105 protein-coding genes and 4 tRNA genes (2 of these 109 running past the window's edge) are annotated in these 115,343 nt (G+C 40.0%); 33 read left to right on the top strand and 76 right to left on the bottom strand.

Annotation, left to right across the window (positions count from 1 at the left end; genetic code table 11):
* The 4 genes from AWW68_RS12025 to AWW68_RS12010 all read right to left on the bottom strand — a co-directional run.
* Positions 1-9,864, bottom strand: the 5' portion of a protein-coding gene (locus tag AWW68_RS12025; protein ID WP_068221357.1) for an MBG domain-containing protein. Its footprint begins 2,070 nt before the window's first position; the window shows 9,864 of its 11,934 coding nt (coding positions 1-9,864); it begins with the start codon at positions 9,862-9,864; its stop codon lies off the left edge, out of view.
* A 180-nt stretch (positions 9,865-10,044) separates the two neighbouring features.
* Positions 10,045-10,812 carry a succinate dehydrogenase/fumarate reductase iron-sulfur subunit gene (locus AWW68_RS12020; protein WP_068221355.1) on the bottom strand — a complete coding sequence of 256 codons (768 nt, stop codon included), beginning with the start codon at positions 10,810-10,812 and terminating at the stop codon, positions 10,045-10,047.
* A gap of 28 nt (positions 10,813-10,840) precedes the next feature.
* The gene (locus tag AWW68_RS12015; RefSeq protein ID WP_068221353.1) at positions 10,841-12,850 is read right to left on the bottom strand and encodes a fumarate reductase/succinate dehydrogenase flavoprotein subunit; all 2,010 of its coding nucleotides are present in this window, start codon (positions 12,848-12,850) and stop codon (positions 10,841-10,843) included.
* A 10-nt stretch (positions 12,851-12,860) separates the two neighbouring features.
* Positions 12,861-13,547: a succinate dehydrogenase cytochrome b subunit gene (locus AWW68_RS12010; protein ID WP_068221351.1), complete on the bottom strand. Its 687-nt coding sequence runs from the start codon at positions 13,545-13,547 to the stop codon at positions 12,861-12,863.
* A gap of 303 nt (positions 13,548-13,850) precedes the next feature.
* On the opposite strand from AWW68_RS12010, the gene AWW68_RS12005 reads away from it, so the two are divergent.
* The 5 genes from AWW68_RS12005 to AWW68_RS11985 all read left to right on the top strand — a co-directional run bounded on the left by AWW68_RS12005 (position 13,851) and on the right by AWW68_RS11985 (position 19,614).
* A complete protein-coding gene (locus tag AWW68_RS12005; protein WP_068221350.1) occupies positions 13,851-16,724 on the top strand; it encodes a T9SS type B sorting domain-containing protein in 2,874 nt (957 codons plus the stop codon).
* Entirely contained in the window at positions 16,724-17,125 is a 402-nt protein-coding gene (locus tag AWW68_RS12000; RefSeq protein ID WP_068221395.1) for a thiol-disulfide oxidoreductase DCC family protein, read from the top strand. The genes AWW68_RS12005 and AWW68_RS12000 overlap by 1 nt, the downstream gene beginning before the upstream one ends.
* Positions 17,126-17,189: 64 nt before the next feature.
* A complete protein-coding gene (locus tag AWW68_RS11995) occupies positions 17,190-17,618 on the top strand; it encodes a hypothetical protein (RefSeq protein ID WP_157717625.1) in 429 nt (142 codons plus the stop codon).
* 76 nt (positions 17,619-17,694) lie between these two features.
* Positions 17,695-18,567: an ACP S-malonyltransferase gene (gene fabD / locus AWW68_RS11990; RefSeq protein WP_068221346.1), complete on the top strand. Its 873-nt coding sequence runs from the start codon at positions 17,695-17,697 to the stop codon at positions 18,565-18,567.
* A gap of 189 nt (positions 18,568-18,756) precedes the next feature.
* Positions 18,757-19,614, top strand: a complete 858-nt coding sequence (locus AWW68_RS11985; protein ID WP_068221344.1) for an alpha/beta hydrolase — start codon at positions 18,757-18,759, stop codon at positions 19,612-19,614.
* On the opposite strand, the gene folK is transcribed toward AWW68_RS11985, so the two are convergent.
* Positions 19,611-20,156, bottom strand: coding sequence for a 2-amino-4-hydroxy-6-hydroxymethyldihydropteridine diphosphokinase (gene folK, locus AWW68_RS11980; RefSeq protein WP_317038756.1), 546 nt, complete (start codon positions 20,154-20,156; stop codon positions 19,611-19,613). The genes AWW68_RS11985 and folK overlap by 4 nt on opposite strands.
* A 17-nt stretch (positions 20,157-20,173) precedes the next feature.
* On the opposite strand from folK, the gene bioB reads away from it, so the two are divergent.
* On the top strand, positions 20,174-21,277 hold the full coding sequence (gene bioB, locus AWW68_RS11975) for a biotin synthase BioB (protein WP_068221393.1): 1,104 nt from the start codon (positions 20,174-20,176) through the stop codon (positions 21,275-21,277).
* An 18-nt stretch (positions 21,278-21,295) separates the two neighbouring features.
* Here the strand turns inward: bioB and AWW68_RS11970 are convergent, their stop codons facing one another.
* The 4 genes from AWW68_RS11970 to AWW68_RS11955 form a co-directional block, all read right to left on the bottom strand.
* On the bottom strand, positions 21,296-23,179 hold the full coding sequence (locus tag AWW68_RS11970; RefSeq protein WP_068221341.1) for an IGHMBP2 family helicase: 1,884 nt from the start codon (positions 23,177-23,179) through the stop codon (positions 21,296-21,298).
* A gap of 150 nt (positions 23,180-23,329) precedes the next feature.
* Positions 23,330-23,695 (bottom strand): dihydroneopterin aldolase, encoded by a 366-nt coding sequence (folB, locus tag AWW68_RS11965; protein ID WP_068221339.1) that lies wholly within the window; start codon positions 23,693-23,695, stop codon positions 23,330-23,332.
* A gap of 83 nt (positions 23,696-23,778) precedes the next feature.
* Entirely contained in the window at positions 23,779-24,633 is an 855-nt protein-coding gene (locus tag AWW68_RS11960; protein WP_068221337.1) for a DivIVA domain-containing protein, read from the bottom strand.
* Positions 24,630-25,556 carry a WD40 repeat domain-containing protein gene (locus tag AWW68_RS11955; RefSeq protein ID WP_068221336.1) on the bottom strand — a complete coding sequence of 309 codons (927 nt, stop codon included), beginning with the start codon at positions 25,554-25,556 and terminating at the stop codon, positions 24,630-24,632. Before AWW68_RS11955 ends, AWW68_RS11960 begins: the two co-directional genes overlap by 4 nt.
* Before the next feature lie 64 nt (positions 25,557-25,620).
* On the opposite strand from AWW68_RS11955, the gene AWW68_RS11950 reads away from it, so the two are divergent.
* Positions 25,621-26,244 (top strand): 4'-phosphopantetheinyl transferase family protein, encoded by a 624-nt coding sequence (locus AWW68_RS11950; protein WP_068221333.1) that lies wholly within the window; start codon positions 25,621-25,623, stop codon positions 26,242-26,244.
* On the opposite strand, the gene AWW68_RS11945 is transcribed toward AWW68_RS11950, so the two are convergent.
* From AWW68_RS11945 to AWW68_RS11930, 4 genes are all read right to left on the bottom strand, one after another.
* On the bottom strand, positions 26,238-27,101 hold the full coding sequence (locus AWW68_RS11945) for a transglutaminase-like domain-containing protein (protein WP_068221330.1): 864 nt from the start codon (positions 27,099-27,101) through the stop codon (positions 26,238-26,240). The genes AWW68_RS11950 and AWW68_RS11945 overlap by 7 nt on opposite strands.
* Positions 27,102-27,103: 2 nt before the next feature.
* Positions 27,104-28,732 carry an acyl-CoA carboxylase subunit beta gene (locus AWW68_RS11940; protein ID WP_068221329.1) on the bottom strand — a complete coding sequence of 543 codons (1,629 nt, stop codon included), beginning with the start codon at positions 28,730-28,732 and terminating at the stop codon, positions 27,104-27,106.
* Positions 28,733-28,838: 106 nt separating this feature from the next.
* Positions 28,839-29,798 carry an MlaD family protein gene (locus AWW68_RS11935; protein WP_068221328.1) on the bottom strand — a complete coding sequence of 320 codons (960 nt, stop codon included), beginning with the start codon at positions 29,796-29,798 and terminating at the stop codon, positions 28,839-28,841.
* Entirely contained in the window at positions 29,798-30,601 is an 804-nt protein-coding gene (locus AWW68_RS11930; RefSeq protein ID WP_068221391.1) for an N-acetylmuramoyl-L-alanine amidase family protein, read from the bottom strand. Before AWW68_RS11930 ends, AWW68_RS11935 begins: the two co-directional genes overlap by 1 nt.
* A 124-nt stretch (positions 30,602-30,725) precedes the next feature.
* Here AWW68_RS11930 and AWW68_RS11925 point away from each other — a divergent pair, with 124 nt between their 5' ends.
* Entirely contained in the window at positions 30,726-33,392 is a 2,667-nt protein-coding gene (locus tag AWW68_RS11925) for a putative LPS assembly protein LptD (protein ID WP_068221326.1), read from the top strand.
* 58 nt (positions 33,393-33,450) lie between these two features.
* On the opposite strand, the gene lysS is transcribed toward AWW68_RS11925, so the two are convergent.
* Positions 33,451-35,160 (bottom strand): lysine--tRNA ligase, encoded by a 1,710-nt coding sequence (gene lysS, locus AWW68_RS11920; RefSeq protein WP_084375670.1) that lies wholly within the window; start codon positions 35,158-35,160, stop codon positions 33,451-33,453.
* A 148-nt stretch (positions 35,161-35,308) separates the two neighbouring features.
* Between lysS and AWW68_RS11915 the strand changes: the two genes are divergently transcribed.
* Both AWW68_RS11915 and AWW68_RS11910 read left to right on the top strand, forming a co-directional pair.
* A complete protein-coding gene (locus AWW68_RS11915; RefSeq protein ID WP_068221325.1) occupies positions 35,309-35,668 on the top strand; it encodes a BlaI/MecI/CopY family transcriptional regulator in 360 nt (119 codons plus the stop codon).
* Entirely contained in the window at positions 35,661-36,761 is a 1,101-nt protein-coding gene (locus AWW68_RS11910; protein WP_068221324.1) for a M56 family metallopeptidase, read from the top strand. Before AWW68_RS11915 ends, AWW68_RS11910 begins: the two co-directional genes overlap by 8 nt.
* A 75-nt stretch (positions 36,762-36,836) precedes the next feature.
* Here the strand turns inward: AWW68_RS11910 and AWW68_RS11905 are convergent, their stop codons facing one another.
* A complete protein-coding gene (locus AWW68_RS11905) occupies positions 36,837-38,048 on the bottom strand; it encodes a proline dehydrogenase family protein (RefSeq protein WP_068221322.1) in 1,212 nt (403 codons plus the stop codon).
* A 79-nt stretch (positions 38,049-38,127) separates the two neighbouring features.
* Between AWW68_RS11905 and AWW68_RS11900 the strand changes: the two genes are divergently transcribed.
* The 9 genes from AWW68_RS11900 to AWW68_RS11860 all read left to right on the top strand — a co-directional run bounded on the left by AWW68_RS11900 (position 38,128) and on the right by AWW68_RS11860 (position 47,082).
* The gene (locus tag AWW68_RS11900) at positions 38,128-39,228 is read left to right on the top strand and encodes a chorismate mutase (RefSeq protein WP_068221320.1); all 1,101 of its coding nucleotides are present in this window, start codon (positions 38,128-38,130) and stop codon (positions 39,226-39,228) included.
* Entirely contained in the window at positions 39,221-39,760 is a 540-nt protein-coding gene (locus tag AWW68_RS11895; RefSeq protein WP_068221318.1) for a prephenate dehydratase domain-containing protein, read from the top strand. The genes AWW68_RS11900 and AWW68_RS11895 overlap by 8 nt, the downstream gene beginning before the upstream one ends.
* A 221-nt stretch (positions 39,761-39,981) precedes the next feature.
* The gene (locus AWW68_RS11890) at positions 39,982-41,079 is read left to right on the top strand and encodes a chorismate mutase (RefSeq protein ID WP_394364971.1); all 1,098 of its coding nucleotides are present in this window, start codon (positions 39,982-39,984) and stop codon (positions 41,077-41,079) included.
* Positions 41,076-42,101, top strand: coding sequence for a 3-dehydroquinate synthase (gene aroB, locus AWW68_RS11885; RefSeq protein ID WP_068221314.1), 1,026 nt, complete (start codon positions 41,076-41,078; stop codon positions 42,099-42,101). Before AWW68_RS11890 ends, aroB begins: the two co-directional genes overlap by 4 nt.
* Positions 42,102-42,108: 7 nt before the next feature.
* Positions 42,109-43,323 (top strand): 3-phosphoshikimate 1-carboxyvinyltransferase, encoded by a 1,215-nt coding sequence (locus tag AWW68_RS11880; RefSeq protein WP_068221312.1) that lies wholly within the window; start codon positions 42,109-42,111, stop codon positions 43,321-43,323.
* Positions 43,324-43,398: 75 nt separating this feature from the next.
* Positions 43,399-45,150, top strand: coding sequence for an ABC transporter ATP-binding protein (locus AWW68_RS11875; protein ID WP_068221310.1), 1,752 nt, complete (start codon positions 43,399-43,401; stop codon positions 45,148-45,150).
* Positions 45,150-45,728, top strand: a complete 579-nt coding sequence (locus AWW68_RS11870) for an NUDIX domain-containing protein (RefSeq protein WP_068221308.1) — start codon at positions 45,150-45,152, stop codon at positions 45,726-45,728. Before AWW68_RS11875 ends, AWW68_RS11870 begins: the two co-directional genes overlap by 1 nt.
* A 24-nt stretch (positions 45,729-45,752) precedes the next feature.
* Positions 45,753-46,409: a GDSL-type esterase/lipase family protein gene (locus AWW68_RS11865; protein WP_068221306.1), complete on the top strand. Its 657-nt coding sequence runs from the start codon at positions 45,753-45,755 to the stop codon at positions 46,407-46,409.
* Between the two features lie 166 nt (positions 46,410-46,575).
* Positions 46,576-47,082 (top strand): DUF1036 domain-containing protein, encoded by a 507-nt coding sequence (locus tag AWW68_RS11860; RefSeq protein ID WP_068221304.1) that lies wholly within the window; start codon positions 46,576-46,578, stop codon positions 47,080-47,082.
* 278 nt (positions 47,083-47,360) lie between these two features.
* Here the strand turns inward: AWW68_RS11860 and AWW68_RS11855 are convergent, their stop codons facing one another.
* The 3 genes from AWW68_RS11855 to AWW68_RS11845 are packed head-to-tail and all read right to left on the bottom strand — an operon-like array spanning position 47,361 to position 50,806.
* Positions 47,361-48,131 (bottom strand): ABC transporter substrate-binding protein, encoded by a 771-nt coding sequence (locus AWW68_RS11855; RefSeq protein ID WP_068221302.1) that lies wholly within the window; start codon positions 48,129-48,131, stop codon positions 47,361-47,363.
* Positions 48,131-49,198, bottom strand: coding sequence for a M42 family metallopeptidase (locus AWW68_RS11850; protein ID WP_068221300.1), 1,068 nt, complete (start codon positions 49,196-49,198; stop codon positions 48,131-48,133). The genes AWW68_RS11855 and AWW68_RS11850 overlap by 1 nt, the downstream gene beginning before the upstream one ends.
* Positions 49,199-49,219: 21 nt before the next feature.
* Positions 49,220-50,806 (bottom strand): acyl-CoA carboxylase subunit beta, encoded by a 1,587-nt coding sequence (locus AWW68_RS11845; RefSeq protein WP_068221389.1) that lies wholly within the window; start codon positions 50,804-50,806, stop codon positions 49,220-49,222.
* Positions 50,807-50,944: 138 nt separating this feature from the next.
* Here AWW68_RS11845 and AWW68_RS11840 point away from each other — a divergent pair, with 138 nt between their 5' ends.
* On the top strand, positions 50,945-51,883 hold the full coding sequence (locus AWW68_RS11840; RefSeq protein WP_068221298.1) for a Ppx/GppA phosphatase family protein: 939 nt from the start codon (positions 50,945-50,947) through the stop codon (positions 51,881-51,883).
* Positions 51,884-51,893: 10 nt separating this feature from the next.
* Positions 51,894-52,967 (top strand): Ldh family oxidoreductase, encoded by a 1,074-nt coding sequence (locus tag AWW68_RS11835; RefSeq protein ID WP_068221296.1) that lies wholly within the window; start codon positions 51,894-51,896, stop codon positions 52,965-52,967.
* A 47-nt stretch (positions 52,968-53,014) separates the two neighbouring features.
* Here the strand turns inward: AWW68_RS11835 and AWW68_RS11830 are convergent, their stop codons facing one another.
* From AWW68_RS11830 to AWW68_RS11580, 52 genes are all read right to left on the bottom strand, one after another.
* Positions 53,015-53,608 carry a hypothetical protein gene (locus tag AWW68_RS11830; RefSeq protein ID WP_068221294.1) on the bottom strand — a complete coding sequence of 198 codons (594 nt, stop codon included), beginning with the start codon at positions 53,606-53,608 and terminating at the stop codon, positions 53,015-53,017.
* A gap of 36 nt (positions 53,609-53,644) precedes the next feature.
* Positions 53,645-53,944 carry an FtsB family cell division protein gene (locus AWW68_RS11825; RefSeq protein ID WP_068221292.1) on the bottom strand — a complete coding sequence of 100 codons (300 nt, stop codon included), beginning with the start codon at positions 53,942-53,944 and terminating at the stop codon, positions 53,645-53,647.
* Between the two features lie 230 nt (positions 53,945-54,174).
* Complete coding sequence (gene eno, locus AWW68_RS11820; RefSeq protein ID WP_068221290.1) at positions 54,175-55,464, bottom strand: phosphopyruvate hydratase; 1,290 nt, start codon at positions 55,462-55,464, stop codon at positions 54,175-54,177.
* Positions 55,465-55,469: 5 nt separating this feature from the next.
* On the bottom strand, positions 55,470-56,582 hold the full coding sequence (carA, locus tag AWW68_RS11815) for a glutamine-hydrolyzing carbamoyl-phosphate synthase small subunit (RefSeq protein WP_068221280.1): 1,113 nt from the start codon (positions 56,580-56,582) through the stop codon (positions 55,470-55,472).
* 133 nt (positions 56,583-56,715) lie between these two features.
* Positions 56,716-57,258: a 50S ribosomal protein L17 gene (gene rplQ / locus AWW68_RS11810; protein WP_068221278.1), complete on the bottom strand. Its 543-nt coding sequence runs from the start codon at positions 57,256-57,258 to the stop codon at positions 56,716-56,718.
* A gap of 5 nt (positions 57,259-57,263) precedes the next feature.
* Positions 57,264-58,253 (bottom strand): DNA-directed RNA polymerase subunit alpha, encoded by a 990-nt coding sequence (locus AWW68_RS11805; protein WP_068221274.1) that lies wholly within the window; start codon positions 58,251-58,253, stop codon positions 57,264-57,266.
* Positions 58,254-58,284: 31 nt separating this feature from the next.
* Positions 58,285-58,890, bottom strand: coding sequence for a 30S ribosomal protein S4 (gene rpsD / locus AWW68_RS11800; RefSeq protein ID WP_068221272.1), 606 nt, complete (start codon positions 58,888-58,890; stop codon positions 58,285-58,287).
* Between the two features lie 18 nt (positions 58,891-58,908).
* Positions 58,909-59,301, bottom strand: coding sequence for a 30S ribosomal protein S11 (rpsK, locus tag AWW68_RS11795; RefSeq protein ID WP_068221270.1), 393 nt, complete (start codon positions 59,299-59,301; stop codon positions 58,909-58,911).
* A 36-nt stretch (positions 59,302-59,337) separates the two neighbouring features.
* Positions 59,338-59,715 carry a 30S ribosomal protein S13 gene (gene rpsM, locus AWW68_RS11790; protein ID WP_068221268.1) on the bottom strand — a complete coding sequence of 126 codons (378 nt, stop codon included), beginning with the start codon at positions 59,713-59,715 and terminating at the stop codon, positions 59,338-59,340.
* Positions 59,716-59,717: 2 nt separating this feature from the next.
* Positions 59,718-59,834 (bottom strand): type B 50S ribosomal protein L36, encoded by a 117-nt coding sequence (ykgO, locus tag AWW68_RS19945; protein ID WP_084375668.1) that lies wholly within the window; start codon positions 59,832-59,834, stop codon positions 59,718-59,720.
* A 6-nt stretch (positions 59,835-59,840) separates the two neighbouring features.
* Positions 59,841-60,059: a translation initiation factor IF-1 gene (gene infA / locus AWW68_RS11785; RefSeq protein WP_068221267.1), complete on the bottom strand. Its 219-nt coding sequence runs from the start codon at positions 60,057-60,059 to the stop codon at positions 59,841-59,843.
* Between the two features lies 1 nt (position 60,060).
* On the bottom strand, positions 60,061-60,834 hold the full coding sequence (map, locus tag AWW68_RS11780) for a type I methionyl aminopeptidase (protein ID WP_068221265.1): 774 nt from the start codon (positions 60,832-60,834) through the stop codon (positions 60,061-60,063).
* Between the two features lie 2 nt (positions 60,835-60,836).
* Positions 60,837-62,162: a preprotein translocase subunit SecY gene (gene secY / locus AWW68_RS11775; RefSeq protein WP_068221264.1), complete on the bottom strand. Its 1,326-nt coding sequence runs from the start codon at positions 62,160-62,162 to the stop codon at positions 60,837-60,839.
* A 4-nt stretch (positions 62,163-62,166) separates the two neighbouring features.
* A complete protein-coding gene (gene rplO, locus AWW68_RS11770) occupies positions 62,167-62,613 on the bottom strand; it encodes a 50S ribosomal protein L15 (RefSeq protein WP_068221263.1) in 447 nt (148 codons plus the stop codon).
* Between the two features lies 1 nt (position 62,614).
* A complete protein-coding gene (rpmD, locus tag AWW68_RS11765) occupies positions 62,615-62,794 on the bottom strand; it encodes a 50S ribosomal protein L30 (protein WP_068221261.1) in 180 nt (59 codons plus the stop codon).
* A gap of 4 nt (positions 62,795-62,798) precedes the next feature.
* The gene (gene rpsE / locus AWW68_RS11760; RefSeq protein WP_394364970.1) at positions 62,799-63,302 is read right to left on the bottom strand and encodes a 30S ribosomal protein S5; all 504 of its coding nucleotides are present in this window, start codon (positions 63,300-63,302) and stop codon (positions 62,799-62,801) included.
* An 18-nt stretch (positions 63,303-63,320) separates the two neighbouring features.
* A complete protein-coding gene (rplR, locus tag AWW68_RS11755) occupies positions 63,321-63,665 on the bottom strand; it encodes a 50S ribosomal protein L18 (RefSeq protein WP_068221257.1) in 345 nt (114 codons plus the stop codon).
* Positions 63,666-63,673: 8 nt separating this feature from the next.
* Positions 63,674-64,225: a 50S ribosomal protein L6 gene (rplF, locus tag AWW68_RS11750; RefSeq protein ID WP_068221255.1), complete on the bottom strand. Its 552-nt coding sequence runs from the start codon at positions 64,223-64,225 to the stop codon at positions 63,674-63,676.
* 11 nt (positions 64,226-64,236) lie between these two features.
* Positions 64,237-64,632: a 30S ribosomal protein S8 gene (rpsH, locus tag AWW68_RS11745; protein ID WP_068221253.1), complete on the bottom strand. Its 396-nt coding sequence runs from the start codon at positions 64,630-64,632 to the stop codon at positions 64,237-64,239.
* Positions 64,633-64,770: 138 nt separating this feature from the next.
* A complete protein-coding gene (rpsN, locus tag AWW68_RS11740) occupies positions 64,771-65,040 on the bottom strand; it encodes a 30S ribosomal protein S14 (RefSeq protein WP_068221251.1) in 270 nt (89 codons plus the stop codon).
* Positions 65,041-65,042: 2 nt separating this feature from the next.
* Complete coding sequence (gene rplE / locus AWW68_RS11735) at positions 65,043-65,603, bottom strand: 50S ribosomal protein L5 (RefSeq protein WP_068221249.1); 561 nt, start codon at positions 65,601-65,603, stop codon at positions 65,043-65,045.
* On the bottom strand, positions 65,596-65,943 hold the full coding sequence (gene rplX, locus AWW68_RS11730; RefSeq protein ID WP_068221247.1) for a 50S ribosomal protein L24: 348 nt from the start codon (positions 65,941-65,943) through the stop codon (positions 65,596-65,598). The genes rplE and rplX overlap by 8 nt, the downstream gene beginning before the upstream one ends.
* Before the next feature lie 2 nt (positions 65,944-65,945).
* Entirely contained in the window at positions 65,946-66,314 is a 369-nt protein-coding gene (gene rplN / locus AWW68_RS11725; RefSeq protein WP_068221245.1) for a 50S ribosomal protein L14, read from the bottom strand.
* Between the two features lie 2 nt (positions 66,315-66,316).
* The gene (gene rpsQ / locus AWW68_RS11720; RefSeq protein WP_068221387.1) at positions 66,317-66,574 is read right to left on the bottom strand and encodes a 30S ribosomal protein S17; all 258 of its coding nucleotides are present in this window, start codon (positions 66,572-66,574) and stop codon (positions 66,317-66,319) included.
* A 7-nt stretch (positions 66,575-66,581) separates the two neighbouring features.
* Positions 66,582-66,776 carry a 50S ribosomal protein L29 gene (rpmC, locus tag AWW68_RS11715; protein WP_068221240.1) on the bottom strand — a complete coding sequence of 65 codons (195 nt, stop codon included), beginning with the start codon at positions 66,774-66,776 and terminating at the stop codon, positions 66,582-66,584.
* A gap of 2 nt (positions 66,777-66,778) precedes the next feature.
* Positions 66,779-67,198, bottom strand: coding sequence for a 50S ribosomal protein L16 (gene rplP, locus AWW68_RS11710; protein ID WP_068221238.1), 420 nt, complete (start codon positions 67,196-67,198; stop codon positions 66,779-66,781).
* A 23-nt stretch (positions 67,199-67,221) separates the two neighbouring features.
* Positions 67,222-67,944, bottom strand: coding sequence for a 30S ribosomal protein S3 (gene rpsC / locus AWW68_RS11705; RefSeq protein WP_068221236.1), 723 nt, complete (start codon positions 67,942-67,944; stop codon positions 67,222-67,224).
* Positions 67,945-67,950: 6 nt separating this feature from the next.
* Positions 67,951-68,343, bottom strand: coding sequence for a 50S ribosomal protein L22 (gene rplV / locus AWW68_RS11700; RefSeq protein WP_068221234.1), 393 nt, complete (start codon positions 68,341-68,343; stop codon positions 67,951-67,953).
* Positions 68,343-68,618 carry a 30S ribosomal protein S19 gene (gene rpsS, locus AWW68_RS11695; protein ID WP_068221231.1) on the bottom strand — a complete coding sequence of 92 codons (276 nt, stop codon included), beginning with the start codon at positions 68,616-68,618 and terminating at the stop codon, positions 68,343-68,345. The genes rplV and rpsS overlap by 1 nt, the downstream gene beginning before the upstream one ends.
* A 6-nt stretch (positions 68,619-68,624) precedes the next feature.
* Positions 68,625-69,446 carry a 50S ribosomal protein L2 gene (gene rplB, locus AWW68_RS11690; RefSeq protein ID WP_068221229.1) on the bottom strand — a complete coding sequence of 274 codons (822 nt, stop codon included), beginning with the start codon at positions 69,444-69,446 and terminating at the stop codon, positions 68,625-68,627.
* Positions 69,447-69,456: 10 nt separating this feature from the next.
* Complete coding sequence (rplW, locus tag AWW68_RS11685) at positions 69,457-69,744, bottom strand: 50S ribosomal protein L23 (RefSeq protein WP_068221227.1); 288 nt, start codon at positions 69,742-69,744, stop codon at positions 69,457-69,459.
* 7 nt (positions 69,745-69,751) lie between these two features.
* The gene (rplD, locus tag AWW68_RS11680; protein WP_068221225.1) at positions 69,752-70,381 is read right to left on the bottom strand and encodes a 50S ribosomal protein L4; all 630 of its coding nucleotides are present in this window, start codon (positions 70,379-70,381) and stop codon (positions 69,752-69,754) included.
* A 4-nt stretch (positions 70,382-70,385) separates the two neighbouring features.
* Entirely contained in the window at positions 70,386-71,018 is a 633-nt protein-coding gene (rplC, locus tag AWW68_RS11675; RefSeq protein WP_068221224.1) for a 50S ribosomal protein L3, read from the bottom strand.
* A 211-nt stretch (positions 71,019-71,229) separates the two neighbouring features.
* Positions 71,230-71,535: a 30S ribosomal protein S10 gene (gene rpsJ, locus AWW68_RS11670; RefSeq protein WP_068221223.1), complete on the bottom strand. Its 306-nt coding sequence runs from the start codon at positions 71,533-71,535 to the stop codon at positions 71,230-71,232.
* Between the two features lie 19 nt (positions 71,536-71,554).
* Positions 71,555-73,654 carry an elongation factor G gene (fusA, locus tag AWW68_RS11665; RefSeq protein ID WP_068221222.1) on the bottom strand — a complete coding sequence of 700 codons (2,100 nt, stop codon included), beginning with the start codon at positions 73,652-73,654 and terminating at the stop codon, positions 71,555-71,557.
* A gap of 14 nt (positions 73,655-73,668) precedes the next feature.
* Positions 73,669-74,136, bottom strand: coding sequence for a 30S ribosomal protein S7 (gene rpsG / locus AWW68_RS11660; protein ID WP_068221221.1), 468 nt, complete (start codon positions 74,134-74,136; stop codon positions 73,669-73,671).
* A gap of 17 nt (positions 74,137-74,153) precedes the next feature.
* Positions 74,154-74,534 (bottom strand): 30S ribosomal protein S12, encoded by a 381-nt coding sequence (gene rpsL / locus AWW68_RS11655; protein ID WP_068221218.1) that lies wholly within the window; start codon positions 74,532-74,534, stop codon positions 74,154-74,156.
* Positions 74,535-74,797: 263 nt separating this feature from the next.
* Positions 74,798-77,035 (bottom strand): hypothetical protein, encoded by a 2,238-nt coding sequence (locus AWW68_RS11650; RefSeq protein ID WP_068221215.1) that lies wholly within the window; start codon positions 77,033-77,035, stop codon positions 74,798-74,800.
* A gap of 84 nt (positions 77,036-77,119) precedes the next feature.
* On the bottom strand, positions 77,120-77,443 hold the full coding sequence (locus tag AWW68_RS11645; protein WP_068221213.1) for a DUF3467 domain-containing protein: 324 nt from the start codon (positions 77,441-77,443) through the stop codon (positions 77,120-77,122).
* A gap of 3 nt (positions 77,444-77,446) precedes the next feature.
* Positions 77,447-81,757: a DNA-directed RNA polymerase subunit beta' gene (gene rpoC, locus AWW68_RS11640; protein WP_068221211.1), complete on the bottom strand. Its 4,311-nt coding sequence runs from the start codon at positions 81,755-81,757 to the stop codon at positions 77,447-77,449.
* Between the two features lie 46 nt (positions 81,758-81,803).
* Positions 81,804-85,673 (bottom strand): DNA-directed RNA polymerase subunit beta, encoded by a 3,870-nt coding sequence (gene rpoB, locus AWW68_RS11635; RefSeq protein ID WP_068221385.1) that lies wholly within the window; start codon positions 85,671-85,673, stop codon positions 81,804-81,806.
* 177 nt (positions 85,674-85,850) lie between these two features.
* On the bottom strand, positions 85,851-86,231 hold the full coding sequence (gene rplL / locus AWW68_RS11630; RefSeq protein ID WP_068221204.1) for a 50S ribosomal protein L7/L12: 381 nt from the start codon (positions 86,229-86,231) through the stop codon (positions 85,851-85,853).
* 40 nt (positions 86,232-86,271) lie between these two features.
* Complete coding sequence (rplJ, locus tag AWW68_RS11625) at positions 86,272-86,805, bottom strand: 50S ribosomal protein L10 (RefSeq protein ID WP_068221202.1); 534 nt, start codon at positions 86,803-86,805, stop codon at positions 86,272-86,274.
* A gap of 2 nt (positions 86,806-86,807) precedes the next feature.
* Positions 86,808-87,506 (bottom strand): 50S ribosomal protein L1, encoded by a 699-nt coding sequence (gene rplA / locus AWW68_RS11620; protein WP_068221201.1) that lies wholly within the window; start codon positions 87,504-87,506, stop codon positions 86,808-86,810.
* Positions 87,507-87,517: 11 nt separating this feature from the next.
* A complete protein-coding gene (rplK, locus tag AWW68_RS11615) occupies positions 87,518-87,961 on the bottom strand; it encodes a 50S ribosomal protein L11 (RefSeq protein ID WP_068221200.1) in 444 nt (147 codons plus the stop codon).
* Position 87,962: 1 nt separating this feature from the next.
* Positions 87,963-88,520 (bottom strand): transcription termination/antitermination protein NusG, encoded by a 558-nt coding sequence (gene nusG / locus AWW68_RS11610; RefSeq protein ID WP_068221198.1) that lies wholly within the window; start codon positions 88,518-88,520, stop codon positions 87,963-87,965.
* A gap of 11 nt (positions 88,521-88,531) precedes the next feature.
* A complete protein-coding gene (gene secE / locus AWW68_RS11605; RefSeq protein ID WP_068221195.1) occupies positions 88,532-88,720 on the bottom strand; it encodes a preprotein translocase subunit SecE in 189 nt (62 codons plus the stop codon).
* A 22-nt stretch (positions 88,721-88,742) separates the two neighbouring features.
* Positions 88,743-88,815: transfer RNA gene (locus AWW68_RS11600), tRNA-Trp, on the bottom strand.
* A 204-nt stretch (positions 88,816-89,019) separates the two neighbouring features.
* Positions 89,020-90,207: an elongation factor Tu gene (gene tuf, locus AWW68_RS11595; protein ID WP_068221192.1), complete on the bottom strand. Its 1,188-nt coding sequence runs from the start codon at positions 90,205-90,207 to the stop codon at positions 89,020-89,022.
* Positions 90,208-90,285: 78 nt separating this feature from the next.
* A tRNA-Thr gene (locus AWW68_RS11590) sits at positions 90,286-90,360 on the bottom strand.
* 77 nt (positions 90,361-90,437) lie between these two features.
* Positions 90,438-90,510 (bottom strand) — tRNA-Gly (locus tag AWW68_RS11585).
* Positions 90,511-90,586: 76 nt separating this feature from the next.
* Positions 90,587-90,672 (bottom strand) — tRNA-Tyr (locus AWW68_RS11580).
* A gap of 299 nt (positions 90,673-90,971) precedes the next feature.
* Between AWW68_RS11580 and AWW68_RS11575 the strand changes: the two genes are divergently transcribed.
* From AWW68_RS11575 to frr, 3 genes are read left to right on the top strand one after another with little or no spacing between them, the layout of a single operon-like run.
* The gene (locus tag AWW68_RS11575) at positions 90,972-91,469 is read left to right on the top strand and encodes an acetyl-CoA carboxylase biotin carboxyl carrier protein subunit (RefSeq protein WP_068221187.1); all 498 of its coding nucleotides are present in this window, start codon (positions 90,972-90,974) and stop codon (positions 91,467-91,469) included.
* Positions 91,470-91,475: 6 nt separating this feature from the next.
* The gene (gene pyrH, locus AWW68_RS11570) at positions 91,476-92,183 is read left to right on the top strand and encodes a UMP kinase (RefSeq protein ID WP_068221185.1); all 708 of its coding nucleotides are present in this window, start codon (positions 91,476-91,478) and stop codon (positions 92,181-92,183) included.
* An 8-nt stretch (positions 92,184-92,191) separates the two neighbouring features.
* Entirely contained in the window at positions 92,192-92,752 is a 561-nt protein-coding gene (frr, locus tag AWW68_RS11565; protein ID WP_068221183.1) for a ribosome recycling factor, read from the top strand.
* A 51-nt stretch (positions 92,753-92,803) separates the two neighbouring features.
* On the opposite strand, the gene AWW68_RS11560 is transcribed toward frr, so the two are convergent.
* On the bottom strand, positions 92,804-93,226 hold the full coding sequence (locus tag AWW68_RS11560) for a type II toxin-antitoxin system VapC family toxin (protein ID WP_068221181.1): 423 nt from the start codon (positions 93,224-93,226) through the stop codon (positions 92,804-92,806).
* 5 nt (positions 93,227-93,231) lie between these two features.
* Positions 93,232-93,501 (bottom strand): DUF6364 family protein, encoded by a 270-nt coding sequence (locus AWW68_RS11555; protein WP_245660232.1) that lies wholly within the window; start codon positions 93,499-93,501, stop codon positions 93,232-93,234.
* 236 nt (positions 93,502-93,737) lie between these two features.
* Between AWW68_RS11555 and AWW68_RS11550 the strand changes: the two genes are divergently transcribed.
* The 9 genes from AWW68_RS11550 (at position 93,738) to AWW68_RS11510 (ending at position 109,280) form a co-directional block, all read left to right on the top strand.
* On the top strand, positions 93,738-94,070 hold the full coding sequence (locus AWW68_RS11550; protein WP_068221177.1) for a PadR family transcriptional regulator: 333 nt from the start codon (positions 93,738-93,740) through the stop codon (positions 94,068-94,070).
* Positions 94,067-96,688: an ABC transporter permease gene (locus AWW68_RS11545; protein ID WP_068221174.1), complete on the top strand. Its 2,622-nt coding sequence runs from the start codon at positions 94,067-94,069 to the stop codon at positions 96,686-96,688. Before AWW68_RS11550 ends, AWW68_RS11545 begins: the two co-directional genes overlap by 4 nt.
* 177 nt (positions 96,689-96,865) lie before the next feature.
* Positions 96,866-97,204 carry a PadR family transcriptional regulator gene (locus AWW68_RS11540; protein WP_068221171.1) on the top strand — a complete coding sequence of 113 codons (339 nt, stop codon included), beginning with the start codon at positions 96,866-96,868 and terminating at the stop codon, positions 97,202-97,204.
* Positions 97,204-99,804, top strand: coding sequence for an FtsX-like permease family protein (locus tag AWW68_RS11535; RefSeq protein WP_068221168.1), 2,601 nt, complete (start codon positions 97,204-97,206; stop codon positions 99,802-99,804). The genes AWW68_RS11540 and AWW68_RS11535 overlap by 1 nt, the downstream gene beginning before the upstream one ends.
* Positions 99,797-102,406: an ABC transporter permease gene (locus tag AWW68_RS11530; RefSeq protein WP_068221163.1), complete on the top strand. Its 2,610-nt coding sequence runs from the start codon at positions 99,797-99,799 to the stop codon at positions 102,404-102,406. Before AWW68_RS11535 ends, AWW68_RS11530 begins: the two co-directional genes overlap by 8 nt.
* A 106-nt stretch (positions 102,407-102,512) precedes the next feature.
* Entirely contained in the window at positions 102,513-102,854 is a 342-nt protein-coding gene (locus AWW68_RS11525) for a PadR family transcriptional regulator (RefSeq protein WP_068221160.1), read from the top strand.
* The gene (locus AWW68_RS11520; protein ID WP_068221157.1) at positions 102,844-103,569 is read left to right on the top strand and encodes a permease prefix domain 2-containing transporter; all 726 of its coding nucleotides are present in this window, start codon (positions 102,844-102,846) and stop codon (positions 103,567-103,569) included. The genes AWW68_RS11525 and AWW68_RS11520 overlap by 11 nt, the downstream gene beginning before the upstream one ends.
* A gap of 341 nt (positions 103,570-103,910) precedes the next feature.
* On the top strand, positions 103,911-105,506 hold the full coding sequence (locus AWW68_RS11515; RefSeq protein WP_068221155.1) for an FtsX-like permease family protein: 1,596 nt from the start codon (positions 103,911-103,913) through the stop codon (positions 105,504-105,506).
* A gap of 243 nt (positions 105,507-105,749) precedes the next feature.
* Positions 105,750-109,280: a hypothetical protein gene (locus tag AWW68_RS11510; RefSeq protein ID WP_068221152.1), complete on the top strand. Its 3,531-nt coding sequence runs from the start codon at positions 105,750-105,752 to the stop codon at positions 109,278-109,280.
* A 107-nt stretch (positions 109,281-109,387) separates the two neighbouring features.
* Here AWW68_RS11510 and AWW68_RS11505 read toward each other — a convergent pair whose 3' ends face one another.
* The 4 genes from AWW68_RS11505 to AWW68_RS11490 form a co-directional block, all read right to left on the bottom strand.
* Complete coding sequence (locus tag AWW68_RS11505; protein ID WP_068221149.1) at positions 109,388-111,556, bottom strand: acylase; 2,169 nt, start codon at positions 111,554-111,556, stop codon at positions 109,388-109,390.
* 68 nt (positions 111,557-111,624) lie between these two features.
* Positions 111,625-112,239: a thiol:disulfide interchange protein DsbA/DsbL gene (locus AWW68_RS11500; protein ID WP_068221142.1), complete on the bottom strand. Its 615-nt coding sequence runs from the start codon at positions 112,237-112,239 to the stop codon at positions 111,625-111,627.
* Positions 112,240-112,320: 81 nt separating this feature from the next.
* Entirely contained in the window at positions 112,321-112,977 is a 657-nt protein-coding gene (locus tag AWW68_RS11495; RefSeq protein ID WP_068221139.1) for an ExbD/TolR family protein, read from the bottom strand.
* A gap of 86 nt (positions 112,978-113,063) precedes the next feature.
* Positions 113,064-115,343 carry the 3' portion of a DUF5686 and carboxypeptidase regulatory-like domain-containing protein gene (locus tag AWW68_RS11490; protein ID WP_068221134.1) on the bottom strand. It continues 318 nt past the right edge of the window, so 2,280 of the gene's 2,598 nt are visible here — the last part of the coding sequence; its start codon lies beyond the right edge, outside the window; its stop codon occupies positions 113,064-113,066.

Below are 115,343 nucleotides of genomic sequence, written 5' to 3'. Positions count from 1 at the left end.
AATCGGCCCTTGGTATCCCTTCCCAGCAATAGTTGAGATGGTTCCCTCTTTCAAGTCAAGCTCCCTTAGAGACAAGTTGAAATCATCAAAAAATAGAATTTTACCATTTCTTAATAACTCAGAACTAGAAACTGAAGAAAACTGCGCCTCTTCCAAGCTTCCATCCTTAAACCCATAACCTTTAAACCCAGAGATAGACCTTACACTATTATCAGCCAATAACTTTAGTTTGTAGTTCTGGCTATCCCATATCAATATTGAGTCTTTGCCTAAAGCTATCAATGACTTGATGTTATAGAACCTCGCATCAGACAGAGCTCCATCAGCATCTTCTGGCGTAAATGTAAATGCCGGATTACCTGATAAATGTGAGTAATTACCTGTATCATCAACCTTTCCCAAAGAGAAAAGCTCGCCAGAAAATAAGCTACCAGTAACGTCTTCTACCAGCCCAGAAATCCAGAAAGGTATAGGGTCTCCAGAGTTATGATCGAAACCTGTATAAGCGGATAGTTGAGCGATAGGTCCTGATCCTAAAAGCGTAGAAACTTGACCATTAGCATCAATTAACCTGATAGAGGCATTTTTCCTGTCTCCAATTAATATATCTCCATTTGACCTTACTAGTAGACGTCTTGGCCAGTTAAATTGAGCTTCTGAAACATCGCCATTCAAATAGCCGGCTTCACCTGTACCTGCAAAAACCTCAAACTTTCCGTCTACTAACTTCATAATTCTATGCCCAGAACCATCTACAATTAGCGTATCACCCGTATGGGTAACTGCAATATCACTTACATTCACCGCCAACCGTTGTTGACTTGAGTCTGGCAAGGACTCAGAATAAATTGTATTAATAAACTCTTGGACTACCTGAGTAGAGTCCGCTGTAAGCCAGCCAGGGAAATCAGTAGAATTAAAAGCTAGGATATCACCATCCAAATCGCTTGCATCAAAGTTTAAGTCAAAGGAACTTCCTACTTCAACTTCAACATGGTCAGTTCCTGTGAAAATTGGCAAATCATTCTCTGGTTCTATAAAGAGGGAGATTTGGCCATTCATAGCCAACCTTCCTCCTAACTTTTTGAATTCAAAAAGGATATCAAATGTGGACCAATTTTCAGAAGAGAAATGGAGACAGGAAAGTATCTGATTGATTTGCTCTACATTTCCATTGATTAACCAAGCACCATCGCTCTGCCTTTCTAAAACACTTTTTTCATTGTGTATTAGATCAACTTCTATACCTTCGTTAACAGCAATTTTTACCTCCACGTTTTCTGATAAATCCGCTTCAATAGTTATTTCTGGAAGTTCAACTCTATTGGTTGATTCCTTTGCAAACAATACAGTATCTAGACCGGAGACTTGCAGTCTATCGTTTGAGAAAACCTGAATTTGAAATTCCTCAGACGCTATACCATCTTGATGATCCTTTACAGTCAACCTTATATGATTTTCACCCACATCGCTATCTTCCGGTAGTCCATAAAGCACTGGAACATCTACCCAAATTCTCCTAAGAGAGAATCTATCTGCTACATAAATTGCATTGTCTTCGATCAATAAATTGCCAACACTTCGGAATTGAATTTCATCTTCTAACCCGTCAGAGTACAGGTCACTATTGGCTACACCTGCTAGGGTCTCAATAAATCCAGAATTATTAATTTTCCTTAACAAAGTCCCTCCAGCATCTGTAAAATAGATTTCTCCATTTTTAGCTTCCTTTATCCCTCTTACACTACTAAGAGTCGCTTGACTTGAATATCCATCCGAAAGGCCATACCCTGCCCCATATTGATATAAGTATTGTCCAACTGAATTGAATCGATAAATGGCGTTTGTCGCTGCTATCAGGAAATCTCCATTGCTAGCTATATCGAAGGAATTCATTCCATTAAGAGTAACACTGGAAACGTTCAGTAGTGTTGAAACTTCTTTATCAATGAGATCCAAAACTCTAATTTCATTTCTCTGTTGAATGTAAATTTTGGTTTCGTCTTCAGAGAGTTCCAAATGTCGAATCCCTGCAAAAGTGGCTTCCTCTGATGTTCCATTAGCATTCCCATTCTCTCCAGTTCCTGCAAGGGTTGAAACATTCATATCCAAATCAATAAGCCTAATCACATTATTACCTGCGTCTGCAACGTAAATGAGACCTTCCGAAGAAATTGCTACTCCTTTTGGATTATGAAAAAGAGCCGAATTTGTAGAGCCATTTAAATAGCCTAGTTTCCCTTTACCTGCAACAAGAGATACCTCTCCCGAGTCAGCTATCTTAACTATTGAATGAGTTGCAGCGTCTGTCATTATAATCTCACCTTCTGAATTGAAGGCCATGTACTGAGACTCATATGGCCCAAAGTATAATTCCTTTTTAAAGAAGAATCCATCTCCATTAGGATCACCAGCAACCAATTCAGATTTGGACTTGGCTAATCGATAGGTTAACCAACTAGGCTTCTCTTGGAATTCTATACTCAGGTTCTTTCCATCTTCAGGGTCATTGAACTCAACTGGAATAATTATATTCTCGTTAACGAAGCTTACTGTGTCAGATATACTCTCAATTGTTGGCAAATCGTTAACAGGAGTCACATTCAGAGATATATAATCTTTATAAAAGAGCTTTCCTCCCTCCTTTCTGATATTAAACTCTACATAGCCGTTATAACTATTATTGAGTGACGGTTCAAACGAAAGCGTGGTTAGAATGTTATTCAACTCACTTTTAGAAGCTTTAAGATGATAGCTTTGACCTGCCTTAAACAAGGACAGGTCAGTATGCGAGGACTGAATAGTTCCAAAAGCATTGTATAGTCTAAAGGATACCTCAAAAATTTCATTCTCCTCTCCTGAAACAATTTCTATTGGATCCAGATCAAATTTCGGGTCATCCTCAATGTAGTTGAAAGCCTGAGGAAGCCCCGTTACATCAGGCCTGTCTCCAGGAAGTACTTCAAGAGGTACGTCTTTATTTATAGTATTGCCTGTAACATCTGTAATCTTAAATACTAGGTTAGTAGAACCAGTTGCCCCTTCAGTCGGAACACCAGTTAATTTATATTGTGGATTAAGTGTAATAACACGAATATCTCCATAGAGATTATCAAAAAAGGCATATCTATTTTTACCAATCCTAACAATATCAGAGTAATTACCCCAACTTGATTCTTCAATGTCGCCATCAGCTAGTGGTAAAATTCCTCTAGCTGTGATCGACCTGAAACGATTCGTTGAACTATCATATAGGTAGATAGTTCTATTGAGAAAAACGAGGATTTTCGAATTTTCGAAAGCAAAAAACTTTGTAGGATATGCAAAATTAGAATTAGACAGTGGAAATGCGTACTCAATAACCTCATTTCTAAGCCTGTGGTATTTTCTTCCACTGGTAGCACTTGAAATAATAACAGAACCATCTGTATCTAATTGAATAGCAGTTATGTTATCGAAATAAAATGGATTACCCAGCTCATCCTGAACAAAGCCATTGCCAGCAACTGTTTTAACGAGGAAATCAGCAGACATATGCCTCAGGGTATTTCTACTTGCAATAAAAAAACCATCATTTCCATCTGAAATTACATCTCGAATGTCATTAAAGTATGCATTTGTACCACTTCCATCAACATCACTAGTGAATCCACTTTCATTACCAGCCAAAATTTCCAGTGAATTATTAGCAAAGCGAAATATTCTGGAATTATCGAATAAATAGATTTGGTCATTTATAATCTTTATTCCTTTAAATCCAGAGAAGTTAGCTAAACTATATCCGGCATCATAAATGGTAACAACTTCTCCCTGTTCAGATACTCTTCTAATCTTATTTTTATCGGCTACATAGAAATAACGAGACTCCAGATTGTAAGCTAAACCTCTTGGTGAAGAGAATTTTGCTTCACCTTCGCCTCCATCAGTAATTTGGTTTTCGTTATAAACAATCTGAAAATCTGCAAGGGTTGAAACCTGAGCACTTAAGTCTATGTTCAACGCCATCCAATCGGGCATATTCTCGACATCAAGAACATACATATCGTTATCACCGTCTTCCACATTAACTTGGATATCCAAATTCAGGCCTTCCATTGCCTGCATGGCCAAGGGTGAGATTAAAACTGGATCATCATTTACAGGGCTCAGGTTAATTTGGAATTGTGCTTCCCTCGTAAAAAACCCATTCTCTCTCTTTGCTTTTACACCTACTACAATAGTCCCCGAGAAATCCTCTTGCGGATAAAACTCAAATGAATTCAAGAAATCATTTAGTTCAGTTTGAGTCCCTTTTATCCTCCATTCTCCTGTTTGCTCATTGTACCCGTTTTCTAATGTGGTACTCAGCTTAAACTTACCAGCATTAGGGTTGGATAAAGTAAGACTCAACTCAATATTAGCATCTGTCACTCCTGACATACTCATACCAGATAGGCTAACTGTCTCTTCATCTTCAACCCCAAAGAATGTCTGTTCCATTCCAATCAAAACGGGCATTCCATTCGATCTAACCTCTATCTCCATATCCAAAAGATAAGAAGACTGATAACCCTCGCTAAACTGAACCTTAAGCTGATTACTTCCTAGGTCAATATCTGATGGAGTACCATAACCTGTAATGCTCTGAATCCTCACTCTTCTTAAGTTACCTTGGTTAGAGTCGGCAATTAGTAGAAAACCGTCTCTTGTATTTACAAGGCTTAGCGGATTGTTAAATAGAGCTTCCTCGCCTACCCCATTTTCATAACCATAAGTATCGGATCCTGCAATAGTTCTCACAACTCCGTTCGATGTGAGAACACGTAGCCTATTCTGCTCTAAAAACCATGTGTTTCCATAATCATCTACCTCAATGCTTCTTATAATTGTTATGCCTGCATCAGTACCCTGGCCATCAGAACTAATAAATGAGCCGTTTCCAGCCAAAACTGTGATGTTTTCTGATGAAAGATCTGCTTCCCATACGTACCTTTCTCCAGCCATTAATAATTTACCAGTTGGAGAAAATGCGATAGTTCCCACATAACCACCTCCAAAGGTGGAAAATGCCCCCTCATTATTGTTAGTATATTTTCTTTCGACTACAATTTCAACTTCTTTATCTGGAGATAGCTTCAGTATTCTCCAAGGGTCATAAGTGTTTCCTTCTAGTATATATAGCTCTCCTTCAGGAGAAACAACCATGTCTCTTATCAGATTGATGTAAAGTGAAGGTTTCCATCCATTTTCTAGCCATGAACGACTTTCACCTGCAATAGTCCTCACAACACCTTCTCTGTCAAGCATTTTCAGCTTGTTATTCCAGGTGTCACCAAAGTAAATATTACCGGATTGATCAACGGCAATTCCTGACAACAGACCAAACTTGGCATTAGCGGCAGGGCCATCTTGATCTCCATTATTTATTGAACCCGCTATAGTACTTACAACACCAGTTGGACTAATTTTCCGAACTGAATACTGGTCTAGAAAAACGATAGTGCCATCTTCCAGTCTAACCATATTTGATGGGTTAACATATCGGGCTTCATCTAAACTCCCATCCAGTATGGTTTTTTCATCTATTGAACCACTATAAGCAAATACCTCAGGTTCTGATTTGATTGTTAACCAATCAGGCTTATCTAAAACCTCAAAATCGAAGTAGTAGTCGTCAGGGTCTGTTAGACTAAAATCTGTAAAGTACGGTATTTCGTTGTAGGCACTATCAGCAGGTAGAGGTTCAATAACCAAAGGGTCATTCACCGGGATTACCTCAAGAGTAATTGTTCCAGTATTTGGAACATGGCCTCCATTCCTAATGATTCTAACTTCTATTTGTGAGTCCTTGTCCAGGTTTTCCGTTGGAATAAACTGAACCTGCGCTAATGCTGTATTCACTTGTCCTGTTGTTCCAATGACTGACCATTCTCCTGAATTAGCAACATATGACTCCCCACTTCCAGATTCTGCTGATAGAATTCCTTGATTAGGCTTTTTAAATGATAATAGGACTTCAATGAGTTCATCTGCCGTTGTTCCTGAGATTACAATATCCTCTAGATCTACTACCGCATCTTCGGTATAAGTTAGGCTTTGGTTTAGGTTAGTAGCAGTCACTTTGTCTGAGGGAGACACATTAATAACAGTACTATGAAATCTTTCTACTCCAAAAATATCCCTAGCTATCAAAGATAGTTCTTGTTCGCCTACATCGTCATGATCAAAAACACCCTTTACTTTATCTATGGATTGATAGTGAATCATTAGCGTACCTCTCCTCTCATCATTGACTAGAATTCTTCCTTCATCAACGAACAACTCAAACCCAAGAATACTATGATGCAAAGAATTCCCCTCCTCAATAAATGGAGCGGCTCCTGCTCCAGCAATCTGATTAAGCTCCTTTGTAATCAAATTGAATGTATACAATTTGAGCAGGTTGTCTACTTCCATATTAAAGACAACAACATCATCTGTCAAATAGGCTATGTTTGTTGACTTGAATTCCTGATTGGGTAATGGAATTATTTCCATTACCCCATTTTTCACCTTGTACAGATTATGCGAAAAGTGGTCTGCAACAATAATCTCATCTCGAGAGTTTATATCAGCTGCAGTAGGGTAAGCCCATTCATTTGTGTCAAAATAGGTGGATACAACATTATTGTTAGTATCAAGCTTTCGAATACGCCCACCAATTGGCTCTATTATATATATATGCCCTTTACTATCTATTAAAACATCACTTGGATCCAGTAGTTCAGCGACATTTGCAGGACCATCAACATATCCATCACGCCCATGCTTCCCAATAATAACTGTACCTTCTGCTTCTGGTGTTATCTTAATCAACCTGTCTTCCCAACCATCATCGATGACATAGAGGTTATCATTACCGTCAATAGTAATACCTGACGGCCCTTTAAACTGTAACTCTGAGCCAATTCCTTCATTGAGACCGTGAGTCCCTCCCGCGAATAAAGAAACCTCTCCAGAAGGTGTAACTTTGTATATTTTAAAGTTACCCCTATCCATTATAAAGTAATTTCCTCTTGAATCCTTGACTAAACGGTTAGGCTGATTGAATTGAGCGGAAATCCTTCCTCCTAGACGATCCCCCTTAACACCTGTCCCTAGGAAGGTAGCAACTCTCCATGTAAGATTAGCACTTAGTGACTCTGGTAACTCTAAAGGCAAGACCTGTACTGGAATCTGGGTCTCAACTTCTGGTATATGGTTAAATTCAAGCTCAGCATAAGCGTTTACCTCTGTTGGTGATACAAAGTCAATTTGGTTAGGATACGGCAAAACAATAACTGGCTGATAAATCACTGTATTCAATGCCCCGTCTGATAGTCTGAGTCTAAGATCTGTAACCCCTAAATCTTTATTGTTTGTTTTAAATTTGACTTTATAAGAAGACTTGTCTTCCAAATACTCAAAAGTCACATCGTTACCATCCACAAAGTCATTATCAGAGGAAATATCCATTTCCATTGTAACACTCTCATCTTCATAAAGTCCTGGAGAGACTCCGGTTATTAAAAACTCATATTCTCCAGCATCACTAAACTGAAAAAATTGAGGTTCAATAGGATCAGTAATAGGCGGATCATTTCTTCCAGCCACTTCAACTATTGCAGTTCTCTCATCATCTGAGAGAAACTCTCCATCCGTTGCCCTCAACTTAAAGGCTTCAAGTTCACCGAATTGATCCTTAGATGGAGTCCAACTATAGTTTAAAGTTCTGTACAACGTATCGCCTACTTGCGCTTCTCGATAGTCTCCCTCGAAACTACCTTCAATCTTTCCTGAAATTAACTCAGTAAGCAGATACCTCACCTCATCTCCATCTTGATCAGAAGAAATAACACGATACCAGAAGTTTGAAGATTGAAAGTCCAAGGCATAATCCTCCACCCCTCCCGTTATTAACCTAATTTCAGTTAACTCAGGTTTGTAATCATTAACAGGGTTCACTATAAATGGGCCTACCAATGTTTCTACAAGGTTAATCCCATCTTGGATTGTCACTTTAATATTATCTACTTGACCGTATTCATCTTCTAATGGCGTGAGTATTAGTTCAAAGAATGTAGTATCTCCATCAGTACTTAGTTGATTCACCTGAAGCCCAGAATTGTTCATTAATGAGGTTCCAGCCTCATCAATGCTAGCCGAAACCTTAAGTAAGTCTTGTTCTTTATCAACTACCTTGAAGGTCATTCTACCATCATTATCTTCATCTACAATAGTGGATGAAGTTTGCCTATATACCACAGGCTTTGAATTACTAGCTGTGCTGAACCAACTTAAACTTTCCGAATTATCCACCGCAGCGACTGAATACACTCTTTCATCTAAAGTTGGCAAATCAACACCAGAGAAGGGCTCTGATATTGACTGTATAAATACGGTATCCAACACATTATCCTTCATCGTAGAATAAACCCGCAATTCAGTAGTAGATGGATGAGTCATTCCGAATGAAAGACTTAATTGATTTAAATAATCGGTGTTATCATGCTTTCTACGAGAAGTTAACACTGGAGGCATTAGGAGATTTGTTGAAGCTGGTGTATTCAGAAAACCAGAATAGTCGACCACTCCATAACTAATGTAGTCATTATAGTGATAGATTGTTTCCTCTATTTGATCCGAAGTTGTATACTGATCAAAGTAGTTACTCTTGGCATCTACTGGCTTTGAGCTTAAATTACTAATAGCATCTAAAGGATGTGAATAGAAATTTGAGTTATTAACAACGAACGAGGCGAAGTTCTCCAAACCCAATACTCCGTTGGTTCGTCCTCCATCATAGTTAACCAAAGTTGAATTAAGTATTTTAGACTCTCCTGATATATTATAACCATCATACCCTGAAATATGAATAGCCCATCTTCCGCCATCCCCATTCACGTAACAATCTGTCATTAATAGTCTACCCACTTTGAGTGGAGCTGCTACGTATATTGTACCAGACGAACCATTTGATAAATTCTTGTCTACAAAAAAGACAGATTTATCAGCGATAACGTAAGCACTAGGCAAGTGAATGGGAGAGTTAATAAACTTCGAATTGGCTATATTAATAGGGCCAGCCTTTGGATTCCCATCCCCCTCAATAACTTTTGAGTCAACCAAAGTGGTATTTCGAAAATCGAGATTTGCTCCACAGCAACCAATAAGAAACTCACTATCATAGAATGAATTATGACTTAATAATATCCCTGCGTTATATGAACCACTATAGATTCTGGAATTTTCACCTTTAGAATCCCTTATTTCTATTGGCTCACTTCTTGGATATGCTCCGTACACCGTGGTATAATTCAGGTATGAGTGTTTAATAACCAACTTACCTGAGCTTTGATAGCCATCTGTTGCCAGATAGTTACCGAGAAAACTAGAATTTGAAACAGTCAGTGTTCCTGTTACTTTGATAGGCGCTTGTTGATGTTCGGTCTCTTTGCTTACTCTTAAAAAGAGTGATTTAATATCATAATTAGAAGCCCTAGACTCAACTTGAAGATAGGAGAGAGCACTGTTTGATAAGTTTGTTTCCTGAAAACTTAGAAAAAATTTAGATTCTGAAGCCTGACTAATCAACCCATCTTCAAACCTTATTGAATCAGTACTAGCCCCTTGCGCATTTAAGGAACCTTTAATAAGAATTTGAACATTTCCAGTTCGTCTAACAATTACCCCTGGCTCAATAGTCAAAGTAACTCCTGTCCCAATTCCCACATCACCAGTTAAAACATATGGCGAATTGGTCTTAGACCAAGTTGTGTTGGTTAAAATATTCCCACTAACATTGGTCTGAGAAAATAGAACTGTACTGCAAATAATTAGCAGAAAGGAGATTAATAGTGCACGCATATCTAAAAATTAATGGCCAATAATACCACTACAAACACACCTAAAAAAGCCGTTGAAATAATATATTTTCAAAGAAATAAGAAATATCACTTTTTCTTGACAAGACTCTCGAAATAAAAATGAAAACACAAAAAAAAGCCTCCAATTGGAGGCTTTGAACTTCAATTTCTGTTAAGAGAACTACTCCCCTTTTATACTTGCACTTAAGTACTCTCTATTCATTCTAGCTATGTTGTCTAGGGAAATTCCTTTAGGGCATTCCACTTCACATGCACCAGTGTTTGAACAGTTTCCGAAGCCTTCTTCGTCCATTACTTTTACCATGTTTTGTACACGTTCTTTAGCTTCTACCTGACCTTGTGGTAACAAGGCAAACTGAGAAACTTTAGCAGAAACGAACAACATAGCAGAAGCATTCTTACAAGAAGCTACACAAGCACCACAACCAATACAGGTGGCTGCATCGAAAGCTTCATCGGCCTTTTGCTTCTCAATAGGAATAGCGTTAGCATCTTGGGTGTTACCTGAAGTATTGACACTTACAAACCCACCGGCAGCCATTACTCTATCAAAAGCACTTCTGTCTACCATCAAGTCTTTGATAACAGGGAAAGCCTTTGCTCTCCATGGCTCAATGTAAATGGTATCGCCATTATTGAATTCTCTCATATGGAGCTGGCAAGTAGTAATACCTCTACCAGGGCCATGAGCTTCTCCGTTAATGTACATTGAGCAGCTACCACAGATACCTTCTCTACAGTCGTGATCGAATACCACAGGCTCTTTACCCTCTTCAATCAACTGTTCGTTTAATATATCCATCATCTCTAGGAAAGAGCTATCTGGTGAAATATCAGAAACCTGATAAGTCTCCATTTGGCCTTTTTCCTTTTGACTTTTCTGTCTCCAAACTTTAAGCGTAAGGTTTAATCCTTTATGAGCTGACATATTTTGAATATCTATTTTCTTAAATCAATTATTTGTAGGAACGAGTCTTGAGTTCAATATTCTCATAGACTAATGGCTCCTTGTGTACCACTGCATCTGAAGGCTCTCCTTTATATTCCCAAGCAGAAACGTAAGTGTAATTTGCGTCATCGCGCATTGCCTCACCTTCTTCAGTACTGTGCTCTTCTCTAAAGTGACCACCGCAAGACTCTTCTCTTTCCAGAGCGTCTCTTGCAAACAACTCCCCTAATTCTAGGAAGTCTGCCACTCTACCAGCCTTCTCCAACTCTTGGTTGATTCCTTCTGCAGAGCCAGGCACCTTTACATCTTTCCAGAATTCCTCACGGATTTGTTTGATTTCAGCAATAGCTTCGTTCAATCCTTGAGCATTTCTAGCCATACCCACTTTATTCCACATTACTTTACCTAAACGCTTGTGGAAATAATCTACCGACTTGCTTCCTTTATTATTCATAAAGAAGTCGATTCTATCTTTTACCGCTTTCTCAGCCTCATCGAACTCTGGTAAGTCAGTAGAAATTTCGCCAGTTCTAATGTCATCTGCTAAGTAGTCTCCAATGGTATAAGGCAATACGAAGTACCCATCTGCCAAACCTTGCATTAGAGCAGAAGCACCTAAGCGGTTGGCTCCGTGGTCTGAGAAGTTAGCCTCACCAATAGCGTAACAACCAGGAATGGTAGTCATTAAATTATAATCAACCCAAACACCACCCATTGTATAGTGTACTGCTGGGTAAATCTTCATTGGAGTTTTGTATGGGTTATCTGCAGTAATCTTCTCGTACATCTGGAAGAGGTTACCGTATTTTTTCTCAACTACTTTTTCTCCCAACTCTCTAATTTGAGTTTGAGAAGCGTTGTGGTATCCTTTTACATTCGCTTCTTCCTGGCCATATCTCATAATGGCTGAAGAGAAGTCTAAGTAAACAGCTTCACCAGTTTCGTTCGTACCTACTCCGTAACCAGCATCGCAACGCTCTTTAGCAGCTCTAGAGGCAACATCTCTAGGTACTAGGTTACCGAATGAAGGATATCTTCTTTCTAAGTAGTAATCTCTGTCTTCTTCAGCAATATTAGTCGGATCTAATTTTCCGGCTCTTACCGCTTCGGCATCTTCTTTCTTTTTCGGAACCCAAATTCTACCATCATTTCTCAATGACTCAGACATCAATGTTAGCTTAGATTGCTGGTCTCCATGTTGAGGGATACAAGTAGGGTGAATTTGAGTGTAGCAAGGGTTAGCGAAGAAAGCACCTTTTTTGTGCACTTTCCATCCTGCTGAGACATTAGACCCCATTGCATTAGTAGAAAGGAAGAATACGTTACCATACCCTCCCGATGCTATTACTACAGCGTGAGCAGAGTGTCTTTCAACTTCACCAGTAACCAAGTTACGTGCGATAATACCACGAGCTTTTCCGTTTACAATCACCAAATCGAGCATCTCGTGGCGATTGTACATTTTGATTTTACCTTTACCAATTTGACGAGACATGGCTGAATAACAACCTAGTAACAGCTGCTGACCTGTCTGCCCTTTGGCATAGAAAGTTCTTGATACTTGAACACCACCGAATGAACGGTTATCTAACAATCCACCGTAATCTCTAGCGAATGGAACACCTTGCGCTACACACTGGTCAATGATGTTTGCAGATACTTCTGCCAAACGGTATACATTAGCTTCTCTAGAACGATAGTCACCACCCTTTACAGTATCATAAAACAATCTGTAAGTAGAGTCACCATCACCCTGATAGTTCTTTGCTGCGTTGATCCCCCCTTGAGCTGCAATTGAGTGAGCTCTCCTAGGAGAATCTTGGTAACAAAATGCTTTTACGTTGTAACCCAATTCAGCAAGAGTTGCTGCCGCTGAGCCACCAGCCAAGCCCGTACCCACCACAATAACATCGATAAGACGTTTGTTTGCAGGGTTTACTAGCTTGATATTATTCTTATGATTGGTCCATTTATCTGCAATAGGACCTTGAGGGATTTTTGAATCTAGCTTTGTCATTCTTACTTACTTAATGTGAAGTTAAATGATGATATAAGGCGATGAAGATGAATCCGGCAGGAATCAAAATCGCGTAGATGTTTCCGAACTTTTTGATGCCCGGAGTATATTTTGGATGTCTCGCTCCCATAGACTGAAAGGCCGACTGAAAACCGTGCATTAAGTGCATGGCAAGTAGTATAAAAGAAAGTGAGTAAATACCTACTCTCACAGGGTCATGGAACTTCTCAACCATCTCATGATAATAGCGATATTCGCCATTTATCATTCCAGACATATCTCCTTCAATATACTTGGTAGTAATCTCAGGCACCCAGAAGTCGTAGAAGTGCAGCCCTAAAAAGGCTAAAATCACCGCTCCTGAGATAATCATGTTACGAGAGAACCAAGATGAATTTGCCTGCCCTTTATTCATGGCATACTTAACTTCTCTTGAATTTCTGTTCTTAATTTCTAGAGCAAATCCCATTGCAAAGTGATACACCACAGCAAAAATAAGAACTGGCTGAAGTGCGAACTGCACAAGAGCATTCGTTCCCATAAAATGAGAAATGTCGTTAAAGACAGTCTCACTAAATACTGAGGTGAAGTTGATGACAAAATGCTGAAGAAGGAAGATCATTAGGAAGAGTGCCGAAAGTGCCATGGCAAACTTTCTTCCTATCGAACTGCTGAAGGTATTCTTTACCCAACTCATTTAATTTCAATAGTTAAAATTCAGAATCAAAATTACTGTTCAAACCTTTGCAAACAAAAGCAATTTAGCTTGGAACTATTCTAAATAAGCTCCATGCCAGACGAACAGCCTGTTTTAAAAGTTTGTTTGGGCAATACTGGTAATTATTTAGAAATCTAAGCCCAACTAGAAAAATGCTCACAGTGTCTTAAAGGTAGGTTATTTATTATCTCAGGTGTGATATTGGTAACCTTAGCGTGATTTTTCTGTTTGAAGATATAACTTAGAGACTTAATTGCGTTTAGCAAAAGGGCTATTGACATTATGCTGCGAAAACTTCTACTTCTAACTATCCTTCTATCGTTTGCAGCCATTGAGGCTTGGGCAACCCACATAAGAGCAGGAGAACTGACTGCGGTTCGAATTTCTCAATCTAGTCTTAGGTATCGTTTTACACTCGTAATATATAGAGATACAGAGTCTGGAGTAATTGTTGGAGAAGGCGGGCTTTTGAATTTTGGTCAAGGAAGAATTTTGGAAGGAAAGCCAGAATTAGAGGCCGCCTCTGTGAGTGGCTCTTTCTCAGAAACCAATATAGGCAACCAAACCTCAAAAGTGGTTATTGAATGGGAACACACTTTCGATGGCCCTGGGGTTTATGTAGTTAGTTACACAGAACAAAACAGGAATGCCAATATTGTGAACCTTGGAGGTGCTTCTTCAGACAACATCCCATTCCACATTGAGACGGTAATCCGAATTGACCCAGGGTTAGATGTAAATGGCACACCACAACTAACCATTCCTCCTATAGATAGGGCTTGCATTGGAGCTAAATTCATTCATAACCCAGGTGCTTACGACCCAGACGGTGACAGCTTAGCATATAAACTAGTAACCCCACTACAAGATAGAGGCACTGAAGTAGTTCCTTATTTGCCTCTAGATGATCCCTCAATTTCTACAATCAGTGAAGGAGGAGGTAGTCCGGCTCAATTTAGTATTGACCCTGAAACAGGAGATTTGATTTGGAACGCCCCTATGTTTGCCGGAGAATACAATGTTGCATTCATTGTTGAAGAATGGCGTTTTTCCTCGTTTACTGGTCGTTATGAGCTTTTGGGTTATGTGACTAGAGATATGCAAATCATTGTAGAAGATTGCGATAATGAACGCCCCCTTTTAGAAATACCAAACGACACATGTATTGAAGCTGGTACGCAATTAGAAGCATTAATTCGAGCTACCGACCCTGATGGCAATGATGTATTAGTAGAGGCTTTTGGAGGACCATTTCAGGTTAATACATCTCAAGCCGAATTCTTGAATCTGCCTGGCCTAGACGATACTCGCGACTTTAGACCTGAACCATCTGAACACTTATTCAGATGGCAAACGAACTTCTCACACATTCAGTCTAGACCCTTTGAAGTACAATTTAAAGTGACTGATCAACCTAATGATCCTGATGCACCTAAACTTACTGATTTTCAAAGATGGAACATTAAGGTTGTGGCTCCAGCACCTACAGGGTTAACAGCTAACATACTAACAGGTCAATCCATCGAACTCAATTGGGACAACTATGTGGCCGCCAACCTGAATCCAAAAATGGAGATTTACAGAAGAGTGGAAAGCTACGATTTCACCCCTGAGAATTGTAATGTTGGAATCCCTGCTAACTCTGGATACGAATTGGTAGATGACGTTGCCATTGGCCAAACTTCTTTTACCGATGATAACGACCTTAGACCAGGAGTAAACTATTGCTACAGAATTGTAGCAGAATTTCCATTGCCTTCTGGAGGAACCAGCTATGCATCTTCCGAGGTTTGCGTTCTTATTCCGCTAGATGTGCCAGCTATAACAAATGTATCTGTAGAAGAAACTAGTGATACCAATGGTGAGATTTTCGTGAAGTGGACCTCTCCTCTTGAGATCGACCAAACCTTATTTCCCCCACCTTATACTTATGAATTAGTAAGGTACAATGGTTTTAATGGAACAAGTGGAAGGACTTTACTTACCACTACTACCGATACAGTTTTTAACGACACTGGCTTGAACACAATGGATCAGCCATACAATTATCAGGTTAGATTTTACGATGCTGGCGACAATCTGATAGACAGTTCTGCCACTGCATCTTCTGTTAGACTAGAAGCACTAGGCAGAGTTAAAGCTGTTGACCTTTCATGGTCTGCAGATGTCCCTTGGTCATTACAAATCCAAAGCGCCCCTTATCATCTAATCTATAGGAACAGAACTGATGCTGCAGCTGAAGACGAAAGTAACTTTGTCCTAATTGATAGTGCACTGGTCACAGCAGACGGATTAAAGTATTACGATGATGGCTCTTTTAATGGTATAGAACTGCTAGACGATAGGGAGTACTGTTACTTCATTACAACCAGAGGTGGCTATGGAAACCCAAAAATCCCTTCACCTTTAATTAATAATTCACAAATTCTATGTGTTCAACCTAACGATGAGGTTGCACCTGAAAAGCCTGTTATTGAAGTAGACCCAGAAAAACCAACTGAAGAGATTGAAGGGCCAGATGGACCTTTGGTTGTGTTGGAAAATGAAAACTGTGAGAGACTTCAGTTCGAACCCTGTAGCTTTGCTAACTTTAGCAACACCATTACTTGGACTTCTGATGATATAGATGATGATATCGCTAGGTATAATATATACTTCTCTCCAACTGGTGCGGAAGCTGATTATAGTTTGGTGGGAACTAGTCAACAAACCTCCTTCCAACATACTGGACTAGCCTCGTTAAAAGGCTGTTACAAGGTGTCTGCAGTAGATAGGAGCAATAACGAAAGCGAATTGAGTTCAGCTATTTGCTTCGACAATTGTCCTTATTATGAGTTACCAAACACTTTCACTCCAAATGATGATGGTATTAATGATACGTTCAGAGCATTTGATCAACCCAACGGCAAATGTCCGAGGTTTGTGGAGTCGGTTGCTTTCAAAGTATTCGACAGATGGGGAGGAAAAGAAATTTTCAGCTACTCTACTACAGACACTACCGAGCCTAACTTCTTTATCGACTGGAATGGCTTAGATTCTAACGGAGTTCAGCTACCTAGTGGAACCTATTATTATACAGCTACTGTTACTTTTGATGTACTTGACAAGAGAAAAGAAACACAAGAGTTTAAGAATTGGGTAAAGCTGATAAGATAGTGGAGAAAGATATTTTACTATTTGACGGGGTCTGTAACTTGTGCAACAGTTCCGTCAATTTCATCATCGATCACGACCCCAAGGGGCACTTCAAGTTTGCGGCATTGCAATCTGAATTCGGCCAAAAGAAACTTGAAGAGTTAGGATTTGACCAAGAAGAGTTCGATAGCTTGGTGCTATTGTCTGGAGACAAAGTTTACAAGAAAAGCTCGGCTGCCTTAAGAATTGCCAAGAAGCTTTCAGGACTGTATCCACTCCTATACGTCTTCATCATTATTCCCCCGTTTATTAGACATGGAATTTATAACATTATAGCCAAAAACCGCTACAAGTGGTGGGGAAAAAGAGACAGCTGCAGAATGCCTTCATCAAATTTACAGGCTCGCTTCAAAATAAAATAATTTGATTTATTGAAAATCTTAACCTATTAATGCATATGTTTATTTAAAAAGAAAATAATCGCATATGAAAACTCTATTTGTAATTCTCATTTCGTTTATGACAATTCCAACAACCTCAAAAGTTATTGAAAATGACTCTTTTGGAAATACATCGCCCTCATTTGAATTACTAATGTATGATTCAAGTGGTAATTTGGTAGACCCGAGTACAATTTCATCTGGTTCAGGTTATAATTTTAGAGCAAGGGCAATAGGTAATATCTGTCCAAATAATTCTGCTTATCAGGTTGTAGAAATATTCAATGTTTCCTCATCTCTTCTTGGTTACGCAAGAGATGCATCATGCGGAACATTCACAATAGCCGGTGGTAATTTTTCTGTTAATTCCTCCAATTGGTATGTCACCGTAGCGCCACTTGATACACAAACTTGGAACCCTGATATGGGTTCTGCAAAATGCATAGGCCCAAGTCAACTTGCTCCTTGTATTTAATATTAACACGAACATTTTAAGCAAAGAGATCGTGATGGCGATCGCTTTTTTATTAATACCAAATGATATCTCATTTATGAAAGCATATGTTTTCCCAGGTCAGGGAGCACAATTTCCAGGAATGGCGAAAGACCTTTACGAGTCTTCCGAAGAAGCAAAGAGACTGCTGGAAGTAGCCAACGAAATTTTAGGATTCAGAATCACTGACATCATGTTCGATGGAACTGATGAAGAGTTGAAGCAAACTAAGGTGACCCAACCTGCCATATTTCTCCATTCTGTGATACTAGCCAAGATTTCTGATGATTTTAAGCCAGACATGGTAGCTGGTCATTCTCTTGGAGAGTTTTCTGCCCTTGTAGCCAGTGGCGTGCTATCATTTGAAGACGGATTAAAATTAGTCTCGCAGAGAGCTTTAGCCATGCAAAAAGCTTGCGAAACCAACCCTTCTACTATGGCGGCTATTCTAGGTTTGGAAGATGCTGTTGTAGAAAAAATATGCTCTGACATTGATGAAGTAGTTGTTGCAGCCAATTATAACTGCCCTGGACAACTGGTTATTTCAGGTTCACATAAAGGTATTGAATTAGCTTGCGCTGCTGCTAAAGAAGCTGGAGCGAAGAGAGCCCTCCCCCTACCCGTTGGTGGAGCATTCCACTCTCCACTTATGGAGCCTGCAAGGGAAGAACTAGAAAAAGCAATCGACTCAACAGTATTCAGCCAAGGCATTTGTCCTATTTATCAAAATGTGACTGCCAAAGCCTCTACTGACATCAACGAGATCAAGGAAAACTTGAAAATTCAATTAACGGCTCCAGTACGATGGACTCAATCGGTTCAGGCTATGGTGGCCGATGGTGCAACTCAGTTTGTGGAATCTGGCCCAGGCAAGGTACTACAAGGCTTAGTGAAGAAAATTCACAGAGCAGCTGAAGTAAGTAGCATCTAAAATCACCTTCCGAATAATATTATAGGCCTGATTCTTATGAATCGGGCTTTTTATTTTCAAAAAAATCTTTTCTCTTCCAATCACTCTATCATCTAAAAAACCAATACCTAAAACCCTACCATTCATAACATGTCTATTGTGATTGAAGTGTCTTTTCTGGAATTTTCTAATTAAACCACGATCACTTTTATGAAAACGCGCTTCATATTAATCCTATTTCTAACGGCTATCAGCTTATCAGCTCAAACTGGCAAAGTCTACGACAACCTCTCCTTAAAAAGCGAGATATTGAAGATGGATAGGAAATTTGCCATCTACCTTCCTCCTGACTATGAGACTTCCGAGAGAAGCTATCCAGTCCTGTATTTACTTCATGGAGCAGGAGACGATCAAACAGGTTGGGTACAATTTGGAGAGGTACTTAGAATTACTGACCAAGCCATTAAAGATGGTTCCGCCACCCCAATGATCATTGTAATGCCCGATGCCAATACAGGCCAGCGAGGCTACTTCAATATTCCAAAAAGCGAGTGGAGATACGAAGATTTCTTCTTCGAAGAATTAATGCCTTATGTAGAAGACACTTATCGCATAAAAAAAGAGAAAAGGTTTAGAGCCATATCTGGTCTTTCTATGGGAGGCGGTGGCACATTTATGTACGCTATGCACAGACCAGATTTGTTTTCTTCAGCAGCACCATTGAGTGCGTACATAGGTCCTCTTTCGCTAGAACAATACAAACAACAGGTGCAACGCATGAACCTTGAGGCATCTGATGCCGAAATAGAGACCTATTTCAAAAGACACAACGCCCTTTCATTAATTGAAGAAGGAGATGTAAAAGAACTAAGCTCTGTTAGATGGTTCATAGACTGCGGAGATGATGACTTTCTTTATGAGGGCAATAGCCTTGTACATATCGCCATGCGCAAAAAAGATATACAGCATGAGTACCGAGTTAGACAAGGAGGGCACACGTGGACCTATTGGAGAGAATCTCTACCTGTTGTGCTCAAATTTGTTTCAGACGCTTTTCACCAGTACTAGTATTGATCAAACACGGAAACCTCTAGCTGATCTTCACAAACACTAAGAAGTTCAGCTTGAGTTTTCTCCAGAACCGGATGCACCATTTCTGAAGCAATTTCTACCAAGGGTACTAATGTAAACCTTCTGTCTGCAATCCCTGGGTGAGGCAAACTCAAGTCGTTCTCTTGAAAAATCAGATCATTGAAGTAAAGAATATCTATATCAATGAGTCGTTTACCCCACTTCTCGTAACGAACCCTACCCATTTCATTTTCTATAAGCTGAGTGATCTGAAGCAGACGCTGAGGAGATTTCTTAGTTTCTATCTCAATTACTTGATTTAAGAACGCCTCTTGATCTTCATTCCCCCAAGCTGCGGTCTCGTATATCTGAGACTCCTTCTTTATGGTTATACCATTACTGACTATCAATTCTTTAGCTCGATCGAGATTCTTCAATCTTCGTCCAATATTGGATCCTAGTAAAAGATAAATTCCAGACATGGCTGCAAATATAGGCTTTGTTATTGGAGTTGAAGGGCTACCTAAGTATTTTGCCACTTCATAAGCAAGAATACATGAGTGAACTAAGACACGACTGGACGAAAGAGGAGATTCTTGAAATCTATAATAGACCATTGCTAGACTTGGTCTATGAAGCAGCATCGATTCACAGAAAATATCACAACCCCAATGAAGTACAGGTAAGTACTTTGCTCTCCATTAAGACTGGAGGTTGCCCAGAAGACTGCGGGTACTGTCCGCAAGCAGCGCGTTATCATACAGACATTGAGACCAATGACTTGATGACTGTTCAACAAGTGAAGGCGCAGGCCCTACGAGCAAAATCTTCAGGCTCATCTAGAGTTTGTATGGGAGCCGCTTGGAGAAATGTGGAAGACGGCCCAGAGTTCGATCAAGTGTTGGACATGGTTCGCACCATCAACTCGCTAGATATGGAAGTATGTTGTACGCTAGGGATGTTAACAGAAAATCAAGCTCAGCGTTTGGCAGAAGCAGGACTTTATGCCTATAACCATAACCTAGATTCATCGGAAGAATATTATAAAGAGATAATCTCTACTCGTGGTTGGGAAGACAGACTTGAGACCCTGAAAAATGTTCGCAAGACGAACGTAACGGTGTGTAGTGGCGGAATCATTGGAATGGGAGAATCTATTGAAGATAGAGCCGGCATGCTGGTAGCGTTATCATCTCTAAGCCCACAACCTGAATCAGTTCCAATTAACGCGCTGGTTTCGGTTGAAGGAACACCTTTAGAAGAGCAGCAAGTAGTACCGATCTGGGATATGATCCGTATGGTGGCTACTACAAGAATTGTACTTCCTACTACCACCGTCAGGCTTTCAGCAGGTAGAACCGAAATGAGCAAAGAAGGTCAGGCCTTCTGTTTCTTGGCAGGAGCAGGTTCTATTTTTGCAGGAGACAAACTATTAACCACTCCGAATCCTGATGTTAATGAGGACATGGAGTTGTTCAATATCTTAGGAATCAACCCTATGAAACCATATGCAAAAGGAGCCAAACCTCAGCCATTACCTATGGATGAAATGACTCCTGAAGAAGGAGAGAAAGTGAAATGGAGTCGTCCTAAGCACAGAATTGAAAAGAACGTAGAAGCCACTAAAAAGGCCAATCAAAAAAGAAAGGAAGCTATATAGCTTCCTTTCTTTTTTTCTCTAATACAAAAACTCAAAGGCACTTCTGTAGCCTCCAACCTTCTGAGCATAGTCTAAAACGGCATTGTAAAAGTTGTCCTTTCCTAGAGTTCCAGAGTCACCAATAATTACTAATTGAGTTTTGGCTCGGGTCATGGCTACATTCATCCTGCGATATTCCTTAAGGAAACCTATCTCATTTTTGTCATTGGAACGTGTGAGGCTGATATAGATAATATCTCTCTCCTGCCCTTGAAACGCATCTACTGAATTGATGCTTATGTTATCACGAACCTCATCGAAAGCTTCATTGTCCTTTATCAGCTCTCTGAGAACTTCAGTTTGAGCTTTATACGGAGCAATTATTCCGATCGACATATCTACTTGAAGGTTATCAGCAAGGTGCTTCACTAATAGAGCGGCCTCCTCCTCATTATAAGTGCTGAGCGTTTGCTTCTTCACTTTTTCAGAAAAACCAGTTCCGGCAGTGTCAATAAACACAAAGTGTTCAACAGTCGATTCTCTTTCCCTTTCAATTACCGAGTCAGCAGTTTTCAAACCTCCTTCATAGAAATAATCGCTTGAGAATTGCATAATCTGAGGATGCATGCGGTACTGAGTTTCCAGCATAACAGAAGCAGGTGGAATCTTCATTGCTTTCTCAAAGAGTGTATTCTCTAACCCTTCTTTAGCCGCCTTGATAGACTTTACCGTGGGAGGCAACTGTAAATGATCACCAGCCATTACTACGCGATAAGCTTTGCGAATGGCTATCCAGGCACCTGGTTCCAGCGCTTGAGAAGCTTCATCGATAAAGACTGTCTTGAAGATTCTGTCATTAACCAACGAATGGGTTGAACCAACCAAAGTACAAGCAATTACCTGTGCTCTATCGAGCAAATCTTCTGTAATGTGCTGCTCTATTCTATCGGCATCTTCCTTTAGCATTCGAGCTTCCTTTCTCAGCAGGTCGCGCTGCATGCGTTCATGATGACCGAAGTTGCGTTTGTATTTACCTGCCATTCTTCGGTACTCTTCAGACCGCTTTCTAATTTCTCGAAGTTCTTTGAAATAAGCATGACCAGAGATTTTAACATCCAAGCTATTCTCAATCACCTCTGGAGTAAGTCTGGCCGGGTGGCCCAGTCGTAAAACATCTAGTCCTAGGCTATCTAGTTTTTCGACCAGCAAATCGACAGCAGCATTGCTTTGAGCACAAACCATCACTTGGCGCTCATTTTTCACCACTTCCTTTATGGCATTGACCAAAGTGGTAGTCTTGCCCGTTCCCGGAGGGCCATGAATAATGGCTATATCTTGCGCATTAAAGATATTGGTGAGCGCCTTATTCTGGCTTTCATTGAGGTTGACCGATTGGAACTCAAAACCATTTTTAAATGAGGGCTCTTTGGCACCATAGAAGATTTCTCTTAAGTCAGCTAGTCTGCCATGCTCTGCATTCAGCACTTCTTTCAGTGCCTTTTTCATCTCGCGGTAGCTACCTTCATCGAAGAGCAGATTCACTCCAAGCTTACCATCGTTAATCCAATCGGGCAGCTCATCACTATTGATAACAATTCGCATTTTGTTATCTCTAATAAAGCTAATGACACCTTGAGTAGTACTGTCCTTTTCGTCTTCACCAAGAAACAAGCTCACCACTGCTCCCGACTGGAAAGCATGATTTTGTTCGAGATGAGAAGTCCGTTCTACCTCTACGGTCCAGCGCTCCCCTGTACTAATGAAGTGATTTACCTTCACCGCTGGGTACCAGGTCACCCCTTGTTTTCTGCGTTCTTCTAAAGAAGTATTCAGCATCTTTTTCTGATACTGAGCATAGTCTTCGTCCTTCTCTATTTTCAGAAGATCGATTAGTTTGGATATTTCGGCTTGCGCTGGAGTCATTTCTTAGAAAGGCCGCAAGATGGGGGATTGTTTTGAAAATCAGGAATCGAAATCGTAAATAGAACGTCATCCCCGACCTGATTGTGGATCTCAATGGTATTGAAAAAGATTTAGGGATTCCCGCCTACGCGGGAATGACGGTATCACTGACTACTTACGCACCCTGATCATTGTAATCTTAGATTGAGCAATAGGAGCATCAATAGGTGGGTTCTTCTTAGCCACAGCTACTTTTACTTCTGTAACTGTTGGAAACTGCTCGAAGCACTTTTCAATGATTCTGCCGGCAACTCGCTCTAAAAGTTTGGTCGATATTTCCATTTCAGCCTTCACCAAGGCATGAAGCTCTTCGTAGTTGACGGTTCCGGAAAGCTCGTCTGTTTCAGCGGCCTTTTCGAATGAGGTAGTCAGGGCAACATCCACCACAAAATGATTACCCTTTTCTCTCTCCTCTTCATAAAAACCATGAAAGGCATAGAACTCCATGCCTTCCAGTGCAACGATATCTTTATTCATCGATTCGCTTAAATATTGGAATGAATATCCTCAATCGTCCAATGGTGATGACACCATCTATGGCGTGAGGTGAGTTAATTGAATCAGTCGAACTGATCGAAGAAAGAGCCTTTTTCCTTATTCTCAGAAACCCCTTCCATTACTTGTTCTTGCTTCTTTGGCTTTTCGGCCTTCGGTTCTTCTGGCTTCGGCTGCTCCGGCTTAATTTCTTTGGTTTCGGTAGTTTGAGGAGTTTCATCAATATCTTCTACCATAGCAATTGAATCCTCATCGTCAGTATCTTCTACCATTTCATCGATACTGGCCTCAGCTTCCTTTTTCTCGTTGTGGGCAATAATTTTATTCACATCCACCGGGCCATTATTCTCATTCACCTCTCTGGCCAATTCTTTGGCCTTCTTTATATGAGGTTTAATATCTGCCGGAAAATCTTCGTGACGACCGAGCTTAGATAGGATATCTTCTGCCAACATTTTTAAGTCTCCCATCAAAGAGGCCTTATTGGCATCGAGGCTTCTGAAAACCTGTTCGAGCTGACGAATTTCGTCTTCCATATCTTCTACAATCTGGCCAGCTCTATCTTCAGCATCTTCTATGATAGACTTCGCTCTAGACTTTGCTTCGCTCATCAATGCATCAGCCTTCATTTCGGTTTCACGCATATGAAGCTCAGCTGTTCTGGTTGCCTGCTCAATCATGTTGGCGCCAGTATCTTCTGCCGTTTTCAATGTTTTGAATAGTGAGTTTTCTACTTCGCGCAGCTTCTTCACTTCTTCATGAGCCGCTTCCAACTTAAACTTTAATTCCTTGTTTAAATCGTTTAGCTTCTCCCACTCTATGGAAAGAGAGTTTAAAAAGGCTTTAACCTCGTCTTTGTCAAAGCCTCTGAAGTTCTTTTCGAACTCCTTTTGTCTAATTTCTAATGGTGTAATATTCATTCCTCAGAAAATTTAAAATTGATATCCCAGATTGAAATACTCCGGTCGTCACTTGCCGACAATAGTAGGTTGTTGAAGTTGGTCCATAGTACTTTATTGACTGAAGTACCGTGACCTGCGTGTCGCGCTTTGTCTATGACTTTTAGCAGATGGAAAGTCTCGGCATCCCAGACCTTTATTGACTTATCCATGCTACAAGTTACAAAATGTTTGCCATCAGCACTAAAAACCAGATGGTTAATTGCATACATATGCGCCACTATAGACTCTTTAAGCCTATAATCAGATTCAACATCCCAAATTTTTAAATGAGCATCTCTACTGCCACTGAGTAGATAACGTTGATCTGGCGAATATTGTACTGTGAAAACAGAGATTTTATGGGCTGGAATTACTCTTTTCTCACTGAAATCGTGAAGGTTATAAATCCGAATATGGTTATCGCTAAAGCCAACTGCAAACTCTCTGTTTACTTCAGAAATTGCTATACACCTAGCACTTTCGGTTGAGGCTTTTATCACTTTAATTGTTTCTAGCGATGTAATGTCCAAAATGTGGATTTCTCCGTTACCGAGAGAACAAAACACCCTATCGTTCAATACTTTTATATCGAAAATCTGAGTATTCCCAAGCTGAATAGATCCACGCTCTTTGCGCTCTTCAAGATCTATAATGTGGATTCCATCGAAGTTTTGCCCTACCACTAAAGCGTTCCGCTTCGGATAATAGCAAAGGGCATACACGGAACTCGGAACTTTTGCCAGCATTCGTCCTTCTTGTGGCTTGGTCAAATCCCACTCGGCAATTACACCATCACCTCCGGAAGAGAAAAAAACATGTTCTTTTGGACCTTTTTCAATGGTATACACACAGTCTTGATGACCTGCGATAGTATCTACTTTAGTGACTTGAATTTTAGACATATCTTTGGCTCATTGAAAGGGCTTGCAAAATTAAGCAGCACAAAATCAAATTCGCAGTAAGTACATGCCTATTATAAAAAAAGGTTTAAACGAACCAAATATTCAGTTTGCCATTTGGGAAATCACTGAGAGTGAAAATGAGTTATTTGACGCTTTGGGCTCGAGCATTAAGGACGATGAACCTTTAGCAGAAATTAAAGTTGAATCAAGACGTTTAGAGTCATTAGCCGCCAGGTGCGCTTTACAAGAACTACTTAAGCCTTATGGGGATTTTGAGATTTACAAAGATCAGTTTGGCAAACCTCATTTACGCGATGAAAGCATAGGCCTTTCTATTTCTCATGCTAAAGGTTTTGCTGCCGCTGCTATTAATTTGGATGGTGACATTGGAATTGACATTGAGCATGAGCGTGATCAGGTAGTTAAAATTGCTCACAAATTCATTCATTCTACAGAGAGAGAATGGGTGGCTCAAGACATTCATAGACTTACACAGGTTTGGTCTGCCAAAGAGGCCCTGTACAAACTGCATGGGAGAACTAAATTAGCCTTTGCTGAACAGTTAATCACCAAAAACTTAGACCGAGAACTCGGGGAAGGTAAAATTATAGAGAAAAAAGAAGGAGTTTCGCTATACAAGCTTTACCAGCCCAACGAAACTCCTTTGGTTACAGTAATTGCTTACTGATCTACCTTCTCTTCAATTATTCTGAGCATTTCAGCCACTTCTTCTACCTTTTCTGTGTGGCCTAGCTTTTCATGTGCATGACTTAAGTTTCTCAAAACTCTGGCCACGATTTCCACATTTTCGCATGGCTCATAGTACTTATCGTTTGGAGAGAGTCTTAAATTAGTTAAGTACTCATCTATCTCCTTTTTTGAAAAAACTAGCCCCCTATTAAATGCGTTGATGTAAAATTGAACATCTCCCTGTTTGTAAGTCATTACGAAAAGGTTCGGCAAATTTACTCCGTAAATAGGCAGGTTCAATTTTTGGGCAACCAACATGTAGATAACGCAAAGGGCTATTGGATTACCCTTTTTTGTTTGCAGCACCACATTGAGCATTGAATTGCCCGGAGAATGAAAATTCTTTGTGTTAGCTCCAAACTTGAGCTTATTGAACAACACCGAATTGATCAGCTTCACTTGATCTACCGGATGCAACTCGCTTTTGAATTCCATCCATACATCATAATAGATTTGCTCAATTTCTTTGCTGAGTTGCTCTAACTCCAAATCAGGATATTGATAGGTACTAATGAGCCACATACCCTCTAACAGATCTTTGCCACCTTGTGCCTTCCAAGCATATAGTTTTTCTTTGGTGAGCTCAAATTGCAAGCTATGCACGAGTTCTTCTATACGCTTCTGAACAACAGGGTTAAAACTGCTCTCCCACTCAAACTCTAAGTACGGTATTATATACGTACCCAAAGCCATTATCCTATCTTCCACATGTTGAACTACCTCGATGTCATCATCATCTAATAATGACACCAAGGCTTTAAGCTCATTGTTATTCAAATTACCCGATTCTTCCATACTTAAGTCTGAATCACACCTACATTAAAAGACTCTTTAATAGGTGCATGATTCGCTGCTTCTATACCTTTTGATATTACTTTTCTGGTTTCTTGAGGATCAATAATTCCATCGACCCATAATCTTGATGCGGCATAATACGGGCTCATTTGTTCATCGTACTTAGCCTTAATATCTTCCAAAAGCGATTTCTCTTCTTCTGGAGAAATCTCCTTACCCTGTGCTTTTAAGGTAGATACCTTGATTTGCAAAAGCGTTTTCGCAGCAGAAGCTCCACTCATAACTGCTATTTGAGCGGTTGGCCAAGCGTAGATTAACCTAGGATCATAGGCCTTTCCACACATAGCGTAGTTACCTGCTCCAAATGAGTTACCTGTAATGATGGTAAATTTTGGCACCACTGAGTTGGCCATGGCATTCACCATTTTAGCACCATCCTTAATAATTCCTCCATGCTCGGCTCTACTCCCTACCATAAACCCACTTACATCTTGCAAGAAGACCAATGGTATCTTTCGCTGGTTGCAATTCATAATAAACCTTGCTGATTTATCTGCTGAGTCGGAGTAAATAACTCCTCCCATTTGCATTTCGCCTTTTTTAGACTTTACAACCACGCGCTGGTTAGCTACAATACCAACAGCCCATCCATCTATTCTGGCGTAGCCACACACAATGGTTTGTCCATACTTTTCTTTATACTCTTCAAACTCAGAGTTGTCTGCAATTCTGGCTATGATATCGCGAACATCATAAGGCTTCACGCGATCTTGCGGCATTATACCGTAAATCTCTTTAGCATCTTTCTTTGGGGCTACAGGCTCTTTTCTATCGAAGCCTGCCTTTTCAAAAGAGCCAATCTTATCGAAAATAGACTTGATATAGTCTAAGCAACTCTGATCATCTGGAAACTTATTATCAGTGACTCCTGATATTTCGCTTTGGGTTGTTGCCCCACCTAGTGTTTCATTGTCAATATCTTCACCAATAGCGGCTTTTACCAGATAAGAACCCGCTAAAAATATAGACCCTGTTTTATCGACAATAGCAGCCTCATCGCTCATAATTGGCAAATATGCTCCTCCTGCCACACAGCTACCCATAATAGCAGCCACCTGAATAATACCCATAGAAGACATTTTTGCGTTATTTCTAAACTGTCTTCCGAAGTGTTCTTTATCAGGAAAAATCTCATCCTGCATTGGTAAGAAAACACCTGCACTATCTACCAAATAGATAATTGGCAACCTGTTCTCCATGGCAATTTCTTGCGCTCGTAGGTTTTTCTTGGCCGTAATTGGAAACCAAGCACCGGCTTTTACAGTAGCATCATTGGCTACAATCATACACTGTCGGCCGCTTACGGTTCCAATACCCGTTACCACGCCTCCAGAAGGGCAACCACCAACATCTGAATACATGCCATCGCCTGCAAAGGCACCAACCTCTAAAAAGTCTTCTTGGTTATCAATCAGGTAGTCTATCCGTTCACGAGCAGTGAGCTTTCCTTTCTTGTGCTGAGATTCGATTTTCTTTTCTCCTCCTCCAAGCTTCACCTTCTTCAACCTAGTGTTTAGTTGAAAAATGAGCTGACGCATTTGGTCGTCATTTTTATTGAAGTCTATATCCATTCAATTTCCGTTGTGAGTTACTCAATTCCATTATAGTTTACAGGTCTAAAAATAGACCCGTACACTAAGAATTCAAACCGGAAATTTGAGCGACTGTTTGGAACTGCTATCTATTTGAGCTTCTACCGTCAGCAGGTGGACGATTTTTTCTGCCGAAAAGAGAGAAATGCATGTAGCGTTTCGGGTTATAACGCAAGTCTATCATCAGACTATCCAGGTCTGCCATAGTCTGTGTAAGGGTGTTATAAAGAGAGTCGTTGGTCATTAATTTGCCCAAAGTACCATCGTTAGAGTTAAGCCTAGTAATGAATGTTTCGGCTCCAGTGAGTACAGAATCTATTTTAACAAGTCTACTTTCGAAATCAACAGCATTAAGCTTTTCGCCCAATTGCTGATATTCTGCCAAAAGTGGCTTTACTCCTCCCATGGCAACCACCAAAGAATCTGTTACATACTCCATTTGCAGTCTAAACTGTTCCATGGTTGTTTGTGCAACTCTATTGGTAACAATAAGCTCATCAGATAGCTTTTTGAAGTTATCCAAAGCAGCACCGATGGTATCACTTTTTTCCACAAAAGGATCTAACACATCATTGATTTTATTTACCAAAGAGGTTAATTGATTGGCTGCAGAGATACCTTCTTGTGTAAGTAGTTCAGTAATACCTCCGTCTACTTCACCATTAAGTGTATCGCCCATTTCTAGGAGTCTTGTTCCTCCTGGCTTTAGAATAAGCTGAACTTCTATACCACCTAGTAAGTCTGGCTTGGCTAACCGTGCATAGGTACTATCGGTTAGTTTGATCGTTTTATCGATAGCCATGGTAACCAAGATTTCGTTGTACTGATCGTTTGAGAACTTTCGCTCAACTACACTACCAACATCTAAGCCGTTGAGTATAATTCTATCTCCTTTGTTAAGCCCACTTACGTTCTGATATTTCACGTAGTAAGTGTTTAATGGAGAAAATACGTTCAACCCTCTTAGGTAGTTAAAACCTATGTACAACACAGCGGCCATTACGACCACAAATAACCCAACCTTAAATTCTCTGCCTTTAGCCACTAGTTCTGTGTGGTTTTTAAGTATTCAAAATAATCTCTAATTGCCCTAAAAATAGCCGAGGCTATATAGTCCTGAACTTGCTCAGTAGCTAACTCACTCTCCTCTTTCGGGTTGGTAAGATAACCTATTTCTATCAAAACACTTGGCATTGCCGTGTTCCACAGCACCCATAGGCTCGACTGTTTTACACCTCTACTCTTTCTACCTGCCCTTTTAGAGAATTGCTCCTCAACGTTCTGAGCTAATCTAATGCTATTTTCCTGATATGCCTCCTGCTGAATTTCAAACATAATATTCACCTCTGGTGCCTCAGGATCAAAACCTTGGTACTTCTCCTTATAATCTGCCTCTAGCATAATTACGGAGTTCTCTCTCTTTGCTACTTCAAAGTTTCTTCCTTCGTTTTTAGTTCCCATTACATAAGTTTCGGTTCCGAACACATGGGAATTACCTGCTGGCATAGCATTTGCGTGGATGGACACGAACAAATCTGCTTCTGCCTGATTGGCTTTTGTAGCTCTAACTGCAGGATGGCTATACTCATCTTTAGTACGCGTAAAAATGACCTCAATGTCGTCAGTATACTCATTTAGGTACTTCCCTACCTTTATTGCAACTGGGAGCACCACATCTTTTTCTTTCAGCTTTGCCCCCATGGTTCCAGAATCCTTGCCTCCGTGGCCAGGATCTAAAACTACCTTGTACTTCTTTTTTTGCGTTTGCCCGAAAGAATTAGTCGTCAAACCGGCAAGGATTGTTAAAAGAACTAAAGGAATCAGATAAAATTTCACTTTAATGCGCATGAAACGGCTGATTGAAATAACTTTACGCAAAAATCTTAAAAATTCGGAAAAACCGAAATACAGCGTGTTTTCAAACGGAAAAATATATTTACTTCTCATTTTTCTTTTTTGCTTCTCCAAAGGTATGGCTCAGACTAGTCCGATCCTCCAAGAAGATAGACAAAACCGTGCCGATCTTAATAGCATCAATGAGAACGATACAATTCCTGGACAGTCAGATTCTCTACAAGTTGTTGTAAATGGAATTCAAACCACAATAAAATACTACGCTGCCGACTCCATAATTACTAAACTTTTAACAAACCAAACCTACCTCTATGGAAAAGCCCGAATTGAATACGGTGATATAAACCTCGCAGCGGAAAGAATTGTTATCGACAGAAACAAAAATGAGCTAACCGCCACAGGAGTTCAAGACTCTACGGGAGTCTGGCTGGGCAGACCTGTTTTCAAAGACGGTTCAGATATCTTTGACACTGAAGAGATTAGATACAACTTTGAAACACAGAAAGCCTATATTAAAGGAGTAGCCACTCAACAGCAGGAAGGCTTCTTGAGGGGGAGTGTAGTAAAAAGAGAGGCCGATGAAAGTGCATATATAAAGGATGGAAAATATATACCGTGCCCAGATGACCCTGATGCAGGCACATACATCAAAGCCAAAAAAATTAAGATCAACCCGGGTAAAAATGTCATAACAGGGCCTTTCCTATTATACGTGGGTAATATTCCAACTCCACTAGGCCTACCCTTTGGTTACTTCCCTGATACACAAGAAGCTACTTCTGGCATATTGTTCCCTAAATACGGTGATGAGCGAAGAAGAGGGCTTTTCTTGAAAGAAGGGGGATATTATTTTGCTTGGAATGACTACATCCATACTGCTGCAACTGCTGACGTCTATTCTAAAGGTAGTTGGGCAACCACTATTAGGTCTGTGTACAGGAAGCGCTATAGCTACGGTGGACAGTTCAACGTTACTTATAATAAAAACATTACACCCGAGTACGATCCTGATAGACTGAACTCTAGAGATTTTTGGGTGAGTTGGTCGCACACTCCTGAGTCTAGAGGAAGAAACTCTCGGTTCTCTGCTAGTGTGAATGCAGGTACTAGCACTTACAACCAAAACAATTTAAACACCACAAACCTATCTAACAACGTCCGTTCCGAGTTTAGGTCAAACATTCAGTATAGTGGTTCTATCCCAAGGTCACCGTTTAGTTACTCTTTTAGTGCAAGACATAATCAAAACGTTCAAACAGGAGTAATAGATGTAGCCTTACCAGAAATGTCATTAAACATGAATAGGATTTATCCATTCAAAAATGCTGAGGCAGACATTTTAAATAGAGTAAACTTTGATTGGAGGTTTAACGCATCAAATCAGATAACAAATATTGTTAGGCCAGGCTCTGCAGGCTTTAACATTGCCAATAGAGCCACTGAAATTGACACCATTACTGTAGGTTTTGATACGCTTGGTGAACTCTTAGATAATGCTAAAAATGGAGCCAGGCACAATGTGGGGCTATCCACTTCTTTCACCTTACTGGAACACTTTAACTTTTCACCATCTTTTCAAATAGAAGAACTCTGGTATTTGCAAGAATTAGACTATGAGTTTCTTGAAGAAGAGAATGCAGTAAAAATTGATACCATAAACGGCTTTAGCAGAGCAATGACCTACAGCGCTTCATTAGGTCTGTCTACACAAATCTATGGAAAGTTCAACTTCCCTAAGAGCCGTAAAGTCGAAGCGATAAGACACATCATGAGTCCAAATATTAGTTTCAGCTACAGACCAGACTTTAGTGATCCTAAATATGGTTTTTACCAAGAGGTTCAAACCGATACAACAGGAAATGGCACATATAGACTTCTTTCAAAGTATGATGGCTTTCGCTTTGGCTCACCAAGTTTAGGGGAGTCTGCTTCAATTGGTTTTGGAGTTAGCAATAAATTTGAGATGAAAGTAAAGAACGACACAGCCAAGGCAGAAAAAGTAGCACTTCTAGAAAGCTTAAACTTTCAAGGCAGTTATAACTTCTTAGCCGATTCATTTAATCTTTCTCCCATAGCCATCACAGCCAGAACCACTTTATTTAATAGAAAACTTAGTATTAACGCAGGCGCTACATTAGATCCATACACTTACTTAACTCAAGTTTCTGAAACAGGTGTTGAAACCTTAAGAAGAGTTGACGCCCTAGCGATAAGGTCTGGACAAGGGCTCGGCAGAATAACAAGTGCAAGATTCTCGCTTTCCACTAGCTTAAACTCAAAGGCTGCCAACTCCGGAGGAAACAATCAGGGTTTCTCAAGAGAAAATGCCAGTATGATAGGCAGTATGGGTGATGAAAATGAATTTGGCACAATCAATAATGGAGGAAGCGACATAGTACGGCAAATGGAGCAGTACTTTTATGACGAAAACTCCTACGTGGATATCAGTGTTCCTTGGAATATTAGGTTGAGTATGGATTATAGCTATCGCTGGACACCAACAAATACCACGACTAGAAAGTCAATAAAAGCCAACGGACAAATTGGTCTGACCCCAAAATGGCAGGTAACCTACAATACTGGGTATGACTTCGATGCCAAAGACTTCACTACTACATCAGTAGGACTGTATCGTGACTTAGGTTGTTGGGAAATGAGAGCCAACTGGATTCCTTTTGGTGCTTTCACATCTTACACCATAGACATTCAAATTAAATCTTCCGTACTAAAAGACTTAAAAATTAGCCGAAGAAGAAGTCAGTTTGATAATAATAGAGGATTCTAAGACACAAAAAAAGCACATACTTTGCAGCATGTGCTCTCATTTATTTTTCTACTAATCTTTATCCAACAAACTCCACCGTCAGCGAGTCGTCAGTTTTCTGTACTTTGGCTAAGCCATTTTTAGTTAACTCCTTAATGGCTTTATCCCACTTCTTATTTGAAAGACCTGTACTTTCTTTAAATGAGTTTAAGTCAGTTTTACCAGCTTTCTTCAAAGATTCCATTACACCTTTGGCATCTTCACTCAACTCCACAGAAACTTTTTTCTCTGGCTTCATTTGAGGAAAGAACAACACATCTTGAATAGAGTTTGAATTAGTCATAATCATGGAAAGCCTGTCTATACCTACACCTAAACCAGCCGTAGGTGGCATACCATACTCTAAAGCGCGAAGGAAGTCTTCATCGAGCACCATGGCTTCATCATCTCCTCTTTTACCTAGCTCTAGTTGCTCTTCGAATCTGGCTCTTTGATCAATAGGATCATTCAACTCAGAGAAAGCATTACAGATTTCTTTTCCATTACAAATGGCCTCAAAACGCTCCACTAATCCTTCTTTAGTGTTGTGCTTCTTAGCCAATGGAGACATTTCTACTGGGTAATCAGTAATGAAAGTTGGCTGAATCAACTTAGGTTCGCAGTGCTCACCAAAAATTTCATCAATCAGTTTTCCTTTACCCATTGAATCATCTACATCTACCTTTAGATCCTTAGCCGTTGCCCTTAGCGCGTCTTCGTCCATTTCGGAAATATCAACGCCAGTAAAGTGCTCAATAGCCTCGAACATAGTGAAACGCTTCCAAGGTCTTTGGAAGTTGATTTCATTCTCGCCCACCTTTACTTTAGTGGTTCCGTGAAGATCCATTGCTACTTTTTCGATCATAGCCTCCACAGTGTCCATCATCCAGTTGTAGTCCTTATAAGCTACATACAACTCTACCTGAGTGAATTCAGGGTTATGGAAACGAGACATACCTTCATTTCTAAAATCTTTTGAGAACTCAAACACACCATCGAAACCACCAACAATCAATCTTTTTAAGTAAAGTTCGTTGGCAATTCTCAGATATAAAGTCATATCTAAGGTGTTGTGATGAGTCTTGAATGGACGAGCTGCTGCTCCACCATAAAGTGGCTGAAGAATTGGTGTTTCCACTTCTAAGTAGCCTTTATCGGCCAAGAAGTTTCTCATTGAATTCACCAATTGTGTCCTTTGAACGAAAGTCTTTTTCACCTGCGGATTCACCACTAAATCTACATAGCGCTGACGGTATCTTTGCTCTGGATCAGTAAAGGCATCGTGCACCTTACCTTCTGCATCAGTTTTTGGTAATGGCAGTGGCTTAAGTGATTTAGAAAGCACTACAAGCTCTGTTACATGTACAGAAATCTCTCCAACCTTAGTCTTAAAAACATGCCCTTTTACCCCAATAAAGTCACCGATGCTCAAAATCTTTTTGAAAACGGTGTTATATAAAGTCTTGTCCTCTTCAGGACTCACCTCATCTCTAGCAACGTAAACTTGAATTCGGCCTTGTGAGTCTTGTATTTCGGCAAAAGAAGCTGATCCCATAATTCTACGGCTCATCATTCTACCGGCCAAAGTCACCTCTTTGTATTGATCAGGATTCTTATCGAAGTTTTCCTTTATTTCCTTTGAAAATGCGGTTACCTCAAATGTCTTTGAAGGATATGGGTTTATCCCCATTTGCTCCAATTCTTCTTTCTCCTGTCTTCGTTGAATTTCCTGTTCGCTCAATACTTGCATTTCGCATCAAAATTTTGAAGCCGCAAAGTTAATCATTCAACCAAAACATTTAAACAATTGACCTCTTGTGTTTACAGGTGAAAAAGAATTCCTAGTTTTCTAGGAGTTGTCCGAAATTATTAGGACATTTCCGAAATACTTAGGAGTTATGAAAGATTTAACGAAAGCGGAAGAGCAAGTAATGCAGATAGTATGGGAGTACGATCAGCTCTTCATAAAAGAAATTGTAGATAAAATGCCCGAACCAAAACCTGCATACAACACTGTGGGAACATTTCTGAAAATATTAGAAAGCAAGGGCTTTGTAACTAGGACTAAATTAGGCAACACCTTCTCCTACTCTTCGGCAATTGAAAAGAAAGCATATACCCGAAAGTCTATGAATGGACTATTGAGTAATTACTTTGAAGGATCAGCTGAAAAGCTATTCTCTTTTATGGTTCAGGAAAAGAAACTGAACATGGAGCAGGTTGAGGATTTAATGAAAAAGCTGAAAGACGATGAGTAATTTCCTAATTGAATCGTCCATTTGCTTGGCAGTTTTCTACCTGTTCTACTGGGTGTTTCTGCATAGAGAGAAGCTGCTCAACATAAACAGAGCATACCTTTTAATATCAGTTATTATCTCTCTGATTATCCCATTTCTGAACATTGAAACGAACTGGAACCTGTTTCCTTCAACTCCACCTATTCAAGAGGCAGTTTCAGTAGAAGACTCAATTGCAACAAATGGTAAAGGCGGCATTAGCATTTCATTTGGGTTAATCTACATACTCGGGCTAACCACCTCTTTAGCACTCCTTTTAGTAAAGCTCTTGCTTGTTAAAAGAAAGCTAGGCAAAAACTTCGTTCTAAATAGAAAGCATGTTGAGATAATCGAAATAGAAGGCAATGAAGCGTTCAGCTTCTTGAATACTATTTACATTGGCAAGGATTTAGCTTCCCAACACAAGTTCCGAGAGCAAGTCATAGCCCATGAATTTGCTCATATTGATGGAAAACACACTTTAGACACACTATTTTTTGAATTACTGAAGTGTTTCTATTGGTTCAATCCATTTAGCTACTTCTATAGTAAATCGGCTCAGCTTCAGCATGAATTTATTGCCGACCATTATGCACTTAGCAAATCTGACGCAAGGGCCTATGAAAAATCATTGCTTGAATTAACACTGAGCAAAATAAATCCTAGCCTAGTCGCCAACTTCGGTCAACACCCGATTCAAAAAAGATTGAAAATGATAAAAACTATAAACTCAAATATCATGAAACGTTTAAAACCATTATTCGCATTACCGGTACTTGGAGCATTGGTCTTTGCTCTCGCATGTACTGAAGAGGCAAATCCTGAAACCAATGAAATTGTGTTCGAGGAAACGGAAATTCCAATTGATGTAGACTTAAATCCAATAGTGGAGAATGTAACGAGGTCGTACTGGAGCCCCACTGACTCACTTGTGGCTTCCAAAATGATCAACGGAAAAGTCAAAGTATACTTAAGCCCTCAAATTCAAAAAAGAGTGGATGACAATACAGTTATTGAGGAAGAGGAAATCCCATTAAGCAGAGTTGTGTCTGTCGAAATTATTAAGAGGGACTAGAACCTATCGTTCCTCAAAAAAGAAAGGCTGGAAAATATTTTCCAGCCTTTCTTTTTTTATGTGTTATTAGAACTATCAGAACTTATCCTGATGCCCTAACTGCTTCTTAAATAACTTCCTTCTAGAGAGCTCCTTTTTAACGTTGCTCAGTTCCCTTCCACTCTGACCTTTAACCGAGGTGTTTTCGTTGGCTCTTCTAATTAAGTAAGGAATTGTAGCCTTTAGTGGCCCGTAAGGCACATATTTAATCACGTTATAACCAGCATCGGCTAGATTAAAGGAAATATGGTCACTCATGCCATACAACTGACCAAAGAAAATACGGTGGTCGTTCTTTTGTAAGCCCAGTTCATCCATCACGAGCGTGAGCTTATAATTTGATGCTTCATTATGGGTTCCTGAGAAAAGACCAATTTCATGGATATGTTCCACACAGTACCTCACAGCTAAATCGAAGTCTCTATCAGAAGCCTCTTTGTTAGGCTGAATAGGATCTTCGTACTCCATTTCTTCAGCTCTCGCTCTCTCCTTTTCCATGTAGGCTCCTCTAACCAACTTGGCCCCCAAGCGATAACCATTATCCCTACCATGTTGATGAAGCCTCTTGAGATTATCTAACATGCTATGGCAATACATTTGGAAAGTATAGTAGATGAGCGCTTTTTCTCGGTTATAGATACTCATCATTTTGAGCGTCAGTTCATCTACAGGCTTTTGAATCCACGTTTCCTCCGCATCTATCAGTACAGAAACATCTTTCTCGTAGGCCAGCCTACAGATTTTATCTACTCTTTCGAAAACCCGATCATAAGCAGCTTGCTCATCTGGAGTTAGCTTTTCACCAGCATGGATTTTGGCTAAAAGGTCGAACGATGCCAACCCTGTAATCTTAAAAGCGGCAAAGCGGATGTACTCCATCTCTCCTGCCCTTTCAATTGTTCTCAACAGTTCGTTTGTGGTTTGATCGAACCCCTCTTCTGTTTTTTCACCTTCTACGGAATAATCGAAGATGGCACCAATACCAAAAGCCGCTAGCTCGTGAGAAGAACGTTGACAACCATCTAAGGTTTCTCCTCCACAAAACATATCAAAGATGGTACTTTTAATAAGCCCTTTAACTGGCAACCGAGCGGCTAGCGCAAACTTAGTCATGGTGGTTCCTATTTTAACCAGCCATGGCCATTGCATAGTACTGAAAATGAAATGACGCTTTTTCAGCGCTTCATCGGTTTTAGATCTGAAGGCTGTTTCTAATTCGTCAAAATCGACAAACTTCTTTAACTCCATAGGCGAATTTAGGTCGGCAAATATAAGAACAAACCAATAGGTTTTTACTTTTGTTATTTGGTTCTAAAAGCCATTGCTCATGAACATCCGCGAACTTAAAAATTGGTATCAGGACTACAAAAAACCATTGATTATTTCAGGGCCCTGTAGTGTAGAAACTGAGCAACAGTTTAGAGATAGTGTATTACCTATTTTAAATAAAGTAGACTTTGTAAGAGGGGGAATTTGGAAACCTAGAACTAGGCCTGGCAACTTTGAAGGCAATGGAGAAAAAGCCCTTAAGTGGGTAAAGGCTTTGAAAGAAGAAACTCCATTCAAATTTGCCATGGAAGTGGCCACCCCAGAACATGTAGAGCTAGCTCATCAATACCAAGTTGATTTAGTTTGGATTGGCGCAAGAACAACCGTAAACCCTTTCAATGTTGCAGAGCTCGCTGAAGCCTTACAGGGGTCCGAATTACCAGTTTTGGTCAAAAACCCCATCCATGCAGAGCTTTCCCTTTGGAAAGGAGCTCTAGAAAGATTCAGCAAAGCGGGCGTCACTAAATTAGGAGCTATACATAGGGGCTTCCATACTTACCAGCAAAGTAAGTACAGGAACATTCCCATGTGGCAAATTCCTCTTGACTTAAAAAGTGAGTTTCCCGAATTACCATTAGTATGCGACCCAAGTCACATTGCTGGTGCTCGAGATTTAGTGCCTGAAATTGCTCAAAAAGCAATGGATCTAAACTATGATGGTTTAATGATTGAGGCTCATTGTGAGCCTTCTAAAGCCTGGAGTGATGCTGCGCAACAAGTTCCTAGCAACGACCTCAGCGCCCTTCTTGACAATATAATATTAAGAGACTCCGCATTTACTAAAGATAACATCATTAATCAGTTAGAGGTAATTCGAGAGCAAATTGATGCTGCAGACAGAGAAATTCTAGAGGCAGTAAATTTAAGGATGAACTTAGTGGAGAAAATTGGTGAGTTCAAGAAAGAGAATAATGTAGCCATTTTTCAGCTAAGCAGATGGAAGGAAATCTTCAACTCTAGACAGGAATGGGCCGAACAGCTCAACCTGGATAAGGATTTTGTGGTAGATATACTAAGGCTACTACATCAGCAGTCTGTCAAAACTCAAACCGAAGTTTTCAATAAAAACGAACAAAATATAAATTTACCGAATGACTGACTTAGGCCTTCTTGGGCCAGAATACACTTTTCATGATTTAGCCCGTAGACGCTTTTTGCCAGAATTAAAGCATACCTACTACAGCTCATTTGATGAGGTATTCAACGCCCTGAAAAGTGGAGAAATTAAACATGCTCTTATTGCTTTGAGAAACTCGCACAGTGGAGATGTAAATACTAACAGTAAGTTAATACAGAACAAAGGACTTAAGCTTTTAAAAGAATTCGATCTGGAAGTCAACCTTTGCTTAGGCGGCTTCTTCAAAAACAATATCAGCTCTATTCAAAAAATTCATTCACACCCAATGGCCATAAAGGAGACTCGTGATTATTTCTCCAAATACAGTCATATCAAATTCATCTCTAGTAAGAGCACTGCTGGAGCTATTGAAGAATTACGAAATGGACGAGATAAATGGGCAGCCGTCATTAGTTCTAAAGAAGCTCTAATAGCGAACTCACTTTCTATTGTCGCAGAAAACATACAAGATAGCAACCAAAACGTCACTACTTTTGGTCTTGTATCTCACTAACTAACAAACGTTTGTTTCTACAATCGATTTCCAAAATTTCTAAAATAAAGTTTTCTATGTTTCTAGAAACTCAATATGTTTAAGGCATGAAGACATGGTTCGCGGCTTACTTTTACTTTTTTTATTTCTTTACGAGAGTGAGGTGAACCGCAGCTTATTAGAAAAAATTTAACTTAACATATAAGCCCGGTTCACAAGAGCCGGGCTTTTTTATTGTCAAAATCATGGAAATTGTAGACATCAAAGATTGGGGTTTAGGACTATCGGAGCACACCTTAATCGCTGGCCCTTGCAGTGCAGAGAGCCCAGAACAAATTGAGGCTATCGCTAGAGGCTTAAAAGGTAGCAGAGTAGAAATGTTCAGATCTGGAGTATGGAAACCAAGAACAAGGCCTGGCTCTTTCGAAGGTATTGGAGAAGATGCTCTGGAATGGCTCAATATTGCCAAAGACATATTGAACGTGCCCGTTACTGTAGAAGTGGCCAATGCAGCTCATGTTGAAGCAGCATTAAAAGGTGGTGTAGACGTTCTTTGGATAGGTGCCAGAACAACTGTAAACCCTTTTTCCGTTCAAGAAATCTGTGACTCATTAAAAGGAGTTGATATTCCTGTAATGGTAAAAAACCCAATCAACCCAGACCTACAACTTTGGCTTGGAGCATTCGAAAGACTAAGCAAAGTAGGCATCAATAAATTGGCAGGTATTCACAGAGGCTTCTCCGACCCATACGAAAAACGGTACAGAAATAAACCTGAGTGGAGTATGCCTATTCACCTAAAACGCATGATGCCGGGTATATCTGTAATTTGTGACCCTAGCCACATTGCAGGGACCCGTGAAATCATTGCATCTGTAAGTCAAAGAGCCATCAACTTTGGCTTAGATGGTCTAATGATTGAAACCCACCATGACCCTGACAAAGCTTGGAGTGATGCCAAGCAACAAATAACTCCAGATACCTTAAAAATTATTTACGACAATTTAAATTTCCGTGAGTCGATAGATAAACACCCTGAGGCAATTACAGAACTCGAAGAGCTCAGACAAAAAATTGACCTATTAGATGCGCAATTAATTGAGTTATTTGCCGACAGATTCCAAATCATTAAGCAGGTAGGTGACTATAAGCGGGAACACAATCTTGCAGTGTACCAACCAGGCCGATGGCAAGAAGTGATGGAGTCTAGAATTAAAACCGGGAATAAAAAGGGCATGACTGAGAAGTTTATGAAGAGCTTACTTTTCGCTATACATGAAGAATCGGTAAAAATGCAAGAGGCCCAACTCAAAGAAGCTAAAGCTGAAATTAAAGCATGAGCATAAAAATCGATGACATTGGCACTAGCCTTTCAGGTTATTTTGCTGAACATCAGTACTCAAAGGTAGCGGTGTTGGTAGATGAAAATACACACCAATACTGCTACCCTATAATCGAGAGTCTTTTACCTCCACATGTTCTCATTCAGATTCAATCTGGAGAGATCAATAAAAACTTAAGCACTTGTGAACATATCTGGTCGGCTTTAACCGAAAACCAATTCGACAGAAAATCGCTTCTAATCAACTTAGGCGGTGGAGTGATTGGCGACATGGGTGGCTTTTGTGCAGTTACTTATAAAAGAGGTATAGACTTCATCAATATTCCTACTACCCTATTGGCTGCAGTTGATGCCAATATTGGAGGAAAACTAGGAATTGACTTTAATGGATTTAAAAACCACCTAGGCTTCTTCCAAGATCCAAATGAAGTATTCATTGACCCTGTTTTTCTTGAAACTCTTAGTGAAAGAGAATTAAGGAGTGGGTTTGCTGAAGTAGTCAAACATGGCCTAATTACTGACAAAGACTATTTCAATGAAGTGACCAAAGATGGGTTAAATCAAGCCAATTGGAATGCCGTGATTGCCCACAGTGTTCAAATCAAAAATGCAGTAGTTACTGAAGACCCGAAAGAAAAGGGCTTAAGAAAAATCTTAAACTTCGGGCATACGGTTGGGCATGCTATTGAGAGTTTTTATCTCGACACGGAGAACCATTTACTTCATGGCGAAGCCATTGCTATTGGTATGATTTGCGAAGCCTTTCTTTCTACAAAACTATTGGGCATGGCTAAGGAAGAATTGGAAATCATAAAAACTACCTTAACCCTAATCTATCCGAATCTAAACATTCATAAAGGAGACTTTACATCCATTATAAAACTGATGTATCAGGACAAAAAGAATGTCAATAGCTTTTTAAATCATTCTTTGCTTTACGAAATTGGTCGTGCCGGATATGATGTTGCGGTAGATGAAAAGGACGTAATGGACTCACTGTTCTACTATCATAAAATATAGACTCAACTTGGAATCAATAGAACTACAACATTGCTCGAGCCTCAAAACTGTAGAGGTACCGCTAGAGGCCTCAAAGAGTGAGAGCAATAGAGCCTTGATCATTAATGCCGTTTCAGGAGATAAATCTACTCTCCACAATTTATCGAATGCGAGAGATACTCAAACCATGTTGAGGTTATTGAAATCGGACGATGAAACCCTGGATGTACTAGATGCGGGAACAACCATGCGCTTTCTTACGGCATACAGCATTTTAGGAGATAAGCCTAGAGTAATGACGGGAACTGAACGCATGCAACAGCGCCCTATTCACATTTTAGTTAAGTCTCTAAAGCAAATTGGTGCAAAGATTAAGTACTTAAACGAAGAAGGTTACCCACCCCACAGAATCAAACCTCTTGAGGTACAGAAGACCAATCAGGTAGGCATAAAAGGTGATGTCAGCAGTCAATTTATTTCTGCTTTGCTAATGATTGCTCCTGCCCTTCCACAAGGACTCTCTCTAAGACTCAAAGGAAAAGTTGGTAGCCGCCCCTACATTCAGATGACACTGGATATGATGAAGCTCTTTGGTGTACAGGCCAGTTGGACGAACAATACCATTGAGATTGAACCGCAAGAATACAAAGAGTACCCTTACGTAGTAGAGTCAGATTGGTCTGGTGCAAGCTACTGGTACAGCTTTGTGGCTTTGGCAAAAGAAGCCAAAATCAAACTGCTCGGCTTAAGACAAAAGTCGCTTCAAGGCGATATTGCGATTGTACACATCATGAACCGACTCGGAGTAATGAGCACATTCGAAGAAGATGGTGTAGTACTTGAGAAAATTCCGCATCAACAAGAGTTTGAATATGATTTCTCGGATTGCCCTGATTTAGCCCAAACTGTTGCTGTAGTTTGTGGAGTCAAAGGTATAGAGGCTAAGTTCACAGGCCTTGAAAGCTTGAAAATTAAAGAAACCGACAGAATTAAGGCCTTGAAAAAAGAGCTGAAAAAGTTCAAAATCAAGCTAAAAGAGACTGAAGAAGGAGTTTATGAAATTAAGTCGAAGTTTCAACCTACTGAGGAAATCATAGAAGTAGAAACCTATGAAGACCACCGCATGGCCATGGCTTTCGCTCCTATGCTTACGCATCAATCGATCAGAATTTTAGATCCTTCCGTAGTGAATAAATCTTACCCAAGCTTCTGGGAGCATGTGGAGTTGGTGACTGATCTGTAATTGTCTGCTGAATTACTTTTCCTAAATTGAATTAATTCTTATGAGGTGGCGTTAGCCACAGATTAGCATTGATTTATGGCGAAAAAGAACAAACTCGAAAATATATCGGTCAAGGAGGTATTTAGCAGAATTATTTGGCCCAAACGCGGCATGCTCCTCTTCGGCTTAGTACTCATCTTACTTAGAAGTGCCGCTACCATCATCCCTCCAAAAGCAACTCAGTACTTGATAGATGATGTAGTAATAGATGGTGATTTACAAGAACTTAAGCTTACGGTAGGCCTCATTGTTTTAGCTATTATAGTACAAGCAGTAACCTCTTTTACACTCACAAGAATTCTGAGTGTGCAGGCACAGAAACTCATTGCAAAATTGAGAGTGCAGGTGCAAAAGAAAATACTTTCTCTACCTATCAACTTCTTCGACAGTCAAAAATCTGGAGCTTTGGTTTCCCGAATAATGACTGATGTAGAAGGGGTGAGAAATTTGGTGGGAACCGGTTTTGTTCAGCTTATTGGTGGTGCTATCACTGCTGTAGCTGTGCTTTTTATCCTCATCAACACCAATGCTAAGCTTACCGCCCTAATTGTTTTACCTATTATTCTCTTTGGAGTAATTGCCATGAAGGCCTTCGGTGTACTTCGCCCAGAGTTCAGGAAAAGAGGAAAACTAAATGCAGAGGTAACTGGCAGGTTGACCGAAACGCTGAATGGCGTTAGAGTAATTAAAGGCTTCGGGGCTGAACAACAAGAAATTAAAATCTTCGAAAAAGGGGTTGACTCCCTCTACAAAGTGGTGAAAAAGACACTGACCGCCACTGCCTTTGTTTCTAGTTCAGCTACTTTCCTACTTGCCGGAGTAGCCAGCACCAGTATTCTTGGCTTGGGCGGATATTACATTATGGAAGGCACTATGACTCCTGGTGAACTCTTTGCCTTTATAGGATTACTAGCTGTGGTTGTAGCTCCCGTACTACAAATGTCAAACATTGGTAGTCAGATCACCGAAGCCTTCGCTGGGTTAGATAGAACGGAGGAAATAATGCAAACTCCTTCTGAAGAAGATGATACATCTAGAACTGAGGAGCTAGGTATAATTCATGGCGAAGTAAAGTTCGACCAGGTTTCATTTGCTTATGAAGAAGATGATGATGTAATCAAGAATGTGTCGTTCAATGCTCCTGCAGGCTCTGTTACCGCACTTGTAGGTTCGTCTGGCTCGGGTAAGTCTACAATTGCTGGATTAGCGGCTACTTTTTTAAACCCTAGAGAGGGAACCATAACGATTGATGGAACAGATCTTTCAAAGGTTAAGCTAAGAAGCTTCCGCTCGCAGTTAGGAGTTGTACTGCAAGACGATTTCTTATTTGAAGGCACCATAAGAGATAACATTCTATTTCCTCGCCCGGAATCTACTGAAGCAGAGTTACAAGCAGCAGTAAAGGCAGCATATGTGAATGAATTCACGGATAGGTTCGAAAAAGGACTAGATACAGTAATTGGAGAACGTGGGGTTAAGCTCTCTGGTGGTCAGAGACAAAGGCTAGCTATTGCTAGAGCCATTTTGGCCGATCCAAGAATACTCATCTTAGATGAGGCCACCTCTAACTTGGATACCGAAAGTGAATCGTACATTCAGCAAAGCTTGAATGAGCTAATGAAAGGTAGAACCACATTTGTGATTGCGCATAGGCTAAGCACCATTAAACGAGCAGACCAGATTTTGGTCATTGAAAAAGGCGAAATTGCCGAACAAGGAACTCACGATGAACTAATTGCCAAAGAAGGCAGGTACTATCAATTATACACCTATCAGGCCAGAATATAATGGAAGAACGAGTTAAGATTATTGAAGAAAGGAGTCTCTCCGAAGGCTGGTTCAACCTTAAAGAGGTTATTTACGATTACACTTGGTTCAACGGCAGGGTGCAAAGACAGTCAAGAGAGGTAGCCAAGAAAGGAAACTACGCTGGCATTCTACTTTACAACAAAGAGAAACGCACTGTTATTCTAACCAGACAATTTAGAATGCCTTCTTATTTGAATGATACCTCAGATGGTTTTATAGTAGAGGCGTGTGCTGGAATGCTTGATGATGATGCCCCCGAAGAATGTGCAAAGCGCGAAGCACTTGAAGAAACTGGTTTTAAAGTCAAGAATATTGAAAAGGCCTTTGAAGCATACACCTCTCCGGGCACTCTGAGTGAACTTGCACATCTTTATGTAGGTGCCTATGAAGACGATATGAAAGTGTCTAAAGGAGGTGGTGCAGACGAAGATGAAGATATAGAAGTGCTAGAAATCTCCTTTACCCAAGCATTGGAAATGATTAAAACTGGTGAAATTAAAGATGCCAAGACGATAATGCTTTTACAGTACGCTCAAATAAATGAGCTTTTAAACTAGTACGCGAACCGCAATTTTCCACTAATGAAAAAGACCAACTATCTACTAATCATATTATTACTCATTACTTCTATCGACCTATTTGGTCAAGACCCATTAAGGTTTGCTGAAGAGGTTAAAAAGTTCGAAAACGCTTCATTGCAGTATCCTGCACAAAACCGAATTGTATTCACGGGTAGCTCTAGCATAAGACTTTGGGTAGATTTTAAGTCTTACTTTCCTGAACACAACGTCATCAACACTGGCTTCGGTGGTTCAGAGACTTCTGACCTGATTCACTACAAAGACCTATTGATTTCTCAGTTCAACCCAAAGCAGGTATTCATTTATGAAGGCGATAATGATGTAAACTCTGGAAAGTCAGGGCTGCAGATATTAGCAGACATGAATAAACTAGTAAACGACCTGCTAGAAGAGGGTGTAGAAAACATAGTGATCATCACTCCTAAACCAAGCGTAGCACGTTGGGAACTAAAAGAAAAGTACGAAAAAGTAAACGCGTCTTTTAAAGCTATGGCAGACCTCTCACCAAATGTAAAATTTGCAGATGTTTGGGCACCAATGCTCAACGAAGATGGTAAAGTGAAGAGTGATATCTTCATAGAAGACAACCTCCACATGAACAAAAAAGGCTACGATATCTGGATAAAGGTGATAGGCCCACTGTTAATAAAGCCTTGATAAAGACTATTTTAACGAGCTAAAAAAGCCTTCTCAATCTAAAGAGAGGGCTTTTTTTCGCTAATACGTAAAGTTAACACTACATGAATCAATAAAACTTTTTATGAATATATGTTGAATTTTTCATGTAAAGTCTCCATCTTTAAAAACCGTTTCACCTAAACGTATGAAAACATTAGCCGTCTATGCACTAGTGCTTGGGACAGGCGTAATGAGCTTGCTTTCTCTTTCCGAGAGTAAGGAAGATCATACCGCTGAATTCCCGAGTTTGGAATTAAGCTCACTTTTAGAGCTAAACTCCAACGAATTACCAAGCTTACCAAGTGCCACACCACACTCAGAAGTAAGAAAGAAAGAATATCACATCTATTTTGAAAATAGAGCAGAAGAGCCTCTAGAAGTTGCTATTAGATATAAAGACTACAATGGTGACTGGCAAACAGAAGGATTCGTAACCCTAAAGTCTGGAGAAAAAAGACATATGGGAGTATCCGATCAAAAGACCTACTTCTATTATGCCGAAAATCAACACAAGTGGAAAAAAAGAAAATGGGCGGGGAAGTATAGTTTCCCCGTCAACGAAGCTGCATCTAATAAGCTTCGATTTGTGAAGCAAGATATTTGGGAGTGTTACGACACTAAAATGTGCAACACATTTGCCGTGTTTAGGTAATGTTGAGAGGGAAGCTGCTGGGGCTTCCCTTCTTTTTTTGCCAAGACTTTGTTTCTCCCTAATCCCACTCACCAACAAGGGCTTAGGCCATACGGCAACATAACCTAAGGGCAATTACCTTTGACGAACTTCATTAAGATACGCCTCCACTAGATGCGAACTTTGCAGTTGCTAGAATCAAAAGTTAGTCAAAGATTGACAGCAAAGTCTTGTGACCGCTAATCTCCGCCTTTGGTGGTCTTGTGACCGCCACACCTATGGCAGCAATGCTTCGAGGCTTACAAAGACTTGAAATAAGCAGGAGCTTTCACTAATCGGCTTCCATACCAACTGAACATTTCTCCATCTACCAACCTCACTTCTACATTGGGTAGTTCAGCTTTCAGTTCTTCAATATGCTTATCTTTGAAAGGATAAGGTTCAGAACTCAAAAGCACTACTTCAGGAGCAAGGTCTTTGATTTCTTGTACGGTCAGTTCTGGGTACCGATCTTTCTTTACTTGATTTTCGAAACCAGCTACCTTAAGCATTTCATTGATAAACGTTCCTTGACCGGCAGCCATATATGGCCCTTTCCAAATAAGGTAAACGGCCTTCTTTGCAGGAACATCTCTTTCTTCCAATTCAGCAAATCCACTGAGGATATCGACTACTATTCCTTCGGCTTCCCTTTCCCTGGCTGTAAGATCACCGATCATCTCAATCATATCCAAAGCCTCATTGAGGTTTGAAATATCGCTCATCCATACAGGGTATTTCTTTGCCAGCTCAGTGATGAATCCCTCCTCATTCTCTTCCTTATTTCCGATGATAAGGTCAGGCTGAAGTTGATCGATAATATCGAAATGAACTTGTTTAGTCCCTCCTACAATGGTCTTTTCTTTTCGCCACTCTTGAGGATAAACACAGAATTTGGTGATACCTACAACTTCGGAACCCAGTCCCAAATCATAAAGCAATTCTGTTTGCGAAGGAACAAGAGAAATGATTCTTAAAGGGGCTTCAGGTACGTTGACCTTTCGCCCCATTTGATCTTTTACAGTTGGCATTATTTTAAATACCTGAAGTCATGACCACCTTCTAGCTGAGTCAAGAATTGATACATCAATTCTATTACCTGCTCAATATCTGTTTCATGAGCTGTCTCGACAGTAGTATGCATGTACTTAAGTGGAAGTGAAATCAATGCAGCCGGAACTCCCTCATTAGAGTAAGCAAAAGCATCAGTATCTGTTCCTGTAGACCTTGAAGCTGCCGAGCGCTGGAATGGAATTTCATTCTTCTCTGCCACCTCAATCAGCATATTCAAAAGGTTATTCTGAACTGCTGGACCATAAGTAAGTACAGGGCCGTTTCCAGATTTTTGATCTCCTTGTAGTTTCTTATCATACATAGGAGAATGAGTATCGTGGCAAACATCAGTGATGATAGCCACATTAGGTTTGATTCTCGCAGCAATCATTTCAGCTCCTCTCAAACCAATTTCCTCCTGAACAGCATTCACTATGTATAGGCCGAAAGGCAATTCTTTACCTTCCTCCTTTAACTTTCTGGCAACCTGAGCAATCATATAACCACCAATTCGGTTATCCAAGGCTCTACCACACCAATATTTCTCGTTCAGTTTGAAGATTTCATCATCGAAAGTAGCCACAGTTCCCACATGGATTCCCATATCTAAAACCTCTTGCTTGGTGCTAGCACCTACATCAATAAAGATGTTCTTCAATGAAGGTGCACTTTCACTTTCTTTCTCTCTAACATGAATGGCTGGCCACCCGAACACTCCCTTCACCACTCCTTTTGAAGTATGGAGATTCACCCTTTTTGAAGGTGCTATTTGGTGATCACTACCTCCATTTCTGATCACATAGATATAACCATCATCAGAGATATAATTTACAAACCAGCTAATCTCATCAGCATGTGCTTCGATAACCACTTTGTATTCTGCTTCAGGATTAATAACCCCTACAGCAGTACCATAATTATCCGTGAAGTATTCATCTACATAAGGCTTCATATAATCTAACCAAATTTGTTGGCCACTAGACTCGAATCCTGTTGGTGATGCGTTATTTAAATATTTAACTAAAAACTCTTCTCTTTCCATCATCTGCTATCTATTAAATATTCATTAAAGCGGAATGTTACCATGCTTTTTCTTAGGTAGAGTATCTACCTTATTCTCAAGCATTTTGAATGCTCTAATTAACTTCTCTCTAGTTTTTTCAGGCTCAATTACTTCATCTACATAACCACGTTTTGCTGCATTGTATGGATTCGCAAATTTGGCTGTGTATTCATCAACCTTCTCTTGAAGTTTGGCTTCAGGATCTTCAGCAGCAGCAATTTCTTTACGGAAAATGATTTCGGCAGCTCCTTTTGCACCCATCACCGCAATTTCCGCCATTGGCCAAGCGTAATTCATGTCCGCACCAATGTGCTTCGAGTTCATTACATCATACGCTCCACCATATGCCTTTCTCGTAATTACAGTAATTCTTGGAACAGTGGCCTCAGCAAATGCATAAAGTAATTTAGCTCCATTAGTGATAATTCCATTCCACTCTTGGTCGGTTCCAGGAAGGAAGCCTGGCACATCTTCCAACACCAAAAGAGGAATATTAAAGCTATCGCAGAAACGCACAAAACGAGCACCCTTCGTTGAAGCATGGATATCCAAAACCCCGGCCAGCGCAGCAGGCTGATTACCCACAATACCAACACTTCTTCCTCCAATTCGGGCGAAGCCTACAATAATATTCTCTGCAAAGTTCTTATGCACTTCAAAGAAAGAATCCTCATCTACCAAATGCTCAATAACCTCATGCATATCATAAGGCTGATTTGGATTATCAGGAATGATTTGGTTCAGTTCCTTTCTGATTTCAGACTGCGCATCATACTTGTAGATGGGAGCATCGTCTTCACAGTTTTGTGGAACGTAAGACAATAGTCTCTTAATATCGTTGATACATTGTACCTCATTGGCTGAAGCAAAATGTGTTACACCACTCTTAGTGCTATGCGTACTTGCTCCACCAAGTTCTTCAGAAGTAACATCTTCTTGAGTTACTGTTTTTACCACATTTGGGCCAGTAACAAACATATATGAAGTGTTCTCTACCATGAAGATAAAGTCGGTAATTGCTGGAGAATATACAGCACCACCAGCACAAGGCCCCATTACTGCGGAAATCTGAGGAATAAGTCCTGAAGCACGAGTATTTCGGTAGAAGATATCGGCATAGCCACCTAATGACACCACACCTTCTTGAATTCTGGCTCCACCACTATCGTTCAAACCAATGATTGGAGCTCCATTTTTCATAGCCAGGTCCATGATTTTACAGATTTTCTCTGCATGGGTTTCAGAAAGTGAGCCTCCAAAAACGGTAAAGTCTTGTGAATACACATAAACCAAACGGCCGTTTACTGTTCCATAACCGGTAACCACTCCATCGCCCAGAAACTTTTGCTTATCAAGACCAAAGTCAGTAGCTCTATGCTCTACAAACTTTCCAATTTCTTCAAACGAACCTTCATCCATCAATAAAGCTATTCGTTCTCTTGCGGTAAGCTTATTTCCATCGTGCTGTGCATCAATTCTCTTTTGCCCACCCCCTAAAAGTGCTTTCTGATTCTTTTCCTCTAGCAAAGCGTATTTCTCTGCTTTGCTAAGAAGTTTAACTGAAGAAGATTCTGATTTTTTGTCTGCCATAGGTTCCATTAGATTTGGTAGCCAAAGATATGGACATACGTGGAAATATGAATTTCAAAGCCATGAATTGTCCTTCCGAACAGCCTTATTTTTAGGGAATAATATTATATATTCGGCCAACTTTTCGAGGAGTGTGGCATGAGGAAAGCTGTAATAGATTTAGGTACTAATACTTTCCACCTGTTCATTGTTGAACTGGAGGATGGTCAGCTAAAGACGCTCTACAAGGAGAAAATTGCTGTGAAAATTGGCAAAAACGGCATCAGTAAGGGCTATATAGCCAAAGATGCCATGAAAAGGGCAGTTCATACTCTTGAGGTATTCAAAACTGTGCTTGACCAATTTCATACTACCGATGTTATCGGTGTGCCTACCAGTGCCATCAGAAACGCAAAAAACGGTCAGGAACTACTAGACCAAATTTACGATTCAACTCAGATAGAGATTCAAATTATTAGTGGTGACCGCGAGGCAGAACTAATTTTTGAGGGAGTTAGAGCTGCAGAAGCCGTAGATAACGCGCCACAGTTGGTGATGGATATCGGAGGCGGCAGCGTTGAGTTTATTATAGGAAATGACTCTCAAATTTTCTGGAAGAGAAGTTTTGAAATTGGCGCGCAACGCTTGCTGGATAAATTCCACAAGCATGACCCTATGCCTGCTAGCTCGGTAAACGAAATGTTTAACTGGCTAGAAGCAGAACTTCAAGAGCTTAAAACAGCCATTGAGAAACATAAGCCAATTGGCCTGATAGGATGTTCAGGAACGTTTGATACGCTCGTAGAAATACACTTTAAACAAACTGGAGAAGACAGGCCAGTGCATCCGAAAGTATTTGAGCTCCCTATTAAGGCCTACCGAGACATGCACCGAGATTTACTTATTAAAGATAAGGAAGCTAGACTGCTGATTCCCGGTATGGTTTCTATGAGAGTAGACATGATTGTGGTAGCCAGTTGCCTTATCTCTTTCGTTACAGACCTCATTCCTACAGAACACATTACTGGGTGTACCTACGCTTTAAAGGAAGGTGTTCTTTATTCCATGGAACACAAACCTATTGCAGAAAAGCAATAACATTTTCCCAATGAATCATTTTAGCTACGACCAACTATATCGTTTTTCCAAAGACATTTTCATCGCTATGGGTTGCCCTGAAAGTGATGCAGAAACAGCGACCAAAACATTACTATCCGCAGATATGCGAGGGGTAGACTCTCACGGGGTAGCTAGACTTAGTGGTTATGTTAGGCTTTGGGATAAACAAAGAATTAACGCTAAGCCAGATATTAAGGTGATACATGAAACACCAAGTACAGCCACCATCGATGGTGATGCAGGACTTGGTTTAGTGGTAGCGCCTTTTGCCATGCAAGTGGCTATTGAGAAGGCTAAAAATGCTGGGACAGGCTGGGTAGCGGTTAAGAATTCAAACCACTACGGAATTGCAGGCTATCATGCCATGAAGGCCTTAGATCATGACATGATTGGCATGTCAATGACCAATGCAAGCCCATTGGTTTCGCCTACATTCTCTAAGGAAAGAATGTTAGGCACTAACCCAATTGCCGTTGCTATTCCTGCCAATGAGCAACCTCCATTTGTAGGTGACTTTGCTACAACACCAGCAGCTAATGGAAAACTTGAGGTGCTTATGCGAAAAGGCGAAAATGCTCCTCTCGGATGGATTCAGGACCAAGGTGGGCAAAGTACAGACAATGCTCACGGCATTAAAGAAGGCGGATCTTGGCTACCACTTGGAGGTGATAGAGAGCATGGAAGTCACAAAGGTTTCATCTTGGGTTCCATTGTCGATATATTTTCTGCCGTACTTTCTGGCGCTAATTATGGCCCATGGGCTCCTCCTTTTGTTACCTTCCTAGAACCAAGCAAAGACCCAGTGGGCGAAGGGCTCGGACACTTCTTTGGGGCAATGAGAGTAGATGCCTTCCGTCCTGCCGAAGAATTTAAATCGCACATGGACAACTGGATTACTAGATTTAGAGAATCGGACCGAACCGATGCAAATCAGCCTGTCGTTATTCCTGGCGATCCGGAAAGAACTTACGAAAAAGAAAGAAGTGAAAATGGCATTCCTCTACTTGAGCCAGTAGAAAAAGACTTGAGAGCTTTAGGAGAACGATTTGGGGTGAAATTTTAAGGTGAAACGAAGGCCTTCAGCCCTTGAAGGACTCATTGCCTTAAGACTTATCTCACTATTATCCCTCCTCTACTAGCCAGGGGGCTACCATAAGGCGATCTATTATCATCATAAATCACATTATACATCAGCACCAAATTGACCGATAGATTGTGGCCTATAGGATATGTTACCCCCCCTCCGATAAAGAAACCAGGAACCCAGTCTCTACCAGTATTGGAAGTACCGTCATTAAGTGGCACTAAGGTATTAAGACTTTCAAATTCTGTCTGAAAAAAGTAGTTATCTAAGAAACGATAACGTAGAAAGGCTCTCGGACCATAAGTGTTGTTTTTAAGCTTAACGCGGTTATAGCTAGGCAAAAAGATATACTCTCTAGATACATAGAGGTAAGACAAGGAAAGTCCACCTGAAAATGTCTCGGAGAACCTATACCCCACCAAAGGAGACACTTCTATGTATTGCGACTCAACATCTCCAAAGGAGAAGCTTAACCCAAAGTTTCCTCCAAAAAACACCCTGTCCTCCAGTGGAATCTTCTCGGTCTCTTCTTTGTCCTTTTTTTCTTCTTCAAAATACTGTGCCGATACACTATTCGAAATGGCTATCAACAAAAGGAAGCCTAATACAAGTCTATTCATGAGCTCAATAAAAAAGTCCTCGAGTGAGGACTTATCTTAATCTTCTATTACAATCATATAGAGGTCTTCACTCTTTTTCTTCATCATGTAGTTTTCTCTCGCAAACTTTTCGAGCAGTTCAGTATTTGTACTGAGCTCTTCACGATCTTTTAAAACCTCTGTTTTCTTTTCCAGATAATACTCTTTCTCAGCCTGCAAATCATTCAGTTTGCGAGTCATTCTAATTTGTGACACCACATCATTGGAGTCTACAAACAACATCCAGATAACGAAGAAGAGACCAAATAGAACATAATAGTTCTTGAGAAATTTCGGGAGCCTGGTGAAAGGATTCATAATATAAAGATACGGAAGTTTTAATTTGAAAGTCAATGCTGTTTGAAATCCTCCGGCCTTTGACCACCTGCTTAAAAAAGGAAGAATGATTGGTGCCAGAGTTGAGAGATTCCTCCCGATAAATATCGGGATCGCGGGAATGGCAGTACCTAGACATAAAAAAAGCACCTCGTTCGAGGTGCTTCTGTCTAATATATAAAGTCTATGTACTCAGTACTTTGTACCAGATACTAATACGCTTTTCTAAAGTCCTTACCAGGGAACCTTCCAACTTCGCCAAGTTCTTCTTCGATTCTGATCAATTGGTTGTATTTAGCCATTCTGTCTGAACGAGAAGCTGAACCAGTTTTGATCTGACCGGTGTTCAATGCTACTGCCAAGTCAGCGATAGTATTGTCTTCAGTTTCACCAGACCTGTGTGACATTACAGCAGTGTAACCATTCGTCTTAGCCAGGTTAACAGCAGCAATAGTTTCAGTCAAAGTACCAATTTGGTTTACTTTGATTAGGATTGAATTAGCAATACCGTTATCGATACCTTTCTGAAGTCTTTCTACGTTAGTCACGAACAAATCGTCACCTACTAGCTGTACTTTATCACCGATTTTCTCAGTCAAAGCTTTCCAACCTTCCCAGTCATCTTCAAACATACCGTCTTCGATAGAAACGATAGGATATTTCTCGGCAAGACCTGCTAAGTAGTCAGCCATTTCTACTGGAGAAAGTTTCTTACCTGTTGAATCTTTAAAGTAGTAAACGTTCTCATCTTCTAAGTAGAACTCTGAAGAGGCTACGTCTAATGCGTAAACGATGTCTTCACCTACTTTATAACCAGCATTGGTTACTGCCAAAGAGATAACTTCTAATGCCTCATCGTCAGAACCTAAATTAGGAGCGAAACCACCTTCATCTCCAACGTTTGTAGCCAAACCTCTTTCTGAAAGTACTTTCTTCAGGTGATGGAAAACCTCAGCACCCATTCTGATTGACTCAGAGAATGACTTTCCGCCTACAGGCATAATCATAAACTCTTGGAAGTCGATTGAGTTATCGGCATGAGAACCACCGTTGATGATGTTCATCATAGGAACAGGAAGCGTGTTAGCGCTTACACCACCTACGTATCTGTACAGTGGAAGTCCAAGTTCAGCAGCAGCCGCTTTAGCAACAGCAAGAGAAACACCCAAAATAGCGTTTGCTCCTAAGTTTCCTTTGTTTGGAGTACCATCGGCCTCCAACATGATCTTGTCGATCAAGTTTTGTTCGAAAACTGAGAAACCGATGATTTCAGCTGCCAACACATCGTTAACATTCTGAACCGCCTTAGTTACTCCTTTTCCTAAGTATTTTGATTTATCGCCATCTCTTAGTTCTACAGCTTCGTGTGCTCCAGTAGAGGCACCAGAAGGAACTGCTGCTCTTCCTAGTACTCCATTTTCAGTAACTACATCTACTTCAATGGTTGGGTTACCACGAGAATCTAATATTTGTCTGGCGTGTACGCTTTCAATTAAGCTCATATTGATTATGATTTAAATAGGTCTATGAATTGGTCGAACAAATAACGCGAATCGTGAGGGCCCGGACTAGACTCTGGGTGATATTGTACGGAAAACGTTTTCTTTCCCTTTACAGCAATCCCTGCACAAGTATCATCGTTCAAGTTTACGTGAGTAAGCTCTACCAAATCAGACTTTTCTACATCTTCTCTGTTTACGGCAAATCCATGGTTTTGAGAAGTAACTTCACTTTTGCCAGAAACTAAGTTCTTAACAGGGTGATTCAATCCTCTGTGACCATTATGCATCTTAAAGGTTGGCACACCACAAGCCAGCGAAATAATTTGGTGACCTAAACAGATACCGAATAGCGGATAATCTTCTTCCATTATTTTCTTAGCTGTTTCTACGGCATAAGGCATAGAAGCTGGGTCACCAGGACCGTTAGAAAGGAAATAACCATTTGGTGCCCACTCCTTCATTTCTTCAAATGAAGTTTTAGCAGGAAACACTTTTAAGTAAGCTCCTCTATATGAAAGGTGCTTAAGAATGCTTGTTTTAACCCCTAGGTCTAAAACAGCCACCTTATAAGGGGCACTCTCATCTCCAACAAAATACGGCTCTTTAGTAGATACGAAAGAAGACAACTCTAGGCCATTCATATCTGGCACTTCGGCCAACTTAGCAGCCAATTGCTCATCAGTTAGATCTTCAGAAGAAATGATAGCATTCATAGCCCCTTTATCTCTGATATGCCTTACTAACAAACGAGTGTCTAACTCTGAAATACCTACAATGTTATTTTTGTCTAGATAATTCTGAAGTGAGTCTGTTCCTGTTGGTCTACTAAAATCTTGAGAGAAGGTATTTACTACCAAACCTCTAATCTTAGGAGAGTCAGACTCTTGTTCTTCATCTTCTACACCGTAGTTACCTATATGAGAAGTAGTATTTACTACAATCTGCCCAAAGTACGAAGGATCTGTATAGATCTCCTGATACCCGGTCATACCGGTGTTAAAGCAGATTTCTCCACCTATCGTTCCAATTTTACCAATGGCTATCCCCTCGAAACGAGAACCGTCTGCAAGTAGTAAAACAGCCTTTTTTTGTGATTGATCAAATGTTTTTTGCGACATATTTTGAATGGCTTGCGTTTAACGCATCGTGCAAAAATAACAGGTATTTATTTGGTAGCAAAACCAAATAAAAAAGGGATTGAACTTCCGCTCAATCCCTTTCAATATCTAGTAATATAAAATTACTCTTTGCTTACTTTTTCTCTTCTTCAGCGTTATCAGCAGCTTCAGCTTTAGGAGCTTCCTCCTTTGCCTCTTCTACCTTAGCTTCTTCTGCTGCTGGTGCGGCAGTAGTAGCCTCAGTAGCTTTCTTGCCACCTCTTCTGCTTCTTCTGGTTTTCTTAGCGCTGTCGTCTTTAGTTTCACCTAACAACAACTCGTTATAGTCAACCAATTCGATGATACACATGTCAGCATTATCACCAAGTCTGTTACCAGTTTTGATAATTCTGGTGTATCCACCTGGTCTTGTTGCTACCTTCTCTGCTACTTCATTAAAAAGTGTAGTAACAGATTCTTTGTCTTGCAGGTAAGAGAACACTACTCTTCTAGAGTTAGTTGAATCGTCCTTTGCTTTAGTAATCAAAGGTTCAACATACTTTCTTAAAGCTTTCGCTTTTGCTACAGTTGTAGTGATTCTTTTATGCTGAATCAAAGAAGAAGCCATGTTAGAAAGCATCGCCTTTCTGTGCGAAGCCGTTCTACCTAAATGATTGAATTTCTTCCCGTGTCTCATCTCTATTAATCCTCTTCCAGTTTATATTTAGCCAAATCCATACCGAAGGTAAGGTTCTTTTCAGCTACAAGTTGTTCCAACTCGGCCAAAGACTTCTTACCGAAGTTTCTGAACTTCATCATGTCAGAAATCTCTAATTTCACCAAGTCGCCAAGTGTACGAACATCAGCAGCTTTAAGGCAGTTGTAAGCTCTCACAGAAAGATCTAGATCGTTCAATGAAGTCTTAAGCAACTTACGCATGTGAAGCATCTCTTCGTCTACTTGCTCTGGCTCATCCAATGCTCCTGTCTCTAAGATCATATTCTGATCAGAGAACAACATGAAGTGTTGAATAAGGATATGAGCAGCACCTTTCAATGCATTCTCAGGGTGAATAGAACCATCAGTTTTGATGTCTAAAACTAACATTTCGTAGTCAGTCTTTTGCTCAACCCTTGTGTTCTCCACGCTGTATTTCACATTCTTAATAGGTGTGAAAATAGCATCGATTGGAATGAATCCGAAAACTTGTTCGCTTGGCTTGTTTTCCTCTGCAGGAAGGTAACCTCTACCCTTCTCGATAGTCAATTCAATCTCGAATTTGATATCGTTGTCTATGTGACAAACAACATCTTCTGGGTTCAAGATTTCGAAAGCGCTGGTGAATTTTCCAATATCACCAGCTGTAAACTTATCCTGACCGTCTATTACGACATTGATTTTATTATCTACTGTATCAGAGATTTTCTTGAACCTTACTTTCTTCAGGTTAAGGATGATTTCTGATACGTCTTCTACAACACCTTCAATAGTAGAGAACTCGTGCAACACACCAGGTATTTTGATACCGGTGATGGCGTAGCCCTCTAGAGAAGAAAGCAATATTCTTCTCAAAGCATTACCGATAGTAACCCCGTAGCCTTTTTCAAGGGGTTTGAACGTGAACAGACCGTGAAAATCGTCTGCCTTCTCCATCACCACTTTCTCCGGGATTTGAAATGCGAGTATCGACATATATGTAATGTTTAAAAGGTTCTTAAATTGATTATTTAGAGTAAAGCTCGACAATCAGCTGCTCCTTAATGTTCTCTGGAATATCTTCTCTTGTTGGAACATTAATCATTTTACCAGCTAATTCAGCTTTGTTGAACTCTAACCAAGGGTACCTCTGAACAGTGTTAGCAGCAACGCTATCAGAAATTAACTCCAATGATTTAGACTTCTCTCTTACTGCCACTACATCGCCAGGCTGCACGTGGAAAGATGGAATGTTCACAATTTCACCGTTAACAGTGATGTGCTTGTGAGATACCAACTGTCTTGCAGCTCTTCTTGTAGGAGCGATACCCAATCTGTATACCAAGTTGTCTAATCTCGCCTCCAATAACTGAAGCAAAATTTCACCTGTAATACCAGATCTTCTTGAAGCTTTGTCGAATAGATTAGCAAATTGTCTTTCTAACACACCGTAAGTGTACTTAGCCTTTTGCTTCTCCATCAACTGGATGGCATATTCAGATTGCTTTCTTCTTCTTCCTCTACCGTGTTGGCCAGGAGGATAAGCCTTCTTCTGTAATGCTTTGCTATGACCGAAAATAGGATCGTTAAACCTTCTCGCGATTTTAGCCTTTGGTCCGTTATATCTTGCCATTACTTCTTAAATTCTTAATTAAACTCTTCTTCTTTTCGGTGGACGACATCCGTTGTGAGGTAGTGGAGTTACGTCTCTAATCACAGTAACTTCGATACCTGAATTTTGGATGGTTCTGATAGCTGATTCACGACCAGATCCAGGACCTTTCACAAAAACCTCAACTTTTCTTAAGCCTAATTCATAAGCCTTTTGAGCACAGTCTTGTGCTGCCATCTGAGCTGCGTAAGGAGTGTTCTTTTTAGAACCCTTAAAGCCCATTTTACCAGCAGAAGCCCAAGAGATAACCTGTCCTTGCTGATTAGTCAAAGAGATGATGATGTTGTTGAAAGACGCCTTAATGTGCGCCTGTCCAAGAGCATCAACCTGTACTACTCTCTTCTTAGCTTTATCTTTTCTTTTTTGAGCCATTTTCTAATTCTTTTTCGGCATTAAAAAACTCACCTATTACTTAGTTGCTTTCTTCTTGTTAGCAACCGTCTTTCTCTTACCTTTTCTGGTTCTAGAGTTGTTCTTGGTGTGCTGACCACGAACAGGAAGACCTCTTCTGTGTCTCAAACCTCTGTAACAACCAATGTCCATCAATCGCTTGATGTTCATTTGTACTTCAGACTTAAGAACACCTTCAATTTTGAACTCTTCACTAATGATAGTTCTGATGTCTTTCTGCTGATCGTCATCCAGGTCGCCAATTTTAGTATTTACATCAATACCTGCTTTAGCCAAAATGTAGTTGGCTGAGCTACGACCGATACCGAAAATGTATGTCAAACCAATTTCGGATCTTTTGTGATCTGGAATATCTACTCCTGCAATCCTTGCCATAATTACCCTTGTCTTTGTTTGAATCTAGGATTCTTCTTATTAATCACGTACAACTTTCCGTTTCTGCGGATTATCTTACAATCGGCACTACGCTTCTTAATAGAGGCTTTAACTTTCATTTTTCTTTATTTATACCTGTAAGTAATTCTTCCTTTTGATAAATCGTAAGGAGACATTTCTAGTTTTACTCTATCTCCTGGCAAAATTTTGATGTAGTGCATTCTCATTTTTCCTGAGATATGAGCCAACACCACATGTCCATTTTCAAGCTCAACACGAAACTGTGCATTAGGCAATGCCTCTACAATTGTTCCGTCTTGTTCTATAGATCCTTGTTTAGCCATATTAAAATTTTACTACTTCTTCTATGTATTTATGACTTGTCAATATTTCAGTCCTGTCTTTGAAGATAGCTATCGTATGCTCAAAATGTGCAGAAGGCTTTCTGTCTCTGGTTCTAATCGTCCAGCCATCGCTTTCTTGCACAATATTTCGAGTTCCTAGATTGATCATAGGTTCAATAGCAATAACTAAACCTTCATTCAACTTTGGACCACGGCCTCTCTTGCCATAATTTGGAACTTCAGGACCCTCATGAAGGCTTCTGCCCAATCCATGTCCTACTAGTTCTCTAACCACTGTATAACCTCTGTCTTCTACATACTTCTGTATGGCGAAAGCAAGATCACCTATGCGGTTACCAAACTTGGCTTCTTCAATACCTACATACAACGACTCTTTCGTTGTCTTAAGAAGTGATAAAATTTCTGGGGATGTGTCTCCTACGGGGTAAGTGTAAGCGGAATCGCTATGAAAACCTTGGTAGAAGACTCCACAATCTACAGAGATTATATCACCGTCTTTCAATTCATAATCGCTCGGAAATCCGTGAACAACTACCTCATTCACAGAAATACAAAGCGTGGCGGGAAAACCATTATAACCTTTAAAGGAACCGGTTGCCCCATGATCTGCGATAAACTCTTCAGCGACCTTATCTAGATCTTTGGTTTTTATGCCAGGCTTAATAAGCTTGGCTACTTCTCCGTGAGCTTTTGCTAATATCTCAGCACTCTCACGTATCTTTTGAATTTCTTCTTCTGTCTTATAAAAGATCATATTTACGCTACAGCCATGTTTTGAGACCTACCTCTCATTTTTCCTGACTTCATCATTCCTTCGTAATGTCTCATCAATAGGTAGCTTTCAATTTGCTGTAAGGTATCTAAGATCACACCAACCATAATCAACAATGATGTACCTCCGTAGAAGTATGAAAACTGCTGCCCTACTCCTGCATTGTATGCGAAAGTTGGAAGGATGGCGATAATAGCCAAGAAAATAGATCCTGGCAAAGTGATTTTATCTAAAACGCTTCCGATAAACTCAGAAGTAGGTCTTCCTGGCTTAATACCCGGAATGAAACCACCGTTTCTCTTCAGATCATCCGCCATGCTAGACGGGTTAACAGTAATTGCTGTATAGAAGAAAGTAAATGCGATGATCAAAATAGCGAACACCACAGTGTATTGCCATGAATAAGGATTAGAGAAAACATTTGCCACTCTAAGTGCTAAATCACTTTCTTCTTGCCAAATCTGACCAATCAATGTTGGCAGAATCATTAAGGCTTGAGCGAAAATAATTGGCATAACCCCAGCAGCGTTAACCTTTAAAGGTATAAACTGACGCTGGCCACCATATACTTTACCTCCTACAACCTGCTTAGCATATTGTACGGGAATTCTTCTTACAGCTTGTACTAACGCTACTGTTATTATTACAACACCGAACAATACAAGTATTTCCACTACAGAGAATAATGCTCTGCTTAATCCATTTGTAGTAACAAATTCATACCACGCAGCACCTGGAAGGCTAGAGATAATACCGATCATGATCAACATTGAGATACCGTTTCCGATACCCTTATCAGTAATTTTCTCACCTAACCACATACAGAACATTGTACCTGAGGTTAAAAGAACCATTGAAGAGATCATGAAGAATGTAGGATCGATATTCGGAGAGATTGCTTCACTAGGAATAGTCACTCTCAAATACCCTACACTCTGAGCAAGAGTAACCAATATAGTTAGCACTCTTGTGATCTGTGTCAACTTCTTTCTTCCAGATTCTCCTTCTTTTTGCATCTTCTGGAAACTAGGTACAGCCACGGTCATCAACTGAATCACAATGGAAGCAGAGATGTAAGGCATAATACCTAAACCAAAAATAGAAGCTCTACTAAATGAGCCTCCTAAAAGAGTATTAAGGATACCAAGAATACCACTGTCCGCATCATTCAACATAGTAGGATCTACACCTGGTAGAACCACGAATGATCCAAGTCTGAAAATGACAAGGAATCCTAGCGTAGCCAGGATCCTGTTTCTTAATTCCTCAATGGAAAAAATGTTCTTTATCGTAGTTATGAATTTCTTCATCTGATTACAGCTTTGTAACAGTTCCGCCAACTTTCTCTATAGCTGCCTCAGCAGATGCAGAGAATTTGTGAGCTGTCACGTCTACCTTTGATTTCAATTCGCCTCGGCCTAAAACTTTGATCAAGTCATTTTTAGCGGCTAAACCATGAGAAGCTAATACTTCTACAGTGATATTAGACTCGCCAGACTGATCTACCAACTGTTGTAGTGTATCTAGGTTAATAGCCTTATACTCTACTCTGTTAGGATTAGTGAAACCGAATTTAGGAACTCTTCTCTGAAGTGGCATCTGACCACCTTCGAAACCAGACTTGGTTTTATAACCTGATCTTGATTTAGCTCCTTTATGACCTCTTGTAGAAGTACCACCTCTACCGGATCCTTGACCTCTACCAATTCTTTTATCTGATTTTGTAGAACCTTCTGCAGGTTTTAATGTATTCAGTTTCATCTTATGCTTCCTTTACAGATACAAGGTGATTTACTTTATCAATCATTCCAGCAATCTGAGGAGTCATTTCAACTTCTACAGATCTGTTGATTTTGCCCAAGCCGAGTGCCTGAATAGTTCTCTTCTGTCTCTCAGGTCTGTCTATGGTGCTTCTAGTTTGTGTAATAATAACCTTCGCCATCTTCTTACCCGTTAAAAACTTTATCTAATCCAACACCTCTTTGCTCAGCCACAGTGTAAGGGTCTCTCATTTGCAATAAAGCATCGAAAGTAGCCTTAACCACGTTGTGTGGGTTTGAAGAACCTTTTGACTTAGCAAGTACATTGTGAATACCAGCCGATTCAAATACAGCACGCATTGCACCACCAGCAATTACACCAGTACCTTCTGATGCAGGCTTCACAAGAACGAAACCACCACCAAACTTACCAAGAGTCTCATGAGGAACAGTACCCTTAAATACTGGCACCTCTACCAAGTTCTTCTTAGCATCATCTATACCTTTAGTGATAGCATCGGTTACCTCATTAGCTTTTCCTAAACCGTAACCAACAACACCGTTTCCGTCACCTACTACTACAATTGCAGAGAAACTGAACCTTCTACCACCTTTTACTACTTTAGCTACACGCTTAATGGCAACAACTTTTTCTTTCAAGTCGATGTCACTAGCCTTAACTCTGTTCATTTTTTGTGTCATCTCTAATTAAAATTTAAGACCACCTTCTCTGGCACCATCTGCCAAAGCTTTCACTTTACCGTGGTAGATATATCCATTTCTATCAAATACTACTTCACTAATTCCGTTGGCAGCAGCTTTTTCAGCTAACTTCTTACCAACTTCTTTAGCTACTTCAATATTGGTGTTTTTCTTAGCACCAAGCTCAGCAGATGAAGCCGACACTAGAGTGTGCCCTTGCTCATCGTCTATGATTTGAGCGTATATCCTTGTATTGCTCTTGAAAACAGAGATTCTAGGCCTAACTGCCGATCCAGAAATCTTTTTTCTGATACCTCTCTTAATTCTAAGTCTACTCTTACTAATAGCCATGATAACTTTTATTTAGCAGCAGTTTTACCAGCCTTTCTTCTAATCTTCTCACCAACAAACTTGATACCTTTACCTTTGTAAGGCTCAATTTTTCTAAGTGATCTGATCTGAGCAGCTACTTGTCCAATCAATTCTTTATCGCTACTGCTTAGAGTAACAATTGGGTTTTTACCTTTCTCCATTTTGGCATCAGCAGAAACCTCTTGAGGAACCTGAAGATAAATATTGTGAGAGTAACCCAAGTTAAGCTCCAACACATTATTTGCAACAGCGGCTTTATAACCTACACCTACTAGCTCCAACTCTTTGATGTAACCTGTATGAACACCAACTACCATATTGTTAATCAAAGCTCTGTATAAACCATGAAGAGACTTATGTCTTTTCTGATCTGTAGGCCTCTCTATCGAGACAACACCCTCTTCAACAGATACTTTAAAGTCAGGATCTATCGCCTGAGTCAATTCTCCTTTCGGCCCTTTAACAGTAACCGCTGATGCAGCTACGTCTACAGACACTCCCGAAGGAAGATTAATCGGTTTTTTACCAATTCGTGACATCTATCTATAATCTAGTATACGTGACACAATATTTCTCCACCAATGTGCTGAGTTCTTGCTTCCTTATCGGTCATAATACCTTTAGAAGTAGAAATAATAGCTATACCAAGACCATTCAATACTCTTGGAAGCTCACCAGCACCAGCGTACTTTCTCAAACCAGGCTTACTGATTCTTTCCAGCTTTATAATCGCTGGTTCTTTAGTACGCGAATTATATTTCAAGGCTATTTTAATCTTACCTTGAACACCATCATCTTCAAACTTGTAGTTCAAGATGTAGCCTTTGTCAAAAAGCACTTTAGTCATCTCCTTCTTCACATTCGAAGCAGGAATTTCGATAACCCTATGCCTTGCTTTAATAGCGTTTCTTAAACGCGTTAAATAATCTGCTATTGGATCAGTCATTTTCAAAATGTTTTACGCCCTTTAGGCGTGTGTACCTTGGCGATATCTCCCAAGAATACCCTTTATAAAATGTTAAATACCTTCCGGCCGAAACCGGCCTGCAAAGGTATTAATAATTTTCAGATATAAAAAGAAAGATTACCAGCTTGCTTTAGTCACTCCAGGTATTTTACCTGCAGAGGCCATCTCTCTAAAAGTTACCCTAGAGATACCGAACTTACGCATATAACCTTTAGGTCTACCAGTAAGCTTACATCTATTGTGAAGTCTTACAGGCGATGCGTTTCTTGGCAACTTATCGAGACCCTCGTAATCACCTTCAGCTTTAAGCCTTGCTCTTTTCTCAGCATAGCGAGCTACAAGTTTCTCTCTTTTTCTTTCTCTAGCTTTTACTGCTTCTCTTGCCATAATTAGTCTTGTTTTTTACCAGAAGCGAAAGGCATTCCCATAGCCTTTAGCAACTCATAACTTTCTTCATCAGTATTTGCTGTGGTAACGAACGTAATGTCCATACCAGTGATTTTATTCACTTTCTCGATAGAGATCTCAGGGAAGATAATTTGTTCCTTGATACCTAAAGTGTAGTTACCACGTCCATCGAAACCTTTATCTTTTACACCTCTGAAGTCTCTTACACGAGGAAGAGCAATATTCAAAAGTCTGTCGATAAATTCGTACATTCTATCACCGCGCAATGTAACTTTTGCACCAATTGGCATACCGTCTCTTAACTTAAAGTTTGAGATGGAGTTCTTAGCAACAGTTGGAACAGCCTTCTGACCAGTAATGGTAGTTAGCTCTTCTACTCCTACATCTACCAATTTCTTATCGGCTACAGCAGCACCAATACCTTTATTAAGTACAACCTTGGTGATTTTTGGCACCTGCATAACGCTGGTGTACTGGAATTTCTCCTTTAGCGCAGGAGCAATCTCCTTGCTATATGTTTCTTTTAATCTCGGACTAGCCATTTTTAATTACCTCCCCAGATTTTTTAGAGTATCTAACAAGTTTTCCATTTTCATCAGCTTTTCTACCTACTCTGGTTGCATCACCTGATGAAGGATCTACTACCATGAGGTTAGAAAGATGAATAGAAGCTTCTGTCTTCTCAATACCACCATTTGGATTGGAAGCCGAAGGTTTAATATGCTTGGAGACAACGTTTACACCTTCTACAATAGCTCTATATTTTGAAGGGATTACCTCAAGAACTGTCCCGGTTTTGCCTTTGCTATTACCAGAGATCACCTTAACGGTATCGCCTTTTCTCACATGAAGCTTTTTCACAACTGTTTGATTCTTATCCATGATTACAATACTTCAGGAGCCAATGAAACAATCTTCATAAATTGCTTTTCACGCAACTCTCTGGCTACAGGTCCGAACATACGAGTACCTCTTGGCTCATCGTTATTGTTCAATAACACTGCAGCATTATCCTCAAAACGGATATAAGATCCGTCTTTTCTTCTTACCTCTTTTTTGGTTCTTACGATTACTGCTTTAGAAACAGTTCCTTTTTTGAGGTTACTTGAAGAATGAGCAGATTTTACTGAAACCACAATTTTATCACCTACTGTGGCGTACTTCTTTTTAGTACCACCAAGTACACGAATACAGAGCACCTCTTTAGCACCACTGTTATCGGCAACGCTTAGTCTTGATTCTTGTCTAATCATGATTACTTGGCTCTTTCAATAATTTCTACTAGTCTCCAACGCTTGTTTTTACTCAGCGGACGAGTCTCCATGATCTTCACGGTATCTCCGATACCACAATCATTCTTTTCGTCATGAGCGGCAAATTTTGTTGTTTTCTTAACAAACTTACCATAGATCGGGTGCTTCTCTTTTCTTTGAACAGCTACAGTGATGGTCTTATCCATCTTGTTGCTTGTTACTACCCCGACTCTCTCTTTTCTAAGATTTCTGGTCTCCATGCTCATATTAGTTAGCAAGTTCCTTAGCCCTTAACTCTGTTCTCAATCTCGCGATCAGACGTTTTGAATGTCTGATTTTCATCGGATTTTCAATAGGAGAAATAGCATGTGCAAAGTTTAACTTCTGCAGACCGCTAACTTCCGTATTTATCTTTTCTCTAAGCTCCTCTACAGTGAGCGCCTTGATTTCTGAATTCTTCATAACTATGCCACGTAATCTCTACGAACAATAAATTTGGTAGAAAGAGGCAACTTCTGAGCTGCAAGTCTCAAGGCTTCTTTCGCCAATTCAACATTTACACCAGCTGCTTCGAAAAGCACTGTACCTGGTTTTACAACAGCTACCCAATATTCAGGAGCACCTTTACCCTTACCCATCCTTACTTCAGCAGGCTTGCTAGTAATAGGCTTGTCCGGGAATATTCTAATCCATACTTGGCCTTCTCTTTTCATTGCTCTCGTCATAGCAATACGAGCAGCTTCGATCTGACGGCTTGTAATCCAACCTGGCTCAAGAGACTTGATACCGAAGGTTCCGAAATCCAATGTATGTCCACGTCCGGCCACACCTTTGATGCGACCTTTCTGCATTTTTCTAAACTTGGTTCTTTTAGGCTGTAACATCTTCTCTCCTTTTTACAGTTGGGTTACTTCTTTTTATTACGGTTAGGTCTTCTAGCACCACCTCTACGGTCGCCACCACCCATTTGATTAGGGTTACCAACGTTTGGAGATAAGTCTCTCTTACCGTAAACCTCGCCTTTGAAAATCCATACCTTGATTCCGATTTTACCGTAAACAGTGTCGGCCTCAGAGATAGCGTAATCAATATCTGCTCTTAATGTATGAAGAGGAATTCTTCCTTCTTTGTACATCTCAGTTCTTGCCATTTCAGCACCACCAAGACGACCAGAGCATTTAACCTTGATACCTTGAGCACCTACTCTAACAGCAGAAGCAATAGCTTGCTTCATAGCTCTTCTGTAGGAAATTCTTGCTTGCAACTGCTGAGCGATTGACTCACCCACCAATTTTGCATCTAGCTCAGGTCTCTTGATTTCGAAGATGTTGATTTGAACGTCCTTTCCAGTAAGCTTCTTCAACTCTTCTTTAATACGATCAACTTCTTGCCCTCCTTTACCGATTACAACACCAGGTCTGGCAGTATGAACAGTAATGGTGATTCTTTTGATAGTTCTCTCAATTATAACTTTTGAGATACCACCTTTAGGAATTCGGGCATCGATATATTTTCTGATCTCCTGATCTTCAACCAGTTTATCAGAGAAGTCTTTTCCACCGTACCAGCTAGAATCCCAGCCACGTACAACTCCTAATCTGAAACCAACAGGGTTAACTTTTTGTCCCATCTGTTTTTAATTATCAGTTTCGTTATTTATTACTTCTTCAGCGGTAACCTCGGTTGAATTCTTTGAATCAACTACGATGGTCACATGATTTGATCTTTTTCTAATTCTATGAGCTCTACCTTGAGGTGCAGGTCTTAATCTCTTTAACATTCTGCCACCATCAACGCGAATTTCTTTAATAAAAAGATCTGCGTCTTCAAGTCTCTCATCTTCGTTTTTAGCTTGCCAGTTAGAGATTGCTGAAAGCAACAATTTCTGTAGCCTAGCAGCGCCTTCCTTCGGCTCGAATTTCAAGATGTTCAACGCAGTATTCACGCGCTCGCCTCTGATCATATCAGCGACCATTCTCATCTTACGAGGAGAAGTTGGAACATTGTTAAGTTTTGCAACAGCTTCCATTATCTCTTCTTATCTTTTTTAGCAATGTGACCTCTAAAGTTTCTTGTCGGAGCAAACTCACCAAACTTGTGTCCTACCATGTTTTCAGTAACAAACACAGGGATGAATTTATTTCCGTTATGAACTGCAAATGTGTGGCCGATGAAATCTGGAGAGATCATAGATCTTCTAGACCAGGTTTTGATAACTGACTTCTTGCCAGTTTCTTCCATCGCATCGACTTTGTTTGCCAATCTAAAATCGATATATGGTCCTTTTTTTAATGAACGTGCCATGCTAGATTATTTCTTTTTACCGATTATTAGTCTATTCGAGTATTTCTTAGGAGTTCTGGTTTTTTGACCTTTAGCGTAAAGGCCTTTTCTAGATCTTGGATGACCTCCAGATGATCTACCTTCACCACCACCCATTGGGTGATCTACCGGGTTCATTACCACACCTCTTACTCTAGGTCTTCTTCCTAACCATCTCTTTCTACCAGCTTTACCTAACCTCACGTTCATGTGTTCAGCATTACCTACGGCACCAATAGTAGCCATACATGTAGATAAGATGTTTCTTTGCTCGCCTGAAGGAAGCTTTACAGTAGCGTATTTCCCTTCTCTAGCAACCAACTGAACATAAGATCCTGCGCTTCTTGCCAAAGCAGCACCTTTACCAGGCTTAAACTCCACATTATGGATAATAGTACCCAAAGGAATTTTTGACAAAGGAAGAGCGTTTCCAACCTCAGGAGCAACAGCTTCACCAGATACAATCTGCTGGCCAACTTCTAATCCTTGAGGAGCGACTATATATCTTTTCTCACCATCCGCGTAATAAAGCAATGCAACTCTGGCACTTCTAGACGGATCGTACTCAATGCTTTTAACTGTAGCCGGCACATCGAATTTATCTCTTTTGAAATCGATAACTCTCAGTTTTCTTTTGTGACCACCACCCATGTAGCGCATGGTCATTTTACCGGTATTGTTTCTACCTCCAGATCTCTTAAGAGGAGCAAGCAAAGACTTTTCAGGAGTTGATGTTGTTACATCAGCAAAGTCTGGAGCTATACGGCCTCTTGTGCCGGGGGTCATTGGTCTTAATTTCTTTACACCCATCTTACTTCAATTAAATGCCGCTATAAAAATCGATTACCTCTCCTTCAGCAACAGTTACAATTGCTTTCTTAAACGAACTTGCTCTACCAGAAATGATTCTGGACTTAGTGTAGCGTGATTTGTCTTTACCCTGATATTTCATGGTATTAACATCTTCTACGGTTACACCGTACATATCTTCTACAGCCTTCTTAATTTCAACTTTATTGGCATTCAGGTCTACAATAAAACCGTACTTACCTTTTTCGTTTAAGGCCGATACTTTCTCAGTTACTAATGGCTTCTTTAAAACACTCATCTTCAGATTACTTTAGAAGGTTTTCAAGCTTTTCAATTGAACTTTCGCTAATCAATAGGCTATCAGCGTTCAACACATCATAAGTGTTCAATGAGTCAGCCGTTGTAATTTTAGCATTCTTCACATTTCTACCTGAAAGCACAACATTCTTGTTAGCCGAATCAGGAAGAACCAAAAGAGTTTTCTTGTCAGCCACAGAAAGGCCATTAAGAACTTTTACGAAATCTTTGGTCTTTGGAGATTCGAAGTTGATATCTTCTAACACCACTAAACCATTGTCTTTCGCTTTATAAGCCAATGCAGACTTTCTAGCTAAAGACTTCAATTTCTTGTTCAGCTTAAAGCTGTAATCTCTAGGCTGAGGACCGAATACTCTACCTCCACCTCTAAATATAGGAGACTTAATACTACCTGCTCTCGCAGTACCAGTACCCTTTTGTCTCTTTATCTTTTTCGTAGAACCAGCAATTTCATTTCTTTCCTTAGACTTATGAGTTCCTTGACGCTGATTCGCCAAGTATTGCTTAACATCTAAGTAGATGGCATGATCGTTTGGCTCAATACCGAAGATATCGTCTGAAAGAGTAATCTTTCTTCCAGTGTCTTCTCCACTATTTTTTAATACTGAAATCTCCATCTTCTTATTTCTCTAGTACTACGATTGAATTCTTAGCACCTGGAACAGAACCACTCACTACGATAAGATTCTTTTCAGGCATTACTTTCATCACTTTCAGGTTCAAAACCTTCACTCTGTCGTTACCCATTCTTCCAGCCATACGAGTACCTTTAAATACTCTAGCAGGATAAGAGGCACCACCAATAGAACCCGGAGCTCTCATTCTGTTGTGCTGACCGTGCGTAGCTTGACCAACACCACCGAAGCCGTGCCTTTTAACCACACCCTGGAAACCCTTACCTTTAGAGGTTCCAATAGCATCAACAAAATCGCCTTCTTCAAACACATCACCCACATTGATGACGTTTCCTAGAACGACTTTATCTTCGAATTCTTCACGGAAATCTCGAAACTCAACCACTTCTTTCTTAGGCGTTGTATTGGCTTTTTTGAAATGCCCCTTCAACGAACTTGGCGTATTTTTTTCTTTACGCTCACCGTAAGCAAGTTGTACAGCTCTGTATCCGTCTGTTTCCTCATTTTTTACTTGCGTAACCACGCAAGGACCAGCTTCTATAACCGTGCATGCGACACTAAGTCCATCGGCACCATAGATGCTAGTCATTCCGATTTTTTTTCCGATTATTCCAGACATCTTTTAATTCTTTTTAAACGCTACAAATCTAGCGCTTCCGAGAAACGGACTGCAAAGATAGGAAATTAATATTCTGCAGCAAACGGCACCGTTAGAATTTCTAAGAAATATTTAGCTAACTGTTTGACTGACAATAAAAAGCCCTCTCTATGCATAAAAAAGAGGCCATTCTAAGCAGAACAGCCTCTCTTAATTTCTCAGTATTATATAATTATACCTTAATCTCTACGTCTACACCAGATGGAAGCTCAAGCTTCATCAAAGCATCTACCGTCTTTGCACTAGATGAGTAGATATCTACTAATCTCTTGTAAGTACAAAGTTGGAATTGCTCACGCGACTTCTTATTCACGTGTGGTGATCTTAGCACTGTAAATTTCTCTTTTACTGTTGGCAACGGAATTGGTCCGCTAACAATAGCACCAGTTGTTTTCACAGCTCTCACGATCTTCTCTGATGACTTATCCACCAAGTTGTGATCGTATGACTTTAATTTGATTCTTATCTTCTGTGTCATCTTATTAAAAATTTACAGCTTATTCGCCTTTTGTCTTTTTGATCACTTCTTCAGCAATGTTGTTAGGAACAACATCATAGTGAGAGAATGTCAAAGAAGCAGTTGCTCTACCAGAAGACATTGTTCTCAAATCCGTTACGTAACCAAACAATTCTGAAAGTGGCACACTAGCCTTAATTACAGTAGAAGTACCTTTGGTATCCATACCTTTCATAATACCTCTTCTTCTGTTCAAGTCACCAGTGATAGATCCTGTATAATCATCTGGAGTTACCACATCTACAGCCATAATTGGTTCCATCAATTTAGGGGTAGCCTTTCTAGCCGCCTCTTTGAAACCAAGTCTTGCTGCCATTTCAAAAGAGAGTGCATCTGAATCCACATCGTGGAATGAACCGTGGTACAATCTCACTTTCATTCTCTCTACTGGGTAACCAGCCAAAGGACCGTTATCCATAGCAGATTTGAAGCCTTTCTCAATTGCTGGGATAAATTCTTTAGGAATTACACCACCAACAATTCCATTAACAAACTGAAGACCTAAACCTTCAAATTCATCATCGGCAGGGCTAAGTTCGAATACGATATCGGCAAACTTACCTTTACCACCCGATTGCTTCTTGTAAACCTCTTTGTGCTCTACTAGTGAGTTAACTGACTCTTTATAAGCAACCTGAGGAGCACCTTGATTAACCTCTACCTTGAATTCTCTTCTCAAACGATCCATGATGATATCTAGGTGAAGCTCACCCATACCTCTAAGGATTGTTTGACCTGTTTCTTCGTCAGTATTTACTGTCAAAGTTGGATCTTCTTCAACTAGCTTGGCAATAGCCATACCCAGTTTGTCTACATCAGCCTGAGTTTTAGGCTCAATAGCATATCCAATTACAGGATCAGGGAACACCATAGATTCAAGAACAATTCTATTCTTCTCGTCACAAAGTGTATCACCCGTCTTAATATCTTTAAATCCTACCACAGCAGCGATATCACCAGCGTGCAATTTCTCAATTGCATTCTGCTTGTTAGCGTGCATTTGGAAGATTCTAGAAATCCTCTCTTTCTTATTAGTTCTTGTGTTGTACACATAAGAACCTGAATCTAACATACCAGAGTAAGATCTTACAAAGCAAAGACGACCTACGAATGGGTCAGTTGCAATCTTAAATGCCAAAGCAGCAAATGGCCCATTTGGATCTGGCTTTCTAGTGATCTTCTCTTCAGTATCAGGATCAGTTCCAACAATGTTATCTCTATCTAGAGGTGAAGGAAGAAGTTCCATCACATAGTTCAACATTGATTGAACACCCTTGTTTTTGAAAGCTGAACCACAAAGCATTGGAACGAAGTCCAAGTTGATGGTAGCTTGTCTCAAAGCAGCAAGGATTTCATCTTTGGTGATTGAATCTGGATCTTCGAAGAATTTCTCCATCAAAGTATCATCATATTCAGCGATGGCCTCCAACAGATACTCTCTGTACTCAGCAACATCATCAACCATATCTTCAGGAATGTCGATCTCGCTATAAGTCATACCTTGATCTTCCTCATTCCAAACAATTGCCTTGTTCTCTACTAAATCAACCACTCCCTTGAATGTGTCTTCAGCACCGATAGGTAATTGAAGAGGAACTGCCTTTGTACCTAACATTTCCTTTACTTGCTTACAAACAGCAAGGAAGTCAGCACCAGCACGGTCCATCTTGTTCACAAAACCAAGTCTTGCTACTTTGTAGTTATCTGCAAGTCTCCAGTTAGTCTCAGACTGAGGCTCAACACCATCTACTGCAGAAAACAAGAACACTAGACCATCCAATACACGAAGCGATCTGTTTACCTCTACGGTAAAGTCAACGTGACCAGGAGTGTCAATAATGTTAATGTGGTACTCCTCATCTTTGTAAGGCCAAAACACTGTGGTAGCAGCAGAAGTAATAGTAATACCTCTTTCTTGCTCTTGCTCCATCCAGTCCATGGTAGCAGCACCATCGTGAACCTCACCAATTTTGTGAGAAACACCTGTATAATAAAGGATACGCTCGGTAGTAGTTGTCTTACCCGCATCAATATGGGCTGCAATACCGATATTCCGAGTTAATCTTAAATCTCTTGCCATGATTTGTTTAGGAATTAAAATCTAAAGTGTGAAAATGCTTTGTTAGCGTCTGCCATTCTGTGAGTATCATCCTTCTTCTTCACAGCACCACCTTCTCCTTTAGAAGCGGCAATGATTTCTCCAGCCAATCTCTCTGTCATGGTTTTCTCGCCTCTCTTTCTTGAGAAAGAAATCATCCACTTAATTCCTAGTGATGTTTTTCTGGCAGGTCTAACTTCAGTAGGCACCTGAAAGGTTGCACCACCTACTCTCCTTGACTTTACTTCGACAGAAGGCATGATGTTACTCAATGCTTTTTTCCAAGTCTCAAGACCATTCTCACCAGTACGCTTCTCTACCAATGCTACTGCATCATAGAAAATTCCGTAGGCAATACTCTTCTTACCGTCCACCATAAGGTAGTTCACGAACTTCGTTACCAAAGTATCTCCGAACTTCGGGTCAGGAAGAATATATCTCTTCTTTGGTTTAGCTTTTCTCATTATTAAATAGTGTTATCTTATTTTTTGTCTTTTGGTCTTTTGGCACCGTATTTAGATCTTCTTTGCAGTCGACCATTTACACCGGCAGTATCCAAAGCTCCACGGATGATGTGATATCTCACACCTGGAAGGTCTTTTACTCTACCTCCTCTAATCAATACAATTGAGTGCTCTTGAAGGTTGTGACCTTCACCTGGGATGTAGGCGTTCACTTCTTTTCCGTTAGTCAACCTTACTCTTGCTACTTTTCTCATAGCTGAGTTAGGTTTCTTTGGAGTAGTTGTATACACCCTAGTACAAACCCCTCTTCTCTGTGGGCAGCTATCCAAAGCTGGAGACTTTGACTTCGAAGTCAATTTCTTACGGCCCTTTCTTACTAGTTGTTGTATAGTAGGCATTTACAGAATTTTAGATTTTATTTCCTAGTTACAAATTTTGGACTGCAAAGGTAGTGAAAGGATTCTTAAGAACAAATAGAGAAAAGTAAATTAAAATCATGACGATGAAGCGATTAAAAGGTAGTCGGGCTATTGAGGATAAGAGAATTTCATTGCCTCCGCATCAATCTGTGCAACATTAGGCGTTCACAACCTTATGTGGTATACTAAGATTTTTGAACCAGATTCTATATCATCTTACGCATTTTGACATAGGCTCCATACTATTGCAAAGGAGGATTAAAAAACAAATTCCAATTTGAAAAAAGAATGAGTGTATAAATTATGACAAGTAATAGGCCAGACCAAATCCTCGTTTTGATTGACTTTCGAATATCAAAGAAAAGACCTGCAACTGAAATAACAACTGCAGTTGGAACCCCGATAAATGCTAAATAAATATACTCCTTAATCATTATTGAAGCGACAATTATAGGAAGACCAATAATCAGCATCAAGGCAAGTATATAATACTGCCCCTTCTGAATGGGACTCGATTCTGTCCGGAATGAATTTATTTCAGAACCTTCCTCCTCCAATTCACTTTCAACGGCTTCCTCAAAATTTGAGTCTTGAGTATCAGAAAAAAGTGGTGTCTCAGGTTGGGTTCGAATCTCTGCTTTTGGAGTAGTTAACTTCTTAAGTTCTTGAATAAACAGTCCTTGATCCTCTTCCAACACCTTAATTCTTGCCTTTAATCTTTTCAAATCCTCATCCTTAGAAGCGCTTATTTTCGAAACCTCACTTACCATACCTTCTCTTTCTTCAAGCTTTCCCCTTAACTCTGACATCTCATCATGCATTGATTTATGTTTTCTATTCAACTGAGATTCAATAAAAGGAACTTGTTCTGATTCTTCTAATTGAGAAAATTGCTCAAGAAACACGTTGTCTGCCATACAACTGAGCATCACCCTTTCATCATTGATACCCATTAATTTAAATTTTTGTGCTGATTGTTGCACAGCCACAGAATGATTAGAGTTTGTATCGAAAGCCGTGCTTGAAAGAGCAGAGATAAATGCTTTTTTATAATCGTCCGTAGGAAGAGGTATAAACCTCAGTAGCTTCCCTAGAAGAAAGCTCGGCAAAAAAAACACTGGCACATAAACTGTTCTATCACTTCTTAGTCTATATTTATCAAACCCTATCAAAGTTTTATCAAGAGTTAATCCATAGTACTTTACATCATTCATTGATACAGCCTTAGTACCTCTTAAAAACAAAATAGCTTCACGCAAGAATACGTCATGTTCTAAGAGATGGTCGTCTTTAGGTTGTTTATAATCTAACCCTTTTTCGACTCTAGTTTCATTTCTAAACTTCTCGTACTCCTTAAATGCACTTGTTTCATTTATTATATGTTGATACCCACTCTCTTCTCTTAGACTTTTAAAGTTCGAGTTATAAATTAATACGCCTTTTTCTTTAAGGGAGGCAATATGATGATCAATAATTTCAGTAGGATGCGGAGTTTCATCACCATACTCTAACTTCTGCTCATAATATTTCTTAGAGAAACCGTCAAGATTACCAGATGATAGCAGGGCACTTATTTGATGCTTAGTGAAACTTGTCCTTGCAATGTTTTTATCAAAATCTTTCTTTTTATTGAGTAATTCTTGACGAGTATCAGGTATATAAGTTAATCTGATGTTTAATTTATGATCTCTAATTATTCTGACAATTTGATTGCAAGCATCATCCTCATCGTGTTTATGCAAATTGAGGATTGAGTATAGAAAGTTGGTATCCAAGAAGACAACCCAATCCATAAAATTAAATTCGCTAGCTCTTTCATAAGTCTCCTTATCCATCCCTAGAGAAAAGAATAATTCAGCCTTGTACGCTAGTTTCTGCAAGTAATCTAAATCATCTGAATTCATCACATCAGTGAAATGCTCGACCAAGTCTGTAAAAACACGTTTTTCATTGGGGCTAAAACTATCAATGAATGGTTTTAATATTTGATGCTTAGTCCTCCTTTCAACCTCAGTCAGTTCACCTGATATAATATTTACTGCTCTTCTTCCATACTCATAGAAGCATTCATACATGTATTGAGTAAATGAAATAAGGATTTTTTTGTGTACCTCTGGAGCTAGATTAGAAGAGTCAATTTCATCAATATACTTCCCTATCCGTTTTTGCCTTTCCTCTTGCCTTAAAGCAATACTTCTGCTATGAGCTCTTAAATCAGCAACTCTTGAATCTGAAAGTTTAAACTTGGCATCTGCTATTCTTTCTAGATTACCCTTCTTTAGCATTTGTGAGGCCACACTTTTTAATTCAGCAGGGTCAAACTGAACGTCAAATTCCAATTTTATAAAATCACAAATAGCAGCTATATCCTGAGGTGAGTCTAGGGTATAAACAACGTATTCAATGAGGTTCGCAAGTGCTTCATCTCTATTTTCCGAAGTAACATAACCAAAAGCCTTAATCAGTTTGGCTAATTCCATATCAATTAGTATTGTGCAAAAAAATAAGAATATAAAAAAAGGGTCGCTTTTGCAACCCTTTCTTTTTCCTATTCATATTTGACTTTAAGCCTCTCCGACTGTACCCCCGAAATTCATCGGAAATTTAGGTGGAGCATCAGCCTGTTTTATCTCTCCGAAGTGATCTTCGAACTTATCGATATTATCCTTCAAAGCATATAACAAGCGTTTGGCATGTTCAGGAGTTATAACAATTCTAGACTTAACCTTAGCCTTTGGCACTCCAGGCATCATCTTTATAAAATCTATTACAAACTCGCTGTTCGAGTGAGCAATCATCGCTAAGTTGACATATTGGCCTTCGGCAACTTCTTCCGACAGCTCAATATTCAATTGGTTCTGTTGCTTTTGCTCGTCCTTTTCAGCCATGGCTTAAAGCTCTACTTTTTGTTCTGAAGACTCAGACTGATAAGCTTCTTGTGCGGCCTCAAGAGTTTCTAATTCCTCTTTATTACCAACAATTAGATTATCATACTCTCTCATTCCTGTACCAGCAGGGATCAAGTGTCCAACAATTACGTTTTCTTTCAATCCGTTTAATGTATCAGCTTTTCCTTTGATAGAGGCCTCGCTCAATACTTTAGTAGTTTCCTGGAATGAAGCTGCTGAAATGAAGCTATCAGTACCCAAAGATGCCTGAGTAATACCCTGCAACTTAGGCTTAGATACAGCTGGTTGAGCGTCTCTTACCTCTACCAATTTCAAGTCGCGTCTCTTCAAGCTCGAGTTCTCATCTCTTAGCTCTCTTGGGCTCACAATCTGACCTGGTTTAAGGTTTTCTGAATCACCTGCATCAGATACAACCTTCATATCAAGGATAGCATCATTCTCTTCCATGAAGACGAATTTATCTGCTACCTGACCAGGAAGGAACTGCGTATCACCAGCATCCATGATCTCTACCTTCTGCATCATTTGCTTCACAATAACCTCACAGTGCTTATCATTGATCTTCACACCCTGAAGTCTGTATACTTCTTGAATCTCGTTCACCAAGTATTCTTGTACAGCAGTTGGTCCCTGAATATTCAAGATATCGTTTGGAGTGATGGCACCATCAGATAATGGATAACCAGCTCTCACAAAGTCATTGTCTTGAACAAGGATGTGCTTAGAAAGTGGCACCATGTACTTCTTCTTCACACCGTCTTTAGACTCTACGAAGATTTCGCGGTTACCTCTCTTAATACCACCATATGTTACTACACCATCGATTTCAGAAACTACAGCTGGGTTAGAAGGATTTCTAGCCTCAAACAATTCTGTTACCCTAGGAAGACCACCAGTAATATCTCTCGATTTACCCATAGTTCTAGGAATCTTAGCCAATGGCTGACCAACTTTCACTTTATCTCCAATCTCTACAGCCAAGTGAGCGCCTACAGGAATGTTGTAAGACTTAGAATCGTCTTTATAGTTTACAACTACCGCAGGGTTCTTATTCTTGTCTTTAGTATCGGTGATTACTTTCTCTCTGTGACCAGTTTGTTCATCGAATACCTCTTTGAAGGTAATACCTTCTTCAATAGCATCGAACTCAATAGAACCGTCAAACTCTGAAAGAATTACAGCGTTATATGGATCCCACTTACAAAGCTCTTGACCCTTTTCTACTTTATCTCCCTCTTTCACCTTCAATACGGCACCGTAAGGAACGTGATTAGAGATCAACACTTTCTTAGACTTAGGATCGATCACTTGGATTTCACCAGTACGTCCCATTACAATGTCAATCTTATTGCCTTCATCGTCTGTAGTAGGAAGTGATCTCAACTCTTCGAATTGAATAACACCATCGAACTTCGCCTGAATCATTGCGTCTACAGCAATGTTCGAGGCAGTACCACCCACGTGGAAGGTTCTTAGTGTAAGCTGAGTACCTGGCTCACCAATAGACTGAGCAGCAATTACACCAACTGATTCACCTCTCTGTACCATTTTATTGGTTGAAAGGTTTCTACCATAACACTTAGAACAAACACCCTTCTTAGACTCACAAGTCAATACAGATCTGATCTCTACTTCTTCAATTGCAGACTCATCGAGTTGTTCAGCAATTTTCTCAGTGAACTCGTCACCAGAAGCAATGATCAATTCTTCTGTAATAGGATCATAAATATCATGAACAGATACTCTACCCAACACTCTTTCAGAAAGAGCTTCTACAACATCTTCGTTGTCTTTTAGGGCAGAAACTGTCAGACCTCTTAATGTACCACAGTCTTCTTCATTAACTACACAGTCTTGAGCAACGTCTACCAAACGTCTGGTTAGGTAACCAGCATCCGCTGTTTTAAGGGCGGTATCGGCAAGACCTTTACGAGCACCGTGAGTTGAAATAAAGTACTCCAATACATCAAGGCCCTCTTTAAAGTTCGAAAGAATCGGGTTCTCAATAATAGCTCCTACAGAACCTGCAAGGTTCTTTTGTGGCTTCGCCATTAGACCTCTCATACCACCTAACTGACGAATCTGCTCTCTTGAACCACGAGCTCCTGAGTGCATCATCATATAGATTGAGTTGAAACCTTGACGGTCTTCCTCCATCTCTTGCATCAATCCATTAGTCAACCTAGTATTCACACGAGTCCAGATATCAATTACCTGGTTGTATCTCTCGTTGTCTGTGATTAGACCCATTAAGTAGTTTTGCCATACAGCATCTACCTCTTCTTTGGCACTTTCAATAAGGCCGTCTTTGTTATCTGGAATGTGGATATCATCTAGACCCATTGAAAGACCACCTTGGTACGCCATTTGGAAACCAAGCTCTTTAATATCATCTAGGAATCTTGCAGTTTCTGCAACACCACAAATATTAACTACATTCTGAATAATCTTCTGAAGCTTTTTCTTGGTCAAAAGTTCATTCACAAAACCTACCTTTTCAGGAACAGTTTGGTTGAATAATACTCTACCAGCCACAGTTTCAATCACCTTCTCTACTAACTCTTCGTTCTCACGAACTTTAGTTTTCACATGAATGTATGCATGCTTAGAAAGCTTACCTTCATTCAAGGCAATGATTACTTCTTCTGCAGAGTAGAATCTCATACCCTCTCCTTCAACCTTGAAGTCGTCAGTACTTCTTCTACCTTTAGTTACATAGTAAAGACCCAAAACCATGTCTTGAGAAGGTACCGTAATTGGATTACCATTCGCAGGGTTAAGGATGTTGTGAGAAGAAAGCATTAGCATACTTGCCTCTAACACCGCATCATGACCTAGTGGTACGTGAACAGCCATCTGGTCACCATCAAAGTCAGCGTTAAATGCTGTACATACTAATGGGTGTAACTGAATAGCTTTACCTTCGATCAGTTTTGGTTGGAATGCCTGAATACCTAATCTGTGCAACGTAGGAGCACGGTTAAGTAGTACAGGGTGTCCTTTCAATACATTTTCAAGGATATCCCAAACCACAGGATCTTTTCTATCAACAATTTTCTTAGCCGACTTAACTGTCTTTACAATACCTCTTTCAATCAGCTTTCTGATAATGAATGGTTTGAACAGCTCAGCAGCCATATCTTTAGGAAGACCACACTCATGGAGTTTCAATTCAGGGCCTACTACGATCACCGAACGACCAGAGTAGTCAACCCTTTTACCCAACAAGTTTTGACGGAAACGACCTTGCTTACCTTTAAGCATATCACTTAAAGACTTAAGTGCTCTGTTTCCATCAGATCTTACCGCATTTACTTTTCTAGAGTTATCGAATAGTGAATCTACCGCCTCTTGAAGCATACGCTTTTCGTTTCTCAAAATCACCTCTGGTGCTTTGATATCTATCAGACGCTTCAAACGGTTGTTTCTAATGATCACTCTTCTATACAGATCGTTCAAATCTGAAGTAGCAAATCTACCTCCGTCTAGTGGAACCAATGGTCTCAATTCTGGTGGAATTACAGGGACCATCTTAATAATCATCCACTCAGGACGATTCTCGATTCTAGTTTTTGCATCACGGAATGCTTCTACTACTCTTAGTCTCTTCAAGGCCTCTGCCTTTCTTTGCTGAGAGGTATCTGTAGCTGCCTGGTGACGAAGTGCGTAAGACATTTCGTCTAACTGCAATCTTGAAAGCAACATTTCAAGACCTTCAGCCCCCATTTTCGCGATGAATTTCTGTGGATCTTCATCATCTAGCATTTGGTTCTCACGAGGAAGTTTATCTAGAATATCTAGATACTCATCTTCAGTTAAGAAATCCATGTAGCTGATGCCTTCCTCTTCTTTGATACCTGGCTGAATTACAACGTATCTTTCATAGTAGATAATCTGATCCAGCTTCTTGGTTGGCAAGCCAAGCAGGTAACCAATTTTGTTAGGAAGAGATTTGAAATACCAGATATGAGCAACAGGAACCACCAACTCGATGTGTCCCATTCTTTCTCTACGAACCTTCTTCTCTGTTACTTCAACACCGCAACGGTCGCAGATAATACCCTTATATCTGATTCTCTTATATTTTCCACAATGACATTCCCAGTCCTTCACAGGACCAAAGATTCTCTCACAGAACAAACCACCCATTTCTGGCTTGTAAGTTCTGTAGTTGATAGTCTCCGGTTGAGTTACTTCACCATGTGAAGACTCCAAAATAGATTCCGGAGAAGCCAAGCTAATAGTGACTTTGTTAAAGTCGTTGTTAAGTTTTCTATTCTTTTTAAATGCCATAGCTTTTTTGATTCAATTGTTGTGGCCGAAGCCAAATAAATATGCCTTAGTCTAAGGTAATTTCTAGAGCCAATCCTCTTAATTCGTGAACCAATACATTGAATGATTCTGGAATGTTTGGCTTAGGAATTGAATCGCCTTTAACGATCGCTTCATAAGCTTTAGCTCTACCAATTACATCATCAGACTTAACGGTCAAGATCTCTTGAAGCACGTGAGAAGCACCGAAGGCTTCTAATGCCCAAACCTCCATCTCACCGAATCTCTGACCACCAAATTGAGCTTTACCACCCAATGGTTGCTGAGTAATCAATGAGTAAGGTCCAATAGATCTTGCGTGCATCTTATCATCAACTAAGTGACCTAGTTTCAGCATATAAGCTACACCTACTGTTACTGGCTGATCGAATTTCTTACCGGTTAAACCATCGTATAAGTATACTCGACCTGCTTTAGGAAGTCCTGCAGCTGATAATTCAGCATCTACTTCTTCCATGCTAGCACCATCGAAAATTGGAGTAGCGTATTTCTTACCCAATTTCTCTCCGGCCCAAGCCAAAACAGTTTCATAAATCTGACCAATGTTCATCCTTGAAGGTACACCAAGTGGGTTCAATACGATATCCATTGGAGTTCCATCCTCAAGGAATGGCATATCTTCTTCTCTAACAATTCTGGCAACAACACCTTTGTTACCGTGACGACCTGCCATCTTATCACCAACTTTTAGTTTACGTTTCTTAGCGATGTAAACTTTTGCAAGCTGCACGATACCTGTTGGCAATTCATCTCCTACTTCAATAGTGAAACGCTCACGCTTGAATTCACCAGCGATCTCATTTCTCTTAATGTTGTAGTTCTTCACCATTCTGATGATAAGCTCATTAGTGTGCTCATCTTCTGTCCATCCGTCAAGATTCAAGTCAGCAATCAGGTTTACTTCTTCCTGAACGCTGTAGTTACTCTCATCTCTGTAGATGTTTTTCTCTGGGAAGAGATTGTTAGAAATATTGTTTCTATTGAATTTAACACCTTTAGAAATAATCTCATCTCCAAACTTATGCTTCACTCCTTGAGAAACTTTGCCTTCAAGAAGTTGAACAAGTTTGTCAACCATCTGATTTCTAACAACTGTTAAGTCTTTGCTGTACTGTGCTTTTAGCACTTCAACCTCTTTCTTAGACTTAGCTCTTAGGTCTTTGTCCTTCTTAGGTCTAGAGAAAAGCTTAGTATCGATAACCACACCTCTTAAAGATGGAGAAGCTTTCAATGAAGCATCTTTTACGTCACCAGCTTTATCACCGAAGATCGCTCTCAAGAGTTTTTCTTCAGGAGTTGGGTCAGTCTCTCCTTTAGGAGTGATTTTACCGATTAGAATGTCACCTTCCTTAATTTCAGCACCAACTCTGATTATACCATTCTCATCAAGGTTTTTAACTGCTTCCTCACTTACGTTCGGAATTTCAGAAGTTAACTCTTCTTCACCACGCTTAGTATCTCTTACCTCTAGCTCATACTCATCGATGTGAATAGAAGTAAAGACATCATCTCTTACAACTCTTTCAGAAATTACAATTGCATCCTCAAAGTTGTATCCTTGCCATGGCATGTAAGCCACTTTAAGGTTTTTACCTAGTGCTAACTCACCGTTCTGAGTAGAATAACCTTCACAAAGCACTTGTCCTTTTTGAACTTTATCTCCTTTAAGCACAATTGGCTTAAGGTTGATAGAAGTGTCTTGGTTAGTTCTTCTAAACTTAATTAGGTCGTATGTTCTATATTCAGTATCAAAGTTCACCAACTCATCTTCTTCAGACTGGTTGTACTTGATAACAATTTTCTTAGAATCTACGAAATGAACTGATCCGTTCTCTTCCGCAATTATTAGCGTTCTAGAATCTCTAGCGGCTCTACCTTCCAAACCAGTTCCTACAATTGGAGCCTCTGGTTTCAATAATGGAACTGCTTGACGCTGCATGTTCGATCCCATCAAAGCACGGTTTGCATCATCATGCTCCAAGAAAGGAATCAATGAAGCCGCTACCGATACAATTTGGTTAGGCGCTACATCCATGTAAGAAAGCTCTTTAGGCTCTACTACAGGGAAATCACCTTCGAATCTTGCTTTAACTCTATCGTTTTCGAAATCACCTTTATCACTAATTGGTGCATTTGCCTGAGCTATGTTGTGAGTATCTTCCTCTTCTGCAGTTAGATACTGAACATTCTCTGACATATTCACTTTACCATTGTTCACCTTTCTATACGGTGTCTCAATGAAGCCCATGCTGTTAACTTTCGCATGTACACAAAGAGAAGAGATCAAACCAATGTTTGGACCTTCCGGAGTCTCAATAGTACAAAGACGACCATAGTGAGTATAGTGAACGTCACGAACCTCGAAACCAGCTCTTTCTCTTGAAAGACCACCTGGTCCTAAAGCAGACATTCTTCTTTTGTGAGTAATCTCAGCCAATGGGTTTGTTTGATCCATGAACTGAGAAAGTTGGTTTGTTCCGAAGAATGAGTTGATTACAGAAGACAAAGTTCTCGCGTTGATCAAATCAACTGGCTTGAAGTCTTCATTATCACGAACGTTCATTCTTTCTTTAATGGTTCTAGCCATACGAGCCAAACCAACACCGAACTGAGCATAAAGCTGCTCACCTACTGTTCTTACCCTTCTGTTAGAAAGGTGATCAATATCATCTACAACTGCTCTTGAGTTGATCAAACCGATCAAGTACTTCACAATTGAAATGATATCTTCTGTAGTCAATACTCTTTTCTCAGAATCGATTTCTAGTTGAAGTTTCTTGTTGATTCTATATCTACCAACTTCACCTAAATCATATCTCTTATCTGAGAAGAAAAGCGACTGTATAATATCTCTTGCTGTTTGCTCATCTGGCGCTTCAGTATTTCTCAACTGACGATAGATTTGCTCAACTGCTTCTTTTTCTGAGTTTGAATTATCTTTTTGAAGCGTGTTATAGATGATAGTGTAGTCTGCAATATTGATATCCTCTCTATGAAGGATTACTGATTCTACATCTGCTTCAATGATTAACTCGATATCCTCTTCAGAAAGTACTGAGTCTCTTTCCAACAACACTTCATTTCTATGAATTGAAACTACTTCTCCAGTATCTTCATCCACGAAATCTTCAACCCAAGTTCTTAGTACCCTTGCTGCCAATTTTCTACCTACCGCCTTCTTCAGCTGAGTTTTGTTGGCTTTAATCTCTTCAGAAAGACCGAAAAGATCTAGGATATCTTTATCTGTACCGTAACCAATTGCTCTTAATAAAGTGGTTACAGGGAATTTTTTCTTACGGTCGATGTAGGCGTACATCACGCTATTCACATCTGTTGCAAATTCAATCCAGCTTCCTTTGAAAGGAATAATTCTGGCCGAATAAAGGGTAGTACCGTTAGTGTGCTTACTCTGTGCGAAGAACACACCTGGAGACCTGTGCAACTGAGATACAATAACTCTCTCGGCACCATTCACTACAAATGACCCCTTCTCGGTCATGTAAGGAATATTACCAAGGAACACCTCTTGCTCAATTGTCTCGAAGTCTTCGTTGTCCTCGTCATTACAAGTTAGACGAAGTTTCGCCTTCAATGGCACTGAATAAGTCAGACCTCTATCGATGCATTCAGACACATCATATTTTGGAGGATCGACCAAATAATCAATGAATTCTAATACGAAGTTTTCTCGTGAATCGGAGATTGGGAAGTTCTCAGAGAACACTTTGAAGAGTCCATCTTGAGTTCTTTTGTCGGCAGGGGTTTCTAACTGAAAGAAATCCTTGAACGACTTAATCTGCACATCAAGAAAATCAGGATAATCCAATACTGATTTAATCGAAGAGAAATTTATTCTTTCTGATTGATTTGCTAGAATAGCCAAGGCCGTATAATTTTTGTTTTCAATAATTCAAATTGCACCTGACCGGTGCTGGTAGGAGTTAGACACCTCCCAAGTGTGTACAAACAGGAAAAGACCCGTGATCCCGACCCCTCTAAAGAGGGACTGAGACCAGGGCCTGATCCTTGCCATAATTACTTATGGCTGTTCAAATTACTTAAGCTCTACTTCAGCGCCAGCTTCTTCTAGTTGCTTCTTAAGCGCTTCTGCTTCGTCTTTAGCAACTCCTTCTTTTACAGCTTTAGGAGCGCTGTCTACGATTTCTTTTGCTTCTTTCAATCCTAGGCCAGTAAGTTCTTTTACAAGCTTAACAACAGCAAGTTTAGATCCACCTGGAGCGTTCAATACTACATCGAATGAAGATTTCTCTTCAGCAGCACCTTCGCCATCACCACCAGCAGCAGGGCCAGCTACAGCTACAGCAGCAGCTGCAGGTTCGATACCGTATTCTTCTTTAAGGATATCAGCAAGTTCGTTTACTTCTTTCACAGTAAGGTTTACCAACTGTTCTGCGAATTCTTTCAAATCTGCCATTTTATTAATTGTTATAAAGTTTTAAATCTTAGTTAAATAATTAGTTCTCACGTTCAGACAAAGTCTTAAGAATACCAGCCAATTTGCCACCTGCACCTTGAAGTCCAGAGATAACATTTTTAGCAGGAGATTGTAGTATGGTGATAACTTCACCAATAAGCTCAGCCTTCGACTTAAGCTGGCTCAACATATCTAAATTCTCTTCTCCAATAAAAAGATCAGTGTCGATGGAAGCGCCTTTTAACACTGGAGATTGTCCGCCCGATTTTTTTCTAAATTCCTTGATTAATTTTGCTGGTGCGTTAGCATCCTCACCTGAGAACATAACACCAGAAAAACCTTTTAATACTTTCTCATCGAAAGGGGTATAGTCAGAATCCATCTGCTCCAACGCCTTAGCGATAAGTGTATTCTTTACAACTTTGTACTCGATACCTTTATCGAAGCACAGTCTTCTCAATGAGTTGGTCTGAGCAACCGACATTCCGGAAGCATCAGTGATGTAGAAGTTCATATTGGCTGAAAACTTTTCTACCAACTCGCCTATTACAACTGCTTTTTCTTCTCTAGTCATGATTATAATCCGGAAATAGAGTTTTTATCAACTTTCACACCAGGGCTCTGAGTTGTAGAAAGGTTGATACTTTTAAAGTATGTTCCTTTCGCAGATGCAGGCTTCAACTTAGAGATAGTCTGGATTACTTCATTTGCGTTGTCAGCAATTTTCTCAGGAGAGAAAGAAGCTTTACCAATACTTGTATGAATGATTCCGTACTTATCTACTTTGAAGTCGATTTTACCACCTTTTACATCTTGAACTGCTTTACCCACATCAAGAGTAACTGTACCCGCCTTAGGGTTTGGCATCAAACCTCTAGGACCTAGTACTCTACCTAAACGACCTACTTTCGCCATCACAGTTGGCATGGTGATAATCACATCGATATCTGTCCAACCACCTTCAATTTTAGCAATGTAATCGTCAAGTCCAACGTAATCAGCACCAGCATCTTTAGCCTCTTGCTCCTTATCTGGAGTACAAAGCACCAATACTTTCACTTCTTTACCAGTACCATGTGGAAGGGCAACAACGCCTCTTACCATTTGGTCTGCTTTACGTGGATCTACACCCAATCTAATATCAATGTCTACTGATGCATCGAAACTTGCAGAGTTTACCTCTTTAATGATTCCTGCAGCCTCAGTTAGCGCATATAATTTTGTTGGGTCATATTTACTTAAAGCCTCTTTTTGCTTTTTAGTTAACTTTCCCATGTGTTAAATCTTTAGTTTTCCCAAGGGGCTTTACCTGAAACCTTCAATCCCATACTTCTTGCTGTACCAGCCACCATTTTCATGGCAGACTCAACAGTAAAAGCATTTAAATCCGGCATCTTAACCTCAGCAATCTCCTTAACTTGATCCCAGGTTACACTTCCAACTTTTACTCGATTTGGTTCAGAAGAACCTTTCTTTTGTTTAGAAGCTTCCATCAACATCACCGGTGCTGGAGGAGTTTTAATTACAAAATCAAAAGACTTATCAGAATAAATAGTAACGAGAACAGGTAGAACCTGACCCATTTTATCCTGAGTACGTCCGTTGAATTGCTTACAAAACTCCATAATGTTAAGTCCCTTTGAACCCAAAGCAGGACCTACCGGAGGAGAAGGATTGGCTTGGCCACCCTTGACTTGCAACTTCAGATAACCAGAAATTTCCTTAGCCATCTTAATCTTGTTTTTCGACTTGCATGTAACTTAATTCAACGGGGGTATTTCGACCGAAGATCTTAACCATTACGTTAAGCTTTCTTCTTTCCTCGAAAACCTCCTCAATAGTACCCGTAAAACCACTAAAGGGACCGTCCATAACTTTAACGGTCTCTCCAACTATATATGGAGTATCTAGTTGTTCGTCAAACTCATCAATTTCCTCGACCTTACCTAAGATACGATCGACTTCACCTTGACGCAAAGCAACTGGCGGAGTGGAAGCATTGCCAGCTGAATGACCTAAGAACCCTATGATACCAGGTATATTCTTAATTAAATGAACGACTTCACCGTTTGATAAATCGGCCTGAACCATGATGTAACCAGGGAACATATTTCTGTCTCTTGACTTCTTCTTACCATTTCTGATTTCAAAAATCTTTTCAGACGGAATAAGTACTTGAGGAATTTGCTCAGAGAAATTCTCTTGAACAATCTCGTTATCGAGATACTCCTTCGCCTTACGCTCCTGGCCCGACACAGCCCTAACCATATACCACTTCAGTTCTGACATCGCTCCTTATATTATAGGTTATAAAACCAATCCATGATAGTATCGAACCCTAAATCGATTAAACCGATCACTAGGGCGAAAATCAAAGAGGCCACTAAAACTAATACAGAACTACTCTGGAGCTCTGATAGCTTAGGCCAACTTACTTTGTGTCTCATCTCATCGTATGATTCACTCACAAAGGATACTAATTTACTCATTGGTTTTACTCCTTAATTTTTGCACGGGTGGTAAGATTCGAACTCACGACCTTTGGTTTTGGAGACCACTGCTCTACCAACTGAGCTACACCCGTTTGTTAATGATTTTCAGACAGCAGAATGAAAATCAGTACTTTACAATATTTTAAAAAGCTTTTCTTTCCGAAAAACCATAACACAGCCGCATGAGTAGTGACCCAAAACGGGCTGCAAATGTAGACAAATTTATTTAACAGAACAAACGCGCTTCCGAAAATTCCGAAAACGCGTTTGTCTTAAATATATCTATTATTAGATGATTAGTCTAAGATCTCAGTAACCTGACCAGCACCTACGGTTCTACCACCTTCTCTGATAGCGAAACGAAGACCTTTGTTCAACGCAACAGGCTGAATCAAGTTAACTTCGATTGTTACGTTATCACCTGGCATTACCATTTCGATATCTGCTGGAAGTTTAATCTCACCAGTTACGTCAGTAGTTCTTAGGTAGAACTGAGGACGGTACTTGTTAAAGAATGGAGTGTGACGTCCACCTTCTTCTTTTGATAGAACGTAAACCTCTGCTTTGAAGTGAGCGTGAGGAGTAATTGAACCAGGCTTACAGATAATCATACCTCTTTTGATATCAGATTTCTCGATACCTCTAAGAAGAAGACCAACGTTGTCACCAGCTTCACCTCTATCCAAAATCTTACGGAACATCTCAACACCAGTAATGGTAGACTTAAGGTTTTCAGCACCCATACCGATAATATCTACAGGGTCACCTGAGTTGATAACACCACTTTCGATTCTACCAGTAGCAACAGTACCACGACCAGTGATCGAGAATACGTCCTCAACAGGCATCAAGAAGTCTTTGTCAGTAAGACGCTCAGGAAGTGGAATATAATCATCCACAGCAGCCATAAGCTCTTCGATCTTACCTACCCACTTGTCATCTCCGTTCAAACCACCAAGAGCAGAACCTTGAATAACAGGAATATCATCACCAGGGAATTCGTAGAAAGAAAGCAATTCTCTTACTTCCATTTCAACTAATTCTAAAAGCTCTTCATCATCAACTAAGTCAACCTTGTTCATGAATACAACTAGCGCAGGTACACCTACCTGACGAGCCAAAAGAATGTGCTCTCTAGTTTGAGGCATTGGACCATCAGTAGCCGCAACTACTAGGATCGCACCGTCCATCTGAGCTGCACCAGTTACCATGTTCTTAACGTAGTCAGCGTGACCTGGACAGTCAACGTGAGCATAGTGCCTGTTTGCAGTTTGATATTCAACGTGCGAAGTATTGATAGTGATACCTCTTTCTTTCTCTTCAGGAGCGTTGTCAATTGAAGAGAAGTCTCTTAGTTCAGCAAAACCAGCTTTTGCAAGAACTGTAGTAATCGCTGCAGTTAAAGTGGTCTTACCGTGGTCAACGTGACCGATAGTACCAATATTAACGTGCGGCTTGGAACGGTCAAAGGTTTCTTTAGCCATGATTGTAATTAGTTAATATTAATGTTTATATAATTCTAAAATCAGTCACCCATTTTGGGCACCATATTCAATTCCTCTTGGAGCCAATGACGAGATTTGAACTCGTGACCTCTTCCTTACCAAGGAAGCGCTCTACCCCTGAGCTACATCGGCTTAAATAGCTTTAAGCTCTAAGTTTCATGTTAGAAGTAACGGAACTTAAAACTCAAAACTTTGAACTCAAAGGTTTGAGCGGGTGACGAGGCTCGAACCCGCGACCTACAGCTTGGAAGGCTGTCGCTCTACCAACTGAGCTACACCCGCTTTTAAACTACACACCAAACCTCAAAAATCAATCCCTGACTAGCAGGGATTTGATCTATGATTTTGACGTTAGTCTTGGTGGGGGGAGAAGGATTCGAACCTTCGAAGTCATAAGACAACGGATTTACAGTCCGTCCCAGTTGGCCGCTTTGGTATCCCCCCGAATCAATCTTTAAAAGAACGATTTAAATAGCCTTTACGCGAAAGGGAATGCAAAATTAGACCCTTTTTTATATTAATCAAACAATTGCCACAAAAAGATAATTCTTTTTCTACCTCTTTATAAATATCAGTCTGAGACTCAGCAAACAAGCATTTATAAAAGGTGAAAATAATAGTTAAACATTCGCAAAAGTCTCAAGTGGTTTACTCTCTCACAATAAAAATAGTTACCTATATTTGTGCGATTTGGAACGGTGAATTTTTCACTTTCCTTTAAGTCTCAGAACAAACCTGAATTGATGTATCGCACGGAAACTGCTGCTGGAGATCAAGTCGAAATTTCTTTTGAAGGCAACAAGCCTTTATTTAATGGCTCTCCTATTAATTGGTCTCTTATAGAAGAAAAAAGTAAGAGATACCTTATATCTAAAGACCACAAGAATTTCAAATGTGAAGTTCTTAGTTTGGATCAACTCACCAAAACGGTGGAGATTAAAATCAACAAGAACATTTACACCATTAGCCTTAAAGACAAAATGGATGTTTTGCTAGAGCAAATGGGTATAGACATGGTGGCTGCTAATGTGGTAAATGATTTAAAAGCCCCTATGCCAGGCCTTGTTCTTGAAATACCAGTTTCGGTAGGTCAAGAAATAAAGAAAGGCGACCAGCTCATTATTTTGGAGGCTATGAAAATGGAGAACGTACTAAAAGCCGTTGGTGATGGCGTTGTAAAGAGCATTGAAGTAGGCAAAGGAGATAGCGTAGAAAAGAATCAAGTACTTATAAAGTTTTAACAATAGATGTCTTATAAAAGGATATTACTAAAACTGAGCGGAGAAGCTCTAATGGGTGACCAGAATTATGGAATTGACTCTAAGAGGCTCGAACAATACGCTTTGGAAATTCAAAGGGTGAAAGAGCAGGGAGTTGAAATTGCCATAGTTATTGGTGGTGGCAATATATATAGAGGCGTTCAGGCTGAAGCTTCAGGAATTGACAGAGTTCAGGGAGACTACATGGGCATGTTAGCTACAGTAATTAACGCTATGGCTATTCAGAGTGCATTAGAAAAGCACGGAATGTACACAAGGCTGATGTCGGGAATCAAAATGGAGGCTGTTTGTGAGCCATTCATTAGAAGAAGAGCAGTAAGACACCTAGAAAAAGGCAGAATAGTTATTTTTGGTGCTGGTATTGGCAACCCTTATTTCACAACAGACTCTACCGCCAGTTTGAGGGCTATTGAGGTTGAAGCTGATGTTGTACTGAAAGGAACTCGTGTAGACGGTGTTTACTCTGCCGACCCAGAAAAAGACCCTTCGGCCGTAAGGTTTGAGAAACTTAGTTTTGATGAAGTAATTCAAAATGGTTACAGTATCATGGATATGACAGCCTTTACGCTTTGTCAAGAAAACAATGTGCCAATCATTGTTTTTGACATGAATAAACCTGGAAACCTCGAGAGACTGGTGACAGGCGAAGAACAAGTAGGAACGCTTATTAGTTAAAGAATATCATGGAAGAGATTGAGATATATCTGGACGCTGCCCGAGAAATGATGGAAAAGGCAGTAGTACACACAAAAGCAGAACTTGCTAAAATTAGAGCAGGCAAAGCTATGCCTAGCATGCTAGATGGCCTCAGAGTTGAGTATTATGGAAACCCAACACCTGTTAGCCAAGTAGCTTCGGTATCTACCCCAGATGCCAGAACCATTTTTATTAAGCCTTGGGAAAAAGCTATGGTTGGCGAAATTGAAAAGGCCATCATTAACAGTGATTTAGGTTTAAACCCTCAAAACGATGGAGAGAATATTATCTTAAATATTCCACAACTCACTGAGGAAAGAAGAGGCCAACTAGCAAAACAAGCTAAAGCTGCCACTGAAGATGGTAAGATTAGCATAAGAAATGCTAGAAAAGAAGCTAATGACGAACTTAAAAAACTTCTAAAGGACGGAGTTTCTGAAGATGCCGTTAAAGGAGCTGAAGAAGAAGTTCAAGAGCTTACCGATAAGTTCGTTAAAAAAATGGACGAGCTTTATGAGCACAAGGAAAAAGAGATAATGACGGTGTAAATGTGGTAACCTCTAATCAAAAACTTAAAAGCACTCTAGTAGTGCTTTTTTTTATTTAAAAATATACGTTTTTAAAAACTGCTCTGAAGAAAGCACCGGAATCTCAGCAAAGTAAAAATCATCAAGGTTTTCTGTTACAATACATTTGCAGCCAGCCTCTACCGCTGCATAATACTGAAAACCATCTTCTACATCCTGCACCTTTGGATTTAACAAAGCTTTATTAACCGCTGCTTTATCAATTTTGGCAATTGAAAGGTGTTCGTAGATAAGCGCAAGTTTCTGCTTAGCCATTTGCTTACCTGATTTTTTTGTAGCGAAATAAAAACCAATTGCTAAGCACAAAGGGCTCGTGTATAACTCTACTCCTTTCAAGCTTCCCGAAGAAAGCACTCTAGAAGAATAAGTAAAAAGTGGATACTCTTTGTTCAGTACCGAAACAATCACATTTGCATCTACAAAAGCTTTTAGCATTACTTCTACTTCTTCTCGTAGAAATCTGACTTAGGGATTTTTCGCGACTTGGTATGATATTCGGCCTTACCTTCGGCAACTTCGTTTACCCAATCTGCAATTGGCAAACTGTCTAAGGACTTATAATCCTTAGATACGATTTGACTATACAGGTATTCTGTAAGGCGAGACAAACTGATATTATGTTGCTCAGCAAATGCTTTTGCTGAAGATATTACTTCCTTGTTGAAACTGAGTGTAACCTTTGCATCCATAACTCTAATGTTATACGACAAAAATATAATTTTTATACGTAAAAAAAAGAAGCTTGGTAAAGTCACTTGCGATTCGCCTCCTTTACCTACCAACTCAACACCAATAATTCACAACTCGTTACAAAAAAATTTTCTACTAACAACCTCTTCACTATCTATACCTTGTGAAGGTATCAAACTCATATTTTCTCTATTTGTATAAAATACCATTTTAGTCAGATTCATTTTTTATACATTTAATGAATAAATAGAATACTATGAAAGGAACCAACTTAGGAGAGTTTGAAGAGATAGTACTATTAACCATTGCTGCCCTTATGGAAGAAGCCTACAGCGTAGCAATATGTGACGAAATAGAAAAGGTTACTGGGAGAAAGGTAAAGCTAAGTGTAGTTCATGCCGTGCTTAACAGATTGTCAGATAAAGGTTATGTGCAATCTGAGCTCGGTGCCCCTACTAAAGAACGTGGTGGACGCAGAAAGCGCTTCTTCTATGTTACGCATGCGGGCAAAGTTGCACTAACAAAATCTAAAGAACAGCGAGACCAATTGTGGAGTCTTATCCCAAGTTTCAACCTAAAATTTACTTGAAGAATAAAAAGACCATACCGCCAAAATGGGCCGATCGCTTTCTAGAGTGGTACTGTAAGCCTTCGTTATTTGAAGACTTACAAGGCGACCTTTATGAACACTTCTACAGGCACATAGAAGATAAGGGAATTAGAAAGGCCAAGCTCATTTTCGTGTTGAACGTCTTTAAATTCTTCAAACCTTATACAGTCAAAAAACTCAATTTTCTGAATAAATTAACTCAATTCATCATGTTCAAGAATTACTTCAAAACCTCTTTTAGGAGCATTGCTCGAAACAAACTGTTCTCCTTTATCAATGTATTTGGCTTGGCGGTAAGCATGTCGGTATGTCTCTTAATGATCACCCTACTTACTGAAGTTAAAAGTTACGAGAAGTTTCATGCCGATGCTTCCGACATATACAGGGCAACCAATTTATATCAATACCTGGAAGAGGAGCCTAACCTTTTTGCCTCTACCTCAATCATTGCTGGTAAAAGAATAAAGGAAGAAATTGCTGGAGTCGAAGCTGCCACCATTATGCGAAGAAACTTTGCAGGCGATTTTGAAAATGACAATCAGAAGTTTGCCCTCAGAGGTATTTGGGCCGATGAAAGCTTCTTTGACGTTTTCTCCTTCGAAGTAATTTATGGAGACAAAGACCAAGCATTGACCAACCCAAAGTCTCTGGTTATTACAGACGAAACTGCTCTAAAAATATTCAATCAACTCAATGTTGTTGGAGAGACTTTGTTGAAGGGAGATGAACCATATCAGGTTACTGCAGTGGTAAAAACGCCACCATTCAACTCGCATATTAAGTTTGAGGTTATTGGGTCGTTTTCAACACTAGATCAGGCTCAAATGCAGAGAAACGCTACAGGTTGGTTGAGCTGGCAAAACATGTGGATGAACTACACCTACTTTAAAGTAGCCGATGGACAGTCAATAAAGAACATTCAAGCTGCTCTTGACAAAATAAGTATCGACCAAAACTCAAGAGAAAAGTACACCTCTATTCAATTGGGAGCTCAACCTATACTAAAAATAATGACAGGACCGCAAATATCTAACAGCCTCGGCATGAATATGGGAAGTGAAACATTATGGATCTTAGGCATTCTATCTTTTGTGGTTATTCTATCTGCAGGCTTTAACTATACCAACCTCTCTATAGCGAGGTCTTTAAGAAGAGCCAAAGAAGTTGGAATTAGGAAAGTGGTTGGCGCAAAACGGGGGCAAATATTCTCGCAGTTCACAGTTGAGGCCTGCATTATCTCCATCTTTTCACTCATACTTGCCTATGGAGGGTTTCTACTAATCAAGCCATTATTCTTAAGCCTTAATCCTGAAATGTCTAGGATGCTTCAGCTCAAGTTAGAACCAATTACAATTATCTATTTTGTGCTGTTCGCAATTCTTGTTGGCTTCGCTGCTGGTTTGCTCCCGTCTTTAGTGCTTTCTAAACTCAAGGCTATACAGGTTTTAAAAACCACTTCCAACACCAAGCTATTCTCTAGTGTAAGCCTTAGAAAAGCGCTGATAGTTATTCAGTTCACGTTGACCCTCGGCTTCATTATTTCTGCTAATGTGGCTTATAATCAATTCAAATACTCCGTGAATTTTGACAAAGGATTTAACGGGGAAAACATAATTACAATTGGCCTAGCAGGCAATGACCCAGAACAAGTAAAGACTCTATTTGAGCGAATTCCGGAAGTAGAACAAATATCTATGGCTGCCATGGTTCTTGGCACAGGAGAAAGATGGGGAGACGATTTGAAATACAAAGACCCGCTTGACTCTACCACCATATATTACTCTTCGGTAGACCAGAACTACATCCCTATGCTGAAGCACAATTTAATTGCTGGTAGCAACTTCCTTAGAACACCAACATCTGATAATGAGTCCGAGATAATTGTGAATGAAACACTTTTAAAAAGATTCAATATTGGTACGCCACAAGAAGCTATTGGAGAACAGGTACTTGTAGGTTCTAACAAGCTCACTATAATTGGTGTGGTTGAAGACTTCCATTATGCCCCCATTAACGAACCAATCGAGTCTTTCGGCTTTAGGCAAAACCTAGAAGATATTCAATTGCTTAACCTTAAAGTGAACAGCACTAACCTTGTGGGCACAATGGATAAACTGAGAGCTGCCTGGGAAGGCTTTGACGAAGTTCATCCTTTTGAATCTCGTTTTCACTCAGAACACATCGCAAGAGCCTACGACACTTATGAACTCATGTTCACGATTGTAACCTTCTTAGCTTTTGTAAGCATTTCTATTGCATGTTTAGGCCTATTAGGAATGGGAGTTTATACAGCAGAAACGCGCATGAAAGAAATTAGCATCAGAAAAGTGCTAGGAGCATCAGAAAGCAGTCTTATACAGTTATTAGTGAAGGGCTTTATGTATTTACTTCTCATTGCCGCAGTTATTGCCATCCCAGCCACCTACTATTTGTTCGATAGTATAATCTTAGCCGATCAAGCAAACAGAATCTCAATTGGTCTTAATGAAATGGGACTAGGTGTTCTATTTATATTCTGTATTGGGTTTTTAACCATTAGCTCACAAGTTTGGAAAGCCGCCAAGGCCAATCCTTCTTCTACATTAAGGAGCGAGTAAATGACCGAATAATCCGAGCTAATGCGTAAGCTCTTACCTACACATTAAACAACATAAATAATGGCGATCAGTCTTGAATCGCCATTTTGTTTTATTGAATGTTATATATTTAATCCATTTAGTCTTCATTTAAGAATTTAATCCCTATATTTCATCTCCATTTAAGAATTAAATAAAATGAAAGGCACTTACTTAGGCGAATTTCAAGAGGTAGTACTTCTCACCATTTTGGTGTTAGAAGGTAATGCTTATGGGGTAAGCATTCAGGAAGAAATTGAAAAACGTACGGGCAGAAGCGTAAGCCGCGGGGCATTGCATACCGCCCTGACCCGATTAGATGAAAAAGGGTTCATCAATTCCGAATATGGTGGTGCAACAGCAGAAAGAGGCGGCCGTAGGAAACGTTTCTATCAGGTAACCAACCTTGGCAAAAGCGCGCTGGAAGAAGCCAAGTCTTTAAGAGAAGACTTGTGGAGCAGCGTTCCAAAAGTGGCACTTCAAAAAATTCAAGGATAATGGAGAACAATAAAACACCACGATTCTGGACGAAAATCTTCAAATGGCTGTGCCATGACAGCCTATTTGAAGAACTACAGGGAGACTTAGAAGAGTCATACATTAACAACACCAATACCAGAGGAGAAAGAAAAGCAAAAGCTATCTACAGGAAAGAGGTTTTGAAGATGGTGAGAGGAAGCGTTATCCAAGCTAAACTTCCTATTCCTAAAAAACTCAAGCTCTCTCTTTTCCGAATGCATTTCATATTAAGCCTAAGAAGCATTAAGAGAAATACCTCTTTCACTATTCTTAATGTAGTTGGTTTTGCTGCAGCTATTAGCGTCTGTCTATTTATAGCCAACACAATTCTTACGGCTTATCAGCTAGACAAAAGCTTTACCAACAAAGAAAATATTTACAGGATAAGCACACATATCCATGACAGGGACGGTAGCCAGTTCACATCTTATAGCCCTGTTTATCTGTATGGCTATTTGAACACCATTCTACCAGAAGCAAAGCGCACTACTGGTTTTAAAGAGTTAAATCGTAGAATGAGCTTTAGAGGCAGGGATATAGACATCAGCAGTATTGAAGCCAGTCCTAACTTTCTAGAACTACTCGACTATAAAGTTTTAGAAGGGGCTATTGAAACGGTTATTGAAAACCCTTCGCATATAGCTTTAACCAAAGATTTCGTAGACAAATACTCACTTGGGCCTGACCTTATTGGAAAAGACTTTGGCGGACATATTATATCAGCAGTGCTTGAATCGCCAAAACTCACATCACACTTAGGTTTTGAGTGGCTTAACTATAATGATCAACTCGATTATGTTCCACCCGTAGAGCTGAAATACGAGTATTATGTCGATCGCTCACGTGTCAATTATATAGAGATACATGATAATGCTGAAATAGAAATCATTGAAGAAAAACTGAATAGGTTTGCTTCCAACATCAACGATACATTAGATACCAAATCTTATAAGTTTCAACTCGAAAATTTGGCAACTCTTGGGCTATCTAAGGCCTCATTATATCAGTCAGACTTATTGACTAGCGAAGGCATTGAGGTTATGCTCATTTTCATTTTAATAATGACTGTAATAGCCTCTATCAACTACACCAATCTTGCCAGTGCTAAAGCTATGCATAGACTTAAGGAAATTGGTGTTCGAAAAGTAATTGGAAGCAAAAAATCGCATATACTCAGTCAATTCCTTATTGAGACAGGTTTATTAGGCCTCTTAGGATTAGGTCTTGGCTTCCTTATCTACTTTTGGTTTTCAAAAGATGTAGGTGACTTAATTCCTTTTGGATTCAACCCACAAATTTCGGCACCAACCATTCTAGTTTTTATCATCACAGCCCTGCTTGTCTCCTTAATAGCCGGAATTGTACCTGGCATCTTCTTATCAAAGATTTCTCCTTTGAATTTGTTCAGACCTAAAATATCTAAGAAAAGCTTTAGCCTTCACACCTTAAGAAAGGTTCTATTAGTAATACAGCTTACGGTAAGTGCCTTTGTTTTTGTTTTTGGAAGCTTATTCTGGAAGCAATACGATACTTATCAAAGTGAAGAGCTGAGTATGGACATACGTGATACATATATGCTAGATTTTGACTGGCCAGACTCTACCAAACATTTGAGAGCTTTAAAGAATGAAATAGATAAAATTCCTGAAGTCGAAGCCAGCAGTTTTATGTCTAAACTGATTCCGATAGATGACGTCAATGGGCTTATGATGATCAAAACGGAGAGTGAGTCAGACTCTATTCTCACCTCCATCTCTTGGGCAGACACCTCATTTCTTCATACCCACCAACCAGAAATGAAACTACTAAATGCATCTATCATTAAAAACAATAGCTCATCGATGTTGGTCAACCAATCTTTGCTAGATCAATTGAACATTCCCCTAGAGTCTGCCTTAGGTACAATCATCAAGTCTGGAGAGAACTTACACCCTATTGCTGGGGTATTTGAAAAATCCATCAGCACCAACTACAGCCCTATTGTTTCTGTTGGAAAAGAGAATGGAGATAACTTTTCTGAAACTGTAATCTTAAAACCTAATTCCATTAATAATTTACTCATAGTAAAGGTCAATAATCAAGAAAAGAGCTTTGATAAAATTGAAAGTGAGTTTTTAAATCTATTTCCTGAAAAGCAACTCACCTTCAGGTCAATTGAAAGCCTTGCCAGAAATAGATACTCGGAATTAAGGAATGTATTGAAAATATTCACCTATGTGTTCTTGTGCATAATTTTGATAACACTTATGGGGCAAATGGGCATGGCCATATTCAACGCTAACATAAAAGCTAAAGAGATTGGAATCAGGAAAGTATTGGGAGCTTCTGTACCTCATTTAAGCTTCAACCTTGTTAAAGGAACCTTAACACAAGTCATCATTGCACTGCTCATAGCCATCCCGATAGCTACATTATTATTCAAGAACGCAATGGGAGATTATAGAAACCCCATCCCACTAACACCTCAACTCTATTCCTCCATTATACTAATATTCGTGTTGATTATAGTTATAACGGTTGTTACACTCATTGTACCTAGAGCAAAGGCCAATCCCACAGAATCTCTGAGAAATGAATAGTCAGCCACCTAAATATTTCACTCGCCTTCTAAAATGGTTTTGCCATTCTAGTCTGTTTGAAGAACTGCAGGGCGACTTAGAAGAATCATTCAATAAAAACACCAATACCAGAGGAGAAAGAAAAGCAAAAGCTATCTACAGGAAAGAGGTTTTGAAGATGGTGAGAATGTCGGCAATAAAGATTGAATTGAAACTTCCGAAATTTATTCATACTTCCCTTCTGAAGTTTCACTTTCTATTGGCTTTCAGAAACCTGAAGCGGAACAAAGTTTTTAGTGCCGTCAACATTTTTGGATTGGCGGCTGCACTTACTATCTGTTTGTTTGCGGTGAACATGATCTATACTGGATATCAGTATGACAAAGATTTCAAAGATGTGGATAGACTATATAGGATCACTACATCGGTAGAAAGCCCTCATGGCAAAACAAAATGGGCCACCTCCTCTTTTGCCCTGAAATGGTACTTAAACTCAATCCCTCAAATTGAAGCTTCCTCCATCATACTAACCAATATGTACGAGTATTTTGAGGTAAATGGTCAGGACATTTATATAAATGGCTACCCTATTGACCGGGAATTTCTCGACATGTTCAACTTTGAAGTGATCGAAGGCAATCCTTATGATCTATTCAATGATCTACAGTCAGTAGTTATAACCGACCAGCTAGCTCAGAAGGTTTTTGGCGATGAAAGTGCTATTGGCAAACAAACTAAATCTGGAGCCATTGTTCGAGCCGTAATCAAATCCCCTAAAAAGCAATCTCACTTCAATTTTGAATTCCTCTCGAATATAGAATTTCTGGGAAGTAGAATAAGTCCTGAGGAATTTGAATCCGTACTAAAAAGGTGGCAAAACTACGATCAAAGCTATTACAGCTACATCAAGTTGAACCAGAATTCCAATATCGATCAGCTAGAATCGCAATTTGAGCAGATCAGTAATAAAATGACCTCAGCAATGGCTGATGGCAACACCTACAGCATGCAATTGCAGCCTGTTTCAAACATAATGTTTGGCAAGGAGCTAATAGCAGATCACAGGCATGTCTATTCTAGAACAGCCCTCATTATTCTCATCGCACCAATTGCACTTTTAATTACGCTGGCATCATTTAACTACACCAACCTTTCTATTGCCAGGGCAATTCAACGCTCCAAAGAAATTGGAATTCGTAAAATCAACGGCAGTACACGTGGTCAAATCATTAGTCAAATTCTGGTTGAAACAGTGGTTTTCTCACTGCTGGCCCTTGTCTTAGCATTATGTTTCTACAAATACCTCGTGCCGTTTTTCGAGATGTACATCTCTGAATTTTCAGCGCTTTTTACCAGTCAGCTGAATGTTGAGATCATCACCTGGTTTGTATGTTTCAGCTTGCTGGTAGGTTTTATTGCCGGATTCTTACCTTCCCTTTATTTCTCGAAAATCTCACCATTGGCTTCAATCAATGAGTCGTTCAACAAAAAAGGAATTAGAATTTCAACGCTAAGGAAAGTCTTTGTTGGCATTCAGCTCACCTTCTCCACCTTTTGTATTCTGTTTGTAGTCCTTAGTTTGAATCAGAAAGACCAGATACTCAATACAGATCTTGGGTTTACTTCTGCTGACCTCATCGCCTTTCCGCTTAAAAAAGTTGATCCGAAACTAATTGAAGCAGAGTTGAGCAAAATTCCAGAGATAGAGAACTTCTCTTTTACCTCTATAATACCGGGAACTGGCGGGATGTCCAGAAGATTCGGCTTCAGTGAGAACAGAATGGACACTTTCTCAACCCGATATGCTACAACCGATGAGAGATTCAGCCAAGTTTACTCACCACAGTTAATCATAGGTTCAGACTTCACCGAAGGGCTTAACAACGAAATTCTGGTCGATGAAAACTTCCTCGCCTCTATCGGTGTTTCAACATTAGACGCACTCAATACTGAAGTAATCATTGATCATTATGATGTTGAAGAAAAGCTTCGGATTGTGGGAATCTTAGACAACTACATCTGCGATGGTCTGGAAGACAACAGCCTTCCATTAATGATCAGGAACTTGAAAGACACCTTTCTTACAAAGTATGCCACCATCAAGCTTCAGCCAGCAAATTCTGAAAAGGTATTGAGTAAGCTTGAGAGCATCTGGCTAAGTATTGCTGGTGACAAACCTCTTGAAACAGAATTCGTGGCAGATAAAATCGAACGTAACTATAGACCCTTTTTCAATATGATGAACATCTTCTTCATTACCGGATTATCCATCGTAATAATTGCTCTTTTGGGTCAGTTTGGTATGGCTCTATACGCTACACAAAGCAGAACCAAAGAAATTGGAATAAGAAAGGTGTTGGGAGCAAGTATTGGATCAATAATCACTTTGCTTTCACGCGGATCTTTTAAGACACTATTCTTCTCCACACTCATTGCCTTGCCACTTGTATTCCTAGTTTTTAGAGAGATGATTTTCCCCACCATTGCCATAAAGCTTGAGATATCCACCCCGCATTTACTTCTCACTGTTATTGGAACCTGGGCGATCGTCTTGGGCATTGTAGCACATCAATCATGGAGAACAGGTCTGGTTAACCCCACAGAATCGCTAAGAAATGAGTAACCTAACAACCAAATCAACTCATTTCTAAATCAACAAATCAACACCAAGTCTACATTTTAGAACTTTATTTTTTTTATCTTTCGTCTACAAATTAGAACTTGTAGATATGAAAGGGAATAATTTAGGTGAATTCGAAGAGCTTGCACTTTTAACCATTCTGGTTTTAGGCGATGATGCTTACGGAGTAACCATCAGACAAGAAATTGAAAAACAAGGGGAGCGAAAAATCAGCCGGGGCGCACTTCACACTGCTTTAAGCCGCTTGGAAGACAAGGGCTTTTTGAATTCACGCCAAGGCGAAGCTACTGAAGCTCGTGGCGGACATCCAAAGCGATATTACGAAGTAACCAACAAGGGTAAGGAAGCACTTCATGAAGCTAAAAACACCCGAGACAGGCTTTGGAATCAGATACCAGAAGTAAGGTTGGAGCTTCAATATGCATGGTAGCCAACACCCTTCTGAATTCTACCAAAGGCTCTTTCGGTGGTTTTGCAAAGATGAATTCTTCGATGAACTACAAGGAGACCTTGAAGAAGAGTTCTATTTCAACTTAAAAGAGCTAGGCACTAAGCAGGCACAAGCGATATATAAAAAGGAGGTACTGAAAATGATCAGGCCTTCGGTAATCAAAAGGTTTAAACTCAGCAACAACTCAATCTTTTACGACATGTTCAAAATCAACGCAAAACTCGCACTCCGCAACTTGGTCAAGCACAAACTTTATACAGCCATCAACATTGGTGGTTTGGCAGTAAGTATAGCCGTTTGTGCTATACTCCTACTCTATGTAAACAGTGAAACCAATTACGACAACTACCATCCCAACGGAGATCGAACTTACAGAATGGCACTCGACAGGTTCTATCCTGATCACACCTCTTACTATGCCATCACTCCATTTTCAATAGCAGAACAAGCTGCAATGGACTTCCCCGAAATAGAGGACTTCACCAGAATATTCCCAGCTGGCTTTGGGGTGAATGTAACCTATAACAATGAAACTTTTCTGGAGAACAACATCATCGCTAGCCAGGCAAATTTCTTCGAATTCTTTGGGATAAAGCTATTGGATGGTAATGCTGAAAAGATCTTCGATGTGCCCAATTCAATCATTCTTTCAGAAGACATGCAATTAAATACTTTGGCCAAGAAAATCCTCTAGGCAAAATACTGGAAACCGGAATTGGAGACAAAGTCGTTTCTGGCATAGTTGAAAACACACCTAAAAACACCCACTTTAAGTTCGACTTTCTGATCAACCTAGATGACCTACCATTTTTCCAACAGGCCAATTTTATCAACTTTTCGGTTCACAACTATTTTCGCCTTGGAGAAGGTGTAGAACCTGAGGTTATCAATGACAAACTTGTTGAAACAGTTGAAAAATATGCAGCCGGACAAATAGAAAGAGAGCAGAGAATTTCATTCGAAGAATTTAAAGCCAGTGGAAATGGCTATCACTATTACCTACAACCTGTTTCCGACATCCATCTAAAGTCTCATTTGGAAGCTGAGTTCGAACCCAATGGGAATATTACCTACGTCTATATTTCCCTTTCCATTGCGGTGTTCATTGTAGCTCTAGCTGCAGTGAATTTTATCAACCTGGCAACAGCAAGGTCTACCGAGAGAGCCAAAGAAGTTGGCATCAGAAAGGTGCTAGGCTCTGAAAAGAAACAGTTGGTCAGTCAGTTTATCATAGAGTCGGTCATGGTTAGCGTGGTCAGTGTAACCCTCGGATTGCTACTGGTTTACTTCATCATCTCCCCTTTCAATAACTACCTAGATAAGCAAATCGACATTATGAGTTTTGCCACTCCTTTGAACATTGGCCTCATTATCATCTTCAGTTTTGCCCTTGGACTTATTGCTGGTATTTATCCAGCATTTGTGCTTTCTAGCTTTAAGCCTGTAGTGGTACTTAAAGGCAAACTCATCAAGAGCAAGCAAGGCTACTGGATTCGAAATGGCTTAGTGGTTTTTCAGTTCTTCATTTCCATAGTACTCATTTGTTCAACGCTAATCGTAGGACAACAAATGAGGTACCTACAAAATAGAAATCTTGGTTTCGACCGAACCAATTTGGTCACCATTCAAAGAGCCTTTGCCGTACAAGACATGGAGACTTTCAAGAATGAGCTTTCTGCAATACCGGGAGTGTCTTCTGTAGGAATTACCTCTGCCATGCCTGGAAATGGCTTCTATTATGGAGCTTCATTTAGGCCTCAAGGCTCTAACGAATCTATTGCCCTCAACTGCGCGGTTTTTGATGAGGACTACATTCAAACCATGAACATAGAAATGGCTTCCGGTAGAAGTTTTTCCAGGGAGTTTCAGGATACCCTTTCTTTGATTTTGAATGAAAGTGGCGCTCGTGCTTTAGGTATTCAAGACGACCCAATTGGCAAGAGAATCATTAATGTTCAGGGAGCGAATAACCCTCAAGACATTATTTACGAAGTGGTTGGTGTTATTAAAGACTACAACTACAAGTCACTTCACACTGAAATAACGCCTATGGCCATCTTCAGTACTGAAGGAGCACAAGGTGGAAATGCAGGAATAATGACACTGAAAGTCAATCCTTCACAAGCCAGTAACATTGTTGCTCGTGCCGAAGAAGAATTTAAGCAAATGGCTCCTAATGAAACGTTCATCTACAACTATTTAGATGAAGAGCTCAACGAACTCTATGAAACAGAAAAACGATCTGGAGATATGTTCTTAGTCTTTTCAGGAATTGCCATCTGGATCGCTTGTATCGGACTATTTGGACTTGCCACCTTTATGATTGGCAATAGAATAAAAGAAATTGGAGTAAGAAAAGTCTTAGGTGCTAGTTCCCAATTAGTGGTTTGGTTGCTGTTAAAAGACTTCAATAAGCTTATTGCCATATCCTTACTTCTGGCAGTTCCTGCTTCGGTTTGGGTAATGGGTCAATGGCTTGGAAGCTTTGCTTATAGAATTGAAATGGTCGACACCTGGATTTCATTCATACTTGGTGGAGCACTTGCCCTTGTTGTAGCTTGGCTGACCGTAAGTTACCATTCAATTAGAGCAGCAATTGCCAATCCGGTGAAGAATCTGCGTACTGAATAGCTATCAGAAAACGGAGAAACGGGGGAACAGAAATCAGTGGATTAGCTCAATCAGTGTCTCCTGCAAGGGACACTGATTCATGCTGCGATCATCAGAGTCCTCTAAGAGAGACTCTGATGGATTGAAATAATGCACTAGTTTGATGTTTTGAAAACGTTGATAAAACTTAGCAGCGAGCTTCTAGTTTGACCTTTTACCTTGGTTTGTTAATTTGGTAAGGATAAACTGAACAAGTTTTCTTTCATGAATTATTTTCCAAAGCTGTCCAAATTCCTCGTTGTCATATTTCTGTTTACCGTAGAACTGAATCTTTCAGCTCAAGAGTCAAGTCGTCAGGAAATTTATTTCAACGATGTAAAAAGTGGAAATACTCAGCTTACTGGCTATGTTACCATAGCTATAGAACCTGTTTTTCTTAATAACCCATATATCAAAGCCAAATGGGAAAATATCAGAATAACTACGGTAAAATATAAAGGCAAGCTATTTAGCAAGGGTAGTTATGACTATGACCTTAACAAGCTTGGAGATTATTTCAACTTCCCATACTACGTAACGGATAAGTCAAAGCAAATTGGTGCTGAAATAAGCGTGTCTTCGTACCCCGATGATATAAGTACCTTATTAGTTCACAGCTTTCAGGCAGATCGTTTGGTCGGAATAACTGACACCTACGAATCAGAAGAAGCAACCGACTTCTTCAAGGAATACAAGAACGCAAACGGGCTGAGCGACAACGATGTATGGAAAAAAGCACGCCTAGATGACGCAAGAATCACCTATTTATCCGAAGGCATAGGCAGAGATATAGCCATGAAGTTAGACTTGTGGTTCAAAGAACAAGGCAAAAAAGCCTATGCCGATGAAGCCAAAAGTTGGATATCTAAAGCTAACCTATCATACGGAGCCAACAATGTGAACACTGTCAAGCAAGGTCTGGATCACATTAAAAAAGCGAAAGATGCTGCCGTTAAGGCGGGCAGTGCATCTTTACTTCAAAGAGCAGAAACACTCGAAGGCCAAATTGTCAATAAAATCACTGATCTAAATAAGCGAGAGTATGATGCCAAAATAGCTCAATATGAACGCGAGCAGAAGAGAAAGCAAGAGATCCAAAACCTAAGAAACGGACCTCAATACCAGACCTATGAGCAGAGGATGCAACAAATTGAGCAGAACTGGAATAATGGGTTCACTCAATTGGCTCAAATATTCACTTCAGGTTCTGGCTATAATGCTGAAAGAGAAACCAGAAGAGATGAAGCATTTATGGCTAGAATAAATGCCAGTAAAGCCAAGGCAGAACGAATGAAATCTTTCCTTGTCGGCTGGGATAATTTGGCGAAAGGTATGATGAATATTTTCACCGATTCTGGTGAAAGTACCAAAGTGATGCTAGATAAATCAGATCCTGGTAGTGGTGGAGGTTATAGCCCAAAGAGATTGAAAAATGAATTTAGATACTATATCTCTAGCCAGCGGCTATTTCCAAAAGGCTACTCCAGTCAAATAGACCATGAACGAATGTCTGGTAAAACCCAAAAACTAAACAATGTAGGCAGTACTTTTTCCTTGCAAGACAACCTAGAATTGGCCATCCGCAATAACATGAAACAGGTTTATGGTAAATGGATTGGCATTTCAGTAGACCTTCGAAAATTTCCGGACCGGTTCAATATAGACCTCAACACCATAGATGTAGAAATACCCACTGCCATGCTGGAAATCTTGCCAGACAATGAAGCCTTTAGCACCATTGAAAAGGGGATTAATTTTAAAAAACTGGGGATAGATAAAGACAATATTATCCTCACCTGGAACGATGAGTATTGCTACGAACAGAACAATACTACCTTGTGCAGAACCATACCTGGCTTCAATAAAGATTATTATGTAGATGGCCAAATGCTATTTTTCGCCTTTTCTACCGAAGAATCGCAACTGAACAGATTAGTGAACAAAATCCATCAAGATCTAAACCGACTAGGTGAGGTAAATGAAAAAAGCTCAAAGGATTTTGATATCACACCACTTCAAAAGCTTTATGCAGACAGCAGAAAATATGTCCGTGCGATTGAGAAAGACTTCGATACGCAAATGAGCAATGTTCAAGGTTTGTATCAAGACGGAAAGTGGAACGAGTGTAGAAAAGCCATTTCTGAGCTTTCGGCTTTCACTAGAAAGCACTCGTTTCTTGAACTACCAGCTCAGGCCGAATCCATATTCATTGAAAGCACCGAGAAATTGGAAGAGTTTATAGAACTGGTAAAAAAAGGCAATCAAGAATTAAATGAAGAGAACAAATTACTCGCTCTGGAATATTTCAAAAAGGCTCAAAGTATATATGCACACCATGCAGAGGCCAATGAAAAAATTGAAGAGCTATCTGTAGAATTGGATGCCAAAAGAGAAGCGTACCGAGAGGAGCTTGAGCTAATTGATAAAATGGAAACCGAGGGTTTAGTAACTGCAAAGAAAACAGCCAAATACTTAGATAGGGCTAGAACAGCGGCAGCTAAAGACCTAAGAGATATATTGCTTAGTAAGTCTACAAGCTCCGGAGAAATGATTGAGAGGTATGAATCTCACTTGAAGAAATATCCTAACGACCTGAATGGCACACTTGAATTCACTGAATACTTATTGACCAAGGAAGATCAGGACGAAAGAATTAATCAATTCATCTTAAAAATAGACTCACTTTCAGGAAGTCTCGGCCTTGGGTTAAGCAAGTCAGCTTGGTTAAAATTTAGAAAAGGCAAATACGAGGATGCTCTTCAAGATTTTGAAAGAGCTAATGAAATGCTCTCTTATGCCGATAGCATGGCCTTATACAGATCGCTCACCACTGCGGACTCGGCCTTCAGCAACTCTAGCTTTCAGCTGCTCCTTGAACCACAGGTTGGCAAATTAGCCTCTGTTGCTAAAGCCAGACAAATGGAACACCCTTCCATTGAAACCCTGCACAAGGCTACTTGCGATGGTTCTAAAGCATTCAATAGCTATTGTAGTGTTTCCTGGCCATACCGCACCCATAAAGGAAGGTGGATGATGATATTAGAAAAAGGAAAGTCTGACCAGACTTTAGAAAGGGCTATTTCCTTAGAAGAGGTACAGGCCCTGATGCTGGACTATCAGGACAAAGCTCTCTTTCAGGACTTGGCTAATAATGATCAGGAATTTCTGGCCGTTTTCGATCCTTCACTTTCGAGCAATAACCGATTGATTGCACAGAAGAACTTGGCAGATGTCAAAAAAGAGTATGAAACTGTACACAGAAGCACACATCGGTTTGTTGATGTAATACCTTATCGCGATCAGTGGCTTATGCTACTCTCTAATAATTCTGAACAGACATATGGCATTTTCGCCTTTAGCAGCACTGCTAACGCATTGATTAAAGGCTTTGATTCAGATAGTAAAAAGGGTGCTGAAACCATTAAACTTTCGGCTAATACCAAGTATTACCCTCGTAATGTCACCATTTCCAACTTTGTTAGTTTCTCCAGCAGAAACTTTACTGATGTTAAACGAGAAATTGCGACCAGTCAAGAACAATTCGACCAGAGTATTGAAGAGTATTTTAATAAAGGATATTACCCTCTGGAAACTAAATTATTGGAAGATAAAGCCGTAACCATCTTTATGAAGACAGATAAACCGAAAGATGATTATGTAATTAAATTCTACTATTCAGCATCGGAGGTATATAATGACTTTATGAAGAACTATCGAAACAAGTTCAGAATCATCAACCTGGAATATCACAGGTAAGGGTAAGATTTGGTGACATAAAATATAACATCATTCAGAGCGAAGCAAAGAACCTACTTGACTAGGGAGATTCTTCGGTCGTACCTCCCTCTGAATGACGTTCTTATTTATTTCCTGCTTCCAGGGTTGTAGGTTTCCTTAGCCCTGGCCACTACATCTTCTTTATAATAGGCTACATCCTTGAACTGAACATCGGCATAGCGTTGAGCCTGATCATCGAAGTGAGGTGAATTTGGATCATTACTTTGTCCACCAGCCAACATACTCTTAGCTTTTACCTTATCTCCAAATTCTACCACAGCAATAAAGCTGTTTCCTGAAGAGCCATAGATTTTTTTGGTGTCATGAGTGTTCGCTCCGAAAGAAGCCAAAGCTCCCCATCTGCCAGAGGCCATACCCACAGCAATACTCGGTTGGTCATCATCATACTTCAAATCTATATCTCCCGAAAGTCTTTGGAATCTGTTGTACTCACCCCAAGGTAATTTCCATGTCCCAAAATCATCTTCAATGTTCTTCAATGCAGTCTCTAAAATTTCAATCTTCTTAGTATCAGCCAGGCCATTTCCTAAGTATTCGAAACGCTCCATACCATTGCCTTGTCTTGGCATTTGACCACTTCTGTAGTAAGCATTTCCATAGAACTGAGCTATCGTCATGGCAATAGACTCCTTCCCTGTTGCAAAGTCCCAAGCCTTTAGAATATCATAAGCCTCTTTTAACTGCCGTTTCTTAGCTGGATTCTTATCCAAAGCTGAAATAAGTCCTGGAATAGTTCTTTCGAAGGCAGGAATATAAGGGTCGTAAGCCAAGTCAATCAATCCATCGAGTGTCAAATCATTGGCTTCGCTTAGTACACGAACTGCATGTACTCCCCTGAAATTCTCCTCATCAGGAGCCATGTAGAAAGGATAATCTTCTTGCTTTGGACTAAACTCTGCCGCAGCCGTAAATGGTGTAGAATTACAGTTTTGGATCCAGCCATTCTCAGGGTTTACAATTGTTATAATATCTTCTAGCTCATGCATTCCTTGCCAATCAGTTCTGGGGTCTGAACCATCAACAGGGCGCGAATAATCGAACTGAGGATCTCTTTTTGGAATAAAGTCACCATGATAGTAGGCAATTGTTCCGTTGGCATCGGCATAAACGGTGTTGTTTGAAGAGTTTCTTCTAATCTTCATCATCTCCCAAAACTCATCGTGGTTCTGAGTCTTGGTTCTTTTGTAAGATTGAATTAGTGCATCAACAGGCTCCCAATTCAGGGCGGTTGCAATCCACTTATCTCCAGACTTCCCTGTAATTGGCCCGTGGTGCGTTCTGTACAAAGGGAAAGTTCTCTCCTTCATTTCCTCTCCATCTTTATACTTTAGCGTTACTTCAGAAGTCCATACATCTCTCCACTCCTCACCATACTTATATTGAAGTTTTCCATCTCGCTCTTCTACAGTCTCTAAGAAATCGTCTTTGAAGTCTACTTGAGTGGAAGTATGCATCCAGCCATTATTCTCATTAAAACCTTGGTAGATGAAAAACTGCCCCCAAGTTGTAGCTCCGTAAGCGTTTAAGCCTTCTTCGCTAACCACTTGAGATTCTCCACGGAAGTAGAAACTAGTATGTGGGTTAATCAGCAACATGGCGTTGCCAGATGCGGTATGCTCTCCAGAAATGGCAAAGCCATTTGAACCTTTAGGCTCTTCATTGATATCTACTTCTTCGGTAAGGTCTGCCAAGGCTATCTCCTTGCCCTGCCCATAGAAAGAAGCGATTCCTCTTGTTGAAACACTTTCAATATCTCCACCAATTGAACCTTCAAAGAAGAACAACGGATACCATGGTTCGAACCTCGTTAAAACCTTAGGCTTTACATCCGGATGCGTATGGAGGTAATAATTAATGCCATCAGCATATGCTTCGCAAAGCTCTTTCAGCCAATCAGGAGCATCTTCATACATTTCCTTGGCTTCATCGATGGTCATATATAGGCGAGCTCTCAAATCTGAATAAAGCGCCTGCTCTCCTTCTACTTCGGCCAAGCGGCCAATGGCCCAATAGTAGTTTCTTTCCACCCTTGGAAAATCATCCTCGCATTGCGCGTAGAGCATACCAAATACAGCATCTGCATCGGTTTTTCCATAAATATGAGGAACACCAAAGTCGTCTCGGATAATTTCGACCCGAGCAGCCTGTTCTTCCCACTTCTCTACCTCTGTTTGCGGTTCAGATTGGCAGGAAATAATTAGGGCTAAAAGAAAAAGGAAAGATAGTTTCTTCATCAGATTAAGGTTTCCCTCAATTTGATGGAAGATTTACTATTCTGCAATAGTGATTTTGTGAATGGAGCTTATTTCTGCTCTAGAAGATACTTAGTGATCTGCCTAAGATCATCCATGGTTCTCATGCTCGACAGGTTGATCTTATATTTATGATTTACCACTATGGTAGGAACATTATCGATACGCCTTTCTACCCATAGCTCAGACATAGCTTTTGCTCTATTAATAACCGATTGACTGTTATACAACGCATCAAATTTAGACTCGGAAACTCCCTGATCTAAGAACAACTGCTTGATCTTGGCCTCTGAATCTATATTTTCTTGCTTTACATGAATGGCTGCAAAGAATGTTCTTCTAAGCTTCTCTTCCATATCTAAATCTAGCATCACATTGTAAGCCTTTACAATACCAAAACTCACCGCCTTATTATCTCTTGGTATATAATCTACATGAGACCTCTCGAAAGTTACGCTTTCAGGTAGAGAGTGATGTAATGAGTCTATGAACGGATCGAAGCTAAAGCAATGGCCACAGAACAAAGAAAAGAACTCTGTAACAGTTGGCTCCTCAGATTTCTTCTCTGCCACCACCTCATAGTGTTGACCTTCTATAAACCTGCTTTGTGCCATTGCCAAGGAACCGACAATAACTAGAGTTAGGACTAAAGCTACTTTTCTCATCTCTGTTCTTTTTTTGCGAAAATAGGTCAAAAGCTATTCGATTGAAAGACAAAACAAAGATTAGGCCTAAAGATGGTTTAATCAGTTTTCTGCTGCTTTGGTTGGCTCAGCTAGAGAAACTGCCTTATTAATTCCACGCTTGCCTTTGTCATATAAATACCTCTGCTCAGGATCAGTTCTATTTAGCTTACGGTACTCTTCGGCTGATAGCCCCACCCTCTCTCCATAGATTTTATAATAGGCGGCAAAGACTTCATCCATTACCTCAATGTACTTCTGATAAGTGCTTCCCCTATCGGTTTTAATTGACACTACTGCCTTACTTGGCCCATCAGACGAAGTGTCTTTTCCTAGATTGGCCCTGATATGACTCTTCATTGAAGGTGGCAGTGAGTTGAACACTTCAACATCACTAATATCATCTACCACTTTCTTGGCATTAGGACTTCTAAAGTTTAGCACGAAGTCATAAACCATTGCTCTCAATTGAGAAATGTCTTCTAAAAGTTCTTCTTCGACTAAAAGCTGATCTAAGGAATTAATCTGGATTTTTAATATGTTCCTCTCATTAATAGGCGTATCCGTAATAACATCTGTTTTGGGCGGCAACACCATAGGCAAACCCTTATCGGTTGCAATTTGTGTGGTTACTAGGAAGAAGATGAGAAGCAAGAAGGCAATATCGGCCATAGAGCCAGCATTAACTTCATTTTTAGGGCGATCTTTTCGGTACGACATAGCTTTAAAATTAAATACATAGTTAATTAACTATAATGTTAGTTTTAAATCAAACTGTTTATCGATTCGCTGAATAATTCTCCCCTCTAGTTATCGAAAATGGAAGAAACGCCTATTCTAACTCCAAAGTCTTTGGCTTTCCATCCTTGGAATGACTGAACTAACTCCAGTCTGAAAATACGAAACAGGTTATCTATTGTGTAACCTACTTCCATGTAGTTATCAGAAGTTGGCGTGTGCAGGTAATTCACAAATAGATTCTCCTTTATTCCCAATAATCGAACTGCAGGAATATGAGTAAAGGCCAACTTCCTAAAACGAATGTGAGTTAGAATGGAAGCATATTCTTGGGCGGTGCTGTATTTGTAGTAGTCTAGCATGCGGTAACTACCCGTCACATCCATCGGACTCACCTCTAGCCTGTTACCTCTAAAGTGCTTATAGTCCATAAACTCCAAGGTTGGGGTGCCGAAGAACTTACCAAATTCAGCATCTACATCAATGATTGCCCTGACTCCAAGGTTCATTTCTGCATTCAAACCAAGTTCTAGGTGGTCAAAATTAACCTCACTCCCCAACCCATTAATACCTTTTCTGTACGTAAGGAGAAATTCTGGAGATCTGTCATAAATAGGAATCAGCCTTCCGTTGTATTTCCTAAACTTCACCCAAGGCCTGGCCCTCAAAGTTACATTGGTGATTAACGCGGTATTATCTTCAAACCCTTGTGCACTGTTCTCAAAATTAGTTGGTGCGTTATCACTAAACCTCCTATTATCTCTATCAAAGAAGCTATAATCTGTGTTGTTAAATAGCTCACTTCTATTCGCATATTCAACACTTGCTCCAAGGGTATATCTATACTTAAACCTTCTGGCGAAGCTTGCCTTGGCGAACTGCTTTTCGTAAAGATTAGCGTAATTTCTTTCTAGCAAGAGTAAATACAACGAACCAACTAACGGATCGATTATACCGGGATTGAACTGCTCTACGTAGCTACCACCAGAAACTCTGATAGTACTCCTCTCTTCCGCCTTTCCTATTCCAAATACGCTCTCTACTTTAGCATAAGGCTGCTCACTAGCAAAACCGTACCGAACGAAAGGGGAAATTCTTAGTCTGGTAGTTGTATCATTTCTCCACTGAAAAGTTCCTGTAAAGGTTAGGTTCAGCCCTTCTACGGCATTGTAATGGATGTGTTCTAAGAAGCCAGGAAAATCATACCTCAACCTTTTTCCTAATTTGTAATAGCTGCCGGTTAGTACTTGGCCAGGTTTAAACTTCTGACCGCTTCTAACTTTATTAGAATCAGCCTCAGCCTGAATTTTCTCTGCAACGTACGTACTATCGTCTTTGGCGTAACCTGCCACTTCTTTAGAGGTCAATGGCACTGGCCTGATAGACTCCCAATACAATGAATCCATTTTGGCAGCAAGCGAATCCATTTTGTAACTATAATCTGAGATAACATCGGGCTCTTCTGTTTCTTCCAGCTCCTGCTTCTCATATTCCTTCATCATTTTTCGGAACTGCTTTCTAGACACCTCTTTCTCTTCTTCAAAGACTTGCTCCATACCAGCCTCCAAGTTCTTTTCTTTAATCGCTTCAATTTCTTCAGGCGTGGGCTCTATCTTTTCATCGACCAATACTACAGCCGCATCCAAGTCGGCATTAGCCACCACTTCATAATTAGACACAGAGGCCAAATAGCTATACTTTCCTGCCACTCCGAAAATCTGTCCAGAAAACTCATACTGCTGAGTTACCGGCATCCAAATTTCATCTTCTATTGGGGCAAAAATCTGCTGAACCTGAACTTCGAACCCATAAATACTCGTTTTAAGATCCAGTGAGTAGATATTCCAGAAGTCTTCTCTGATATATATTTCCCCTTCAAACACATCATCTCCCTTAGACCTTGGAGTAACCTTGATTTTATTCACTTCATAGCCATTTTCCCTAAAGCTTCCTTGATACTCAAATTTGTAGTACGAAAATGCTCGCGGGTGCAATGGAGAAATGGCATTTACCACCTTAGGTAAATAGAAGCTGCTATTAATATATGAGTTGGGACTGGCATTGGCCATATCTTCACCTGAAGCACGTACAGAAATCACTCTTTCAGAAAACGTATTCGGTCTCTCGAAAGAAATTTCACTCACTGATTCCGATGTAAAAACCCTGCTGGTATCTACTCCTTCTTTTTCCAACGTCTTTCTTAAAAACCAAGGTACTTTAGTCAACTGACCGGTACCTTTCATATACACCTGAGCAGTGTAGGAGTCATTCTGAAGCAAATGATACTTAGCCTTAGCAATGGCCTTTCGCATTATGGTATAAGAAGGATCTTCGGCCTTACCAGAAAC

It is taken from the genome of Roseivirga spongicola (genome assembly GCF_001592965.1).
GTDB classification, from domain to species: Bacteria; Bacteroidota; Bacteroidia; order Cytophagales; family Cyclobacteriaceae; genus Roseivirga; species Roseivirga spongicola.
This window is presented reverse-complemented; position numbering and strand designations above follow the sequence as displayed.

What these genes read in the sequence shown, in the direction of transcription:
- AWW68_RS11865 (WP_068221306.1), top strand. Translation starts at nt 45,753, where the DNA reads ATGAAAAAGACCAACTATCTACTAATCATATTATTACTCATTACTTCT.
- AWW68_RS11505 (WP_068221149.1), bottom strand. Translation starts at nt 111,556, where the DNA reads ATGAAGAAACTATCTTTCCTTTTTCTTTTAGCCCTAATTATTTCCTGC.
- AWW68_RS11910 (WP_068221324.1), top strand. Translation starts at nt 35,661, where the DNA reads ATGAGTAATTTCCTAATTGAATCGTCCATTTGCTTGGCAGTTTTCTAC.
- AWW68_RS11530 (WP_068221163.1), top strand. Translation starts at nt 99,797, where the DNA reads ATGAATAGTCAGCCACCTAAATATTTCACTCGCCTTCTAAAATGGTTT.
- rpsL (WP_068221218.1), bottom strand. Translation starts at nt 74,534, where the DNA reads ATGCCTACTATACAACAACTAGTAAGAAAGGGCCGTAAGAAATTGACT.
- AWW68_RS11845 (WP_068221389.1), bottom strand. Translation starts at nt 50,806, where the DNA reads ATGGCAGACAAAAAATCAGAATCTTCTTCAGTTAAACTTCTTAGCAAA.
- infA (WP_068221267.1), bottom strand. Translation starts at nt 60,059, where the DNA reads ATGGCTAAACAAGGATCTATAGAACAAGACGGAACAATTGTAGAGGCA.
- AWW68_RS12010 (WP_068221351.1), bottom strand. Translation starts at nt 13,547, where the DNA reads ATGAGTTGGGTAAAGAATACCTTCAGCAGTTCGATAGGAAGAAAGTTT.
- AWW68_RS11645 (WP_068221213.1), bottom strand. Translation starts at nt 77,443, where the DNA reads ATGGCTGAAAAGGACGAGCAAAAGCAACAGAACCAATTGAATATTGAG.
- AWW68_RS11940 (WP_068221329.1), bottom strand. Translation starts at nt 28,732, where the DNA reads ATGGATATAGACTTCAATAAAAATGACGACCAAATGCGTCAGCTCATT.
- rplV (WP_068221234.1), bottom strand. Translation starts at nt 68,343, where the DNA reads ATGGAAGCTGTTGCAAAACTTAACAATGTTCCAACTTCTCCTCGTAAG.
- AWW68_RS12015 (WP_068221353.1), bottom strand. Translation starts at nt 12,850, where the DNA reads ATGACAAAGCTAGATTCAAAAATCCCTCAAGGTCCTATTGCAGATAAA.
- AWW68_RS11510 (WP_068221152.1), top strand. Translation starts at nt 105,750, where the DNA reads ATGAATTATTTTCCAAAGCTGTCCAAATTCCTCGTTGTCATATTTCTG.
- AWW68_RS11925 (WP_068221326.1), top strand. Translation starts at nt 30,726, where the DNA reads ATGGCTCAGACTAGTCCGATCCTCCAAGAAGATAGACAAAACCGTGCC.
- rpoC (WP_068221211.1), bottom strand. Translation starts at nt 81,757, where the DNA reads ATGGCATTTAAAAAGAATAGAAAACTTAACAACGACTTTAACAAAGTC.
- AWW68_RS11955 (WP_068221336.1), bottom strand. Translation starts at nt 25,556, where the DNA reads ATGTCTAAAATTCAAGTCACTAAAGTAGATACTATCGCAGGTCATCAA.
- AWW68_RS11995 (WP_157717625.1), top strand. Translation starts at nt 17,190, where the DNA reads ATGAAAACTCTATTTGTAATTCTCATTTCGTTTATGACAATTCCAACA.
- AWW68_RS11945 (WP_068221330.1), bottom strand. Translation starts at nt 27,101, where the DNA reads ATGGAAGAATCGGGTAATTTGAATAACAATGAGCTTAAAGCCTTGGTG.
- aroB (WP_068221314.1), top strand. Translation starts at nt 41,076, where the DNA reads ATGAGCATAAAAATCGATGACATTGGCACTAGCCTTTCAGGTTATTTT.
- nusG (WP_068221198.1), bottom strand. Translation starts at nt 88,520, where the DNA reads ATGTCAGAACTGAAGTGGTATATGGTTAGGGCTGTGTCGGGCCAGGAG.
- rpsG (WP_068221221.1), bottom strand. Translation starts at nt 74,136, where the DNA reads ATGAGAAAAGCTAAACCAAAGAAGAGATATATTCTTCCTGACCCGAAG.
- rpsN (WP_068221251.1), bottom strand. Translation starts at nt 65,040, where the DNA reads ATGGCAAGAGAAGCAGTAAAAGCTAGAGAAAGAAAAAGAGAGAAACTT.
- rplA (WP_068221201.1), bottom strand. Translation starts at nt 87,506, where the DNA reads ATGGGAAAGTTAACTAAAAAGCAAAAAGAGGCTTTAAGTAAATATGAC.
- rplQ (WP_068221278.1), bottom strand. Translation starts at nt 57,258, where the DNA reads ATGAGACACGGGAAGAAATTCAATCATTTAGGTAGAACGGCTTCGCAC.
- frr (WP_068221183.1), top strand. Translation starts at nt 92,192, where the DNA reads ATGGAAGAGATTGAGATATATCTGGACGCTGCCCGAGAAATGATGGAA.
- ykgO (WP_084375668.1), bottom strand. Translation starts at nt 59,834, where the DNA reads ATGAAAGTTAAAGCCTCTATTAAGAAGCGTAGTGCCGATTGTAAGATA.
- rplD (WP_068221225.1), bottom strand. Translation starts at nt 70,381, where the DNA reads ATGGAGATTTCAGTATTAAAAAATAGTGGAGAAGACACTGGAAGAAAG.
- rplO (WP_068221263.1), bottom strand. Translation starts at nt 62,613, where the DNA reads ATGAAACTGAATACATTAAAACCTGCAGAAGGTTCTACAAAATCAGAT.
- secY (WP_068221264.1), bottom strand. Translation starts at nt 62,162, where the DNA reads ATGAAGAAATTCATAACTACGATAAAGAACATTTTTTCCATTGAGGAA.
- rpsD (WP_068221272.1), bottom strand. Translation starts at nt 58,890, where the DNA reads ATGGCAAGATATAACGGACCAAAGGCTAAAATCGCGAGAAGGTTTAAC.
- rpsM (WP_068221268.1), bottom strand. Translation starts at nt 59,715, where the DNA reads ATGGCAAGGATTGCAGGAGTAGATATTCCAGATCACAAAAGATCCGAA.
- rplE (WP_068221249.1), bottom strand. Translation starts at nt 65,603, where the DNA reads ATGGCTAGTCCGAGATTAAAAGAAACATATAGCAAGGAGATTGCTCCT.
- rpsC (WP_068221236.1), bottom strand. Translation starts at nt 67,944, where the DNA reads ATGGGACAAAAAGTTAACCCTGTTGGTTTCAGATTAGGAGTTGTACGT.
- AWW68_RS11915 (WP_068221325.1), top strand. Translation starts at nt 35,309, where the DNA reads ATGAAAGATTTAACGAAAGCGGAAGAGCAAGTAATGCAGATAGTATGG.
- AWW68_RS11895 (WP_068221318.1), top strand. Translation starts at nt 39,221, where the DNA reads ATGACTGACTTAGGCCTTCTTGGGCCAGAATACACTTTTCATGATTTA.
- AWW68_RS11930 (WP_068221391.1), bottom strand. Translation starts at nt 30,601, where the DNA reads ATGCGCATTAAAGTGAAATTTTATCTGATTCCTTTAGTTCTTTTAACA.
- folB (WP_068221339.1), bottom strand. Translation starts at nt 23,695, where the DNA reads ATGAATAAAGATATCGTTGCACTGGAAGGCATGGAGTTCTATGCCTTT.
- rpsS (WP_068221231.1), bottom strand. Translation starts at nt 68,618, where the DNA reads ATGGCACGTTCATTAAAAAAAGGACCATATATCGATTTTAGATTGGCA.
- lysS (WP_084375670.1), bottom strand. Translation starts at nt 35,160, where the DNA reads ATGCAAGTATTGAGCGAACAGGAAATTCAACGAAGACAGGAGAAAGAA.
- rpsE (WP_394364970.1), bottom strand. Translation starts at nt 63,302, where the DNA reads ATGAACAGAGTTAAGGCTAGTGACATCGACTTGAAAGAAAAAGTTGTT.
- AWW68_RS11650 (WP_068221215.1), bottom strand. Translation starts at nt 77,035, where the DNA reads ATGGAATTAGCCAAACTGATTAAGGCTTTTGGTTATGTTACTTCGGAA.
- fabD (WP_068221346.1), top strand. Translation starts at nt 17,695, where the DNA reads ATGAAAGCATATGTTTTCCCAGGTCAGGGAGCACAATTTCCAGGAATG.
- pyrH (WP_068221185.1), top strand. Translation starts at nt 91,476, where the DNA reads ATGTCTTATAAAAGGATATTACTAAAACTGAGCGGAGAAGCTCTAATG.
- AWW68_RS11985 (WP_068221344.1), top strand. Translation starts at nt 18,757, where the DNA reads ATGAAAACGCGCTTCATATTAATCCTATTTCTAACGGCTATCAGCTTA.
- rpsH (WP_068221253.1), bottom strand. Translation starts at nt 64,632, where the DNA reads ATGACTGATCCAATAGCAGATTATTTAACGCGTTTAAGAAACGCTATT.
- AWW68_RS12020 (WP_068221355.1), bottom strand. Translation starts at nt 10,812, where the DNA reads ATGTCAGCTCATAAAGGATTAAACCTTACGCTTAAAGTTTGGAGACAG.
- rplF (WP_068221255.1), bottom strand. Translation starts at nt 64,225, where the DNA reads ATGTCACGAATTGGTAAAAAACCGATTAATCTTCCTTCGGGAGTGTCT.
- map (WP_068221265.1), bottom strand. Translation starts at nt 60,834, where the DNA reads ATGATCTTTTATAAGACAGAAGAAGAAATTCAAAAGATACGTGAGAGT.
- AWW68_RS11540 (WP_068221171.1), top strand. Translation starts at nt 96,866, where the DNA reads ATGAAAGGCACTTACTTAGGCGAATTTCAAGAGGTAGTACTTCTCACC.
- AWW68_RS12005 (WP_068221350.1), top strand. Translation starts at nt 13,851, where the DNA reads ATGCTGCGAAAACTTCTACTTCTAACTATCCTTCTATCGTTTGCAGCC.
- tuf (WP_068221192.1), bottom strand. Translation starts at nt 90,207, where the DNA reads ATGGCTAAAGAAACCTTTGACCGTTCCAAGCCGCACGTTAATATTGGT.
- AWW68_RS11850 (WP_068221300.1), bottom strand. Translation starts at nt 49,198, where the DNA reads ATGATGGAAAGAGAAGAGTTTTTAGTTAAATATTTAAATAACGCATCA.
- rpsJ (WP_068221223.1), bottom strand. Translation starts at nt 71,535, where the DNA reads ATGACACAGAAGATAAGAATCAAATTAAAGTCATACGATCACAACTTG.
- AWW68_RS11535 (WP_068221168.1), top strand. Translation starts at nt 97,204, where the DNA reads ATGGAGAACAATAAAACACCACGATTCTGGACGAAAATCTTCAAATGG.
- AWW68_RS11840 (WP_068221298.1), top strand. Translation starts at nt 50,945, where the DNA reads ATGAGGAAAGCTGTAATAGATTTAGGTACTAATACTTTCCACCTGTTC.
- AWW68_RS11575 (WP_068221187.1), top strand. Translation starts at nt 90,972, where the DNA reads ATGTATCGCACGGAAACTGCTGCTGGAGATCAAGTCGAAATTTCTTTT.
- AWW68_RS11950 (WP_068221333.1), top strand. Translation starts at nt 25,621, where the DNA reads ATGCCTATTATAAAAAAAGGTTTAAACGAACCAAATATTCAGTTTGCC.
- AWW68_RS11500 (WP_068221142.1), bottom strand. Translation starts at nt 112,239, where the DNA reads ATGAGAAAAGTAGCTTTAGTCCTAACTCTAGTTATTGTCGGTTCCTTG.
- rplC (WP_068221224.1), bottom strand. Translation starts at nt 71,018, where the DNA reads ATGTCTGGAATAATCGGAAAAAAAATCGGAATGACTAGCATCTATGGT.
- AWW68_RS11970 (WP_068221341.1), bottom strand. Translation starts at nt 23,179, where the DNA reads ATGACTCCAGCGCAAGCCGAAATATCCAAACTAATCGATCTTCTGAAA.
- AWW68_RS11870 (WP_068221308.1), top strand. Translation starts at nt 45,150, where the DNA reads ATGGAAGAACGAGTTAAGATTATTGAAGAAAGGAGTCTCTCCGAAGGC.
- rplB (WP_068221229.1), bottom strand. Translation starts at nt 69,446, where the DNA reads ATGGGTGTAAAGAAATTAAGACCAATGACCCCCGGCACAAGAGGCCGT.
- bioB (WP_068221393.1), top strand. Translation starts at nt 20,174, where the DNA reads ATGAGTGAACTAAGACACGACTGGACGAAAGAGGAGATTCTTGAAATC.
- AWW68_RS11825 (WP_068221292.1), bottom strand. Translation starts at nt 53,944, where the DNA reads ATGAATCCTTTCACCAGGCTCCCGAAATTTCTCAAGAACTATTATGTT.
- rplX (WP_068221247.1), bottom strand. Translation starts at nt 65,943, where the DNA reads ATGGATAAGAATCAAACAGTTGTGAAAAAGCTTCATGTGAGAAAAGGC.
- rpsQ (WP_068221387.1), bottom strand. Translation starts at nt 66,574, where the DNA reads ATGGAGACCAGAAATCTTAGAAAAGAGAGAGTCGGGGTAGTAACAAGC.
- AWW68_RS11875 (WP_068221310.1), top strand. Translation starts at nt 43,399, where the DNA reads ATGGCGAAAAAGAACAAACTCGAAAATATATCGGTCAAGGAGGTATTT.
- carA (WP_068221280.1), bottom strand. Translation starts at nt 56,582, where the DNA reads ATGTCGCAAAAAACATTTGATCAATCACAAAAAAAGGCTGTTTTACTA.
- rpmC (WP_068221240.1), bottom strand. Translation starts at nt 66,776, where the DNA reads ATGAAGAATTCAGAAATCAAGGCGCTCACTGTAGAGGAGCTTAGAGAA.
- AWW68_RS11900 (WP_068221320.1), top strand. Translation starts at nt 38,128, where the DNA reads ATGAACATCCGCGAACTTAAAAATTGGTATCAGGACTACAAAAAACCA.
- rplR (WP_068221257.1), bottom strand. Translation starts at nt 63,665, where the DNA reads ATGGCTATTAGTAAGAGTAGACTTAGAATTAAGAGAGGTATCAGAAAA.
- AWW68_RS11960 (WP_068221337.1), bottom strand. Translation starts at nt 24,633, where the DNA reads ATGAATATTACACCATTAGAAATTAGACAAAAGGAGTTCGAAAAGAAC.
- rpmD (WP_068221261.1), bottom strand. Translation starts at nt 62,794, where the DNA reads ATGGCGAAGGTTATTATTACACAAACTAGAAGCACCATAGACAGACCT.
- AWW68_RS11495 (WP_068221139.1), bottom strand. Translation starts at nt 112,977, where the DNA reads ATGTCGTACCGAAAAGATCGCCCTAAAAATGAAGTTAATGCTGGCTCT.
- rplJ (WP_068221202.1), bottom strand. Translation starts at nt 86,805, where the DNA reads ATGACTAGAGAAGAAAAAGCAGTTGTAATAGGCGAGTTGGTAGAAAAG.
- AWW68_RS11855 (WP_068221302.1), bottom strand. Translation starts at nt 48,131, where the DNA reads ATGCCAACTGTAAAAGATCAAATGGGGCGAAAGGTCAACGTACCTGAA.
- AWW68_RS11525 (WP_068221160.1), top strand. Translation starts at nt 102,513, where the DNA reads ATGAAAGGGAATAATTTAGGTGAATTCGAAGAGCTTGCACTTTTAACC.
- AWW68_RS11520 (WP_068221157.1), top strand. Translation starts at nt 102,844, where the DNA reads ATGCATGGTAGCCAACACCCTTCTGAATTCTACCAAAGGCTCTTTCGG.
- fusA (WP_068221222.1), bottom strand. Translation starts at nt 73,654, where the DNA reads ATGGCAAGAGATTTAAGATTAACTCGGAATATCGGTATTGCAGCCCAT.
- AWW68_RS11905 (WP_068221322.1), bottom strand. Translation starts at nt 38,048, where the DNA reads ATGGAGTTAAAGAAGTTTGTCGATTTTGACGAATTAGAAACAGCCTTC.
- eno (WP_068221290.1), bottom strand. Translation starts at nt 55,464, where the DNA reads ATGAGCTTAATTGAAAGCGTACACGCCAGACAAATATTAGATTCTCGT.
- rplP (WP_068221238.1), bottom strand. Translation starts at nt 67,198, where the DNA reads ATGTTACAGCCTAAAAGAACCAAGTTTAGAAAAATGCAGAAAGGTCGC.
- AWW68_RS11860 (WP_068221304.1), top strand. Translation starts at nt 46,576, where the DNA reads ATGAAAACATTAGCCGTCTATGCACTAGTGCTTGGGACAGGCGTAATG.
- AWW68_RS11805 (WP_068221274.1), bottom strand. Translation starts at nt 58,253, where the DNA reads ATGTCGATACTCGCATTTCAAATCCCGGAGAAAGTGGTGATGGAGAAG.
- rplN (WP_068221245.1), bottom strand. Translation starts at nt 66,314, where the DNA reads ATGATTAGACAAGAATCAAGACTAAGCGTTGCCGATAACAGTGGTGCT.
- AWW68_RS11560 (WP_068221181.1), bottom strand. Translation starts at nt 93,226, where the DNA reads ATGCTAAAAGCTTTTGTAGATGCAAATGTGATTGTTTCGGTACTGAAC.
- rplL (WP_068221204.1), bottom strand. Translation starts at nt 86,231, where the DNA reads ATGGCAGATTTGAAAGAATTCGCAGAACAGTTGGTAAACCTTACTGTG.
- AWW68_RS11550 (WP_068221177.1), top strand. Translation starts at nt 93,738, where the DNA reads ATGAAAGGAACCAACTTAGGAGAGTTTGAAGAGATAGTACTATTAACC.
- rpsK (WP_068221270.1), bottom strand. Translation starts at nt 59,301, where the DNA reads ATGGCTCAAAAAAGAAAAGATAAAGCTAAGAAGAGAGTAGTACAGGTT.
- rplK (WP_068221200.1), bottom strand. Translation starts at nt 87,961, where the DNA reads ATGGCTAAGGAAATTTCTGGTTATCTGAAGTTGCAAGTCAAGGGTGGC.
- rplW (WP_068221227.1), bottom strand. Translation starts at nt 69,744, where the DNA reads ATGAGTGTTTTAAAGAAGCCATTAGTAACTGAGAAAGTATCGGCCTTA.
- AWW68_RS11835 (WP_068221296.1), top strand. Translation starts at nt 51,894, where the DNA reads ATGAATCATTTTAGCTACGACCAACTATATCGTTTTTCCAAAGACATT.
- secE (WP_068221195.1), bottom strand. Translation starts at nt 88,720, where the DNA reads ATGAGTAAATTAGTATCCTTTGTGAGTGAATCATACGATGAGATGAGA.
- AWW68_RS11830 (WP_068221294.1), bottom strand. Translation starts at nt 53,608, where the DNA reads ATGAATAGACTTGTATTAGGCTTCCTTTTGTTGATAGCCATTTCGAAT.